Origin of the sequence: Algoriphagus aurantiacus, from assembly GCF_035156405.1 — a bacterium.
Taxonomy (GTDB): Bacteria; Bacteroidota; Bacteroidia; order Cytophagales; family Cyclobacteriaceae; genus Algoriphagus; species Algoriphagus aurantiacus.
Genome location: NZ_JAXRUT010000014.1, coordinates 1 through 115343, shown reverse-complemented (window position 1 = coordinate 115343; position 115343 = coordinate 1). Strand labels below are relative to the sequence as shown.

Here is a 115343-nt window from a genome sequence, read left to right as displayed (position 1 = left end):
GTCTCAGCAGATAGTCCTTTGATTTTATCGAAGAGCTTTTGGTAATAAAGACAAGCTACTTTTACTCCTAATTTTGCTCCATCAGGAAGCTGGGCAATTCCAATTAAAGCCTCGTCAAAATCCTTCTGAATATCTTCTTCTATCAGACCTTTGGCTGATTTGTCAAATAACTCAAATGAAACACCTGGGAAATAAACTCTCCCTCTCTCTTCATAGTCACTTTTAATATCACGCAAGAAATTCACCTTTTGGAATGCCGAACCCAGCATTTGTGCAGGCTTTTTCAATCTTTGATATGTAGAATCATCACCTTCCACAAATACTTTGAGGCACATCAATCCTACAACTTCAGCCGAACCATAAATATACTCTAGGTAGCGATCGTCATTGTAAGTACTGAAGTCCAGATCCATTGCCATACTCCGAAAAAAGGCTTCTATTAAATCGTGATCGATAGCATATTTATTTACAATAAGTTGAAAACCATGCAATACTGGATTTAAGGAAAGTCCTAAGTCAATCGCAGCGTAAGTTTCCTGTCTGAAATCCGCCAGCAATTTAGTTTTGTCATGCTGATGAAAAGTATCTACAATCTCATCTGCATAGCGTACAAAACCATAAATAGCATATATCGGCGCATGAAATTTCTTGTCTAATGTCTGAATCCCAAGGGTGAAACTTGTACTGTAGCGCTGAGTGATAAGCTTGCCACATTCCAGACTAGTTTGGTCGAATAAGTCCTTTGCGTCCATTTAAGTTAATATACTTAATAATTACTAAAATTCCCTAATCACCTCTTTTGCAACTACATATCCCGATATCAGGGATGGAGGAACACCTGGTCCTGGCACAGTGAGTTGTCCAGTGTAAAACAAATTCTTCACGTTTTTGTTTTTAAGCGAAGGTTTTAGAATCGCTGTTTGCTTCAAAGTATTTGCCAATCCATAGGCATTTCCTTTGTAGGCATTATAGTCAGCTTTAAAATCTGAATGCGCATATGATCGCTTTAAAACCACATGGGATCGTATTTCCTGACCGGTAATTTTTTCCAGACGCTCCATGATGATATGATAATACTTCTCTCTCGTCTCCTCAGAATCTTCCAAATCAGGTGCTAGTGGGATGAGCAAAAACAAATTTTCCATCCCTTCCGGGGCTACTGTAGCATCAGTTACAGAAGGCACACAGGTATAAAACAACGGTGCTTCTGGCCATCTCGGGTTGATATAAATTGCATCTGCATGCGGACCAAGAGGTTCATCGAAGAATAAATTATGATGGCGGAGATTATCGAGTTTCTTGTCTACTCCTAAATAAAATAATAAACTGGATGGAGCCAGCGTACGCTTATCCCAATATTCTTCGCTGTAATTGCTGTATTTAGGATTGACTAAGTGTTTGTCTACATGATGGTAGTCTGCACCAGCTATGACTACATCAGTGTTAACTATTTCTCCTGAAGTCAGCCTTATCCGTTTAGCTACACCTTGCTCTATTTCTATTTCTTCTACTTCGGCATTATATCTTATTTTCACGCCTTTTTCTTCTGCCAGAGAAACCATTCCGCTTATAATCTCATACATCCCTCCTTTGGGATACCAAGTTCCCAAGGCTATATCTGCATAGTTCATCAGGCTGTAAAGTGCAGGGATGTTTTCTGCTGTTTCTCCGAGGAAAAGAACTGGGAATTCCATCAGGCGAATGATCTTCTCCGATTTGAAAAACTTCCGTACGTGCGTTGCCATGGACTGAAATACATCCATCCGCAACACATCTTTTAAAAGTGATAGAGAAGTGAATTCAAGGAGAGATCTACTCGGCTTATTCACTAAATCGTGAATTCCTACTTGGTATTTATATTTGGCCTGAGCCAAAAACTCATCCAATTGCTGAGCAGCACCAGTTTCTATTTGCTCCAGCATAGATTTAAACGCATCCAAATTTGCTGGAATATCCAAAATATCGTCCTGACCATAAATCACAGAATAGGATGGATCTAGACGTATTAGATCATAATAATCTGATGGTTTTTTACCAAAATGTGAAAAGTATTCTTCGAATACATCAGGCATCCAATACCAGCTTGGACCCATATCGAAAGTGAATCCTTGGCTGGAAAATTTTCGTGCTCTCCCACCGGGAGAATCATTTTTCTCCAAGAGCGTAACTGAAAAATTGTTAGTAGCAAGATGGGTTGCAGCAGAAAGTCCTGCAAATCCAGAACCAATAACTACCGCATGTTTCTGATTCATGTGTTTATAATTGATTTTTATTGGTCACATAGCCTGTCCCGTCCCGATAGTTATCGGGATCGATTCGGGAGAATCTCGTGTCACGGATTATCATTCCTCCGTGTGTTGCTTGAATCATGCTCGATTTTATCTGGTTAATTTACGTGCTTATATACCATCAAATCATCTTTAAGATTCTTACGGGCAATATGAATTCTATTTTTCACAGTTCCAATCGGAATACTTAGACGCTCGGCGATTTCATGGTACTTGAATCCTCTATAATATAGTAAAAACGGAGTGCTGAAAGTTTCATCCAACTTATCAATAGCCTCATATATATCATCCATAGCAAATTCTCCATAAGCAGAATTTTCTATTAATGCTCCGCTGGAATTGATAAAATGCATGTTGTCCGTAGTGTCCACAAAAGTCGCACGCCTCACCATCTTCTGATAGTTGGTGATGAAGGTGTTCTTCATGATAGTATAAAGCCAGGCTTTCAAGTTAGTACCTTCAGCGAATTTGTCCTGATTCGTAAAGGCTTTTACCATCGTGTCCTGAAGCAAATCATTTGCATCATCGAGATCCCTAGTCAATTTTAATGCAAAAGGCTTTAATACACCAGAGAGCTTATCTAACGGGTAACTGAATTCAAGTGAAGTCATGGTTTTGCGTTTTGTTTAAACAAATCTACTATTCGTTAAACAAAATAACAACATTCTGTTTAATTATTTTATCAGATACTTAAACAGATTAGCTGATTAAAATTCATAAATAGGCAATAAACAAGCTGTAAACCCAGATTTGGGCATAAAAAAAGTATTCACAAGGAATACTTTTGTTTAATAAATTAAAGTAATCTCTAAACAACTTGCTCTTCTAACTCTACTAAAACCCTCTTGATTTCTTTAGAATAAGTCAGCAGACAAATATTCGATGGGATAGAAAGTGATTGTTGCAAGGTGTGCAAGCCTGACACGAAAACCTTTGAATTCGAAAATTCCCTTCCAAGCATATCTAGGTATTCTTGCACTTTTTCGCCAGTGGGAGAAGAGGTGATAACTGTAAGTAGGTAGTCTGGCTTTTGCATTTTATATACAGAAACCAAATCTGCATCAGGAGTATTTTGGCCTAAATAGATGACCCTATGCCCATGCTTTTTAATTAGGTATGAACTAAAAAGAAGGGAGATTTCATGCAGTTCACCTTCTGGAAGAAATAGCATAAAGGTTTTGCCGAGATTATGACCTACTTCTCCATCTATCGCCACGATCAGCTTTTGCCTGATCAAATTAGACATAAAATGTTCCTGAGCGGGTGTGATAGTTCCTGTAAGCCAGAGAATACCAATCTTGGTAANATGACCTACTTCTCCATCTATCGCCACGATCAGCTTTTGCCTGATCAAATTAGACATAAAATGTTCCTGAGCGGGTGTGATAGTTCCTGTAAGCCAGAGAATACCAATCTTGGTAAGGAAGGGATATACTACTTTCAGTATTGTATCTTCAAATCCCAATTTGATGATGTTGGTAGTAAGGATCTTTTCAAATCTATCCTCATCCATTTCTATCATACAAATAGTGAGTGCTTGAATCTGATCGTTATGATCCAAGGATTGATCAGTTAGTCGAATAATCTCTTCGCTGATCTCAGTACTACTCATCGCAGCAATTTTGCTGATTTTGATACCATGAGCATTGAGCATAGCCACATTCAGGATCAGCTTTAGATCTTCATCATCATAATAACGAATGTTAGTCTCAGTCCTTTTGGGATTGAGTAGATTGTATCGCTGCTCCCAGATTCTTAGCGTATGTGCTTTGATTCCAGATAGTTGCTCTAGATCCTTTATCGAGTAGTTGCTCACTTTTCTAAATTCTTAAAATATTTCTTTGGCACTAAAAACAGTCCAAATGAGACAGCTCCGTCCCTTTTTCTACTATGATGATGAGCTTGATGAGCAAGGAAAATTCCTTTCAAAAAACCACTTCTCGGTCGATCCAGCCACTTCACCCTGCGATGGATAAGAATGTCATGGAGAAAGAAATACAGCATACCGTAAGCGCTAATTCCAATCCCTATCCAAAATCTGTAATCCAAATCCCCTATCCCCAGAAATATCAGGAGGACAGCAATGCTCCCGAATAGGAATGAGAACAAATCATTAAGTTCAAAAAACGAATCAGAATGCTCGTGATGTGTCTTATGGATTAACCACAGCGGACCATGCATTAGGTACTTGTGAATCGCCCACCCAGACAATTCCATCAACACAAATCCTACTATGCTAAATCCTATCGCTTCAATCATCAAAATTACAACCCTAGAGGCTACTTTTTGTTTTAGTACGTATTGATTTAACTCGCTTTTTTATGGAAAAATCACAACTCCAATGTGAAATTGAGAATTGTGAAAAATAGAATCATCGCAACCAATACAAAAGCCGCAAGTGGATTCCTCTTATCAAAATTACCTTTTCTATATATCAAATGAATCAAAAATGCCACGATAAACCAAGTCAGGTAATTACCTGGAGGAATAATCTCAAACTTCCAATACCAAAAGTCTAGGGCCACTGCCACAGGCTCCATGATATAATCGATCACCGTCATAGCTGTAGCACCAAGCAAGGCCGCATAGTAATCATTGTCGGTCAACTGATAAAAAACCGCCCCCGTCAGGTACACTAAAATAAACCAGTTGACGCCAATCACTATCGGGACTTCCCAGAGCATGGGGCCCAAAGTCGGGCCATAGACATAATCTCCGAAAATATACCCTGTGTGAATTCCTATAAGCTCAGCTCCGAAACCAATCCAAAATGCTGCCGCCGCAAAGATCGGAAAAGCATCAGTCCAACCACGATGGAAGCCCAATAGTAATATAAGAGTAAGCAATAGCTGAGTTGGAGTAAGCATCAGAAAATAGTCTCGGTATTCTGGCAAGCTCAAACCGATAGCACCCACTCCGTATAAGGCAACCACCACAATTTTCGCAATAATCACTCGCTTATTTTGTGCCTTTGGGGGAGCCTGGGCTATTTTATGCATTTATTGGGGAGCTTTGATAGAGGAATAATCACTTTTTTGTCTTTGGATTCCTAACTTTGAAATCTTAAATCTGTTTGCAAAAAAACGAAATTCCCGCCAAAATCCCCTATTATGATTCTTTACAACATCACTTTTACCGTTTCCAATGACATCGAAGAGGATTTTGTGCAATGGATGAGCGGTACCCACATTCCTGATATTTTCGCCACTGGCCTATTTATCGAGCACAAATTCTTTCGCTTGCTGAATAGCCCGGATGACAGTGTAACTAATTACAGCGTGCAGTTTTTTGCAGAGACTACCAAAAAACTGATTGAGTACGAAAGCCGATATGCAAAAGAGCTACGCTATGAAACTCAGGCCAGATATGGTGAAAAAGCGATTCCATTCCGTACGCTTATGGAGTCGGTGGATTAGATTTTAGCTGAAGACAGAAGAGCAATTGAGGATTGAAGTTCGAAATGAGGGGCTGACCCATAGTCTGTTAAAGATGATCAACAATCCCAGATGGTCTCATTTTAAAACTGGCAACGGTCAGATTATCAAATATTAACTTTTTAGATTTATTAACTAACTATTCTGCAATGAATTAACTATTTTTCATTCTAAACTCTTTAGAATGCAGAAATCCTTTTTACTGATTGTTTGTCTTCCTTTATTTTTTTCCTGCGAAAAACCGGCTGATTCGAATGAATCACAAGCTGGAAATATTCTTGAGAATCTTTCTTATACGGTGGATACGGTGGTGGTGGATCCGGGAGGGAATATTATTGACCTATCTCATGGTGCAAGGTTTTCATCAGTTTCTCTGGACGAACAGAAATTCTACCATTATGACTATAATAAAACAGCCATTAACGAAATCGATTTACAAAAATTAGAATTGACAGATAGGTATCAATTCTCTAAAGAAGGCCCAAATTCTATCGGTTTCAATCCTCCCTCTATCCAACCTTTGAGTAAGGATAGATTCTTATTTGTTTCCTCTTCCATCAATGTCGGAACCTACCACAAGAACGGAGAAAAGGAGAAAAGTCTAAAATTCAATTTTAGAGAAATAGAAGGTCTTGACATTGATGAAGAAAGCCTAATTACCTACAAAGCCCATATCTCACATGATGAAAAGTACCTCTTTGCATTGACCAGTCCTTACAAAACAAGTTCAGATATAAGACTAATTATTATAGATCCAGAAACCAAAACAGGTAAAAGCATTTCAATGCCTAATATGGTTTCAACTTTAAGATTTAAGGTAGAACTCCAAAATGAAAGACATTATTTAGGGATAAAGGAGAATCTTTCTTTAAAGATTTTGAATGATAGGCTATTCATCACTAGTAGCTCTAATTCAGATACTTATGTGTACGACTATCAAAAAGACTCGCTTCTTTTATATGAATTTGCTCACCAACAAGTTGCTCCTAGAAAATCAGCAGAAGTAAAAAATGAGGTGGAGAGTGAAAATGAGTTTTATGCTGAATGGGCCAAATTCAAATATCAAACAAGCTTTGATAAGTTCTTATGGGATAAGAAGCGACAGCAATATTTCCGATTGGGATATAATTTAATGTCACAAGAAACGCCTGAATTGGAAAAAGAATCTGAAGTTTTCCTTTTCATCTATGACAAAGACTTAAATCTCCTCGGAGAGACAAGACTAGATCAAATAAATGATAGGCTTGAATCACCTTTCTTCAAAGACGGTAAGCTCTGGTCTTATGTCAATGTAGAAGACGAGTTGGGCTTCGCAATATTCACTTTTGATTTTTAAACCCAATGAAAAATCAGCTGACCATTTCAATTCTCACCTTACTTGCTGCCTGTGGTGGCAAAGAACCCGAGTCAACTGAACAGAAAAACATCCTCGAAAATCTGACTTATACTGTGGACACGGTATTGGTGGATCCGGGTGAAGATTTCCTAATTATTGCCAATGGTTTATATCCATATAGTCTCACAGAAGACAAAACAAAACTTTACTTTTTTGAGAGAGATCCCTATAAACTCGTAGAAGTAGATTTGGATAATTTAGTGGTGCTGAAAAAAACAGAATTTGAAGCTGAGGGGCCTGATGGTATTGGGAGCTACCTATCTGGATTAGAAATAGGTCGTGATGGAAACATCTTTTTGAAAAGTAATAATACGATTGGGATTTTCGACCAAAACGCAAAAAAATCAAAAGACTTGAAATTTGTCCCCTCTGGAATAGATTCCACTTTGGCCAAAAGTTACAATGCTCTCTATTCCAACTCAGTTTATGATTTCGGGACCCAAAAGATTTATTCCCGACCAAGTTTCGCTGATGCCGGGGAATATGGCCTTTTTATTTTGAATCCAGAAACTCAAGTCGCTAGATCCTTGCCAATTCCCAAAATGAAAATCATAGATGATTATACTGGCACCTTGATTTTTAAAAATGAGGCTGGAATGGAAATCTTGTCATTTTATTTTGTCGGTAGCTTCATCACTTTGTTGCCTAGTGAACTAATCATATCCACAGCTGCCATGAGTGGATTTTACCATATGGATCTTCAAACTGAAAAAATGAAATTCATTGATATCCAGCATCAATCTGTACCGAATGAAATGAAGATAGAAATCCCAAAAAACCCTTCAGATCCGGAACAGGTGAGTGAAATTCAAAATAAAATATTTGAACATGTCAATTTTCAGGAAATGCTATGGGATAATTCCCGTCAGACATACTTCCGCTTCGGCGTAAAAACCTTCGATGGCAAAAGCCAAGGAGATCCTACCACCTATGAAATTCACCTTTTTGCCTACGACAAAGACTTCAATGTCTTGGGTGAGACCAAGATGGAGAAATTAAAAACAGTTCCCTCCTACGCATTCTTCAAAGACGGCAAACTCTGGTCTTATGTAAACGTCGAAGACGAACTGGGTTTTGCAGTATTCACTTTTGATTTTAACTAATTATGAAAAAATTAACAATCATCATTTTAGCATTATTCTGTTTTTCCTGTGGCGGGACCACAGAGGTAGAAGAGGGTAAAGGATTTGACTTTTCCTATACTGTGGACACCGTGATGGTAGATCCAGGAGATGGTATTGTCTTTTTAAGGTTAGGCTTGTCTACTGCAGCGCTTTCTCCGGATCAAAATCAGCTGTACAACTTCAATCCCGCTGCTTCCGAAATGGAAATTATAAATCTGGAATCACTACAAATAACTGATCGAATCCAGATGGAAAAAGAAGGTCCCGCCGGAACAGGACGTCCACGCAAACTGGTGATTAGCCTAGATGGTAAAGCATTCTTTATCGGTTTTACGGATTTGCGGGAATTCGACCCTCAATTGGCAAATATGAAAACCTATAAAATCCGAGAGGAGAAATTTGAGGGATTTCAGCCTGATGAATCCTTAGATTTTGATTTGACCCTTTCTCAAAATGGAAAAAATGTCTATGCAGCCTATGGATCTGAAAATGATGATCTTGCAAAAACCGGGTTGGCAGTATTGGAACTGGAAAACATGAGTCTGAAAACTTATCCCCTGGAAATTTGGGAGCGAATGCATGGGTATGTAAGAAGCTTTTTCAAGGACGGTCAAATGGTATCCCGGTCCATTGAATTAGCTTATATCGATCCTTTAGACAATCGAATCCTAATTTCCTCCACCAATTTCAATGAAGTGTATATTCTTGATTTGGCTACTGATTCCATTTCTCACAAAGTGTTTCATTCAAACCTAACTGAGAATAGCAAGGAAATCCCAGAGAAAGTCACTTTCGAAGTGAATTCTCCAGCTGAACTGGAGCCAATATTTGCCGAATCAGAAGAGCAGGTCAGTTTCAGTCGTTTTTATTATGATGACTTTAACAAGAAGTTTTGGCGGTTTTCTAGAGAGTTGGATCGTAAGATTGGGGACTCGACTGTTTTCAAAGAGGTAGTTACCTTATTTGATGAGGACCTTAATCAACTCCATGAGGAAGAATTCCCTGGTGATTATTTGGGTTTCAAGTTTTTTAGAGAGGGCAAGCTCTGGTCCTATGTCAATGTCGAAGACGAGCTGGGATTCGCAGTATTCACTTTTACCTTCTGAACCCATGAGAAAACTACTTACGATTTCAGCTCTTGCACTACTTTCAGCTTGTGGGGAAAAGCCTAAATCTGAGGTAGTTTCTATCATCAAAGAGCCCAAAAATATCATGGAGAATCTGACTTATTCCATCGATACAGCGGTAGTTGATCCTGGTGATGAGATTATAAATTTAAAGCATTTAGGATCAACTTACTCTTCCCTTTCACCAAGTAAAAACCAATTTTACTTCTTTGATCGCTCAAGATTCATCCTTCATGAAATTGATCTGACTTCCCTAAAATTGGTCAATAATTATCCCTTTGAGGAAGAGGGACCTGATGGAACAGGAAGGCTGGTTTATTATTTTAAAAGTCTTTCAAATGGAAATTTTTGGGTTCAGGACTTATTAGGATCTACTTCGGTTTTTTCCAAGACCGGAAAGAGAATTCGCAATATTGAGTTTAATGAAGGGGAACTTCTAAAAGAATTCCCTCTCGGTCTAAATCTAACTTATCAGCTTCAAGTGGATTTGGACCGAAAAATGTTTTATTCCTTGCCACTTATGTTTAAAGTGGCAAGGAAACATTTTGCTGTGATGGATTCCTCAGGTCAGACAGAAAAAATAGTTGAACTCCCGGAGTTTGATAAAATAGAAAAATATAAAGTTGAATATAATAGCGGTAGAGATGGAGGCGATGGGAGAGGGGAACTAGTAAGACTTGAGCAACCAAACGATCTGGTTTTAATTTCCTCTACAGTAGGAAATGGTATTTATATCTACAATCCAGAGATAGACAGCTTATGGTTTCAGGAGTTTCCTCATGAATTAACTCCCTTAGAGAAAGACATAACAGTCAAAAATGTAGTGCACAGCCCCAAGGAACTGGAAGCCGAAAGAGAAAAGTTTCATACCCAAATCAACTATTGGGGTTTTTACTGGGATGAAAAGACAGAGCGATACTATCGATTTGCAAGCATAGGACTTCCTCGTGCTAACGCTGACTCTTCAAAAAAATATGATCACTTCATGTTTGCCTATGACAGGGAGCTAAATCTGAAAGGCGAAATAAAGCTTGAAAGTCTTGCGGAAATACCTATGGCTGGCTTCTTCAAAGACGGCAAACTCTACTCCTTTGTCAATGTTGAAGACGAATTGGGCTTCGCAGTTTTCACCTTTGATTTCTAAACTCATGAAAAAACTGACACCTCTTTTTTTACTCGGCATTTGTCTGGCTTGTGGCAATCCAACAGATCAATCCAATCAGGAAGAATTTAATTTTACTTATCGGATGGATACGGTCATGGTGGACTCTGGTGAGGAATTACTCTTTCTCCAAAGTGGCTTAAGTCATTCCACACTTTCTGTAGATCAAAAGAAATTATATAATTTTTCTCCAAAGAGTGAGCTAGAAATTATAGATCTGGATACTCTCAGCTTGTTAAAAAAGATCGTCACCGATAAAGAAGGAGATCTCGGCACTGGATGGCCTTACGCCATTCAGTTGGACCAAAAGGGAAATCTGATCTTTTATGGATTGATGGAAGTAAGAATCTTTCCGCCAGACCTTAATTCCATGAAGAAGTATTCCCTTTCGGAAGATGCATTGACAGGTCTCAAGCCGGATAAGCTGGCTCCATTTAATCCAAAAATCACAAATGGGAACCTACTCTATGGCATATATGAAACGATCGAACAAGTACCTCAAGGGCTCGCGATCATTTCTTTGGAAGATAGAAATGTGAAAAAAATCGAGCTCAATTTGGCTGAAAAAATCAACCCTTTCACCTACTCGCTTTTTGTACAAGGAAGGTTGAGCAACAAAGCATATGAACCCATCCATTTGGAACTGGCAAATAATCAACTCATTATCTCCACTGCCTATTTTAATGAGGCGATTATTTTTGACCTAGCAAGTGAAACAGTCTCTACTAAAACTTTCCATTCAGAACTGACCCAAGACCAAACTGCTATTCCCTCCAAAACATCAGCAGAAACCATCAATGAAATGGAGATTCTCAGGAAGGAAGCTTCAAAAAGTGTCAAGTTCGGCCCTATTTATTTTGATAAAACCCACCAAAGGTTTTGTAGGATTTCCCGGCAATACGATAAAGAACGGGGAGATTCTTTGATCTTCAAAAATGTACTTACAGTATTTGACAATGAACTCAACCAGCTTGCTGAAACTGAACTACCGATAGACCCATTTTCTAAAAAGTTTTTCAAAGACGGCAAGCTCTACTCCTACGTCAATGTAGAAGACGAGCTGGGGTTTGCGGTATTCATTTTTGATTTTTAGAACCAACGATGCAAAAACTACTCCCACTTTTAATCTTGACCTTATTTGCTGCTTGTACAGAAAAGCCTACTTCTGAAAGTAGTTTGAGTGAAAAAGAGCCCACAAATATCCTGGAGAAGCTGACTTATTCCATCGATACAGTGATGGTTGATACTGGTGATGAGATTTTAGATTTTTCTTTTGGTTACAGCACCTCTTCATCACCAGACGGCCGCTTTTTCTACTTTTTGAAAAGCCTAAAAATGCAGAAAATTGATGTGGACCATCTCAGCTTAGTAAATTCCTTTACTTTGGACAAAGATGGCCCAAACAGCCCAGGTCATATCTTTGGCTTTTACGCACTTTCTGATAGCAGCTTTTTTTTTCCAACCCTTCATAGACCCTCCATTATTACTGACCAAGGCCTTAAAATCAAGTCTTGGGATCTTGATCAAGAGGAATTTGCAGAAGGCTTTCCTATCGAACCTTTCACCCTAGGAAATAGAGTTACCCTAGATCCAAAGCATCTCAACTTGTATTCTTTGCCGGTGAACATTGAAACAAGAGACTTTTATTTCGCTGTTATAGATTCGCTTGAAAACAGAAAAAAAATGGTGGAGCTTACTGAGTTTAAGTGGGCTAACAAATACCTCATAAGAAGCGATGGTGAGCAAAAAGGTGAATTCCTCCATCTACAACAGTTCAATGATCTGGTTCTTATTTCCTGTACTGTTGGCAATGGCACCTACATCTATGACCCGAGCATAGACAGCCTTTATTATCGAGAATTTCCACATGAGATCGTCCCTCTAGAAAAGACCGGAGAGGTAAAAAACAAGGTTGGAAGCAGAGGAGAGTTTGAGGAAGAATTAAAAAAGTTAAACCATAAGATCACGTATCGGAGCTTCCTTTGGGACGAAAAATCACAACGTTATTTCCGCTTTGCAGATAGGGCTATTGCTTCAAATTCTGATGGTTGGCCTACAGAATTCGAAATATTCCTTATCGCTTATTCTAAAGATTTGGAATTAATCGGCGAGACTCGATTTCAAGGTTTATCCAAAATACCATTTGGCTCATTCTTCAAAGACGGCAAGCTATATTCCTATGTCAACGTCGAAGACGAATTGGGATTCGCTGTATTCACATTTGATTTTTAAATAATTATGAAAAAACTACTCACTATTTCAATTCTCGCACTTCTTTCAGCCTGCGGAAGCAAAGAATCAGAAACTACCCAAGCAGGAAATATTCTTGAAAATCTTACTTATTCGGTGGATACTGTGCTGATCGATCCCGGAGATGACATCATAAATCTCAATTCCGGATTGTACAATTCTACGCTGAGTCAGGATCATCAAAAGCTATATAAGTTTGACGAAACTACTCTACAGTTACAAGAGATAGATCTGAATAAATTGGTTCTCGCAGCCAGCTATCCTTTTGAAAATGAAGGCCCAAATGGCTTAACTCCCTATAAAGGAAACATGACGCTGGCATCAGATGGTTATTTTATCTTCAACAGCTATTCTAAAATAGGGATGTTTTCAAATACTGGTGAGCTCATGCCAAACTTTGATTATACCATTGACAAACTAATAAGTGGAGAAAGACCGGAGCGTAGTATGCTTTCGCAGTTTGCCTATATGGACGAAAATCAAAGGGGTTTTTTCTTGGAAACTGCGTTTAATGCCCCAGTTTTCAACCTTATATCAATCGATTTTGAGGCAGAGAACTCGAAAGTAATTGACCTGCCAAATGTAGACCGAACGCATGACTATAGTGTTGTCTCAAATGAATATGGTTATCCGATGAGTTCCATTCAATTAGTTACTGTTCAAACCATCAATTCTAAAGTCTATATTACCACTCCTGTAACCAGTGGAGTTTACCGCTATGATCCAGAGCTGGATAGTCTGGAATACGTCACTTTTCCCCTTACGCTAACACAAACAGAAAAGACTAAAAAAATCAAAAACGAAGTCTCTTCAGCAGATGAACGAAAAGAGCAGAACGCTTTGATACATTCTGAAGTTGGATTTAAACAACTCCTTTGGGATGATCAATCGAACCGGTTTTATCGCTTCAGCTCAATAGGAATACCGAATACAGATACAGAAGCGACTCCTAAAAACAAAGTCTATCTCTCAGCTTTTGATCCCCAGTTGGACCTGATCGGTGAGAAATTTTTGGAAGACCTCACGGCCATTCCTCCAAATGCTTTCTTCAAAGATGGCAAGCTCTGGTCTTATGTCAATATAGAAGATGAGCTGGGATTCGCAGTTTTCACCTTTGATTTTTAGGAAACTATGAGAAAACTACTACCTCTCCTATTAATTGTCGCTTTCGCTTCTTGCCAAGAAAAGAAAGTGAAATCTAAAGACGAGATGCAAACTTTCACTTTTTCAACGGAAATCGACACAGTTCAAATTGATTTCAAGGACAGGTTTTACTTTATGGAGATCTATTTGGCCACCTCTAATGTATCTCCTGACAAGAAATTTTTATACAACTTAAATTCATTTGCCCCAAACCTGGAGATCATTGACCTGGATGAGCTAGAGTTGATCAAAATAGAACCAATGGACAAAGAAGGCCCAAAAGGCATTGGTCCAGTAGTTTTTGGGGTTTTTGTAACTCAACAGAATGAGTTGGTGGTAGAAGGGTGGAATGAGTATAGAGTTTTTGACTCTCTGAGGACCGAAATGAAAACTATCAAAATCGGTCCAAATTATTTCAAAGGGGATGAGATGGAGGAAGGAGAACGTTTCGAATACCACCCCGTCTTTAGTGATGATAGATCTCATCTTTATGCAATCTATAAGGAAGACGCTGGTAAGAAGGTGGGCGCAACGAAAGGTCTTGCATTGGTTGATTTAGTTAATTCCACGATCCGAAAAATCCCCATTCCAGAACTCCGTAGCCTCAAACAGTTTATTATACAAAACCAATATGGTTTTGAAAAAGGAGAATCATCCTATATCGCAAAATCAAAAAACAATCTAATTGTATCCACAAGCGCTTTTAATGAAGCATTTGTCTTTGACATGATAAAAGACACTCTAATTCATAAGGTGTTTCATTCCCAACTCACAGCAGAAGCAAAAAAAGGAAATTCCACAAATGAATCTAGCAGTGAAGAAGAACGGAAACCCATTTTCAAAGAGCACTCTAAAGAGGTAGAATTTGGTAAATTTCTCTACGATGAGGAGAATGAAAAACATTGGAGATTCAGTTATGACATGGAAAGAATGATAGGAGACTCCCTTGCAATGAAAACTGTCCTGACAATTTTTGACTCTGATCTCAATCAATTGCATGAGGAAAAGGTGGAGTATGATTACTCTTATTATCAATCCTTCTTCAAAGATGGCATGTTGTATTCCTACTTAAACCTAAATGATGAGATGGCCTTTATTCGCGTCAAACCAAGCTATTAACAATCCCAATAATTGATGAAAAAACTCTTACCAGTTCTATTCTTTATTGCTTTTGCCTCTTGCAGTGAAAAAAGCAATTCTGAAAAATCTAAATCCGACAATATCCTAGAGAACTTGACTTTCTCGGTGGATACAGTAGTAGTTGATCCAGGAGACAAGTTGATCTATTTGGAGGCTACTGTAGGATTTGACCTTTCAGAAGATCACTCGATGCTCTATCAATTCAATGATTTGGATGATGCGGTTTTCAAGATTGATATCACTAATTCCAAATTGAATGCTATCTATTCATTTGAAAAAGAAGGCCCTGATGGAATAGGAGTAAATGCTAATAACTTTCAACGGCTTGCTTCCGATAATTTTGTGTTCGGTTCGATCAACTCCCTTGGCATCTTCAATCAAGAGGGAGCAAAAATAAAGAACATTACCCTTCGGGAAAGTGCCCTGACTGGACTGCCCCCCTCTTTTGAATCAAATCTTTACCAGCGGGTTAAACTCAGTCCCGATGGAAATTTTGCCTTGTCCGTACCACAGGATCAAGATGGTGGTTTAGATGGATTATACAGTATTAATCTGAATACTAATGAAGTCAAACTAATTCCTATCCCTGTATTTGATGAAGTCTTACGGAAATTTTACCTAAAGCTAACCGAAGATCGCAGTAGTTTTTTTACTGATTTCGCACACCCAGGCATAGTGAATGGGCAAGTCCTGCTTACCACAGGCTCTACGAGCGATGTTTATCTATTTGACCAGAAAACTGAATCTGTCAAACTGATTTCTTTTCCACACCAACTAGTTCCTCCAAAACGTACGGGAGACTATTCAAAACCTGCCAATAGCCAGGCGGAATTCAATCAGAAACGTGCTGAAATACGTCAACAGATACTTTTTGGAGAATTTATGTGGGACGCTGTAAACAAACGCTATTACCGTTTCGGGTCTATGCAACAACTATCTCCAGACGAGAAGACTCCCCCACGTATCGTCACTTACCTCTTTAGCTATGATGAACAATTCGGTTTGACAGGGGAAACCGAGATGAAAGAATTTCCCAGACCACCTATTTTTCCCTTTTTTAAGGATGGGAAAATGTATGGTATAGTCAATGTTGAAGACGAGCTCGGTTTCGCAGTATTCACTTTTGATTTTTGAAGCCAACTGATAAAAATTATAATGCCACCAACTACTTAGTACAATATCTACCATGAAAAAACTAGTACCACTTTTCCTCCTGATTATTTTCGCTCCCTGCTCGGAAAAAACTGATTCCGATTCTATTAATTCTACTGAGCTAGACTTTACTGTAGAAGTTGATACCGTAAAAGTCGATCCCGGAGCTGACCATTTTATTCACCTGACGAACAATCTATTTACTTCATCCCTTAGTTCTGACAAGAAAACACTTTACAACTTCAATGCGAAAGTCCCCGAATTGGAAGTAATTGACCTTGACGATCTATCACTTAAAGAAGTCATCAAACTCGAAAATGAAGGACCTACCGGGATAGGGGCTGCAAATTCATATATGCCCATGATGGACGTCTCTGATAGTGGTGAACTCTTCCTGAATACCTGGAGCTACATGATCAAACTAAATGCTACCCGTGATCAGATGAGCAGGTATTGGCTTACTACAGATTCGCTGAAGGGAGAACCCTTATCAGAACTGGAGAAAATATATCCTGAAGGATTTATGTCTGACGACGGCAAATTCTTCTACAGCAGCTACGGCCTACAGGATAATAAAAGTCCTAAAAGTGGCCTGGCAATAGTCAATCTCAATTCCATGGAACTGAAAAAAATCCCACTGGATATTTTTGAAGAAATTGAAAAATTTGAAATTGTCTTTAGTCCGGATGGTAATAGCAAAATGTCAATGGCAGAGACTATTTTATTTGTGCCTTTTCAAGACAAAATTCTTATTTCATCAACTGCATACAACGAACTATACCTGGTGAACCCTTCAGATGGCCCTGTTGAGAAAAAGTCTTTTCACTCCGAGCTAACTGATGATGCCAAGAAAGGCAACTATCAGAAAAATGCTGGTTCACAGAAAGAGCTATTTGATCTCGGTGCGGAGAAGTTGAAAGAAGTGACTTTTTCCAAGCTTCACTACGATGATCAAAACGAGAAATTCTGGCGATTCTCAAGAGACCTTGATCGTAAGATCGGCGATTCGGCAACCTACAGTAATGTATTAACCATTTTTGATAAGGATCTTACCCAGCTACATGAGAAAAAGGTGGACTATTCGGAAATGGATTCGCTCACATTCTTCAAAGACGGCATTTTATATTCTTACATCAACCTAGAGGATGAGCTGGGCTTCATCCGAATCAAACCAAGCTATGAATAATACTAGACTGGTATTCCTATTTATCTTGACAGCATTTGTCAGTTGCAACTCCAAAGACTCCGCAGAAAGTACTCAAGCAGAAACTATTGATTTTTCCTATGAACTAGATACCGTGATGGTAGACGCAGGCGATCAGTTTATTCATTTAAACTGGCAGGTAACCACTTCAGATCTTTCTGATGACGGACAGCTTTTCTACAATTTCAAAACGGGAGCTAATGAACCAGGCCTCGAAGTAATAGATCTGGAAAATCTCAAGCTAGAACGAGTCATTCCTATGAGCTTGGATGGTCCCAATGCCATTCGATCTCCCTATGTATCCAACGTCTATATGCTACCAGATGGGACATTTTATCTTTCTGACAGTTATGAATTTTATCATTTCGATCAAGAGGGAAATAAGCTTTCTACCATGGTCTATGCGAAGCAGGAATTTGAAGGTGAGAAACTAGAAGATGGAATGAGAATCAAGCTAAATGAAACTCTCTCAAGAGACAGGAAGACAATTCTGAATCTCTATGGAAAAGAGCAAATGGAAGAAATGCCAGAAGGCTTTGCCCTATTTGATCTAGAGAATCAAATAGTGAAGTATTTACCTACTGATCTTTTTAAGGAACTGGATAAATACAAGACTGTGCTCTATTTCGACGGGAGCGAATATGCCAGCTCTATGGGCATGGCCCAAATACACCTCTCTTTACAGAACGACAGCATTATTTATTCCAATTCGGTACAAAACAAAGTCTATTTCTATCACCTGAAAACGGATTCACTGACATCTAAAGATTTCTCAAGTAGCATCACAAGTAAGGAAGCTAAGGCCAATTACGCTAAGCGTTCTGAAACGATGGAAGACTTCCAAGAGATCAGTAAAGAGAAGGACAAGGAAGTAATGTATGGCCACTTATTTTTTGATGATCAAAATGATGTCTATTGGCGCTTTGCAAAGGAAATGGATCGCATGAAAGGCGATACAGTACTATACAAAACTGTCCTGACAGCCTTCAATCCAGCGTTTAACCAGCTTCATGAGGTATTACTTCCTTCAGATTTCGTCCTTCCATACGAGTATTTCGCCCGCGAAGGCATGATCTATACCTTTTTGAATATCGATGATGAACTCGCTTTTGTAAGGCTTAAACCCATAATTTCCTATGAATAAATACAATAGTTTACTGCTTGCATTGGCTTTGGTCGGATGTTCTTCTGAGAAAAGTTCTGAGGATTCTAAAAATGCTGATTTTGATTTTTCCTACACCCTTGATACGGTACAGGTAGATCCAGGAGATCACTTTATCTATTTATCGCAGAATTTAGGTTCATCAGATCTTAGTCCTGACGGAAAGTATCTGCTCAATTTCAATGCAAAAACTTTTGAGATGGAAATAGTGGATCTGGATCAATTGAAACTTTCTGGGGTAGTGAAATTAGAGCAGGAAGGCCCAAATGGGATTGGTACAAGTCCTTATTTTTTTAATTATAAAGCCTTTTCGAAAGATGAGATTATGCTCTCCGCATGGGGTAACTTAATTAAAATAGACCTTACTACGAACAGTGTAACCAATCATTCTATTAAAAAAGAGGATCTTCTCCAAGGCTCTATGGCTCCGAATGAAGAGTTAAAACCGGGAGGAATTATTTCTTCCGATGGAACTACCTTCTATTCCTGGTATGGAACCCAAGAGAATCCTTACGATAACGAAGGCTTAGCAAAGATTGACTTGGAAACCTCGGAAGTCAATGTGATCCCAATTCCGCAGATGGACAAGTTGGATCAATTCACCATCGAAGTTGAAATGAGTGGGCCATCTGGAATGAAGGGAAAATTCGGTGAAAATATTGAACTACTTGAGCTGGAAGACAAAATCATCATACAGTCTTCCGCTATCAATGAGTTCTGGATTTTGGATAAATCAACGCTGGAAGTAACAGTAAAAGCAAATACATCTAACCTAACCGAGAATGTAAAACCGGTGAATTATTCCATAAAAGTTACCTCTCCGGAAGCATTCAGAGAAGCAAGAAATGCCAGAGACAAAGAGGTTAGTTTTGGTAGCTTAATACACGATTCAGAGCGAGATATGCTCTGGAGGATCTCTTCTGACTTTGATCACATGAAAGGCGATACGATGGTAAGGAACTACTACTTCACCTTTTTCGATATGGATCTCAACCAACTTGGAGAATTCCAATTGGAGAATTGGGAAATGACCGGCAAACCTTTTATAAAGAATGGAGACTATTATCAATTTGTTAATATCGAGGATGAATTAGCCTTTATAAGGCTAAAACCAACTTTTACTGATGAATAGATTTCTAATACTTGTAATTGCCCTTTTAAGCTGTAATACTGAGAAAAAATCGGAATACAAATCTGAGGCTGATTTCATCTTTACCTATACTTCGGACACCGTGGTGGTAGATGCCGGAGATCATTTCTTTTTCCTCAATCAGGGACTTGGGATTTCCGACGTTTCCAGTGACCGTAAGTATCTCTACAACCTCAATCCTGAATCTCTGATTCTGGAAATAGTGGATCTGGATAATCTTAAATTAAAAGAAACCGTCCAATTGGATAATGAAGGTCCGAATGGTGTTGGCGGTGGATACTTGTCACGGATGCAGGTACTTGAAAACGGAGACCTTTGTCTATTCGACTTCAATAGAATTGTCCGGATTTCTCCAAAAGGAGAGTTGCTAAAGTCCTACCAATTTGACCAGCGAAATCTGAAGGGGTATGAATTGGAGGAAAATCAACATGTCAGCTACCGAGGCGTGTTTTCAGAGAATGGGAATTTGTACGTAGCAGAGCTTGAGAATTTTAGAAAACCATCCTCTTCCTCTGGACTCGTGATTATAGATCTCCTGACAGATTCTATCAACTATATTCCGATGGCCCTATTTCAGAAATTGGACCAGTTCAGAATAAGTATGGAGATGTCAGGAGGAGGCACCATGTCCATAGGTGAATCTGTTTATTTGGATTTTATGGGAGATGAGCTGATCATCAGTTCTTCAGCGTACAACGAGGTCTTCCGACACAATTCAGAGAAAGACAGTTTATATCATCATGAATATAAAGCCAATCTGACATCCAATACGCGTATTGGAAATTTTGCTACCACCGTGAGTTCACGGGAAGAATGGTCTGAAGCCTCTGCTTTGAAAAATCAGCAGGTAAGTTTTCGTAAATTTTATGAGTTTCCCGAGCAGGAAATGTACTGGAGATATAGCCGTGATAAGAATGGTCCAGTGATCACTTTTTTTGATTCTGACTTTGTTATGATCAAAGAACAAACACTTCGCAATTTTCATAATTCCTCAAACATTTTCTTAAAGGACGGTATGCTGTACAGTTATCTTAATATCGATGACGAACTTGCTTTTGTCAGACTAACACCAAAATTCAAATAAGAGTAAGTTCTGAATACTTCAAACCATTATGAACATTCGAAATAAGTTGGCTTTATGGATTTTTGATTATAATTTTTAGAAAATGAAACCAACCTGTACACTAGTTCTTTTTCTACTGTTTATCTCTTGTGGAGAAAAAGCTGTGGAAGTACAGTTGCCAGTAGCCAATGTTTCTCCAGACTTTAATTATGTGCTAGACACCGTTCATATCGATGCTGGCGAAGACAGGATCTATCTGGACATGGATCTTAATATGTCTGATTATGCTGTGAATGAGGGACGTCTCTATAACCTAACCCCCGAATCCGGCCGCGTAGAGGTAATCAATATGGATAGCCTGAAGCTTGATAGTGTGATTCACTACCAAGTCAATGGACCAAATAGTGTTAAACAATACTTCCCTTTCGGTCTTAAGAAAACTCTCCTTGGCGACACCTATTTCAAAGAATACCGTGTGATCCACAAGCTTAATTCCTCCGGAAAGAAAATAGCCTCATATGAACTCATTAACCGAGAGCTATCTGGAGATCGCCTTCCCTTTGATACGGAAATAGATGGACTTGGCGAGATTTCCACTGATGGATCCTATCTGGCTAGCTTCTACGGCAACTTCAAAATTGGAGGAAATGTATTGGGAATAGCAAAAGTAAATCTAGTGGACAGATCTCTAAAGCTTATTCCGATCGACTTTTGGGATCAATTGAAAGAATATACCATCACAGTTGATTATGATATTGGCAGGAGAAACAGCTCTCCGGAAATGAAGTTCCTGCTTCTAAATGGTCCTGACATCATTCTTTCCACCTCTGCAAGGAATGAATTGTGGTATTACGATCATGAAAGCGACTCTGTGATCCATAAGACGTATCATAGCAGACTCACTTCTGATCAGAAATCTGGAAAATACCGAAAAGACATCACTGACCAACAACTATATATGTACTGGGTAAAGCGCAAAAATGATGAGGTAGTATTTGGTCCACTGGTGAAGGATCATAAAGCTCAGCGATTCTATCGGTATAGCCGTGAACTAGACAGCGGCAATCCCCAGAAACCGAAGTATGTGTATGTATTGACTGTTTTTGACGAGAAGCTGGATCAAATCCATGAGCAAAAGCTGCAAAACAGTATTCCAATTATGGGCAAATACTTCGAAGGAAAGACTTTTGTACATAATGGTTCGATCTATTCATTTTTGAAAAAAGAAAAAGAGCTGGCTTTTATCCGGCTAAAACCAAGCTTCGAAAATGACTAGCACCGAAGTTGGTGCTGTCGTCCCTCCAATACTTGTGCTATCTATCCGCCGATGTTTGTGTCTCACAAACATCAATAGTTCAATTCGTAAAAAACTTAGGATAGTGTCTCAAGATCCCGTTCGTGGGACACGAACAGAGGCAGAGCGCTTTCTTGATTTCAAATAGAGGGAAATTGTGAATCAAAGTGATAAAATCCGCCGATGTTTGTGTCATCACAAACATCAAAAGTTCGATTCAAAGGAAATGTGATCACGAAACGATAAACCCAAGTTCTTTTACAATTCTCTGAACCTTCGTCTCATTTGACTGTTTTCTGAGTAATGACAAAATTAAAGCAACAACTAACCCTGTTTCAGCGGATTGAACGACTTCATCCATACGAAACGCTCCTCTATTTGGGAATGATCGGGAGTGGACTGATATTTTTGTTCCTGACTTTTGCTTTTCTCTTTTCCTCCCGAGATATCCTAGCCGGTATGAATCAGACTGTGCCCATTGCCTTTCTGATTTCCACTTTTTTATTGGTCGTGAGTGGGTTTTCGGCTACATCCATCAGAATTGCCTACCACGAAGAAAACACTGAAAAACTACTTAGCTCGCTAAGAAATACGGTTTTGCTAGGATTGGCGTTTACTGTCTTACAGGTAATCGGATGGTTTGAATTGAAGTCCAAAGGCATTGAATTCACAGGCATTCCAAGCGGAAGTTTTTTATACGTCCTGAGTGGCATACATATTTTCCACCTGTTGGGAGCGATGATTTTTGCGCTGATTCTTTATTTCCAGCTGGACAAAAGCAGAAAAGACGAAATTCAAAAGCTAATTATTCACACCAATCCATTTGAGAAAATGCGTGTTCGCTTGTTCACCTTTTACTGGCATTTTATGGATGGCATTTGGCTTATTCTCTTTCTTCTATTTGTCTTAAGCTTCTGAAAAAAATGAAGATTAATATATCTACCAAGGTCAATCAAGACTATATGTCGGTGAAAGACGGCTTTGATGAGACACTCTTCACGAAGCTAAGTCCACCATTTCCACCCGTGAAATTAGTAAGGTTTGACGGATCTGAAATTGGGGATTTAGTTTTACTGGAATTGAATTTTTTACTTTTCAAGCAGCAATGGAACAGTGAAATCAGCGAAAGTGAAACATCACCATCAGAATACTACTTTACAGATATCGGTATTGTGCTTCCTTTTTTCCTGAAAAAATGGAGGCATAAACATCGGATAATAAATCTAGGAAATCATTCAGAAATCATGGATGAAATAGAGTTTTCGGCACCGTTTGTCTTGGCTACTTTATTCTTATACCCGTTGATTTATTTACAGTTTTTGTATCGCAAACCTTTTTATAAGAAGATTTTCTCTTAATAGAAAAAATAAACCAAAGTGGACATGGAGATTTTCGGGGAAAACACAGTAAGCTGCAAATCACTTTTAAGCTTTTAATTCGCTCTCAGCTTTTCGGCAGTCAAAGTACCTCCCTTAAATCACCTGCAAGTTTTCGCAGTTTTCTATTTCACAATCCCCATACAGCACGAGTGAATGGCTTTTGATGGATGATCTGAAAGACCTGCCTATTTCCTCTTTTATCTCGTTAATTTTTGGATCGGAAAATTCCCTGATTTTTCGGCATTGATTGCATACATGATGGTCATGATGCTTATAGGTCAGCGCTTGTTCGTAGAGTGCTACTTTGTCTTTGAACTGGTGCTTTACCGCCAGCCCACTTTCCACCAATAAGTCCAGTGTATTGTAAATAGTTGCCCTGCTAATGGTATAACCCTTATTTCTCATGCTGAGAAATAGTCCTTCCACATCCATATGCTCATCTTCTGGAAGAGAATATAATTCATCTATTACTGAAAATCTCTCAGGGGTTTTTCTACTTCCTTGCTTTGTGAGGAAATTCTCGAAGATTTTTTTAGCCTTTTCTATCAGGGCCTTGTCTGCCATGTGTTCAAAATAATTTAAATTAAAGATGAGTCATTCTCCATTTTTTGACAAACCTCATGGATCAAACTCAGTAATTTGGTTTCAATCTAATTAAACCTAAAGCTGATAAAGACGTGGTGAAATAGGTAGTTTTTGTTAGAATCCTTATAATTTTCACAAAACAGAGTAACTTATTTGAAACATCAGTGTTTTCAGAAATCTATGTGTAAACGCTTACCGCTATTTCTCGCATTATTTCTTGCTATGCAGTTTCTGTGCATAGCTCAGGTTCCCGGGTTTTTCATGAAAGAAGAAAAGCGTAAGGTTATTGTTCCTTTTATCGCTTCTAATAGTTTGATTATTATTCCTATTTCGATCAATGGAAATACCCCATTAAATTTTTTGGTAGATACTGGCGTACGTTCTAATATTTTGTTTAGCAAAAAACTGGGCGACGCTTTGGGGTTAAATTATACACGCAGATTAAAACTGGTAGGAGCTGATGGCACCGATGATATAATGGCCTCTGTCTCTCCGATCAATCATTTTGATTTAGGTCCTATAGAGGGCATATTCCAAAGTTTGCTTGTTTTAGAGCAGGAATTCCTAGAGCTAGAATCCGTCATTGGAGTTCCGGTTTATGGGATTATTGGATATGAATTTTTCAAATTCAATCCAGTAAAAATCAATTATGACGAGGGAAAAATAGTTTTTTATAAGCCTAATGCGCTTAAGTTGAAACCACCTTTCTACAGAAAACTAGAAATGGAAATTTATGACAACAAACCTTACATAAGTGCTATGGTGAAGCAAAAAGATGGCACATTCCTATATCCTAAGCTGTTGATCGATACTGGTGCTAATCATGGACTATTACTTAACCGAGAGACTTCAGAAGACATTACCATGCCGCCACTTTTTATTGAATCAGCTTTGGGGCAAAGTCTTGGAGGTGTTTTGTTTGGATACATAGGTCGAGTGGATTATATGAAATTTGCAAATTTCAAATTGGATGAGGTGCTCACTTCCTACCCCGAGGAAACACCATATAGCTACGTCATTAAGGAATCTGGTCGCCAGGGTAGCTTGGGATCTGAAGTACTTGGGAGATCTAAACTTATTTTTGATTATCCTCGAAACCGCTTACTCGTACGAAAAGCCCACAATTTCTACACGCCTTTTGAATATGATATGAGTGGAATGTCATTGAAAAAGATTCCCGACGATGATAATAGGATCTATATATCTGAAATCCGCCCTGGGTCCCCGGCACAGCAAGCTGGTGTACAGGCATACGATGAAATATTAGTGATAAATAAGATACCTACGTTCATTTGGGAGCTGGCTGAAATTAACAAGCTGCTGAGATCTGAACCTGGAAAGAAAATCGAACTGGAGATTCGTCGGTATGAGGGAGATGATCTCACCAAATTTAAAGACCACAAGTTTACCCTTACTCTCAAAAAACAGATTTAGTAGCGTTTTGGATTGTATTAAGATAAAAGCGGTAATTTTGAGGGAAGGAAGGGGAAATAATCAAACCTCTTATACTTAAATACGTGAGTAATCAAGTTGTAAAAAATCAATTCGTAAAACATGAAATCGTGCAGGACTGAAGGTCACATTGAGGTATGATTGTCCTCCAGGCGAGATTCCATGAGACCATTAAAAAACAAATTATAAACAGATGAAAAAATTCTTAATTCCTATTGGGATACTTCTGGTTCTAGGTATTTTTATTTATACCAAGGCCGTAGGAACATATAACACTTTTGTCCAAACAGAAGAAGTGATCAATGGCCAATGGGCTGAGGTAGAAACACAATATCAACGTCGATCTGACTTGATTCCTAATTTGGTAAACACAGTTAAAGGCTATGCAGAATTTGAGCAAGAGACCTTGACTGGCGTGATCGAAGCGCGGGCAAAGGCGACCTCAGTAAATGTGGATGCCACCAATCTCACTCCTGAAAAACTCGCTGAATTCCAAGGTGCACAGGATCAACTTTCCGGTGCGTTAGGTAGGTTATTGGTAAGCGTAGAGCGCTATCCAGAGTTAAAAGCAAATCAAAATTTCCTGGAACTACAAGCTCAACTGGAAGGCACAGAAAACAGAATCGCTGTAGCCAGACGTAATTTCAATCAGTCAGTTCAGGATTACAATTCAAATCTTCGCACTTTCCCGAACAACATCTTTGCGGGTTGGTATGGATTCGAGCAGAAAGGTTACTTTGAGGCATCCGCTGGATCCGAAAATGCACCTACAGTTCAGTTTTAACACAAATTATCATGGCTGAGAAATTATTCTCAAAAGCAGACCGGGAAGCTATAGTAAATGCTATTCGGTCTGCTGAAGTTTCCACCTCTGGAGAAATCCAAGTTCATATAGAAAGCCGATGCAAAGGCGAGGTTCTAGACCGTGCGGTGAAGGTATTTGATACCCTCAAAATGCATCAAACCAAGGATCGAAATGGCGTATTATTCTATCTTGCCGTAGTCGATAAGCGCTTTGCGATTTTAGGAGACAAAGGCATTAACGAAGTAGTTCCGGATCATTTCTGGGAACAAATAAAAGAACACATGACCGTCTTATTCAAGCAGGGTCAATTTACACAAGGTCTGATCGACGGCATTCACATGGCCGGCGAGCAACTTGGAGCGCATTTCCCCTATCAGGGTGATTCAGACATAAACGAACTTCCTGATGAGATTTCTTTTGGATCATAAGATCCGCCCCCTTATACTAATTTTATTATTATTCACACTTAGCCTTCAGGCTCAGGACTTCCCGCCTGCGCCCAATCCGCCAAAGCTGGTGAATGATTTCACCAATACACTTTCATCGGCTGAAGCGGCTCAGTTGGAAAGCAAATTGGTCGCTTACAACGATAGTACTTCTACCCAGATAGCCATCGTGATGATGCGATCAGTAGGTCAATACGACATTTCTGATTATGCTTTTCGGCTTGGCCAATCTTGGGGGATTGGTGGAGGAGATAATGACAATGGGGTCTTGATTCTTGCCGCAATGGACGATCGCAAGGTTTTTATTGCGACTGGCTATGGCATGGAAGGCGCAGTTCCTGATGCATTGGCAAAACGAATAGTGGAGAACCTGATTCTTCCCAATTTCCGACAGGAAGCATATTACCAAGGTCTGAATGAGGCAACTGATATGATTTTCAAACTCGCTTCAGGAGAATACACTGCTGAGGATGTAGAGTCCTCGGGAAATAGTGGTGGAGCAATCTTAATGGTTTTGTTCTTCCTATTCATCTTTGTTGTCCTTCCTCTTTTGAGAAATAGAAATGACAATAACAACCACATGGGCGGCAGAGGCGGAGGAGTAGGTCTCTGGACTACGATCATGCTGGCTGGTATGCTTGGCGGCGGTGGCCGATCTTCTGGCGGCGGCTTCGGCGGCGGTGGATTTGGTGGTGGTAGCGGAGGCGGTGGCTTCGGAGGTTTCGGAGGCGGTGGCTTCGGCGGCGGCGGGGCTGGCGGTAGCTGGTAACGAATATTCCAAACAATTTAAAAACGCTTTGATTAGCGTTTTTTTTTGCGCAAAAAATACCAGAGCTTCATTAGTAGAAGCAGATTATGCTTCAAAAAGCGTAACTCAACAAATAAATACGTAGAAAAGTAAGTATTTATACGTAATTTTTTATAAGTTTATCCGAGATTCCACATTAAGATGATTTCAGTTTCTGAAGCTTTAGATTTAATTAAAACTCACACAGGCCAGCTACCAAAGGTAAAAATGCCTCTCAGGGATGCCTATGGATGTTTTCTGGCAGAAGAAATTCTAGCTCCTATCAGTTTGCCTTCTTTCCGGCAATCGGCAATGGATGGGTATGCATTCCGAAGTGGTGAAGTCTATGAACTGGAAGTCATCGGGGAATGCAAAGCAGGTGATGCACTAGAGTTTGCGATTGGTGAAAATCAGGCCGTGCGTATCTTCACAGGAGCCTACGTGCCAGATCAAGCGGATACTGTTATTATGCAGGAGCATGTGGAAGTGAATGGAAGTAAAATAGCCATTCAGAACATGCCAGAAAAACGCACAAATGTGCGGGAAATTGGTGAGCAGGTACAGGCTGGTGAGCAAGTTTTACCAGCAGGGACAAAGATCAATGAATCCATAATGGGCTTTTTGACCAGTTTTGGAATCACTGAGGTTTTAGTCTTTAACAAACCCAAAATTACGCTTATCGTAACCGGAAATGAGCTTCAGGAGGCAGGAAGTCCCCTGAAGCCCGGATGTATTTACGAAAGCAATGCAATCATGTTAGAGTCTGCGCTGAAGTCCAGAGGATTTGACTCAGTGCGGATTCTAAAGGTTGCGGATGATTTCGAAGCAACCAAGAAAACTATTATCAGAGGACTTGAAAGCGATCTATTGCTAATCTCTGGCGGTATTTCTGTCGGAGATTACGACTTTGTCAATGAGGCGTTGCAGGCAAATGGTGTCAACGAGATTTTCTACAAGGTGAATCAAAAGCCAGGCAAGCCTCTTTGGTTTGGGAAAACGGAGAAAACGCTGGTTTTTGCACTACCCGGAAATCCAGCATCTTCCTTGACTTGCTTTCTGATTTATGCACTTTCAGCTTTGAAAATCATGTCAGGCAATCCAGATGTTGACTTAAATTTCCAGACAGGAGTTCTGAAGCATCGTACATTTAACAAGTTTGGAAAGACGCTTTTCATCCTCGGAACAGAGAAAAATGGTGAGGTTGAAATTTACCCTAAACAAGCCTCTAGCATGTTGATTTCTTATGCTTTGGGAAATGCTCTGGTATTGATTCCGGAGGATTTGGAAGTATTGGGAGCAGGTGAATCTGTTCAATTCTTGGCTGTAAACAGAAACTAAGATGATTGATTTTCACGACCCTGTTTTCATAATTGTATTTTCTGCGATCCTCGCTGTGGTTGCTTTTATGTATGCCAGTGTAGGACATGGAGGTGCCAGCGGCTATCTCGCGATGATGGCTTTGGCTGGAGTTCCTCTGCTCGTGATGAAACCTACAGCCTTGATTTTGAATATTTTCGTGGCGGGAATTTCATTTGTTTTTTTTCGTCAGGCTAAGCATTTTCGCTGGAAGCTCTTTTATCCCTTTGCCATTACATCGATCCCGGCGGCGTTTGCCGGAGGAATGATCACGATCAATGCAACACTCTATAAGCAGATTCTAGGCGTATTTCTGCTGATAGCAATTTTGAGGATATTAGGTGTTTTTGGCAAAATAAATCCAGATCAAAATGAACCGGTGAAAACTACTTTAGCTTTGTTGATTGGATTGGGAATAGGTTTTTTCTCAGGAATGATCGGCATAGGCGGTGGAATTATTCTAAGTCCAGTGATTCTATTATTGCGCTGGGGAAACATGAAGGAAGCTGCGGCAGTTTCGGCCCTTTTCATTTGGGTCAATTCAGTCTCCGGGGCATTGGGTTTTCTACTTGGTGGAGGAGAAATCCCTATCGAAGCCAGTTATCTGATTCCTGCGGCTGTACTAGGGGGTACATTTGGAGCGATTTACGGTAGTAAAAAATTCTCCAATGTTACTTTGAAATACATCCTTTCCATCGTGTTATTCATTGCATTTATAAAATTGATGACAGTTTAGCCATGGAAAAATCAACAGAAATATCGGCTTATGTACTCTGTGGAGGGAAAAGTGTCAGGATGCAATCGGAGAAAGGATTGGTTCTGTACAGAGGCAAACCCTTTATCCGTTGGATAATTGAGGCCATCATGCCGATTACCTCCAATATCATTTTGGTGACCAGCAATGGAGATTATAATTTGGTAGGCCTGCCAATGATAGAAGACATTTTTGCTGATAAGGGTCCTGTTGGCGGAATTTATACCGCATTGAGCCATAGCAAATCACATCGAAATCTAATCCTCAGCTGTGATGTGCCAAAGATAACAGCCGGCTTACTTCTAGATTTGACCGAAGAATCAGAGAAAAAAGCAGCCTCAGTAACCTTTCTCAGCGACGGAAAGAATGATTACCCGCTAATCGGTGTTTATAAAAAAGAAGTCATAGAAACTTTCGCTGACGCCATATCGGCCAATAAATTGAAGCTGTGCCCGTTGGTGAATCTGATTTCTCATCACAAACTCATCATCAATTCGGAGCAGAAATCCCTTGTTCAGAATATAAACAGCAAAGCTGAATTACTCTCACTAAACCTATTGGACCAATGAAATCGAGCATAACTAAAAAGTCACACACTGGGATGATTATAATGCATGCGAGATTCCATCCCGTTTCCTTCGTCACGGGACAGGTTATGGCCTTTACAAGACAAATTATAATCATATGAAAACCATCACAGGAAAATCCCCAAAAGTCACCCTCCTTGGTGCCGGACCCGGCGATCCGGAGCTGCTTACTCTAAAAGGGGTAAAAGCGCTGACTAACGCCGATGTTGTACTTTATGATTCTCTGGTCAATGAGGAGATCCTCAAGCATGCTAATCGTGCATTATTGGTTTTTGTAGGTAAAAGAAAAGGAAATCACAGTCATACTCAGGATCAGATTAATGAGCTGATCGTGGACTATGCAAATGAATTTGGGCATGTGGTACGTGTGAAAGGCGGAGATCCATTTGTTTTTGGCAGGGGAAAAGAAGAAGAAATGTATGCCTTGGCGCATGGAGTAGAAGTTGAGGTAATCCCGGGAATTTCGTCCAGTGTTGCCGTTCCGGCCTCAGTGGGAATTCCTGTAACTAGTCGAGGCATTGCAGAGAGTTTTTGGGTAATCACAGGAACGACTAGTGACCGAGAGCTTTCTAAAGATCTGACTTTGGCAGCTCAATCATCTGCAACAGTTGTGGTGTTGATGGGAATGGCCAAACTGAAGCAAATCACTGAAATTTATTCCTCTTTTGGTAAACAGGATTTGCCAATAGCTATCATCCAGGATGGCACTAAAATAGAGCAAAAGGAGGTTGTTGGCACAATTCAAAATATCGTGGACATCAGCCAGAGTCAAGGAATTGGCGCTCCTGCCGTCATTGTTATTGGCGAGGTGGTACATCTGGCAAGAGTGAAAAAGCAACTCAAGGAAGACTGGGTCTTGGAGGACGAGTTTATTTTCCAAAACCTGAATACCTTGCCGTTTAGTAATTAATTCGAGCTATCTGTATTAAATTAAGGCTATGATTACAGTAAACTATTTTGGAAATATCGCAGAAGCAGTGCAAAGTGACTCTGAAACACTAGACCATAAATCAATGGGTTTGACAGAGTTGCTTGAATTACTGGAAGCAAAATATGCCATTGAACAATATCCTTTCCAGGTAGCCGTCAATCGTAAGATCGTCTCAAAGCAACAGGCTTTGAATATTGTAGATTCTGACGAAGTTGCTCTACTTCCACCATTTGCAGGAGGTTGATATGGAAAGATTCCAGCGACAAATCATCCTTCCAGGAATCGGAACTTCGGGCCAGCAAAAGCTAATAGCAAGTAGCGTGTTGGTCGTAGGTGCGGGTGGTTTGGGCTGCGCAGTTTTACCTTATTTAGTTGCTGCCGGAATAGTGAAAATAGGAATTGTGGATGGCGATCGAGTAGAGGAAAGCAATCTTCATCGGCAAGTTTTATATACTGAGAATTCGATAGGAAAACTGAAAGTAGAAGCTGCTAAGCAAGCTCTTCAGCGAATGAATTCCACTACTCAGATTGAGATAGTTTCTGAGTTTTTGTCGGAAGAAAATGTGGACAACCTGATTCAAACCTATGATTTGATCATCGATGCCACTGATAATATAGAAGTTCGGTATACCTTGGATGAAGCTAGCGCTAGATTAAAAAAGCCTATGATTTATGGCTCTATCTTCAGGTTTCAGGGACAAGTATCTGTTTTCAATTATAAAGGAGGTCCTTCGTATAGCAGTCTTTTTCCAAAAGAAGAAAAGTCAATATTGAACTGTGAAGAAGCTGGCGTGTTAGGAACAACAGTAGGGATTATCGGCATGCTTCAGGCAAATGAAGCACTTAAAATTATCCTTGGAATCGGAGAAGTGCTATCAGGGAAAATTCTGGTTTATAATACGCTTACGAATGATCAGCAGATATTCCAGTTGGCCGATCAGCCCTTAGAATCTTCATCCACAACAACGATTGAAAAAGTGGATTTGATAACTCCTGAACTGGCCTTTTCGCAGAAAGGAATTCTTATCGATGTGAGAGAAGTCGGAGAAAAGCCTGAGATTCCTTCCAGCTTTTGTCTTAAAATCCCACTTTCGGAATTAGAAAGTAGATTGCGAGAATTGGATAAAGACAGCAATATTTTCCTGTTTTGCCAAGCAGGAGGAAGAGCGATAAAAGCCTCAAGGTTGTTGAAAAAGGCAGGTTTCTCTGAAGTAAATGCCATTCGAGGTGGGGCGAAGGACATTTTGAAATTGATTGAATATGAAGTAAGCAAGGCAACTTAACCACAATTGATTCGGTGGATAAGTTTTTGTGAATTTCATGGAATTAGAATTTAAGCATATAGTAAATGAAAAAAGTATTTCTTGAAGGAGCAATTTCTCCTGAATTTATAGCTGATTCTATTGCGAAGCATCAAAGCAAGCATAGCATTGGAGCACATAATATTTTCTTAGGTCAAGTTCGTGCGGATGAGGTGGGCGATCAGAAAGTTGTTGCTATAGAATACACGACGTATGAGGAAATGGCCAATGAAAAATTGCATGAAATCCGTGAGGCAGCTTTCGGGAAATTCGATTTGACTTGCCTTCATATTTACCACAGTTTGGGTACAGTGAAGATTGGCGAGATATGCATTTTTGTCTTTGTCTCGTCCAAGCGCAGAAAGCAAGTATATGAAGCCACGGAATGGCTAGTCAATCAAGTAAAGGAGCATGTTCCGATCTTCGGTAAGGAAATCCTTGACAATGCTGAGCATCAGTGGAAAGTAAATAGTTGAAGGAAATTTGTAAATCCGCAATTGCACCAGTAAAAGACTAAAAGCGACTTATTATAGGGTAAACATTAGCATTGCTGTAACTTCGGTCACCCGTCTTCGGTCTTCCCGCCAGGTAAACAAAGAAAATATGGCAACGGGCATGATCCGATAGCTATCGGATGCAGATAATCAGATAAATAAATGGTAGATATCACACATAAAGTCACTACGCTTCGCACTGCAAAAGCACAGGCGATTGTCCATGTCAGTTCTGCTGAAACTATCGCAGCTGTGGTGGAAAATCGTGTTCCAAAAGGAAATGTGTTTGAAATGGCGAAAGTTGCAGGGCTTTTCGCAGTGAAAAATACCCACATCACCATTCCTGATTGTCATCCTCTTCCGGTGGAATATACCGCGGTTGAATATGAGATAGATGGTCTGGAGATCAAGATTTATATTACGGTGAAGACAGTCTATAAAACGGGTGTAGAAGTGGAAGCAATGCACGGTGCATCGGTAATAGCACTGACGATGTATGACATGCTCAAGCCAATAGATAAGGGAATTACCATTCGCGAAATTGGTCTGGTAGAGAAAACTGGAGGCAAATCCAGCTTTAAAGACAAAAGCCCAACCCAAATTCAGGCAGCGGTGGTAGTTTGCTCAGATTCCATTTCCAAGGGGATTAAAGAGGATCGTGCGGGGAAAGCAATTGTGGATAAGTTAAAGTCACATGGAGTAAATGTGAACTCCTATGAGGTCATTCCAGATGAGCTGGAGTTGATACGGGCACGGACTTTTGAACTTACCGAGAAGCATCAGTTGGTTATCTTCACGGGAGGAACAGGGCTTTCCCGACGGGATGTCACTCCGGAGGCATTGGAGCCAATTTTGGAACGGAGAATTCCCGGCATAGAGGAAGCAATTCGAAGCTATGGACAGAAGATTATGCCCTTTGCAATGCTATCCAGATCCGTGGCAGGAACAATTGGTGATAGCATCGTCCTGGCTTTGCCTGGATCTACCAATGGAGCAAAGGAATCAATGGATGCAGTTTTCCCGCATTTATTGCATGTATTTAGAATATTAAAAGGAGCCAATCATGAGCCCAGCTAGTAATATACATGAGCTAAAAGACACCTTTGGGCGGATCCACAATTACTTACGAATCTCCCTGATAGAGAAGTGCAATCTGCGCTGCAAATACTGTATGCCTGCTGATGGAATTCCGCTAAGCCCCAAAGCTTCGCTGATGAGCGCAGAGGAAGTCCTTGAATTTGCTCGAATTTTTGTTGGATTGGGAGTGAATAAAATTCGGTTGACCGGTGGTGAGCCCCTGCTTCGCAAAGATATTCACGAGATCCTCGAAGGGCTCTCCAAGCTCCCTGTGGATCTATCACTGACAACCAATGGTTTGCTGATCGATAGGCATGTGGATAACTTTAAGAAATTGGGTGTCAAGAACATCAATTTCAGTTTGGATACTTTGAGGGAAGATCGATTTTTTGAGATTACCCGAAGAACAGGTTTTGCCAAAACGATGGAAAATTTCAAACTCCTTCATGATCAGGGATTCAATCTGAAGATCAATACTGTGCTGGTAAAAGGAACGAATGAGGATGAGTTGGTCGATCTGGTGAATCTTACTAAAGACTTCAACGTATCTGTACGGTTTATAGAATTTATGCCTTTTGACGGCAACAGCTGGGATCGCTCGAAGATGGTTTCGGAAAAGGAAGTGCTGGGTCAATTGGGTTCTCATTTCGGGACTGAACGAATTTCATCCCTTCCAAATGAGGAGAATTTCACTGCACGTAAATTCAAAATAGCCGGCTATCGAGGCGATTTTGGAATTATCAGTTCGGTTACCAATCCTTTCTGCGGAACCTGCAACCGGATTCGTTTGACGGCCAATGGACGCATCAAAAACTGTCTTTTTTCAAATCAGGAAACAGATTTGCTAACAGCTATGCGCGCAGGCGAAGATGTAGAAAAACTGATTTTAGAATCTATCCTTAAGAAAAAAGCCGTGCGTGCCGGTATGGACAGCATGGAAAAATTGTCTGACCCAGCACTTCATTCTGATAATAGAAGTATGATTGCGATTGGGGGGTGAGTGTCTGGATCAATATTCTCTTTGCTTTACTGGCAGAAAAGCGGGTATATATATTAAAAATTTTGAAAATTAGACGACCGGGTTATAAAGATTCATTTATAATTCAGCCTTGAAAAACTGATTTTTGCGTCATCGTCTTTGTTTCCATGAACATCCTCATCCACCTCTATTTTTGAATTATATTCGATATTGTAGGATTTCAAGAGCTCGTCCATTTTAGACTTCTTATCTTTCACAATTTTCTCATCCTGGCTAAATTTTATTAATGGTCCAGTAGCGACAGGAATAATCGAAAATCCCACACCTATAATAATTAGAGGAACAGCGGAAATTACTCCCTTGTCCCAGGCCAGTGAACCTAATAGATATCCACCAAGCATTACAGTAATTCCTATCACCATATACATAACAAAGTGAGCAATATTCAATGACTTTGTAGTAGTCGATGCACACCTCTTTGATACGCCTAATATGATTATCGCCAAACTTGATGTTTGAGCATTTACCTTTAAACTCAGGTTTCAAGTTTGTTAATCCGCATGTTGTACCTATAGATAAATCGAACAATCTATGCTCGCATAATTCACAATGTTTTACTACATCCATTTTTGGGTTTTAACAGGTTATATTTCCTCTCATTTAAAGGAGTTAGACGAACTACTGGAATTTTTTTTATTCAAGTTGCTTTTTCACAAAGTCAATATATGCTTTCTTTTTGAAGTCAAACCAATCTTGTCTATACTCAGATGTGTCGATCGTAAACTTGAAGTTCTGAAAGGGTTTCCGTCTTGATAGTTCGTCTAAAAGCTTTTCTCTAAAATAGCTATCAGTCATTGAATAGGCGAAATTTTCCATCACCTTAAATCCCTCATTGGAATCCATTTTTTCAAACCGCATATAGTTGCCCCAATCAGATTCAATTTTTTCGATGAGATCTTCCCAGGGTTCTGGGTCGAAATACGGATCCTGTGGATCAGGATGAGATTCAATTGTGCCAGTTGGAATGTGAAAGAAGCAGAGCATTCCGCAGTCAAGGAAATCTGCAATTTCTTCGATATCTTGTTCTGTTAGCTTTATTGATTGTAACTTTTTTTTCGAAATCTTCTACGTTCCCTTAGAGTCATTTTATCCTAAATTGATCGAGGCTTCTAGATTTTTATTCGTTTCAGACTCTATTCAGCTAAAGCATAATCATTAATCAGAATTTGAGCGGATAGATTAAGATGGACAGCAAGGTTTCTGACCATCTCTACCGTGAGCTTTTTCTTACGGTTGAGCACTTCGGAAACACGACTTTTCCCTCCGATTATTCCTACCAAGTCTTTTTGTTTCAGGTCCATTTCTTTCATTCTTATTTTTATGGCTTCTATAGGATCGGGAGCTTCAATAGGAAAATTTCTCTTTTCGTACTCATCAATAAGTAAAGCTAAAATGTCCGCTTCGTCGCTCTCTTTGGTTCCGATTTTAGCATCAAATAGTCGATCGAGTCTCTCTAATGCAGATTGATATTCCTGCTCTGATTTTATAAGTTTGAGATCCATAGTAAATTAAATTAAGTCTGCATTTATTTTATCGTATTCTGCGTGTGTTCCAATAAAACGAATAAAAATCCATTGCTTTTTCAAAGTTGAACTTTACGATCAAGCGATAAGACCTTACTTTAACTCATTAGAAGATTTTTTCTCCTCCTTGCCACCAGAGAAATATAAATCAAGTCTGTCACAAAGATTATCATTCCAAAATACAGAATTGGCTCGTGTACTCCTCCTGCAGTTTTGGAACCGATTATTCCAAATAATAGCGTGGTGGAAAAAGTACCGAGGCACTTAGGAATTGCGATGAGCAAGGATTGCCCTTTCAAATCAGGCCTACGGAAGTACATTCGAACAAATAGGAATGACATCAAGAAGTTAATAAAGTAACCAACATAAAGCGCCCCGTTTACGACTCCAAGCCATTCAAATGCTAAATGCTGTATAATAAGACATGTCACTAGAAAAGCACCTGCTTGCCAATAAAAGGTGCCCTTGCCTGCCTTAACCTCATGATGTCCATACTTGAAGTAGGTGTACAAAATCCCAATATCTATCAGGACCCAGATGCAATTGACAAAAGTCGATACATGATATCCAAAGACTAAGTAGCCATGAAAAGTGTAATAAATCTCCCAAGAGAAGTTTAAGGCGAGCGTCAGAAAGGGAATTCCATAAGATTTATCCCGAAAGCCAACTCGTAAAGCTTCTATGTAGGCAATGATCCAACCTAATCCACAAAGGGAAATAAATATAGCACTCGTAGTCATAGAACTCTTATTATCAATAAAATAAGGTTTGGTTTAAGGCACATCATCTTACGTTCATTGCATGGTAATACAAATTCCTTCTATCCATAAGCCATAGGTAAGAAGCAAAACTCACAAAAAGATAAGTGAAAAACACAAGAACCCGTCTTTGATTATGTGGGAAAGTGATTTTTGTCAGGTGTGGCACTTTTTCCTACCGTTGAGCATTATCTAACTGGATAATCCGGTAGATTTCCACGTATTTTATAAAATTAAAGTAAAGTTGACGCTAAGCCCTAAACGGCAACTCGGAATATGGAAAATGAATTAACAAGCTTTCTCACCCAATTGCTTGAAAACCCAGCGAATCAAAAAGGACTGGATTGGCTCAGCAAACAAGTCGAAAAGATTAAGACTGAAGGTATTCCTTCAAAGTTTTTTCTGGCTTTCAGCCAAGCATCTAGGTATTTCAAAAAAGAAAAAGTCATGCTATCCGCTGACGATAGGACAAAAGCTAATCAGTTGATTTCTGGCATTCAGCCTCAGTTTTGGGATGAACTGCAAACCGCTCGTACGGTGCTAATGCTGAGTTATCCACAGCAGAAAGAGACTTGGTTTACTGCGATGAACCAGCTATTTGAAACTGCAGATATGAATGAGCATCAGGCTTTGTTTGCAGCATTGCCACTTATGCCTTTTCAGGAGGATTTGATTCCACGGGCGATTGATGGCTTGCGAACGAATATTTCCTCAGTTTTTGATGCGATTGCCTTGAACAATCCTTTTCCTGCAAAGTATTTCCCAGAAGCCAATTGGAATCAAATGGTGCTGAAAGCTATCTTTATGCAGCGCCCCTTGTATAGAATTCAGGGGTTAGAAGAAAGGAGAAATCTCGCTCTAGCTGCCATAGCCCGTGATTTTGCGCATGAGCGCTGGGCAGCAGGAAGGGATGTGATGCCGGAGATCTGGCGACTGGTAGCACCCTTTGTCGATGAACTGTACTTGGATGATCTGAAGAAAACATTATCAACCAAAGATGAACTTCAAGTTAAATCAGCACTTCTGGCTTTAAGAGAATCGGCTTATTTGCCAGCAAAAGAACTCCTGGAATCTTACTCCGACCAAGTCGCTACTCTTGATATGGATGCTATTGCCTGGGAAAGCATTGGAGAGGAATTCCAGCGAACCCGGGTATAAATCCTAATTTTACAATCCCATAATTTAAATTCAATTAATCATGTATATAGATCCACATATCCACGTCGTATCCCGTACCACCGATGACTATGAAGCCATGCAAAAAGCTGGTATCGTAGCAGTGATTGAACCTGCATTTTGGCTGGGACAGCCACGCACAGAAGTTGGGAGTTTCAAAGATTATTTCAGCACGTTGGTTGGTTGGGAACGTTTTCGCGCCAGTCAGTTTGGAATAGTTCACTATTGTACCATGGGCCTGAATTCCAAAGAGGCTAATAATGAGCCTTTGGCTGAACAGGTGATGGAATTGCTGCCACTTTATGTAGGAAAAGAAGGAGTGGTTGCTATTGGAGAAATCGGCTACGATGATCAGACCGAAGCGGAAGATAAATTTTACAGACTACAATTAGAATTGGCAAAAGAAGTGGATCTCCCGGTACTTATCCACACACCACATAGAGATAAAAGAAAAGGCACCATACGTAGTATGGATGTATCCGAGGAGCATGGATTGGATCCAAAAATGGTGATCGTCGATCATAACAATGAGGAGACTGTGAAGGAGGTGTTGGATCGTGGGTATTACGCTGGGTTTACTATTTATCCACATACCAAAATGGGTTCTGAACGAATGGTGGAAATCGTGAAGCAATATGGACCTGAGCGGATAATCGTTAATTCCGCTGCAGATTGGGGGATTTCTGATCCCTTGGCAGTGCCTAAAACTGCTGATCTAATGCGTAAATCAGGAATTCCTGAAGAACATATTAAGCTCGTTACTTACCAAAATGCATTAACTGCCTTCGGTCAAAGCGGACAAATGGATGAGCAGGACTGGCTTAACGCGGCACCTTTGGATCAAACTAAGAAGATGAGCGGAAATTCCGTACTTCGTGGCGGCCAAACTCCTAGAGTCGAAGGTTCTTCTGATTATGTAGAGAATTAATCATGGGGTCTTCCCGGTTTTTCGCCTATCTCCAACTTACTCGTCCGGCCAATGTAGTTACAGCTCTTGCAGATATCTGGGCTGGTTTTGCCATAGCTGGGGCATGGATATTTATAGTAGCTGATTGGGGTTCTGGAGCCAACGAATTTCTTATAAATCTTGCATGGCTTTCATTGAGTACAATTGGATTGTATGCTGGAGGAGTTGCATTCAATGATGTCTTTGATGCAGAGTTGGATGCGATAGAACGACCAGAGCGCCCCATTCCCAGTGGAAGAGCTTCTAAAAAAGGGGCCGCTTGGATGTCTTTTTTGCTATTAGTTGTAGGAGTGGTGGCTGCATCTCAGGTGAATTTAGTGGCTGCAGGAATTGCTTTGACAGTTGCTGTTCTAGCCGTACTGTATGATTATTGGGGAAAGCATCAGAACTTTTTTGGCCCAATAAATATGGGGCTCTGCCGCAGCGGCAACTTATTGCTGGGAGTAAGTGTAATGCCTGAACTGCTTACCAAATTTTGGCCATTGGGATTGATTCCCTTGATATTTGTAGCAGCTATTACCATGGTCAGTCGTGGAGAAGTGCATGGCAAAAACAGAAATGCGCTTTATGGCGGATTATTTATGTACTTATTCGTAATCACTGTAATTGGTAGTATGCCCCTACTACATAACACTGCGATTTGGGAAGTACTACCGTTTTTAGCCCTACTTGGTTATATGATTTTTCCACCTTTGGTCAAAGCTATTCGTAGCCAAGACCCAAAACTTATAGGCAAATCCGTAAAAGCTGCCGTTATTTCCCTAATTATTGTCAATGCTTCCATAGCATCGGCATTCGCAGGATGGAAGATTGGAATAATTGTATTATTGTTGCTGCCAATATCACTTTGGCTAGCCAAAAAATTCGCTGTCACCTGAAGCAAAGAACTAAAAGGGGCTTGGAATTGTATTTATTCCAGCTGACAGCTTAAGCCTATACCCTGTTGATTATGAATACGATTATTGAACAATCATTTTCAGTTCCCTTCAAATATTCTGTATGTTTTTCAGAGGATATTTTCTCCTTGAATAATAAAATATTTGTTGACCTGTTGGCAAAAGGCAGGCATGCCAACGTGCTATTCGTGGTGGACAGTGGAGTTGCAGAAGCCCATCCTCAGTTGGTTTTACAGCTAACAGCTTATGCGAAAGCCCATTCTGAATCTTTTTCAATTGCATGTGATCCTATCGTCGTAGCAGGTGGGGAAGCCTCAAAAAATGATGAGGCCATCTATAAGAAAATAGTGGAAGCAACGCATTTGTTTGGGATTGATAGGCATTCTTATATCGCGGTGATAGGTGGCGGGGCGGTTATTGATATGGTTGGATTTGCTGCCGCGATTTCCCATCGTGGTATTCGCCTGATCAGAATTCCCACCACGGTACTTTCACAAAATGACTCAGCAGTAGGCGTGAAAAACTCAGTGAATCTTTTTGGCAAAAAGAACTACTTAGGGACTTTTACCCCACCTTATGCTGTATTGAATGATTTTAATTTCTTAAAAACCCTGGATGACAGAGATTGGAGATCTGGAATATCTGAAGCGATAAAAGTTGCATTGATAAAGGATTTGAGTTTTTTCACTTGGATTGAAGATCATTCCACTGCGCTAGCAAAGCGTAATATGGCACCAATGCAAGAATTGATCATTCGCTGTGCTCAAATGCATTTAGATCATATTTCAGGAAAAGACCCTTTCGAATTCGGTTCATCCAGACCGTTAGATTTTGGTCACTGGGCAGCTCACAAACTGGAACATTTGAGTGACTTTAGAATTCGTCATGGTGAAGCTGTGGCAATCGGTATTGCATTGGATTCGACTTATTCGTATCTGAAAGGATGGATTTCAGAAGCTGACCTTTCTAGAATTATTGCCGTGTTTAAGACCTTAGGATTTGAGCTATTCGCACCTGAATTGGGAGGAGAAAATCTCATCAAAGGCTTGCAGGAATTCCAGGAGCACCTAGGCGGCCAACTCACTATAATGCTTTTGAAGGCGTTGGGTAAAGGCGAAGAAGTCCACGAAATGGATCATGAATTAATTAATCAGTCTGTGGATTTACTCAAAAGATTCAACCAAAGGAAAAATTTGGTTATTAGTTAATTCAGTTTTAAATACTATCCATTCATGGAAATCAAAGGTTTTCACCTCACTTATTGCAGCAACATTCACCCCGGAGAAAGTTGGGAGGCTACTTTTGAAAATCTCAAAAAATACATTCCAGAAGTAAAGAAGCGTTTAAATGTTGAAAAGCCTTTCGGAATTGGCTTACGACTTTCCAATGAGGCTAGCCTTATACTCGAAAAGGCCGATCATCTAGCTGAATTTCAGGATTGGCTTAAATCTGAAAACGCATACGTTTTCACCTTGAATGGATTTCCATACGGAGATTTTCACCGAACTACTGTAAAAGATCAGGTTCACTTTCCTGATTGGACTACTACCGATCGACACGATTATACCATCAGGTCTTTTCATATCTTATCAAAGCTTTTACCTGAAGGACTGGATGGAGGTATTTCCACTTCACCTATTTCCTATAGACATTGGTTCAAATCCGAAGCCGCATTGAACGCTGGAATGGAGATTGCAACAACACATTTGTTGGAAGTGGTGGCTGAATTAGTCGCCATTAAAAAGCAGACAGGTAAATCGCTTCATTTGGATATCGAGCCAGAACCAGATGGGATTCTTGAAAATTCCGATGAGATGATCTGGCTATTTTCAGATTGGTTGCTACCTATCGGGAAACCATGGCTTGCTGAAAAATTAGAAATTTCTGAAGATCAAGCTGAAAAGGTTTTGAAGGAACACATTCAGGTCTGTTACGATGTATGCCACTTTGCAATCGTTTATGAAAAGCCAGCTGAGACTTTCGCTAAATTCGAAAAACAAGGAATCAAGATTGGAAAGATCCAGATTTCAGCTGCTTTAAAAGTATTGATCCCTGCAGAGCCAGAAGCTCGGGATTTGGTTAAGGTGAAATTATTGCCTTTTGAGGAATCTACTTACCTGCATCAAGTAGTGGCAAAAAAGAAGGAGGGCGGGTTGAAATCCTATTCAGACTTGCCGGAAGCACTCAACCTATTGAATACCACAGATGATGAAGAGTGGAGAATTCATTTCCACGTACCTGTCTTTCTAAGTAATTATGGGGCTCTAGCGTCAACCCAGGATCAAATTTCAATTGTACTCAATGAAATTTTAAAAAATACTTCTTTGACTAATCATCTGGAAGTTGAGACCTATACTTGGGAAGTATTACCCGAAAACATCCGCCAAAGTCTAGGTGAATCCATTTCCAGAGAATTGGATTGGGTTATTGAAAAAATGAAATAAAATGAAGAAGACAGTTGTCTTAGATATAGTTGCACTTTCTCCCCGAGTAATCGGTGAGCATACTCCTTTCTTGAAAAAGTGGATTGAAAAAGGAAAACGAACAGTCGTGGAGCCGGTATTACCTGCAGTCACCTGCTCAGCACAGTCTGTTTATTTAACAGGAAGGTGGCCAAGTGAAAACGGGATTGTGGGAAATGGCTGGTATTTCCAAGATGAATGCGAAATCAAGTTTTGGAGACAATCCAATAAGTTAGTACGGTCAACGAAAGTTTGGGAAATACTCAAGAAAGAGGATCCCAACTTCACTGTGGCAAACATGTTCTGGTGGTACAATATGTATTCCAGTGTGGATTATGCTGTAACTCCAAGACCCCTTTACTTAGCTGATGGAAGAAAAGAACCCGACTGCCACAGTCAGCCGATGGACTTGCGTGATCGGCTTCAGAAGGAATTGGGGCAGTTTCCACTATTTTCTTTTTGGGGCCCAAATGCAAATATCGCCTCCAGCAAATGGATCGCTGATGCTTCAAAGAAAGTGGATGAATGGCACAATCCCACGCTCAATCTGATTTACATTCCGCATCTGGATTATTCACTTCAAAAGTATGGGATTGATTTTGACAAAATCGGCAAGTATCTCAAAGAAGTAGATGAGCTTGCAGAGGATTTGATCACTTACTTTGAAAAGCAAGGAACGCAGGTAATTTTACTATCTGAATATGCAATCACGTCGGTGAGCAAACCAATTCATTTGAATAGGATTTTTAGAAACAAAGGTTGGATTCAGGTGAAAGAAGAGCGGGGATTAGAGACACTGGATGCCGGAACTTCCATGGCTTTTGCAGTGGCAGATCACCAAGTAGCACACATACACGTAAATGATTTAGCCATTTTGCCAGAGGTAAAGAAGATTTTAGAAAATACGCCGGGAGTAGAATTAGTGCTAGATGAAGAAGGGAAAAAGAAGCATCACTTAGACCATGAGCGCTCTGGGGATTTAGTTGTAATGGCCGATAAAGACTCTTGGTTCACTTATTATTTCTGGCTGGATGATGCGAAAGCGCCAGACTATGCCCGCTGTGTGGATATTCACAAAAAGCCAGGTTATGATCCTGTAGAACTGATTTTAAATCCAGATATTAAAATTCCAATGCTAGCCGTTGGATCAAAAGTCCTCAAGAAAAAGTTAGGTTTCCGATACCTAATGGATGTCATTCCATTGGATGCAACTTTGGTGAAAGGTGCACATGGAAGATTAAGTGAGAACGAGTTGGATAAGCCGCTCTTGGTTTCTCAAGTGAAGGACTTGGTGAGTGCAGATACAATCCAACCTACAGAAGTCTATGAGGTGATTTTGAAGGCAGTCCGCGGCTAGTTTAAGTCTCACTTATTTTCACTGGATTTTGGCGACAGTCAAATACATTTACTATTTCAATTCTATTAGATTGATAATTTATCCAATAAATAATCTTATAATTTTTAAAAACAAGAAATCTAAAATTTTGAGGGCGATCTTCTAAAAGCATTTCAATTACTCCCATTTCGGGATTGTTGATTAGATTTTTGGTTACATCAACTATGCTTGTAACAAGTTTTCGGGCAGTTCGCACACCCGCTTCTTTACTATAATAAGCATAGATATCGAACAATTTATTCTCAGCAAATAGTGTCCAAAAAATGGTCAATTCCATTTTTCGATCTTGGACTTGAGGTCATTGGATGAGATAATATCTTCCTTCCTGGAGTCTTCCATAGATTCATCTATCTCTTGATTGAACTCTTCTAAGCTCATTGGCTTAAGGTTTTTTTCAAACAGCTCAGCCTTTTTTCGTTTAAGTAGAATTTCAAGACCTCTCACTATTTCTTCATTCTCTACTCGCAGAAATTCTTGAACGAAGGCAATTTTTCGGGATTCTAGTTCCATCATTTCCAGATTTTTAGTTCAATCAAATATAAGCAATATTGATTCCGTTGTTTGATATCACAAGTTTGATAAAGTATTGAATAAGTTAATCTATTCAAATCTTACCATTGCAATTCCTATTTTTGAAAAAAACTCATTCATGCGTATTTCCTACACACGATATTTATACTTTTCGCTTATACTGGTCATAGCTTTCGCCTGCGGCAAAAAGGAAGAAGGCTGTGAGCTTTCTTCTGAAATCTTGGACCAAGACCTAACGGTCAATATAACCCGTTTAGAAAATGATTTTTTCACAGCAAAATCAGTAGAGGAATTCAAGTATTTGTTTGAGGAGCACCCAGAATTCACAAAGGAATATCTGCAGATGGATCAATATCCAAGTCCAGACAGTTTAGCAGCTGAGCTTCTGACTATCCATCAAGATTCATCGATGAAGGTGCTTTATGATTCTGTGGAAGTGGCTTTTAGAGATTTTTCCGACGTAGAAAAAGATCTTGAAAATGCGTTCAAAGTCATCAAATATTACTTTCCGCAATTTCAAGTGCCAAAAGTATACACCTTTACTTCAGGTTTTAACTCTGATTTGATTGTGACCGATGATCTGATCGTTATTGGATTGGATTATTTTTTACCTCCTACACATACTTTCCAGCCAGAACTTCCTCGGTATATGGCTGAGCGATATGATCGTCCATACATTGTTCCTATGATAGTGATGGCAATTTCAGCCCGATTTAATGAGACAAATCCTCAGGACAACAGGCTGCTTGCTGAAATGATTTATTACGGTAAAACTTATCATTTCACTAAGGCTATCTTGTCATGTACATCTGACCAATACATCATAGGCTATACTCCTGAGGCGATTACTGAAAGCTTTGATAATGAGGAATTAATTTGGTCCCATTTCGTAGAAAATGAGTTACTCTACGAGACAAACCCTTTCGAAATCAGAAAATACATAGGGGAAGCCCCGTTTACAGATGCAATTAGCACTAAAGCTCCAGGCCGTTTAGGTAGATGGTTGGGCTGGAATATTGTGGACGATTACCAATTTAATCAAGATGTTCCTCTGGATGTATTGATGTCAGAACCTGACGCTGAAAAAATTTTTAGAGAGTCAGGATATAGGCCAAGGAGGCCAAATGAGTAGATGAACTTAACAGTCAGCTTTTTGAGGGATTTTAACTGGTTTTTATATGTTAAAGCAAAATAATTTTTTGAAACATCTAAAAATCATGGGGGTAAGGTCTAGTTATAAAAATAGGTAAGTCGGTCAAAAAAAGTTGATAAAACAAGATCTCAACCTGCTAAAATGATCACTCCATCATGGGGGGCAGGAGGATTCTTTCCAAAAGAAATTATTTGTTTTAAATGAGCAATCGCATGTTCTTTAGTAAAATGCTGTTCAGCTAATTTCCTTGAATTCTTACCCATTATTGCGAGTTGATGGGGAGCTTGCTCCAGTTCTTCAAGCATCGAAATAGCTATCTCTATTTTTGAAGGGAGGCAAGTCACTCCAAGTTGGTGATTCTTAACCAAATCATATACCCACCCTTTGTGGTTGACCATGATAGCCTTTCCTGCTGCTATTGCATCAAAAAATTTATTGGGACTGTTGGTTTTTAGCACTGGCAAATGGGCAAAAGATATCCATGCAAAGTCAGCCAAACTGAGTATCTCATTAACTTTTTCCTTTGAACCAAAAGGAATGAAATGGACGTTAGAAAGTGAATTTTCTGAAGCGATTTTTTTTAGTTGAGTCTCATGACTTCCTTGTCCCATGATTAAAAACTGCCAACTTTTGCCTCGATTAATTGACAGTTCAGCTAGCGTTAAGAGTTCTTCTACAGCATTTATCCGTCCCAAAGCTCCTGTGTAAGCAATTGTCAGAGAATCCACCAGCCCATATTTTCTTAGTAGATTTTCACTTTTATCTACAGGGAAAAAACTATCCAAATCGGAGAAATTTGGAATCAAATGAATTTGTTGTTTTGGAGTAACTTTTCGTAAGTGTTCTGCAATACCTGGAGACAGTGCTACTAAACTTAAGGCTTGCTGATAGATCTTTTTCTCTAATGATATTAAGCTTCGTTTCAACAGTGGATTTTTGATAGCCCCCACTTCAATGGGCGCCTGTGGCCATAGATCTCTGACTTCAAAAATATAAGGAATCGCTAGAGTCTTTTTCGCCCAAAGCCCGATTAATCCTGTGGTCAGCGGAGTGGAAGTGACGTACAATAAATCAGGTCTAGGAAGCTTTTTAATTAATTTCTTAGCTTGGCGCACGTAACTCAAAAAGGATAAAATACGCCTAAAAAACCCGAATTCCTGGTTGTAGTTCACTGGAAGATAATGGACTTTGATTCCGTCTATCCATTGTTGATCGTAGCCAGTTTGCGATCCCCCCGTGATCATTTCCACGTCATGGCCTATATCCACCAGTCCTTTCGCTAGGTGATAAGAACGGACGGCTCCCCCTTCGGCGGGAGTTTTGAAATATTGATGGATATAAATGATCCTCATAGCTTATGCAATTTCACCCATTCTGCTAGTAAAAATAAATTGTAAAGGGTTAAAAAATGATGTTTTACGCCAAGTTCAGGTTTAGCGGCTAGTGATCTCATCTTTTCAGGGAATTGTTCGCCATGAGTTTTTTCGAACGATTGGATAGAACTGAAAACACGCTTGGAAAATTCTCCCTGCTCTGAAAACCATTCTTGCAGAGGAAGCCCAAATCCCATTTTCCTACGTTCAGCTATCCATGCTAGATCAAGTTCCTTAAGTAATTGCCTGATCCATGGTTTACCTTTTAGCAATTCTTCATTTTTTACATTTCTCCATAATTGCAGCATGGAAGCATCCAAATACGGTGACCTGCACTCTATGCTATGCGCCATCAAAGAATTGTCTTGGATTTTCAGTACATCTTGAACTAGATATACTTGTCTGTCAAAATCCAGCATTTGAGAATATTCAGGTAAAGTTCGATTAAAAATCCTGTCGTAATCTTCAATCAAATCATCTGGGATATTTCCCAAAGCTGAGAAATTGAGAAAGGTCTTACGAGGATCTGCACTAATGGCAGAAGCAAACTTCTGATATCTTCTCCCGAGTGGGAATTCCTCCAAAAGACCTTGAAATCTCAGTAAGATACCTTTATGCTTTTGGTAAAAATGAAAGGCTTTATGTCGCTGATAACCTCCCCAAAGCTCGTCTGCTCCAGCTCCTGAAATCAAAACTTTCACGGACTGTTTCGCTTCTTTTCCAATCATCCAATTTAGAAACCCTGCCGAATCTCCAATTGGCTGATCTATTGATTTCAAGTATTCATCCCAGCTTTCCCAAAAAATTCTTTGATCAATTTCTATAAGATTATGCTTTGAAGGAAATTGCTTTGCGAAGTGTGTTGCAGAATCCCCATCTGCATATTTCTTCCGATAGCTATGCTCTATCTGGATTGTATAGGAAGGCAAAATTGTCCCGGTTTTTTTATACCAAAGTGCGTAAAGCAATGAGCTATCGGCTCCTCCACTTAGCTGAACTCCAACTGGTACATCAGCATGAAATTGATTGATGACGATATCGGTAAGAGTCTTCTTAAATATGTCAAAAGTTGGTTCGGAAGAGCGCTTATATCCATTCGGAATATTTTCCCAATGAAAAGCTGAATGACTCAAGATTTTGCTGAAGCGCTCAGGTTTCCATTCATGAATGCCCTTATAAAAAGTATTGCCTAAGAGTGGCGCTCTGAGATAGAAATAAGACTCATATTGCCTAGCATCTATCGCAGAAGACTTCAGGCTTTGAATGCTACTACATTCAGAAGAAATGAACAGTGTATCTGGGTTTTGAGCATAATAAATGGGTTTTTCCCCATTCCTATCACGAGCTACAAGCACAGATTTTTCAGCCAAGTCCACAAAAATCAAGGCAAACATACCATGAAGTTTCTCCAAGCCTTTTGCTCCAAAAACACGAAGAACATGCAGAACTACTTCTGTGTCTGATTGTGTGACGAAGGCAATCCCCATCTGAATCAGGAGATTTCGGATTTGCTGATAATTGTAGAGTTCCCCATTCCAAATCAGTAGAGAATTCCCATCTGGAGCCATGAAGGGTTGGTCAGCTTCAGAGCCTGTGTGTAAAACCTTTAACCGATTTACCCCAATCCAAAGACCCGGCCACGGGCTAAAGCTGCCATGCTGATCGGGGCCACGGTGCATGCTATGCTCAAGCATGCTGTTAATTGCCTGCTCATTCGCTCCCTTTCCCCAAATCAGGTGAATTCCACACATTAATTTTCCATTTCAACTTTGGTGATCTTGCCTTGACTTTTCTCAAAGTACCTGCATAAATGAGTCAGTGAGCATTCCTCACACTTTGGACGACGCGCCAGACACACATATCTACCATGCAAGATAAGCCAATGATGAGCGATATGTACATACTCTTTGGGAATGTGTCGGATGAGTTGCTTTTCGACTTCCAAAGGTGTTTTGGCCGTCTGGGATACTAAGCCAAGTCTTTTCGAAACTCGGAAAACATGAGTATCGACGGCCATATTTGGTTGATTCCAGACTACCGAAGTAATCACATTGGCTGTTTTTCTACCCACACCCGGAAGCTTGATCAATTCTGGAACAGTAGAGGGCACTTCTCCACCGAAATCCTCGACAAGCATTTTGCCCAATCCTAAAAGATGCTTGGTTTTATTATTCGGGTAAGATACGGTCTTGATGTAGGGAAAAAGCTCATCAAAATTCGAAGCTGCCAAAAACTCAGGTTCAGGGAATTTCTTAAATAAGGCTGGGGTGACCATGTTGATTCTTTTGTCAGTACACTGTGCTGAAAGTACAACTGCCATCAACAGCTGGAAGGGATTTTCATATTGAAGTTCCGTTTCTGCAATTGGCATATTCTGACGAAAGTGGTTGATGATGGCTTCGTAGCGTTCTTTTTTCAGCATTTTCTTGTGAGTTTTTAACCACTGAGTTCACAGAGATTTGCACAGTGGGCACTGTAACAATTCATCTTGCTTTTCCAGAATGTACATCTAATTTGAATTTTCATTCCCATTAGGGAAGTCCCTAATTCATGCATTAATTCTGATTGCTAAGCAAAATGCTAATTTAAAAGATGCGCACACCAATCCCATTTGTCAGCGAAAAAATAGGTTGAATAATATTTTATACGATTAGAAATTTCCCATAAACCAGAATAGTATATTATGTGTATCCGCTTAACTGCACTTGTGTCTTTGGGGTTAATGCTAGAAGTTCAAATTTGGCAATTCCCCCTTTCTTAAAAGGGGGGAGGGGGATTTCCCCATGATTATAACCAGACATAATTCTGGCACATGCATTCATCCGATTAAGATATAGTAGAAGTTCAAATCTGACTGAAATGAAGCTGAAATATTGACTATTGGGTGAATTGCTTCGCTAAGTGGTTTTTTGGTGAAGACATAAAGTTTAAATTCGGGAAATCACCGGCTATGAAAAAAACCTGTTTCCTGATTATCCTCTTAATTTCCTCTGTTTTCAGCTCATTTGCCCAAGAAAGACCCCGTGAAAAAGGAATCATTTTCGGAGTCCTTCCTACAGGTTCGTTAAATGCAATCACCGATGTGCGCGGAGTAAAAGTGGGCCATCTAACCAAGATAGAAGGTGACAATATCCGCACGGGAATAACCGCAATATTGCCCCATGATGGAAACATTTTTCAGCAAAAAGTTCCTGCGGCTATTTACGTGGGCAATGGATTTGGGAAACTTGCAGGAACTACGCAGGTACAAGAGCTCGGCAACATTGAGACACCGATTATTCTTACCAATACACTAAGTGTGGCCGCTGGAATTGAAGGAACGGCTCGGTATACGCTGGAACAAAAAGGAAATGAGAATGTCCAATCCGTGAATGCTGTGGTGGGTGAGACGAATGATGGCTACTTGAATGATATCCGTGGAATGCATATTTCACCTGTAGAAGTAGTGGAAGCCATTCAGTCTGCCGAGTCAGGTAAAGTCGCTGAAGGAAATGTAGGTGCAGGGACAGGGACGGTTTGTTTTGGCTGGAAAGGCGGTATAGGAACTTCATCGAGAAAACTTCCTGAGCGTATGGGAGGATATACAGTTGGTGTGTTGGTTCAAACCAATTTTGGAGGGAATCTGCAGATCGATGGTGTTCCAGTTGGCGAGAAAATGGGCAAATATCCCTTTCGGGATGCTATGGAAAAATCGGATGGAAGCTGCATGATTGTGATTGCTACTGATGCTCCGGTTCTAGATAGGAATCTGGAGCGGATGGCAAAGCGCGCTATGATGGGACTGGCAAAAACCGGCGGTATTGCGTCAAACGGCTCAGGAGATTATGTGATTGCATTTAGCACTGCAGAAGGGCTTCGCATTCCTTACACTTCTCAAAATGGAACGCTGGAAACAGCAGAATTTGTAAGAAATGATGATATGTCAGGCTTGTTTATGGCAGTGATAGAAGCTACCGAAGAGGCGATTATCAATTCGTTGTTTGCTGCGCAAAGTATGGAAGGAAAAGAAGGGCACCGGGTTGAGCAATTGCCAATTGACCAAGTGATGAACTTAATGGAAAAAAACTAAACAAAGAGCTAATTGGAAGTTAAAGATAAAGACTGTTGTGCTGTTGAACAGAAGGCAGACCACCAAGAGCATGCGCACGATGACGGTCATGACCATGATCACTCCGTGGCGGAGAGTGAAAGTATGTTGAAATTCTTTACGCCAGCTATTTTTTCATTTGTCATCTTGATTTTGGGTCTTGGCTTAGACCATGTTTTTCCCCAAGATTGGTTTTCCGGTTACGTAAGATTAGGCTGGTATCTCATTGCCTATATTCCTGTTGGGCTGCCTGTACTTAAAGAGGCGTTGAAGAGCATAACCAAGGGCGATGTGTTTTCGGAATTTTTTCTGATGGGAATTGCTACGATTGGTGCATTTGCTATAGGAGAATATCCTGAAGGAGTGGCGGTGATGTTGTTTTATTCAGTTGGTGAAGTTTTTCAGGGAATGGCCGTTAGAAAAGCGAAAACCAATATAAAAACCTTGCTCGATCAGCGACCTGATGAAGTGACTATTTTGGAAGGGAACGCTACTAGTACCATCAAAGCTACGCAGGCAAAAATTGGAGATATTATTCAATTGAAGCCTGGAGAAAAGCTAGGCTTGGATGGAGAGTTACTATCGGAGAGAGCATCATTTAATACTTCTGCTTTGACTGGAGAAAGCAAGCCTGATTCCAAGGAGAAAGGCGCTTTAGTTTTGGCAGGAATGGTGAATCTGAATACCGTGTCCCAAGTCAAAGTAACGACAGCTTACAAAGACAGTAAACTTTCAAGGATTTTAGAACTGGTGCAAAACGCCACTGCACAAAAAGCACCGACGGAACTTTTCATCAGAAAATTTGCCAAAATCTATACACCAATAGTGGTTTATCTCGCTATTGCAATTTGTTTTCTCCCCTATCTTTTTGTGCAGGATTATGAGTTCAGCGATTGGCTTTATCGAGCGTTGATTTTTCTGGTGATTTCCTGTCCATGCGGACTGGTGATCAGTATTCCGCTTGGATATTTTGGGGGAATTGGGGCAGCAAGTAAAAATGGCATTTTGTTCAAAGGAAGCAATTTCTTGGATAGTCTGGCAGAGATCAAAGAAGTGGTGATGGACAAAACGGGTACAATGACGGAAGGAGTCTTCAAGGTGCATGAAATCCATCTTCAGCCTGAATTTGAGAAAACAAAAATCCTTGATTTCGTCAATGCGCTGGAAAACAAAAGTACCCATCCTATTTCCACAGCAGTCAAGGATTATGTAGGAGCGATTGATTCTGAGATTGTATTAGAGAATGTAGTGGAAATTGCAGGACATGGGTTGAAAGCTCAAGTTGAGGGCAAAGAATTACTTATTGGGAATTTCAAGTTGATGGATAAGTTTTCAATACCCTATACTCTAGACACTACCAAAATAGTCTATACAATGGTGGCGATAGCATACGGGAGAAAATTCGCAGGCTATTTGACTATCGCAGATCGCATAAAAGTGGATGCTCAGCAGACGATTGATCGCTTGAAATCCATGAATATTGGCATCACCATGCTGAGTGGAGACAAAAGCAACGTGGTAAAATTTGTGGCGGACCAGTTGAGCATTCCCAATTCATTTGGTGAATTACTCCCAGAGGATAAGGTGGACAAAGTCAAGGAGATCAAAGCCCAAAAAGGAACCGTTGCTTTTGTCGGAGATGGAGTAAATGATGCACCCGTTGTGGCAATTTCGGATGTGGGAATAGCCATGGGAGGCCTGGGCAGCGATGCAACTATTGAGACAGCGGACGTAGTGATCCAAGATGATAAACCCAGTAAAATTCCAATGGCAATTTCTATTGGTAAAAAGACGAAGCAAATCGTCTGGCAGAATATAGGTTTTGCTTTTGGCATAAAAGTCCTTGTATTGATTCTAGGAGCACTGGGATTGGCAACGATGTGGGCAGCTGTTTTTGCCGATGTGGGAGTAGCGCTGCTGGCAATCCTGAATGCGATACGGATTCAGAAAATGAAATTTGAATAAGTTTCAGTTCAAAACAAATGATCATGAATTCATCTGAAGAAAAAATCGAATTGACCCGGATCTTTGAGGCTCCGATTGGCAGGGTTTGGGAAGCACTCGTAAATCCCGCAGAGCAGAAAAAATGGTATTTTGATTTTGGCCCCAAATGGAAGTTAGAGGTGGGTCAGGTATTTGAATGGGAAGCGGGCGATCCCGCAGCCAAAATCTGGCTTCACAGAGGAAAAATCAATGATGTAGTGAATGGCAGAAAATTAGTGCATAGCTGGGAATATCCAGGCTATATAGGCTATTCTATTTTGACCTGGCTACTTATTTCCCAAGCTCCCAACCGAACAGAATTAAAACTTTGTCATTTTTTCGAGGTTCCATTTGATCCAGCCATACCAGCTCTTCAAAAAGAACAATTTGAAAAAGGTTGGAATTATATTGTGAATACGAGTTTGATGGAATATTTGGAAAAGTAGCATATCATGGAAAAGGTAAACATCAACGAGAAATTTGACCTGATAAAGGAGCTTTGGTCTCCGAAAATAATCGGAGAGCTAAATGGTCAGGATGTTAAATTGGCCAAAGTCCAAGGTGAGTTTGTTTGGCATAATCACACCAACGAAGACGAGCTATTTCTGATCATAAAAGGAACACTCAAGATTGATTTGGAAGGGGAGTCAATTACGTTGAATGAAGGGGAAATGCTTGTAATTCCACGGGGTGTAGAACATAGCCTGTGGCAGAAGAGGAAGCATGGATTCTACTGTTCGAACCTCAAAGCACGAAGCATACCGGAGAAGTGAAGTCGGAGTTGACAGTGGAGAAGTTTGAAAAAATTTAACCTGAATTCCTTCGTCTGGATCCAAGAAAGTGAAATTGGCATCTAAGTAATATTCTTTGAACAGCAATAGAAATTTTCCGCTAATCACAACTTCATAATAGGATCTGGGATTTTCTCTTATTTTTACCCAAACCACTAACTCAACCTATAAATTACATGAAATCGAGCATGTTTCAGGCAACACACAAAGGGATGATTGTAAACCATGAGAGATTCTCCCTAATCGAGTTCGGGACAGGCTATGTGACCATTAGAAAACAATTATAAACACATGAAAAAACACTTCATCAGAAATGTCGCATTTGGCTGTTCAATGCTTCTTTTCTTACTCATCAATTCAGCAAATGCCCAGACCTATGCTGAAAATGGAATGGTTGTATCTGATCATGTGATCTCCTCACAAATTGGTGTAGACATATTGAAAAAAGGGGGAAATGCCATAGATGCTGCCGTCGCTACAGCTTTTGCGCTGGAAGTGACGCATCCAGAAGCAGGGAATATCGGTGGCGGAGGCTTTATAATATTTATGAAATCAAATGGAGAAGTCACCACTTTTGATTTTCGCGAAAAAGCTCCTTTGGCAGCAAGCCCAACCATGTTTCTGGATGATAATGGAGACATTAAGGATAATTCAAATCATAAGGGACTTTTAGCCGTGGGCGTCCCCGGAACGGTGGCCGGACTCTATCAAGCTCATCAAAAATATGGAAAACTCCCTTGGGCAGAATTGGTAAAACCCTCCGTAAAACTAGCCAAGCATGGATTCACTATGTCTTTTGGCCTCTACAATGCTGCCGTTCGAATGACAGATCGCAATCCGTCAGAGGATATTATGAAAAATTATTTTCATGGAGAAAATGGAGAGATCGTAAAGCCGGGAGAAACCTGGAAACAAGCTGCACTGGCAAAAACTTTGAAGGAAATCCAAAAGAAAGGAAGAGATGGATTCTACAAAGGCTGGGTGGCTCAGGAAATCGAAGATTATATGAAAGCCAATGGCGGCATCATTACCCGTGAGGATTTGGAGAAATATGAAGCTGTGGAGCGAGAGCCTGTAAAGGGCACTTTCAACGGCTATGAGATATATTCCATGCCTCCACCAAGTTCAGGGGGAGTTGCGCTGATCGAAATGTTGAATCTTATGCAAGAAGCCAATATCTCTCAAGTGGAATTCAACTCCACTGCCTACGTTCATCTGGTAGCTGAGGCGATGAGAAGAGCTTTTGCTGATCGGGCGGAGTACTTAGGTGACCCTGATTTCAATCTTGATATGCCTTTGGACAGATTACTCTCCAAGGAATTTGCGAAGAAGCGATTTGAAAATCTTGATATGAGCAAAGCGTCCATCTCTGATCCAGCTCAATTTGGACATCCGTATGGAGGAGATAATACCACTCATTTTTCGGTTGTAGACAAAGAGGGTAATGCTATCTCGATGACTTATACTTTAGAAAATTCATATGGGGTGAAAATGGGTTCAGAGAAATTGGGCTTTATTTTCAACAATGAAATGGGGGATTTTAATCCAGTACCTGGAGTGACTACTACAACGGGACAGATAGGCTCTGATCCTAATTTGGTAGCTCCTGAAAAACGCATGCTATCCAGTATGACCCCGACAATCGTGGCAAAAGACGGAAAACCATATTTGGTAATCGGAAGCCCAGGGGGAAGGACAATTATTAATACCGTTTTCCAGACGGTATTGAATGTCCTAGCTTATGATATGCGTGTAGATCGGGCGATAGAAGCTATGAAAATCCATCATCAATGGTTGCCAGATCGTATTTTGTATGAGCGTAATTTGCTTTCCCCGGATACTAGAGATGCACTGGAAAAAATGGGACATACACTCACTCCTACCACTAATATCGGTGTGCTGATGGGTATTACTTACGATGCTTCCACAAAACTATACACAGGTGCTGCTGATTCTTCCAGTGAAGATGGAGGCGCCAGAGGCTATTAAGGCTGCTTATTACCATGGATAAAGAAATAGGGTTAAAGCGGGAAATAGGTGTATGGGGTCTTTCGGCTAATATCATCAATATCATTGTAGGGGCGGGAATTTTCGTGCTGCCGGCTATTGTAGCCGAAATCATGGGGTCATCGGGAATCTTTGTTTACCTATTCTGCGGATTCCTGATTGCTTTGGTGATGCTGTGTTTCGCAGAGGCGGGAAGCAAAGTAACCCGTTCAGGAGGAGGATATGCCTATGTCGAAACTGCTTTTGGACCTTATACTGGATTTTTGGCTGCGGTATTTATGGTAATGGGCAGTGCCTTTTCTGATGCGGCAGTAGCAAATGCTTTAATTGAATTAATCGGGTTGGCATTCCCGGTTTTCAATAATCAATTCATCAGGGTTTTACTCCTGTTTTTGATTTTTGGTGGCTTATGCTTATTGAATGTGATTGGGGTGAGGCAAGGAATTGGATTGGTGAAAATCAATACTGTCGCGAAACTTACACCATTGATCTTGCTGATATTTTTCAGTTGGAAAGATGTTTCTCTGGCAAATTTATATTGGGAGACAGCTCCTTCATTCGCAACTTTTGGTGAGGCTTCCTTGATATTATTCTTTGCTTTTCAGGGTGGAGATGCAGGGCTTACTGTGGGAGGCGAAATCAAAAATCCACAGAAAACAGTTCCTAAGGCTATTTTCATAGGCATCACATTCGTGTTGATCCTCTACATTCTAATTCAAACTGTTTCTCAGGGAGTCTTGGGAGATCAGCTACCGCAATTTAAGGAAGCTCCCTTAGCATCCGTAGCAAATGTGGTGTTCGGGCCAATAGGCTACACGCTCTTGTTGATCGGCGCAGGAGTATCTATGTTTGGGATGCTGAGTGGAGAAATATTGAACCTGCCAAGAGTGATCTTTGGTTTGGCAAGCGATCGGGTTATTCCTTTGGAAAAATTGGCTGCTATCCATCCCAAATTTAAAACTCCTTATGTATCGATTTTACTTTATGCGGGAATTGGTTTTACACTTGCTGCTATTGGAGGTTTTCGTCAATTGGCTGTGATCGCTTCAGCAAGTATGCTATTGGTCTATTTAGGGGTAGCGTTATCAGTAATTAAGTTGAGGAAAATGGATAAAGGTATTTCAGAGAATTTCAAAATTCCATTTGGGTATACCGCTCCCATTTTATCAGCAGGAATTATTCTCTTTTTCCTTTCTAACCTAACAGGATACGAGAAGACGGGAATTCTTATTTTTATACTGGCACTTACTTTAATATACTACTTGGTAAAGCTACTTCCAAAGAACAATGAATAGCATGAAAATCTCTTAGCGCTATGCTCCCTAAAAGCTTCCGAAAATGGTAAGAGCAATAAACTCTATACTTACGGAGGATTGTCGTTTAAGTATGCTGATCAGAAAATCTGCTTCGGTTATAATGGTTTAACGATCATTGAAATAAAAAATAAATCAAAATTTAAAGTAACATATGGGACTATTTTGGAATCTAATTCAGCAAAGTCAAATCCAAGATCATAAAACGAAAGCCGAAACACTGGAGGCGAGAGTCAGAAACCTAGAATGGGAATTGGCCAATACAAGAGAATTATTGGTTAATGCCTTAAAAATTCTAGAAGAACAATCAGGCAAAGACATCAACGGAGATGGAAAAATTGGATAATATCACACTTGATGCATGTCAAATTATTAATGCCTGGCGATTTTACTTTGCGGTGATAGAGGAGATATAGGAAAACGACAAAGTTAAACAGACTAAGTATTCAAAGGCATCTTCTTCTGAAATTATTATTATTTTGCCTATTACTTAGTCCTTATTTTTAATTCAAGCTCTGTTTACATGGATTTTATACTTCTGATTATTGCCTTTAGGTATCTGCAAACCCATGAGCAGACTAAGCAGGTTTATCCTGAGTGGCAAAAGTTTTTTTTTAAGTGTTTAGTCGCCGCAATTATTCTACTGGTTATCCAGCTAACCTTTCATTCACTAAGAGGTTTCTTGACGTGGGTTTCTCATGCAGCATCGTTATATATTGTTTATGCGGCATATAATCAAAAGGTATTTGCTCCGCTGAAACATTTTGTCTATGCCGTTTTCCCTTTAATTTTAATCTACATTCTTCAGAATTTTACGGAGCTTGTTGCTCCTGATTTTTATGAAAGCTATGAAGCTTGGTTCAAGACAGCGCAGCTATTTACATGGATATGGCTGGTAGCTCAATTTATAATCAACCGCAAACAGCGTAAAGCTCTGGAAATAGAGCGGATAAAGGCAGCTCAGCAAGAACTTCAATTTAAGCAGTCGCAGAAACTAAAGGATGCATTGGAAATACAAGTAGCTGAGCGGACAGCAGAAATCACCGCTCAAAAAGAAGCATTGGAGAAGACGCTTCATGAACTCAAAGCTACCCAATCCCAACTGATACAATCCGAAAAAATGGCTTCTCTCGGTGAGCTCACAGCAGGAATAGCCCATGAAATTCAAAACCCACTGAATTTTGTAACCAATTTTTCTGAATTGAACAGGGAGCTTCTCGGTGAGTTGAAAGTCGAATTGGAAAAAGGAGATTTAGACGAGATAAGACTAATTGTGAGGGATATCGAAGGCAATGAGGAGAAAATTATCCACCATGGAAAGCGGGCAGATGCAATCGTGAAAGGAATGCTCCAGCATAGCCGCAGTAGCAGTGGAGTGAAAGAGCCGACTGATATCAATGAACTGGCAGACGAATATCTTCGCCTATCCTATCATGGACTCAGAGCCAAAGACAAATCATTCAATGCCAGTATGGAAACTGACTTTGACGAGGCTATAGGTACTGTAAATGTGGTGCCTCAGGAAATGGGAAGGGTGATTCTGAATTTGGTAAATAATGCCTTTTACGCAGTATCCGAAAAGAAAAACCAATTGGCGGAACTTGGAAATTCAGATCTTTTCAACAGCTATAAGCCCACTGTGTGGCTGACGACAAAGAGAACAAGTCATGGCATTGAAATCAGGGTGAAGGATAATGGCACAGGTATGCCAGATGCTGTAAAGGAAAAGATATTTCAACCTTTTTTCACCACCAAACCAACCGGGTTGGGTACCGGCTTAGGCCTTTCACTGAGTTATGATATTGTGAAAGTACATGGTGGAGAATTGACTGTGACTAGTCACATCGGAGCATTGGAAAATGGTGAAGAATCCTGGACCGAATTTCTTATTTCCCTTTAAAACTTACTAGGATATCAACCATAAAAAGAAATTTCAAAATTGGACTTTTCAAATTTCAAATTATTGTTCAATAATTTGAATAACGAAGGAATAAAGCGTTTTCAAGAATTTAAAACAGTTGAATCAATATCAAAAAAGTGCAAAAATTGTTTTTTGAAAAGCATTTTATATAGCATAAAATATATTTACCTTCTGAAATTATTTTCTGGATATCTAAGCCAAAAGATATATACCAACTTGAGTTTTTACGATGAGAAACTTTCTCTTTTTTCTGAAAGGTGTGTTACTTCTGTTTTCTTGTTTTGAGGAGCAGCCGATTAGGACGTTAGTACCAACCATTCTTGATAAGGGCATTCCAAAAGCTATTGCGGAAAAGGTTTTAAAGCCGTTTTTTATAACACTATGAATCAAAGCTATCATCTTATATTTAGTTATTTCTACATTCTAAGTCTGATAGCATTGGCTACAGCATGCCAACAAGGGCATGAAGTTCCTTTTCCGGAGAACCCTTCCCAATACCAAAAACCTCTCGTGAAGCCTTTTGAAATACCAATTGGAAAACCTTTAAAATGGAATAAAATTCCTTCGGAAAAGGTGCCTAAACCAGTAAACCATCCAATTGATTTTAGTAAGCTCCCTTCTAAGCCATTTGACATAATGGATTTTAAACCTCTGAAATCTCCTCCTCAAGCTATTCAGATTGCTTGGGAAGATGACGAAGAGATACAGCTAAACCTGGATACAATTCCAGGAGTAGCCATTCCTGTCAAAAAACAACTACTTCTAGAACCACAGATCACCAAATTGGCATTTCTTTCCAAATCAGACTTGTCCAATGCAGGAATATTGAGAATAGGGCAGACAGAGGGCTTAATTGGAAATAGAGTTTACGCGATAGTAACTGATCTCAATGGAATTATTTGGATATCTACTGAGCTAGGTCTGTCGAAGTTTACTGGAGATCAGTTTGAAAATTATAATGTGCTACCCCGCAATCCAGATGGACTAATAGATACTATTGTTGATTTGGAGATTGGAAATGATGGCAGCTTGCTGATTTTATCCCAATTATCAGGTGTCTATGTCCTTGACATTAATCATAGCTTGATAACAAATTATCAGATTGGGACACAGTTTGCCAGGATAAATGAGGATGACTCAGGATTGTTTTGGCTGGGAAATCTTAGTTCTGGTGTACATTTTCTAGATCCCTCCACCAAGAAGCTCCATTCATTAAAATTCCTAAGCGAACAAAGTAATAGGACATATGCAGGAGTTTATCAGGATAAGTCCAAAAACCTCTGGTTCGCAATGAGAGGCAAAATCGGAGTTCTAAACCCTGAGCGTACGTCCGTAAAATTTATCTCAAAAAAAGCCGGAATAGAGCCAAGTACTTTTTTCTATGGGTTTACCGAGAGCTCTACAGGTGAAGTTTGGGTGTCATCATTTGAGGAAAGCCCCATTGCCATTTCCTTGGGCGAAAACACCCTCACTAGATTCGGACCAGAACAGGGTTTTTATGGCAATTCCTTATCGATAACTTTTGATGTGCATAACAGGGCTTGGATCACAGACAACGACACAATTACTCTCTACGATCCTGAAATGCAAAAAATCAAGAAAATCCAGACCGGTGCAAGGTTTGTTACCTCTGAATTTCCTTCGGCTACTATGACTGATGCTATTGGTAACGTATGGATTGGAACAGAAAATACCGGCGTTCTTTTGATTAATCCTGAAGGAATGCTTTCTCAGCACTTTAATGCAAACAGCGGTTTAGTAAATGATGAGGTTTGGGGTATAGAAGAAGGTTCAAATGGCATGGTTTGGATGGCGACTTATGAGGGAATAAATATTTATGATCCTGTGAAGGAGCGAATCTATCTCTTGAAGTTTCCTGGAAATGCAAACATCAACAACCATCGATCTATTTCTAGGATATCCGACCATGAACTCTTGCTGGGCAGTTTTGGTGGTTTCACGCTTATTAATTTAAATACTAATACGGCATTCGTTTATGAGTTAGATACAGATGTAGCAAGAATCGCTTGGAAGTCAATTCGTGACTCCAATGGAAATATTTTGCTGGGAACAGTTGACGGGGTATTAAAATTTAGCCCAGACCTCACATCTTTAGAAAAAATTGATGAGTTTTCGGGACTTGCATCCAACCGTGTATGGCTGATAGAAGAAGATAAAGAGGGTCGAATCTGGCTTGGTAACGATATAGGAGTAGATATTGTAGATCCAGGATCTGGGCAGGTAAGCTACCTAAGTGAGCGTACGGGCTTGACCAGCGACTATACCTCTATTATGATCAAAACCCACAACGGTGAAATGGTAATCGGTGGTGATGCTGGATTCTCGATCATTGATTTGTCAAGTAGCACAATCACAAACTTAACTCCAGACCATGGCCTGGATCCGCCTGTGATGTACGATATGGTGGAAGTGGGAGAAGGCCTGCACATCGGCTCAGATAATGGCATTATAGTAGCCAGACGACCTCTAAAAGATGATCCAAGATCTATGTGGCGCTTTTATAATTATGGAAAAGGTGAGGGATTTCCGTTTAATGATTATAACCAGGCGACTGCAACTTACACTTCAAACGGGAATGTTTGGTGGGGTGCCGCGCCAATAATGTCTGTGAACACACAAGTTCCGAAGATCGACACGCTGCGCCCAGCTGTGGTACTTACTAAAATTAATATCATGGATCAGAATCCTGATTTTCTGGGGACAAATTTTGTCAAAAGTCTATTCACTGATGAAGATTCTATTTGGAATACCGATCACACAGCGTTTTATACCAAAAAAGATATTCCAAACGACAGTAGTTATTTGATTCAGAATCAAATCCACTGGGATAGTGTCGATTTGGTCAGTAAAATGCCAGTGGGTTTAGTACTTCCATTTGATCAAAATTCCATGAATTTTTCCTTTATGAATCAGGACGTATTGGGAAGGGATAAAATAGTATATCGGTATATTTTGCAAGGCGAAGACAAGGCTTGGTCGGAAATAAGCGCTAGAAGTACCACTCAAAACTACTATAATCTTTTGCCAGGAGAATATACTTTCAAAGTAGCAACCCGGGGCTTTAATGGCCTATGGAGCGAGCCGGCAAGTATCAAATTCACCATCTCACCTCCTTGGTGGCAGACTTGGATAGCTTACGTGATTTTTGCTTCGCTAATGGCAGGGTTTATCTATGCTATAGTCCAAGTGCGGTCCAAGTACCTTCAGAAAGAAAATCGTATTTTGGAAGAGCGAGTATCACACCGAACAGCCCAGCTCAAGAAGAGTATTGACAATCTGAAGAATGCTCAAAGTCAGCTTGTACAGTCTGAGAAAATGGCCTCTCTAGGTGAATTGACTGCTGGAATTGCCCATGAAATCCAAAATCCATTAAATTTTGTCAATAATTTCTCTGAGGTAAGTGGAGAGCTTCTTGCGGAAATGCGAGAGGAATTAGAAAAAGGTGACATAGACGAAGCCAAAGCCATCAGTGTCGATCTTCAGCAGAATTTGGATAAAATAAATCAACATGGTAAGCGTGCAGATGCCATAGTCAAAGCAATGCTACAACATAGTAGGGTTAGTGGTGGCAACCGAGTTTTGACAGACATCAATATGCTAGCAGATGAATATTTCCGTCTGGCCTACCATGGTCTGAGAGCAAAAGACAAATCATTCAATTCCTCAATGAATACAGATTATGACCCCAAAGTTGGTCAAATCGAACTCGTTGCTCAGGAATTAGGTAGAGTATTACTTAATTTAATCAATAATGCTTTTTATGCAGTAATGGAAAGAAAGAGTGAAAGCAAAGAGGGTTATGAACCATCTGTTCAGCTCACTACCAAGCGAAAAGAGGATAGGGTAGAAATCACAGTTAAAGACAATGGAAAGGGTATTCCTAGGTCAGTGAAGGAGAAAATATTTCAGCCATTTTTCACCACCAAGCCGACAGGGCAAGGTACTGGCTTAGGTTTGTCAATAAGTTACGATATTGTAAAAGCACACGGAGGTGAGATTCTTGTAGAAAGTAAGGAGGGAGAAGGCACAGAGTTTTGTATTCGATTACCGATAGATTCCCAAAAACATGAATAAGGTACAAGATAGTATTGAAGAAAATAAAGAGTTAAAACGCTTGCTTGGTGTACGAACGCTAGAGCTTGAGAAATCCCTGAAAGAGTATCAGGAACTCCAAGAGCAATTACTTTTGCAGGAGAAACTAGCAAGCCTTGGCCAATTGTCAGCAGGAATCGCTCATGAGATCAAAAATCCGATAAATTTTATAAACAATTTCTCTGAAGTAAGTATAGAATATGTAGAGGAGATCGTAGAGGAACTAGAAAGGCTTGAGCAAAATGAAACACTTAAGGGAATCGATGACTTGTTACAAGACATTAAGGCAAATCTTGAAAAAATCCTCCAGCACGGAAAGCGGGCTGATGGAATAGTTAAGTCCATGTTGATGCATTCCAGAGGTGGCCAAGGGGAATTTACCCCAACAGATCTAAATGCCTTAGTAAAAGAGTTTGTGAATCTGGCTTTTCACGGCATGCGTGCCAGTAAAAATCCTATTAATGTAAGTTTTGAATGGGATTTGGATCCTGATATAGGATTGGTATCTATCATTGCGGAAGATTTCAGTAGAGTGATTGTCAATCTGAGCAATAATGCCTTTGATGCGATGAGAAGCAAGATCAATTCACTTTTGGAAGGTGAAGAAAACCCCAGCTATCAACCCAAGCTGACCGTAAGAACCAAGCAGAAAGAGAATAAAATAATTACCGAAATAGAGGATAATGGTGCCGGAATACCAGAACCGATCTTAAACAGGATTTTAGAACCATTTTTTACTACAAAAAAAGGAAAAGAGGGTACAGGTCTCGGCTTGTCGATAACTCAAGATATAGTGAAGGCGCATAAAGGCACCTTATCCATTTTATCTAAAGAGAGAGAATTTACCAAATTTGAAATAACATTACCATCCATATCACCAACACCATGACAAAAATATTAATAGTCGATGATGAGCGAGACGTAGAATTACTTTTTCGTCAGAAGTTTAGAAAAGAAGTCAGAAGTGGACTTTTAGAACTTGTGTTCGCTTTTTCAGGCGATGAGGCGCTTCGCATAATTGATAGCGAACATCCACCTCAAGTTGTTTATGTATTTTCAGATATCAATATGCCTGGCATGACTGGGCTAGAGTTATTGAATAAAGTCAAAAGCCAATTTCCCTTCATAAATGTAAGTATGATCTCCGCATATGGAGACACTGAAAATTTCAAAAAAGCAATGGAGTATGGTGCCAAAGAATTTTTCACAAAGCCGATAGATTTTGATTCGCTAAGACAGGAAATCGGTAAAATCATCAACCAAAGGTAGATCATTAAGCTATGTCTAAGATACTTGTAGTAGACGATGAGGCAGACTTAGAAGTCCTTATTACGCAGAAATTCAGGCGTAAGATTCGAACTGGGGAGTACGATTTTGTATTCGCCCTAAATGGTCGTGAGGCATTAGAGATATTGCAGCAGCAGCCAGATATCGACATGATCCTCAGTGATATCAATATGCCAGAAATGGATGGACTCACTCTATTGAGTAAGGTAAAGGAACAGAATCCCTTACTCAAAGCAGTGATTATTTCGGCCTATGGAGATTTGGAAAATATCCGTACAGCGATGAATCGAGGTGCATTTGATTTCATCACAAAGCCTGTTGATTTTCAGGATTTGGAGATTACTATAGAGAAGACACTTCAGCATATTAATCAGATCAAATCAACCCTTATCGCCATGAGGGAAAATAATATCTTGAAAATGTATGTTGATGAGAATGTTCTCAATTTCATGGTAGGTAAAGAGTCTGAAACCTCACTGATGGAGAATGAAACCGTGAATGCGACGGTAGTTTTTGTGGATTTGGTTGGTTTTACAAAGATTTCAGAAAATGAGGAGCCAAATGTCGTGGTGCCTTTACTAAATGAATATTTTGATCTTATGGTGCGTGAAATTATTGACCAAAAAGGAGCTGTGGACAAATTCATTGGAGATGCTGTGATGGCAGTTTTCAAAGGGCCAGATCAAATGGAGAGAGCAATCAGGGCCAGTGTAGCGATCCGTGATAAAATGAACGCAATGCCTATGTACTCTGAAAAGTCCAACTTCAGTCCTAAGGTATCAATTGGATTGAACTCAGGAGAAATGGTCTCAGGAAATATTGGTTCTCAATCCTTGAAAAGATTGGACTACACTGTGATTGGAGATGTGGTAAATATCGCCTCTAGACTCCAGCATGCTGCTAGTCCAGGGCAAATTTTAATGCTTGAAAAATGTGCAGCTGAGATTGGTCACTTATTCACATTTCAAAAATTGGGAGAAATCACGCTAAAAAATAAAGCCAAACCTGTCTCAGTCCTGGAAGTGGTAAAATAGTCTTCGCCATTGCTTCTTCCTATTTCTATTCCGTACTTGACCCGGTGAAAAATACTCTGATCACGGCAAATGCATTCTTTCGTCTTCTGACTTTTCAGAAAATCATCAACTACGCTTTATTGGCTGGTTCATTTCAGCTTTCCCGGATTATACAAGAACCAATTCTGTGGGGCAAACCTACTACGCTGTCTATAGAACCCACCACCAGTTGTAACCTACGATGTCCTGAATGTCCCTCTGGATTGCGGGCTTTTTCCCGAGACACGGGAATGCTTCAAGAAGAACAATTTAAGAAAATCATTGATCAAGTTCGGGGACACCTTACCTGGCTGCATTTATATTTTCAGGGAGAACCATTTCTGAATCCACGCTTTTTGGAGATGGTCAATTATGCTGATTCAAAAGGCATTTTCACCTCCACTTCTACCAATGCGCATTATTTACAGGAGAAGCAAGTAAATGAAGTCCTTCAAAGTGGACTGAAACAACTGATCGTCTCTATGGATGGGATCACACAGGACATTTATGAAAAATACCGAGTAGGTGGTAATCTTGAGAAAGTGCAGAAGGGAATCAAATTACTTTTATCTGAACGAAAAAAGTCTGAACAAAAATTCCCTCGTGTGGTGGTGCAGTTTCTGGTCACTGGACAAAACGAGCATCAACTTTCCGAATTAAAACAGTGGGCGAAAGAAATGCAGGTCGATGAATTACAATTGAAGACCACGCAGATCTATGATTTTGAAAATGGCTCCGAGCTTATCCCTTCTGGATTAGGATATTCCAGATATGTGCCTGTCGGAAACGGTAAATGGAAGCTTAAGAAGAAATTGGAAAACAAATGCTGGCGAATGTGGCAAGGAGCTGTAGCTACCTGGGATGGAAAGATAGTCCCCTGCTGTTTTGACAAAGATGCCGAATATGTCATGGGTGAATTGAAATCCCAATCCCTAGCTACAATCTGGTCCTCACTGCCCTATCAAAACTTTAGAAAACAACTGCTTAGCGACCGCAGTAAACTTGAGATTTGTAGGAATTGCACAGAGTGACTATCTGTGTAGGGAAGCGAGAACTCAGGTTTTTGGAACTATATTTGGTAGAATTAAGAAATTCATGGATTTTTAACCTGGACTATGCATTAGGATTCGTAACGAGGGTTCAAACTGCAAGAAAATCAGTCACTTTGGAGATCGAGTCGTAGCACCGCTACGGTGAGAGCGAAAAGTGAAGCATAGCGACTGATTTTGAGGCGGTTTGAAGCCGTAGTAGATTTGCTAATGCATAATGCGGGTTTAATCTCCATATTTGTTCTTGAATCACCTGGGACTACATTTTCTATATGATATCAATTATACGATTCTCTTACTTTTTCATATTTCTAGCCTTTTTAGGGCTCACGATTCCTCAGACTTCCGCACAGGAAATAAACGAGGCAGATAAAATCAAAGTCGATGAACTTTCAGATGATCAGATTCAGAATTTGCTAGATCGAGCCTATGATGCTGGACTCACAAAATCTGAGTTTCTCAAAGCCCTCGAAGTGCAGGGAATGCCTCTAAGCGAGGTAGCGAAGATGAGAGCAAGAATTGACGAAGATGAAGCAGACTCCGGCCGAAGCACAAAACTATCCAAACGGGATGCACGTGAGCAGGTTGATATGGATGAAATTGCCCTTGGTATGTTTCAATTTTCAGATGTTTCTTCCAAAAAGCCTGATGGAAATGAAATATTTGGTTCATCACTTTTTTATCAACGGAACAGGCGCTTGAGTTTTGAGCCAAGTCTGAACCAAGCCACCCCTAAAAGCTATATCCTAGGCTCGGGAGACTTGATTTACGTAGATATTTATGGGCAATCCGAACAATATTATGAAGCCACTGTCAATCCAGATGGATTTGTTCTTCTGGATAATATCGGTCCTGTCTCCGTGTCAGGAAAGTCGATAGAGGAAGCTACTGGAATTCTGAAAAATAGAATTGGGAAGTACTATTCTGGTCTTCTTGGGAATAATCCCAATACTTTTCTCCAAGTGACATTAGGGAATGTAGGCTCGATAAAAGTTAATATTTTAGGTGAAGTCAGATTGCCAGGTACATTTACACTAAGTGCATTTTCCACAGTCTTCAATGCCTTATACGCAGCGGGTGGCCCCAATGAAAATGGCTCCATGAGAAAAATCAAGTTGGTAAGAAATAATAAGCAAATCGCGGAGATTGATGTCTATGATTTATTGATTAATGGCACTGCCCTACTTGACCTGAAGCTTCAGGATCAAGATGTTATACTGGTGCCTCCATTTCTTTCCCATGTGAAAATCAAAGGTGAAGTAAAGCGCCCGATGATTTTTGAGGCAGCAGAAGATGATACATTCACAGACCTATTGCACTATGCTGGAGGATTTACTGATCAGGCATTTAAAAATCGAGTGGCCATTTCCCGAATCACCGGAAATCAACGCTCTGTGTCTGATGTTTATCAGAATCAATTTGATATGTTCATCCTCAAGGGAGGGGATGAGATCACTGTTCAGCGAATTCTTGATCGCTATTCCAATCGTGTTCAGATCAAAGGCGCTGTATATCGAGAAGGCACATTTGCTTTGACCGAAGGTCTTACTCTTTCCCAATTGGTGAAAAATGCGGAAGGGCTTCGTGGGGATGCTTATACTACTCAGGCAAGTATTTTACGGACTAGAGACGACCTAAGCACAGAAATGATTCAGGTAAATCTTCGGGAAGTTTTGGACGGTAGTATTGCTGATATTCCGCTTCGACGCGAAGATGTAGTCCGAATAGCCAGTATTTATGATATCAATAACGAGGAATATGTTCAGATACTAGGTGAAGTGAAGAAGCCGGGAGTTTATCCTTATTCCGCCGAGATGAAAGTGGAAGATCTGATTGTAATGGCTGGAGGATTTCAGGAATCTGCAAACTCGCAGGATATAGAAATAGCCAGAAGGCTAGAAGATTCTGACTTGGGAACCTTGGCGGATATCATTCCAACTCAGGTAAATCCAGACTTGGGTTATAATCCAAATTCTCCCTCTCTTGTTCCATTTGACCAGGTAATAGTAAGGAAAAGGGCAAGTTTCACTATGCAGAAGTTGACTGCCGTAGAGGGCCAAGTTAATTCACCTGGCATATTTGCAATTCAAAGTAGTGCAGAGCGAATCTCGGACCTAATCAAACGTGCTGGAGGGCTCAATCAATTTGCTTATGCCAAAGGAGCAACTTTAATTCGTCGTACAGAATTTTTCAACACCGAATCTGAGCAGCTTCGTCGTCAGAGAAATTTGGAAGGTTTGCGAATGAAGCTTGCCGAAGACCCAAGCAATTCAGAGGCACAAGCTGACTTACTTCAGCGCTTATTAACTGACTTTCCACAAGCTGTATCTGCAGTAGATAATCAATTGGCACAAACCAAAAAAGAGTCTTTGGATCAAATAGCCTCTGAAACACCTGGATTTGCAGTGAAGCTAAAAGAAACAGAGGCTGTTGCGATTGACTTGGTAGAAATTCTGAAAAACCCTGGCTCTGAAGATGATCTCCTGCTGGAAGAAGGGGATATCCTTTCAGTTCCCAAGTTATTTCAAACCGTGAGAATGAGAGGAGATGTCGTTTATCCTACTACCCTTAGACATGAGTCGGGACGCAGTTTGAGATACTATATCAATGGTGCAGGTGGTTTTGAGCGTAGAGCTAATAGAAAGCAAACTTATGTAGTCTATGCTAATGGGGCGGTAAAACGAACTAAAGGATTTCTAGGCATCAGAAATTATCCTCCGGTAGAGCCTGGAGCTGAAGTCATAGTACCAACTAAAGGGCCGAGAGTACCGCTACGTTTAGGTGAGGTGGTAGGAATAACTACCGGATTGGCGACTTTGGGTTTAGTTATCTCACAAATCAACTGGCAGTAATGGCTGGATCAAAGCACTTTACGGATAATCAATTTACGATCAAAGAAGTCATTCAAACCTTCTCTGGTTGGATTGCTTATTTCATTTCCAAATGGAAAATTCTGCTTCTAGCCGGCTTGCTGGGCATAGGTTTAGGAGCTTTGGTTTCAATCTTTAAAAAACCCATTTTCATTGCTACTACTTCTTTTGTACTGGAAGATGGAGATTCAGGAGGTATGGGGCAAATGTCAGGCTTAGCTTCATTGGTAGGTGTAAATCTGGGCTCAATGGGTGGAACCAGTGGACTTTTTCAAGGTGACAATATCATGGAGCTCTACCGGTCTGACCGCATGCTTGATGAGGCTTTGTTGAGTCCTTTTGATGAGGATCAACTTTTGATAGACCGCTTTATTGAATTTGAAAAGATTGATAGAAAATGGTCCTCGAAAGTGGATATTGAAGCAATGGATTTCTCCATTCCCAGAGAAAGCTTTACCGTATCCCAGGATTCTGTGGTCAAAGAAGTCGCCAAACTCATACGCGAAAATCAACTATCTGTGGCTAAACCAGACAGGAAGTTGACAATAATTCAAGTATCTGTTCTATCAAAAGACGAAGCTTACGCTAAAGCATTCAATGAGCACTTGGTGGAAAACGTAAATGAATTTTACTTAGAAACTAAGACAAAAAAGACCAGCGAAAATCTGGCTATCCTACAATCTCAGGCAGATAGTGTTCGCAAGCTATTGGATGAAAGCATTGGAGCTTTTGCCTCAGCAACTGATCGGGTTCCCAATGCAAATCCCCTACTTTCGTCAGCCACAATAGATTCTCGAAAGAGGCAGATTGATGTGCAGGCTACAGGTGCAGTATATGAAGAAGTGGTCAAAAATTTGGAAATAGCCAAAGTCAATCACCGGAATAATTCTCCCCTGATTCAGATCATCGATTCACCAAGGTTTCCTCTTGAAAGATCTGAAATCCGTTTAGTGAAAGGAATGGTTTTGGGATGTATAATCGTAGGCTTACTTACACTATTCGCACTTTATTTCCGCCGATTATATCAGAAGCATGTGCAGGAAAGCTAAACTATAAGCTGGCATGCTAGAGAAACTCGGCCTTATTCCTATCAGCGACATTATCAAGAATAAATCAATTCAGAATTTTTTGTTTCTGGCGATTATTCAGTCATCCAATGTGTTGATTTCCATCATTTCTATGCCTCTGCTGATCCAGGGAATCGGAGTAGATCAATTTGGACTGGTTAATCTGGCACTTTCTGTTATAATCTTGCTGAATATCATGGTGGGATTTGGCTACAATCTAAGTGCACCACGAGAGGTTGCTGTCAACCAGAATGATAAGACCGCACTTTCCCACCTTCTCTCTAATATTTTTTCTGCCAAACTTCTGCTTGCCTTTCTAGCCACTTTTATGATTCTGGTAGGGGTGTTTGGACTAAATCTTTTCAAGGAGTATGCGCTGATTCTAGTTTATTCCGTGCTGCTGCTGTTTTCTGAGGCCACATTACCACTTTGGTTTTTCCAAGGGATGGAGAAAATGAAACTCATCAGCATTGCCAACATATTCAGCAAATTACTTTTCCTGATGGGCATTTTATTGTTTATCCACAGTCCCGAACTGAGCAAATGGGTAAATTTTATGATGGGATTTTCCGGGTTGCTTATCAACCTGTTCTTGCTCACTTATATTCACACCTTCTTGCAGATTCGATTCTACAGGCCGCAATTTTCAGCGATTTGGGCAAGTTTGAGAGAGAATATATTATTATTCTTCAGTAACCTCACGGGTTTTATATCTGTCAATGGAGGGCTAATTATTTTTAGCTTTTTTGCCGGGGCAGAGACATTAGGTATGTACAGCCTGGCCGAGCGGGTGGTGATGGTATTGCGACTTTTCCCCGCAATGATTATTCAAGCGATATTTCCGAATGCCTCCAAACTTTATAAAAAAGATGACCGCTCTTTCCATAGGTTTTTGAGACTAGTATATATCAGAGTCCTACTTGGTGGAGCGGTGATAGCGACCTTAGCTTATCTCACAGCGCCGTGGGTAATTCGCGTGTTATCCAGATCGGAATTAAGTGAATCGGTCACGTACTTGCAGCTTTTGTCTCCCCTTTTATTCCTTTCATGTCTAAACATCCCGAATATTACCATGATGCTGGTGGCAGATTTAAAGCAACTGCTATTTAAAGCCAGCTGGATGATGTGCCTTTACATGATCATCGTGACCTCTATTCTTACGTATCTTTATCAAGGCATTGGACTTTGTTTGGGTATTCTTTCCACGGAAGTTGTAGCCTATATTATCTGCATGGTACTTTTGTATAAGCGAAATCGTAAACTTTTCCATGGTTTTTACTCCTGATCCATCTGTCGCGATTATTCTGGTGAATTGGAATGGGTATGCTTTCACTGCTGATTGCCTCAGGTCACTCAGAATGGTCGAATTCCCAGACTTCAAAATCATTTTAGCAGATAATGCTTCCGAAAATCAGGAAGGGCGAAGATTGAAAGCTGAATTCCCTGAAATTGATTTAATCCAAAATAAATCCAACTTAGGATTTGCTGGAGGGAACAATGTGGGTATCAGGAAAGCTTTGGAAGATGGGTATTCCCATGTGATGTTGCTGAATAATGATACGCTGGTGGAACCGGATTTTTTGGGTCAGATGATTCGAAAATTCAAGGGAAATCCTCTGCTTGGAGTAGTACAGCCGTTAATTTTCTTCCTGAATGATAGGAAAAAAATATGGAGTGCCGGTGGGCAGTGGAATAAATTGTTTTGCAGGGCTATCACGCGTGGAGATAGAAAATACGCTAAAGAATATCTGGCAGAGGACCAAAAATTGGATTGGGCTACTGGCTGCTGCATGCTGATAGCTAGAAAAGCCCTACTTGATGCAGGCTTACTTAATGAGGGATACTTCGCCTATTTCGAAGACGTAGAATGGTCTTTACGCTTTCGGGAAAAGGGTTTTGAAATTGAATTGGCAGCTGATGCCATGATTTATCATGAAGCTGGGGCATCTTCCAAGAAAAAACACGCCGAAGGAACTTTGAGCTCTACTGTATTTTACTACCATGTTCGGAATCAATTTTACCTGATTCGAAGCCAGGCTAGTGCACCACAGGTACTAGTTGCTGCATCCTATCATCTTGCCCGATTTTCCCTTTGGATGGGCTATTTTTGTGTCAGAGGCAGATTTCAAAAGCTGAAAGCAGTAGCCAGAGGAATCAAAGATGGCTGGACCTTACCCCTCCAAAAAGCAGAACTATGGCATTGATCTTTTTCCTAATGATTGCATTTTCTGTAGCTGCTGGATTTTTCTGGACAGTTCAGCAAATGGTTTTCAAAGGAAAATGGACCTATTTTGTCTTCTTCTTAGCGGCTTTTCTCCCATTTTATATCACTTCGCTCAGTGTGGCCTTTTTGGCTACCAGATCACCGCTTATTGTCAGTTTATTTCAGGTCAGCAAAGAAGTAATAGTGCTTATTGCAGGTTTGGTTTTTGTTATTTACCAAAAAAAACTGGTTAACTATCCATTTCGCCTTCAATCCACCGATTGGTTTATGTTGGCTTTTATAGGCTTATCAGTGCTATTTCTTTTTCTTCCTATAGGTCAGGCAAGTTTTATCAACAAAGCATTATACTTCAAGAGTATATTGATCCCTAGCTTGGTTTATTTACTGGGCAGAAACACACAGTTTGGTGACTTCGAGCTGAAGCGCCTATTTCAGATCATATTTGTAATAGCTATCAGCGCGTTTCTGGTGAATTTGGTGGAGCATTACCTCCTTAATGCCCACTTACAGCAATTTACAGGCTATGCCTTATTCAATGAGGTGATCAATAATATTGAGCCGCAGGGGAACTATAACTTAACGTGGACTTTTGAGACCACTGCCGCCATGAAACGACTGGGCAGTTTCTTCTCTGACCCACTTGAGCTGGCTAGCTCAGTATTGATGGGGTTTTCAGCTGGACTTATTTGGTTTTTGACTACAGAGAGGGCACATCAATGGAAGTATCTGTTGGTGATGCTGTGCTGTATCGGAAGCCTTGTCTTTGCTTCTTCCAGAGCTTCATTTGTGGCGTTTTTCCTTATGATATTTTTTATTGCCTTGGTTTTTAAGTTGTATAAATTGATTGGCTTTGGCTTCTTAAGTTTGTTGTTGTTTGTGGTTTATGTGCTCATCTTTGCTTCGGAGGACTTTTATTTCTTTGTTGTGGATACACTTACTCTTGCTGATACATCTAGTATAGGGCATGTGGTAGAGTGGGTGATGGCATTGGATTCCATGATTGCCAATCCACTGGGAATCGGTCTGGCTATGAGTGGTAATTTTGGCAGTGTGACCGATGAACTGCGTGTAGGTGGCGAAAATCAGTTTTTGATCTACGGGGTACAATTAGGCTGGATAGGAATGATCCTATACATTGGCACACTCTTCTCAGGTATTCGCAATTCCATCTTTGTGTTCAAAAATTCAGACAACCTGAATCTAGCGAGGATGGCCTTTGTAGCAGGAACTGTGAAAGCAGGATTATTGCTTCCATTATTTACCGCCAATGTAGAAATCTACACTTACGTTTCATGGATTTCCTGGTGGATGGTTGGTCTGAGTGTGCGCGAATATTCTAGAATCCAACTGGAGGGCAATAGCAATGAAATAGTAATTTAATTTTATGATCTTATATAGAAACTGTCCAATCTGCGGATCTGAACGCCTCAAGGGATTTGCGATAGATACGCAAAGAAAAGGACCCCATATATCGAGAGTTCAATGTTTGAAATGCAAATTGGTTTTTGCCAATCCGATGGCAGATAGTCAGGAATTGGCTGACTATTACACCAATTATTATGAAAAAGATCATTATGAGGCGGTTGATTATAAAAACCTTATTCTAACTCATTTTAACCGTATTGCAGGTCTAAAAGATTACGAAATAAAAACGGAATCTAGATTTCTAACTAACTTGGCAAGTGGATCCAAATTCTTAGACATTGGTTGTGGAATGGGTATGGGTTTGGCTTATGCCAATCAGCTAAAGTGTAAGCTTTATGCAACAGAATTTGATACTGGCGCTTTGCAATTTGTAAGGGATCATTTTGCCGTAGAGACATTTCAGGGAGATATTTGGGATGCTAGCTATTCAGATAACTATTTTGATTTTATCCATATTTCTCATGTGATTGAACATGTACTAGACCCTAAAGCTTATATCTTAGAAATGAAGCGAATCCTAAAGCCAGGAGGATATCTGGCAATAGGGACCCCAAATATGTCCAGCAACCTATACCGCTTTCATCGCTGGTCGAAATTACTAAGAATGAATGTTCCAGATGTGATCGATGGACTTGAACACACCTTTATATTCCCTAAAAATTTGCTAAGAAATCTATGCGAAGAACAAGAATTGAAGGTAATTGATCATTATACCCACAATTTCGGGGAGAAACTTATTAATCTTATCAGCTATAAAATGCCTTTAAAGAATAAATTGAACAGATTAGTCCAGAATGCATTTCAGGTAAATCAGTGGATCGTATGCAAAAAATAGAACTTAGGTGATCAGTTCATCACTTCAGAAAGTTAGTGGAGGATTATCTAATACCTTGTGCAATTGGCAATTTTTAAGTTATAGTTTTGTGGTTTCGATTTGCCTCAATATTGCTCGATGAATAACTGTGAAGTATGTGGATCAACTCAATTAATGTCTTTCCAAGCGAAAGAGAGAATGTTTGGTCTCAATGATACCTTCGAATACTTGGAATGTAATTCTTGCAAAGGCCTATTCCTGAAGAGTATTCCTGAAGATCTGGGAAAATATTACCCAGCCAACTATTATTCCTTTGGCGAGTACGTGAAGAGTAATCCTCTGTCCCAAGCATTGAAAAAACTGCGGTATGACGCATTTAAATTGGGAATTTCTTTGAGGTCTCCGAATTATTTTGACTGGCTTTCTCAGTTAAAAGCTAATAAGCAAAGTAAGATTGCGGATATTGGCTGTGGCAATGGGCAGCTTTTAGCAGAACTATCCTACTGTGGATTCAATTCTCTTCATGGTTATGATCCGTTTCTGGCTAAAACAACTAATTCAGAAGGGTTTTCATTAAGAAAAGTAGATTTTTTTGAAATTGAAGAGAAGTATGATTTAGTCATGTTCCATCATTCCTTTGAGCATATTCCTCATCCAAATGAACTTTTTAAAAAGCTTGTTCAAATATTAAATCCTGGTGGTGAAGCTTTGATTCGAGTTCCCGTTACGGATGGAAAAGTGTGGCTGGAAGAAAGGGAATTTTGGTTTCAGTTAGATGCTCCCCGACATTTGTTTATCCCTCACACAAAATCCATGAAGGTACTGGCTGAGAGATTTGAACTCGATCTTTTTAATATTTCTTTTGATAGTTTGGATAGCCAATTTTGGGGAACTGAGCTCTATAAAAGAGGGAAACCTTACATGGGGGCTAGAGTCGAAGAAGAATTTAGTAAAGATGACTTAATCAATTTTAAAGAAATGGCGACTCAATACAATGCGAATAGGATTGGGGATCAAGCTTGTTTCTATTTTAGGAAAGACGCATAATGGAATACTTTAAATCACTGGAAAGTGAACTACGTGAAAAATCAAAGCCAGGCTCCAATGACTTGGAATACTTTGAATTTCATAAAAACAGATTCAAAAGATTTGATCAATTCTTGGATTCTCTCGCTCATAGAATGCCAAATTCCTCGGCTAGCCTTAATGTATTGGAAATAGGAAGCCATTACCTCCACACCTCGCTCCTTCTTGCAAATCGCTCCTATACGATTGATGCCATGGATGTAGATGAATTTTGGCAGCTTGATTTTGTGAAAGAAAGAGCAGAAAGATATGGGTTGAATGCGATCATAGAAAATGATATTTCAAGACTTAAGCCCTTTCGGGATGTGCAAGACAAATATGATCTAGTGGTGTTTACGGAGATTCTGGAACATATCACCTTTAATCCCATCCAATTCTGGAAGCAAATCTATCAAATTTTAAAGCCTGGAGGATTAATCTATATTTCTACACCAAATGCCTTTGCCCTGCCAAATTATGTACGGGCTATAAAAAATTCCATAGGATTAAAATCAATAGGGATTACGGTAGATGATATTTTCTCTAAAGTAACTTATGGCCATCACTGGAAGGAATATTCAGCAAATGAAATTAAAAAGTATTTTAAAGCCCTGTCTCCGGACTTTGACGTGGAAGTGAATCCGTACAAATACAAGGTCTATGACCTCAAGCCTCCCTACCTTATGTTTAAATTACTTTCCAAAATTGGCAATATGACTAATATTTTTGCCGATGACTTGGAAGTGATAGTCCGTTTAAAGAAGAAAACTGCATGGGGCATTGAAGATCCTCACTATTGATTTAATCACCTATTTTTTATAAAATCCTTCTTTCAAGACTTGGCAAGGTTTTTTAGGAGAAGAAGTGAAACCTCATATCTTTGAAGTAAAGACTGAATTTTGAAAGTACTCCTCGATCTACAATATCTCAATGTCGCCACCACTGGTATAAAAACCTATATGACGGAGCTGGCAAATGCAGCATTGACCTATCCACATCCTGATATTGAATGGGTTTTCTCACACGATCCTGAAACCCAAAGTGCCGACCAGTCTTACAAAGTGCCGCAATCCAAAATCCAACGATTGAATTATCACCTGGATTATTTTCGGTGGAAGGAGTTTCAGTTGCCTGATTTGGTAAAAAAACATCAGCCGGATGTCTTGATTTGTCCTGATTTTGTTTCTCCAGCAGCGAGTTTACGTTGTCGCAGGCTGACTGTCATACATGATGCATTCTTCTGGCAAATGCCACAGAATTATCCCAAGTGGTGGAGAAAGTACTTTCTCAGCCTGATCAAAAAAGGCCTAAAGGAAGATACCGAAATCATTACCACTACCGAGTATTCCCGAAAATCCCTTTACAAATACCTGAAGAGAATATATCCGATGACTGTAATCCACCAAGCTCCAAAAAAGCTGCTTGAAGGGGTTGATACTACATTTTTGGAAAATCACGGACTTCTAAAACATCAGTATTTTCTTCATATTGGTACTTTTGATAAACGAAAAAATCTGCCTTTACTCATTCGGGCTTTTGCGGATTTTTTGAAAAAAACTAACTCCGAATTTAAGTTAGTATTGGCAGGAGGTGCTGGGCAAAGTGTTCAGATGAATGATAAACCCGTGGTTGATAGACTGGTTTCTGAGCTTCAGCTCAATGATAAAATCATTTTGCCTGGTTATATAAGTGACGCGCAGGTAAAAGCCTTATATGAAGGCGCGTATGGGTATATTTTCCCCTCTGAAAATGAAGGGTTCGGAATTCCTATCGTAGAAGCGATGGCATTTGGTGTGCCGGTGATCCATTCAGATCAGCCGGCTTTGATGGAAGTTGCCGAGGAAGCTGGACTTTCTTTCAAAACTGGGGATCAGCAAGATTTGACAGAAAAAATGATACTTTTGAGCGCTGATAATCGTCAGGTTGCAACCATGATAGAAAATGGAAAAGTGCAATCCCAGAAATTTTCGGCCCAGAAATTTATAGAGGGATTTCATGATGTAATCCTGAGGCATTAACAATCGCGATCCAATTGACAGTACTTTTTCTTAATAGTTCGTCAGACCGGTATGGTTCTTCCAGAATTCTGATAGAAGTAGTAAAAACTTACAAAGAGGCTGGACTTACTCCCGTAGTGGTCATGTCCGAGCCAGGTCCGCTAGAAACTCATTTTTTGGAACTTGGAATTGCTGTGAAGATTCAGAATCTGGGGATTTTACGTAGAAAGTATGTGACCTTTTCCGGCATTTTAAACAGGTTAAGGAAAAATTACCAGGCCTATAAGTTTCTGGATAAACTGCACCGAGAATATAAGTTTGAACTGGTTTATTCCAATACCTTGGCTGTACTGGTGGGTGCACAATGGGCAAAGTGGAATAAATTACCACATGTATGGCATATCCATGAAATACTCCTCGGCCCCCCTCCTTTAATAAAACTTTTAGGGCGGTTATTGGACAGAACCACGCCATCACCAATTGTGGTATCGAAAGCAGTAGGAGAACACTGGAAAGATCGGCTAGAGAAATCCAAGCCCACAATTATACACAATGGTATTCCGTATGACGAATTTCTTCGTAAAGAGGAAAATAATCCTCTGGATCTAGGTATAGGTGCTGACAAAATTATTATAACTATGGTGGGTAGGATCAATCCAGGAAAAGGGCAGCTATTCTTTCTTGAACTGGCGAAACGTATCACAGCTACTTATCCACAGTGTCATTTTTTGCTCGTAGGCGATCCCTTTCCAGGCTATGAAAGCATTGAAGCGGAAATCCAAGATTTTATCAGTAAAAATCGGCTTGAAGATTGTGTTACTAATCTTGGTTTTAGAGAGGATATCTCATCTATACTCAAAATGACAGATGTTTTTATGCTGCCTTCCATCCTTCCAGACTCATTGCCTACAGTAATATTAGAGGCAATGGCCGCATCATGTCCTGTGGTGGCGACTCTATCTGGGGGTGCCTCTGAAATGGTATTGGAAGGTCAAACTGGATATTTAATTCCAATTAACGATCTGGAACAAGGAGTAAATGCGTTAATTAAGTTAATTTTGAACCCAGAGCTTCGAGACAACTTTGGCGAAGCCGGTAGGCAATATGTACTGGAGCATTTCAGTTTGGAGAGTTTTAGGGAAAATATTAAAAATCATTTATGGCAGCAGCTAAAAAGAAATTAAAGGTAGCCATAATGGGTGCAAAAGGGTATCCATACGTCTATGGAGGTTATGATACAATGATTCGTGAACTGGGAGAACGCTTGGTGAAAAAAGGTGTACATGTCCGTGTTTATAACCACAGGGCTCTTTTTCCTCAAAAGCCTCGCTATGTGAATGGCATTGAATGCATTTATACACCCGCCATAGAATCAAAAAAACTCACACAGCTTTCACATAGTTTTTTTTCCATGATGCATGCTTGTTTTTCGGACATAGATGTGATTTTGGTGGTAAACTCTGCAAATGGTCCCTTCGGATTGATAGCAAGATTTTTTAGAAAGAAAACAGTTATCAATGTCGATGGTCTGGAATGGCTGAGGCCTAAATGGCATGGCATTGCTTCAAAATACTTTTTCTGGGCTTCTAAAATGGCGACTAAATATTATGATCAGCTGATCAACGATTCCGATGAAATGCATCGTGTGTATAAGGAATTGTTCAATGCAGATTCGAAAGTCATTGCTTACGGCGCAAATCCCCGTGCTGATGTAGATGTTAGCCCCATCGAGAAATGGGGCTTTAAATCGCATGATTATTTTCTTATTGTCGGAAGACTGATTCCTGATAATAATGCCGATCTGATTATTGAGGGATTCTTGAAATCTGATAGCCAGCGTAAGCTAGTCATCGTCGGAGATGTTCCTTTTGATGATGATTATGCCACTATACTTAAGAAAATAGAAGATGATAGGGTAATGTTTTTGGGCTATATCACTGATCCCAATGAACTGGCAGCTTGGTACTCTCACTGCTATGTCTATTTCCATGGGCATGAATATGGCGGAACCAATCCGGCCATGCTGAAGGCTTTGGGTTATGGCTGCTCGATTTTGGCTCTGGACACACCTTTCAACCGAGAAATGCTTCAAAACGGCAAGCATGGCTGGTATTTCAAAAAGTCTATCGAGTCGGTGAAGGACATCGTGGAGGCCGCTGAAAGTAGTCAGGAAAGAATGGCCTATTTCAGAGAAACTGCCCGTGAAGGATTGATTCAGCGATATAATTGGGACTACGTCACAGATCAGTATCTCGAGGTTTTTGAACAATTGTCAGGAAAGAAAGTCCATAAAAGCCCTCCTCAAACTCCGACATTAGTAGAGATGGAAAAATGAGATTTTACGGATCTTCAATGAACTTTCGAAATAGAATTTACCTTTCATTGCTATAACTTTTAACCCTAAAATAGTTTAACCATGATCAGAAAAGCAACCGCCGTATGGCAAGGAACAGGCAAAGATGGTAAAGGACATCTGACTACACAAAGCACCGTTTTGGACAAAACCCAATATTCGTTTGGATCCAGATTTGAAAGTGGAGTTGGCACCAATCCTGAAGAATTAATTGCTGCGGCGCATTCAGGATGCTTTGCAATGAAATTGAGTTTCAATTTACAAGAGGCAGGCTACACAGCTGATGAACTTAATGTGACTGCAAATATCACTTTTGAGGAAGGCACATTGAAAAAATCACATTTGGTGCTTAAGGCAAAAGTTGAAGGAATTGCTCAGGACAAATTTGACGAGCTGGTAAAAGATGCTGAGGAAAACTGTCCCATTTCTAAGGTTTTGGATCTAGAAATCAGCGTGGAAAGTACTTTGAATGCTTGATTTGTAGAACCAAGAATTAAGAGCCAAGAACCAAGAGTTTTAGAGCCGAATTCAAGAGTTTGAAGTCTAATCTCTTCAAGTAATACGTGTTAAAAATAGGCGGTTTGAATGTTTTCAAACCGCCTATTTTTTTATATGACATTCCGTAATTTTAAATTCAAAATTCGTTCATTTTAAATTTTTACCCACCTCATTTTTCTCCAGTTATCTTGTTGTTCCGGGTTCAGAAACGTCCAAGCGATAAATCTACTTTTTTTATTTCCTTGGGTCATTTCAATAATCTTTCGATCAGCAACTCTGGCTTTTTTCAAAGCTAACATAAACTCTTTAAGATGCTCTTCCTTGGAAACAATTGAGGTAGACCAAAAGCAATTGAATTTGAAGATCATACTTTCCCGGATCATTTTTTGGATAAATGCCAACTCTCCTCCTTCGCACCAGAGTTCGTTGTTCTTTCCACCAAAATTCAAGGTGACCTTCATACCCACTTTGCCTTTGAGGTTTTTTACTTTTCTGATACTACCAGCTTCTGCAGCAGCCAGGGATTCATGAAACGGAGGATTGCAAATCACGAGATCGAATACGTCGCTTGACTTGATGATTCCAGCTAATATTTCCTTGGGGTTTTCCTGAAGACGTAATGTGACTTTACCCTGAAATTTGGGATTTGCATACAAATTATCCTGTGCGGAATCTATGGCTGTTGGGTCTATCTCGGAAGCAATAAAACTCCAATTGTAAATAGAATTTCCCAGTATTGGATAGATGCAGTTCGCTCCTGTTCCTATGTCCAAAACCTTAATTTCATCACTATGTGGCAACTTTCCTCCATTGCTTTGCGCAAGCAAATCTGCTAGGTAATGTATGTAATCAGCTCTTCCAGGAATCGGTGGGCAGAGGTATCCAGCAGGAATATCCCATTGAGCAATCTTATAAAAATGCTTAAGCAAAGCTCTATTCAGTTCCTTAACAGCTTTTGGGTCTGCGAAATCAATGCTGAGATCACCGTACTTATTTTCAGAAACAAACTCTCCCAATTCAGGTTGAGAGCTAATCAGGCTCGGGAAATCGTATCGTCCACGGTGGGCATTTCTAGGATGAAGTGCAGTTTTGATGATCATTTTACAAACTTAAATAGAATATGATGTAAGTCGTGGTATTTGTTAACTCTTTGAATTTGGCCAACAGATAGGATTCACTACCTAAAATCAGCAGCTTAAATAGCTACTAGTTACAAATCAGGGATTTGGTATTCCTACAGTTTAAAAAGACTGTAGTCTCAAAAAAATAGATGGCGAGAGAAAAAATCGAGATCAGCCTACTTTTAATCGAAGCTCCCCTTGTCTTTTTATCACTTTCAATTCAAAGTAAGAATTGATAAATGCTTTGCAGTGATTTTCCGCCCATTCTGCACGTGATTCGGTGTCAAAAAGTAAAGTCATTCTCAGCATCGTTTTCACATATTGCTCATAAATGCCTAGTTGACTTACATAGACTATAAAAGCAGCACACCAATCTTCCTGAAATTTCTCTAGGTGGGTTCTCCCATCAAAAAGCATTTCAAGCTGATTATCCCCGTGTTTGTAGCGATAAATCCCACAAAGTTGGCGATAGATAAGCCGTACTCGCTCTCTGGGAAACTCAAACGTATCGAGGATCTGGGCATATGTCTCATCCATAAGTTGAAGCGGATTATACAAGGAAGTATAGGAACGCTTCAATTCAAAAACCATACGATCAATTAGTTCCTCTTCAAGCACCGATTGTGCCTGTCGAAGGATGTAGTTTTTGTCTAACGGAAAGAGTTTCTGGATCATTGCTGCGCAAAAATAAGAAATTATCCTTATAGGATGATTTTAAATTAAGCTAATTGTTTGATGTCAGGTTACCGGTTTTTCAAATTTTACAATAATAGAAATGGCTACTAAGTGACGAAATCATGGTGGAAATTGGTCGAACTCTTACAAGCTCGTTGCGTCAGCCATCTGACACCAGACACCCATCATTTCACCAATCCGCAGGTCTTTTTGGCTCATAGGCTGCCATTTGATCCAACAGGTCTGCCGGATCATCTGAGACAATCAGTAATTCCTCCTGCTCTGGATACATGAATCCTTGCTCCATTACATGATTTAAAAATTCAATCAGTTTGTCATAGTAGCCATTTACATTATATAAGGCCAGTGGCTTTTGGATATAATGAAGTTGGTTTAGTGTCATGATCTCAAAAAGCTCTTCCAACGTCCCAATTCCTCCAGGCATTGCAATGAAACCATCTCCTCGCTCCGCCATCAGCCATTTACGATCACGCATAGTCTCTACTATGATTAGTTCTGTACATCCGCGGTGAGCCACTTCCCTATCTACCAATTTTTGAGGGATTATTCCCAAGACTTCCTTCCCTGCTCCTAGCATTTCGTCCGCAATCACCCCCATCAACCCAACTCTCCCTGCTCCATAAACCAGCGAATGATCGCGTTTGATCATTTCCTGAGCCAATGATCGCGCACCCGCTTCATAGACAGTACTTTTTCCTTTTCTAGATCCGCAATAAATGGTGATTTTCTTCATGAGTCCGAGCTAAATGTGAAATTCGAAATTACGTGATTCTCTTTTTTTATTCACAAGGACTAAGGAGGTTTTACAAAAGCTTAACCGAGCAAGTCTAAATTGGATTGAATTTTTGTCTAAGGAATAGTTCTACGCTGCATTAAAGCCTATTTTTGAAGGATGAAATAGAGCCTGCCTACCGGACAGGCGGGCATGACGCAAGTGACACATGGAAAGAGCATCCTACCTAATGTGAGATTCTCCCTAATCAAGTTTGGGACAGGCTATCTGACCATTAAAAAACAATTATAAACACATGTAATCGAGAATGACGGCGGACGACACACAGGCGGATAATTATATCCCAGCAAATACCGCATCAGCAGATTTGTTTGTGAGTTAGGGCGCGCTGGGGTGACGCAGCAGCGAGCCAGGCGGCTGGTCTGCGCGCTGAAGCTTTGCTGGCGTCTTGGCCTTTTGGTTCTTTTGGGCCAAGCCAAAAGGACAAAGAAAACTAGACTAAAGTGCCACACAAGAGGATAATTAAAAACCTCTGTAAACTCACTTGACTATTTCTTTAAAAGAACTAAAAGTTTTAACTCATAAACACATGAAAATTTGCTTTGCTACCAACAATCCCAAGAAAATCGAAGAGGTAAAAGCTGCTCTCGGGGATAGTTTTGAAATTGTTTCTCTGAAAGATATTGGATGCTCGGATGAGCTTCCCGAGACAGGTGACACACTTGAGCACAATGCTTTTCAAAAAGCCAGGTATGTGAAAGAACATTTCGGAGTGGATTGCTTTGCTGATGATACGGGTCTAGAAGTAGATGCGCTGCAAGGAGAGCCAGGAGTTTATTCCGGAAGATACGCCGGCGAACCAAGGAGTGATGAGCGAAACATAGACCTCTTGCTCAAAAATTTAGAAAATTCATCCCTCCGTTCAGCACGATTTAAAACCGTCATCGCTCTTTTGTTAGGTGATGACGAGTTCAAGTTTGAAGGAATTGCTGAAGGGGAAATATTGAAAAACCGAACTGGCAAGGGAGGATTTGGTTACGATCCAGTCTTCGTTCCAAAAGGCTATTCCAAATCATTTGCGGAATTGAGTATGGCTGAAAAAAATCAGATCTCACATAGAGGAAAAGCAGTGAATGACCTTATCGCCTTTTTGAGCCATATATAATTCTGTGAAAAGCCGAAAATCACTTTAACTTTGCCCTATGAAAAAACCATTCATCGTAGGCATCACAGGTGGCTCTGCATCAGGTAAAACACTATTTTTAGAGCGATTGCTGAGTTCTTTCGAAGAAGGTGAGGTTTGCCTGATTTCTCAGGATAATTACTATAAGCCAAGAGAATTGCAGCCGATTGATGATCATGGAGTACATAATTTCGACAGGCCAGAGAGTATAGATTTTGAGGAATATGCTTCTGATATCCGTAAAATCCAGGCAGGAGAGACTGTGAAGCGTGAAGAATATACTTTCAATAACTCAGCAAAAACCCCTAAAATGTTGACTTTTACTTCTGCACCTGTTGTGGTAGTTGAAGGAATTTTCGTGCTTTACTATCCAGAGTTGGCAAGTTTGCTCGATTTGAAAGTTTTTATCGATGCCAAAGATCATATTAAGCTGAAGCGTAGAATAATCAGAGATAAGGTCGAGCGAGGTTATGATTTGGATGATGTTCTGTATCGCTATGAACAGCATGTGATGCCAACTTATGAGAAATACATCAAGCCGTTTATGAATGACGCGGATTTGATCGTGCCAAATAATCATAATTTCGATAAGGCACTAGAAGTCATTCGCACCTATTTGCGTGTAAGATCGGTCTGAAATACTGCTCTTTAATTTCGTTAACTGGTTGGTGTTTAATAGATTATTCTGATTTTGCTCTCTACTGTCAGAAATTCTCGGATGAGAAACATTCCTTCTAAATAATTGGCTATATTTGCGCCGAATGAAAACAACGAATAGAAATAGCAACTTATTCCAGCAACGCCTTACGGTGATGCTCGCATTGCTATTATGTTTGTTTATTTCCAGCGTAGAGTATATACCTGAATCATGTGAGGTTGCTAAAGTCGAAAATCAAGAAAAAGCTTCTTCAAATGATCAGGATCAGACTTTTTTAAATGTAGCAGTAGATGCAGTAGTACCCTTTGTGGTCAATGTATCGCACAGTATTCTCTACCTTATTCATGATATAGTAAGATTTGAAGGTTCTACATTCCTTACTGAATCAACTTCGTCATTTCAGCCCAACCAGCTCGTACAAATACTTTTTGAGCGAATAATATCCACCAAAGGGCCCTAAGTTTCTCTCTATTTCTGGTGAAATCCAGCTACCTGCCAAGCAGGATAGCTACTAATCTGTATTTACAATCAATTACTAATTTATATTTCTCATGCAAAACAAAGGTGTCATTGTGTTTTTGACAGTGATTGTTACAGCATTATGCTTGTACTATCTGTCATTCACATTTGTATCGAACAATATCCAGCAGAAGGCCCAGGAATACGCAACTGACGCGTCTGGTACTGTGGATTTTTCCAAAAGACAAAGCTATCTTGATTCTATCTGGAGAGCTCCGGTGTATAACTTTCTAGGAGCTGACTATACTTTCCAAGAGGTAAAAGAAACGGAATTAGGATTAGGCCTTGACCTTCAAGGAGGAATGCACGTTACATTGGCAGTTTCCCCGGTTGAAATTGTAAAAGGACTTGCAGGTAACCCAAAAGATGTTGCTTTCAACAAATCTGTGGAGGAAGCTCGCGAAGAAGCTAAAACTTCTTCTTCAAAATATGTGGATCTATTTTATACTGCGTGGCAGCGAAATAGCCCAAATCAAAAGCTAAGTGAAATTTTTGCGACAGCAGCTAATAGAGGTCGTATTTCTTTGGAATCTTCGGATTCGGAAATCCTTGAGATCATAGATAATGAGATTGAAAATGCAATCGAGCGTTCTTTCAATATCCTAAGAACTCGTATCGATAGATTTGGTACATCTCAGCCTAACATCCAGAGGATTCAGGGTTCTGGTCGCATTCAGATCGAATTGCCTGGCGTTGATAACCAAGAAAGAGTTAGAAACCTTCTTCAGGGTGTGGCAAAGCTACAATTCTGGGAAGTAGCGGAGACCAATGAAATCGGAGCTGCATTAGAAGGAGTAAACAGTGCATGGGTAGCTGCGAACAAATCAGCCCAGCCTGCAGCAGCCGATACAGTATCTACAGAAAACCTTACTGGAGAGGATTCTCTGAAAAATGCGCTTGAGAGACAGCTCGCCGAGATCGATCCTGCAAATCAAGGCAACAATAGTGTTTCACCATTATTTAGCCTGCTTAAGCCTAATTATGGTTTGGCATACGAACTTCGCGATACCATGGCGATCAATCGTATTCTGAAGAATGAGGATTACAAATCCTTGTTGCCAAGAGATATCAAATTGCTGTGGGGTGTAAAGCCATTCGTAGCAGAAGATGGAACTGAAACTTTAGAACTTTATGCAATTAAAGCTGTAAGAGGAACTGACGAAGCGCCTTTGGAAGGTGATGTAGTAACTGACGCTCGTCAGACCTTGGATCAAACTTCTAGACCTGCTGTATCCATGCAGATGAATGCTGATGGTGCCAGAAAATGGAGAAAACTTACTGCTGAGAACATCGGTAGAAGAATCGCTGTAGTTCTTGACGACTATGTTTATACTGCACCGGTAGTAAATGGTGAGATTCCATCAGGACAGTCTGAAATTGCAGGTAACTTCTCCCTTCAAGAGGCACAAGATTTGGCAAACATCCTTAAATCAGGTTCTCTTCCAGCTCCTACGCAAATTGTAGAAGAAAGTATCATAGGCCCAACATTGGGTAAAGAAGCACTAAATCAAGGATTGATTTCCATGGTTGCAGGTTTGCTCATTGTGGTTTTGTTCATGGTAGCATACTATGCTAAAGGTGGTTTTGTTGCTATCGCAGCACTGATTTTCAATATATTCTTTATCCTAGGTATTCTCGCGCAGCTGGGCACTGCTTTGACCTTGCCGGGTATTGCAGGTATCGTATTGACCATAGGTATGTCCATTGATGCGAACGTCTTAATTTTCGAGCGTATCAAGGAGGAACTTCGAAATGGAGTTGGTTTGATGTCCGCCATCAGTGCAGGCTATGACAAAGCATTTTCAGCGATTCTCGATTCTAATGTGACTACTTTCCTTACAGGAGCTATCTTATTTGCTTTGGGTCAAGGACCGGTAAAAGGCTTTGCTATCGTATTGATGATTGGTATCGCTTCTTCTTTCTTCTCCTCTGTATTTATCACCCGAGTGATTGTGTCTTGGATGAGCAAAAAAGGAGATAAGAGTTCTATCAGCTTTGCCACTCCATTCGCTAAGAATGCATTGAGCTCACTGAATCTTGATTTCTTGGGCAAGCGTAAAGTTGCTTACTTAATTTCTACTTCAATCATCGTAATTGGATTAGGAATTGCCGCTGTCAACGGATTGAAATTCGGTGTTGATTTTACCGGAGGCCGTTCATATATCGTTGAATTTAGTGAGAGCATTCCTGCCTCTGACCTGAAATCAGGTTTGGATAGAGAGTTTGACGGATCGGTAGAAGTGAAAACTTACGGATCTAATAATGTACTGAAAGTGACTACTTCCTATTTGGTCAATGAAGACGATGCTGCTTCTAATCTTGAAGTAGAGAGCAAAGTAAAAGAAGGAATAGCCGCAGTTACGGGCTTAGCCTTTACAGATGATGCAGCATCATTAGCTTCTGGTCAATTCGCAATCACAGGTTCTTCTAAAGTTGGTGCCACTGTAGCGGACGATATTAAGGCATCTTCAGCAGAAGCGATGATAGTAGCATTGGTTGCGATCTTCCTGTATATCTTATTAAGATTCCGTAAGTGGCAGTTCTCTCTTGCATCTATCATTGCCTTGATTCACGATACCTTGTTTGTAATTGCTGCCTTTGCTATCGCGAGTGCATTTGGAGCGACATTCGAGATTGATCAGGTGTTCATCGCTGCGATATTGACTGTGATCGGTTACTCGATTAATGATACCGTGATTGTATTTGACCGTATCCGAGAGAATATTGAAAATAGAGGTACTGGTAAATTAGTGAAAGTCTTTAACGACGCCATTAATCAGACACTAGGGCGTACCTTGATTACTTCATTTACCACCTTGATCGTTGTGATTGTACTGCTGATATTTGGTGGAGAAGTATTAAGAGGTTTCTCGTTTGCTCTGTTTATTGGTGTATTGGTAGGTACTTATTCCTCCATCTATATCGCTACTCCGATTGTAGTGGATTTGATGAAAAGAGAATTAGACCAAGAAAATGCAGCGAAAGAAGCAAAGAAACTTGCATAACTAACAGATAAACAGCCTTTAATAAAGGAGTGGGATGCGATCTCACTCCTTTTTTATTATCTAATCGCAGATAATATTATTATCTTATGGGGAATTATCTCCACAGTTTATCCTATTTCACAATTTCATCAAACACTAAATCCATGAAAATTGACAAGAAAGATTTCGAAAGCATGAAAGCCAAGTATGACAAAGAAGTCAAAAAAGGCAAACCGGCCAAAGGCAAAAAAGATCAAGACAAAACCAATCAAACTGATTGGATATTTTTTGATCGGGAAACTTTAGAGGGTTTATTGAGAAAGGCAGACAAAGACCCGAAAGTGGGAGGAATCCAGTTTTATTTTACTGAATACACCGAAGAAACTGCGGAGAAAACCTATCCTAAAGAGGGTGCTGCATACACTGGTCAGATGACATTAGTCATGCGCACAGCAAATCTCAAGGAGAAAAAACCTATTTCTGTTGAGTTGGGTGGGGAAGAAGATGACTATGAGGGCGGAGGGGTTCAGTGTCCTTTCCAGTGTTTACCATAGTCAACCGATAATTAACTATGGATAGTAGAACTATGGATAGCAGATTTGTTCAGGTGTTTTTCGACTGGTACACCATATCCGCTGATCTGCTTTTGATTATTGGGGTTATTTGCTTTATCAAATTACCCAAAAAAAAGAAAGCCGATATCCACTATTGGCTTCCTTTTTTGATTTTGGTCTTCACTGTAATTTCTGAAAACATGGGGGCATACACGGTATACGACGTTGAATTCAATAAATCAGTAAATGCCTATTTAGGAAATACTGAATACCCCCATTTTAATCTTTGGCTTAATAATATTACTAAAAGGCAGATAGGGACTATACTTTTTTTATTACTGATCAAGACTTGGCTGGAGCCTTCTAAAAGGAAATACATCAACTGGATGATTTTCATTTTCATAGTCTTGACGTTTGTCCTTCAATTTTCTGGAATAGAATCCATCTCTTTGAACCAGCCCATTATATTTACCATTGGAGCCAATATGATATTGATAGGGAGTGGATTGTATTTTATTGGAATGATTACCCATGAACAATATTTAGAGAGAAATCCATTGAGGTTATTATCATTTTGGCAGATGACTTTTATTATGTTCACTTTCACCTTGACTTATATCTGTTCGGTGTCATTATTATATCTGTATGAAGTCAATTATATTTTGGGTAAATCTCTGTGGCAAATTGATATGGTAATGGTGCTCATCACTTTAGCAATACTTACTTTGACGGTTGCCTCCCCATTGTGGCCTGGAATATTTGAAAAAGAGCCATCCTATGAGTTTTCTTGAAAGCCAGGTTTATATAATTATCTTCTCTACCTTATTCCTGGGAGGAATCATGTCTACCTTTGTGATTTCCATGGTATTTATCCACAGACAGAGGCAAGCTCAAAACCGGCTGAAAGTGGATCAGATCAAATCTGAGCATGAGAAGACACTACTCAATATCGAGAATGAAATCCAGCAGGAAACACTAACCCATATAGGTCGGGAGCTGCATGATAATATAGGTCAGCTACTTTCACTGGCCAAGCTTAATTTAGGATCTAGTAAGTCAGAGAAGCATTCCGAAGGAAGAGAAATTCTGAGCCAGGCAATACAGGAAGTACGGGGATTGTCCAAACAGCTAAATCTTGATTGGGTAGAATCCATCAGCATCAATGAATTTATCGAGCAGCAGTTAGATAGGATAAAGGCTACGGGTTATTGTGAAGTGACGCTGGAGGCAGATTTTGAGCTTACAGATTTGACAAAAGAGCAGAAACTGGTACTTATCCGGGTTATTCAGGAATCCTTAAATAATGTTATAAAGCATGCTTTTCCTGATGAAATTAGAATTAGAATAGCTGATATTGGAAAAAGAAGACAAATCTGGATCAAAGATAACGGTAAAGGATTTGACTCTTCACAAGAATCTAAAGGCAGTGGTATGTTCAATCTGAAGAAGAGAATGGAGACTATTGGCGGTGAATTTGAACTGACTTCTGCTGTCGGAAAAGGAACAGAAATCACTTTAACCTTGCCAAATTAGATTTTAGGGTATAATTTGAAGCATAATCTACCTATTAAACTAATCACCCCTACGCATGATCCGGATAGCCCTGGCTGATGACCATAAATTATTTGCAAAAGGAATAGAAGGAATTCTTGAAGAAGATGATAGACTAATAGTAGTCGGTGTCTTTCCAAATGGACAAGACCTATGCGATTATATTGCTGAAAATCCGGTAGATGTAGTTCTTACCGATCTTAACATGCCGATAATGGACGGTTTTGGGGTTTTGAGTCGCTGTAAAAGAGACTACCCACATCTGAAGGTCGTAGTTCTTTCTATGTATGATGAGGAGAAGATTTACAAGCAATGTATCGATCAGAAAGCTGATGCATTTATCCTCAAAGATGCAGACCCAGACGAGTTGATTTTTACCATTCACGAAGTTTTTGAAGGCCGCCATGTGCTGAATTTTGACCGGGTGAAAAAGCAGGCTGTGCAAGGCTACTATTATGATGCCTTCCGGTTAAAGTATAAGCTGTCGAGGCGGGAAACTGAAATTATACATTTGATAAAGGATGGAATTCAAAATAAGGAAATTGCCAATATGCTTAATCTGAGCAAGCAAACTGTAGAGACCCATCGTAAAAACATCCATCTGAAGCTACAGGTCAGTTCTAGAATTGAACTGGTAAATAAGGCACACGAAATGAACATTTGATAATGAGCAACCCTATAAAAACAGCCATAGTTGGCTTTGGCTCTGTAGCCGAAAAAATGCACGCACCACTTATTGATGTTTGTCCTGACCTTGCGCTTGTAGCCTCGGTGGAGAGGAACACCAATCGATGCGAAGAATTGTATGCTGGAGTGACAACTTATAGAAGTCTGCAAGAATTGCTCGCTGCAGATGCTGCGGATCTAGTTGTGATTACCACGCCCAATGAGTTTCATTATCCTATGGCTATGCAATGCCTAGAAGCTGGAAAGCATGTAGTAGTAGATAAACCAGTAACGATATTTTCTCATGAAGCCGAAGAGCTAAATAAGCTAGCTGAGAAGAAGGGTTTGATTTGCTCAGTGTTTCACAACCGCCGTTACGATGGGGATTTCATGACTTTGCAGAAATTGGTACGAGAAGGAGATCTCGGTAATTTGGTCTATCTAGAATCCCATTTTGATCGTTTCCGTCCGGATGTTTCCGAGAACTGGAGAGAAAAAGATGTTCCTGGAAATGGGATCACCTTTGATCTGGGCTCGCATTTGATCGATCAGGTTGTATTGCTTTTTGGCTTGCCAAATTGGATTCAGGCAGATATCCGTAAGCAACGAACTGGAGCGATAGCTGACGATTATTTTGATATTATTTTGGATTATGGTTCGCTCAAAGCCAGAGTGACAGCAGGTGCTTTGGTGAATGTGCCTACGCCGAAATTTTTGCTTTTGGGTAAAAATGGATCTTATCAGAAATTCGGTTTAGATGTACAGGAAGCCGCTTTCAAAGCTGGGCAAAAGCCAGAAGGCCCGAGCTGGGGAGTTGAACCGGAGGAGAGCTGGGGGAGACTTTTCCTGAGTGAGGAGACCAAACAATATGAGACAATCCCAGGAAATTATAGAATTCTATACCAAAATGTCGCAGACGCTATTTTAAAAGGCACAGCGCTGGATATTTCCATTCCTCAGACAATCAGTGTTTTGAAGATAATTGAGGCTTCTTTTGCAAGCGCGAAGGCGGGAAAAAGAATTACTAATGAAGAAGGAGGTTGGTGATATTATTAAGTTTGGCTCATTTTTGGAGTAGAATACTAGAAATAAATCAACTCCATGCAAAAAGTATTCTTATTAGCATTTGCGCTATTCGCATTTGTTTCTATCTCACAAGCTCAAGTAGCAGTAGGTATCAACTTCCAAAATACTGATACTTTTATCACAGTAGGTACTGACCCAGACAAAGAGTTCTTTGGAGAAGCAAGATTGGGATTGGGACATGAAATAGGTCTTGAACTGATGGGTGCATACAACTTTGTCCGAAAAACAGAAGTAAACGGCTACGTCGGTGCTGGGCTCGGTTTATTAGGAAATCATCGCCACCCACATCATGATGATCACAACGATATATATCTGGCCATTCCAGTGGGAGTATTGATCAAACCATTTAGTAGTACGCGAAATCTAGGTTTTTTAGTCGAAGCTGCTCCTGTATTTGCCAATCACTCTCACAGCTACCTTAGAGGTGGAGTAGGTGTGAAATACACCTTTAGATAAAATCAGAACTAACACCAACAAATAAAAGGTCAACTCAGCAATTGAGTTGACCTTTTTGGATTTATATGCAAAACTTACTTATTGTTCAGGAAAAAGAGGCTGTCAGAATATTGCAGCTGTATTCATGCCAAACCGAGGAAATGGAAATCGACTTCATAATCTTAGAATTCAGAAACGATTTTCGTTTAGGGTGGTGTTTACCTATGATGATTAACTAGGTAGTTGTTGGATGCCTTAAGAAAGTGTAAGTCTTTCATTTTTCTACTGGTATTCATTCATTTTCCCTATTTTTGCGCCTATGGCAAAAACAGCAACTCCTGCGGAAAACGCGCAATTGAAAGATATTATTTCCCATGCCAAAGAGTATGGATTTGTTTACCCTAGTTCTGAAATCTACGATGGTCTTCAGGCGGTGTATGATTATGGTGCTTACGGCGTCGAGTTGAAAAACAACCTGAAGCGTCTGTGGTGGGAGACCATGACCCGTGTACAGGACAATATCGTCGGGATCGATGCAGCGATTTTTATGCATCCTACCACCTGGAAAGCTTCTGGCCATGTAGATAGCTTTAACGATCCAATGATCGATAATAAAGACTCGAAGAAGCGATACCGTGCTGATGTGCTAGTGGAAGAGCATGCGGCAGTTTTCGAAAGAGCCGGGGATATAGAAAAAGCAAATGCATTGACCGGTAAGCTGGCGAGACTTTTGGAAGCTGAGGATCTGGCCGGTGTACGGGACTTGATCACCAATGAAGGAATCAAATGCCCTATCAGTGGCACTTCCAATTGGACCGAAGTCCGTCAGTTCAACTTAATGTTCTCTACTCAAGTCGGCTCTGTGGCTGAGGATTCCACCACTATTTACTTGAGACCCGAGACTGCCCAAGGCATTTTTGTGAACTTCCTAAATGTGCAGAAAACCGCCAGAATGAAGGTTCCTTTCGGTATTGCACAGATCGGTAAGGCTTTTAGAAATGAGATTGTTGCCCGTCAGTTTATCTTCCGTATGCGTGAATTTGAGCAGATGGAAATGCAGTTCTTTGTGCGTCCCGGTACTGAGTTGGAATGGTATCAAAAATGGGCAGAGACTAGAATGAAATGGCATTTGGCACTGGGCATTCCCCAGGAAAAACTCAGAAAGCATGACCATGAGAAGCTGGCTCACTATGCCAATGCAGCGATGGATATCGAATTTGACTTCCCTTTCGGCTTCAAAGAAGTAGAAGGAATCCACTCCAGAACAGATTTTGATCTGAAATCTCATCAGGAATTTTCTAGAAAGAAACAGCAGTATTTCGATCCGGAAGTGAATCAGAACTACATTCCTTACGTGATCGAGACATCAATCGGAGCTGATCGACTTTTCTTGTTGACGCTTTGCAACGCCTATACTGAAGAGAAAACTGAGGAGAAAAGTAGAACTCTTCTTAAACTTCATCCGGCAATTGCTCCTGTGAAAGCTGCGATTCTTCCTATTACCAAGAAAGATGGCTTGCCTGAAAAAGGCCAAGAGATCGTAGAGCTATTGAAGTATGATTTCAATATCATATACGAAGATGCTGCTTCTATCGGTAAGCGCTACGCAAGACAGGATCTGATCGGAACGCCATTCTGTATCGCTGTGGATCACCAGACGCTAGAGGACAACACAGTCACTATCCGTCACCGTGATACTACTGAGCAGGAAAGAGTGCCTATCTCCGAGCTTTATGGAAGAATCGCTGAAGCAACTAGCTTTAGAAGGATCTTCGAGAAGTTGTAAGAATCTGATAAACATAAAAAACTCCTGAGAGCGATCTTAGGAGTTTTTGGCTTTTCGGGTAGGTTCAAGACGGATTAAAAATCCTACTATATAACCTCTGGATTGCAAATCCAGAGGAGCGGATTTTACTTCACCCACAAGGCTCCATCTCGTTCATTTCGAAGAGTAGAATTATCTATATAGCGAAAAATTAACTGATCGATGACTTCATCGGCTTTAGCTACCACTATTTTTTCACCTCTGATTTTGTAGGTAGTCCTGTAGACTATATCCCCACTCGGCAAGACATCGGCTACTCCATCAGCCGATAAAGTGATAAAACTCCCGCAGTTTAACTCAGGATTGTCACCAGGGACACACCCCTCAGGTATATAAGTATAGGTGCCCAAAATCTCGGGTTCATCTAGTTTTTCACAGGAGAAGAAAATAAGTCCCAGTAGATAAAGTAGTAGTATGTTTTTCATAAAAAAGGAGTTAAGTGTACTAAAATCTGTTGCGCGATTATGGGATATCATCTTGCTTTACCCAAATGGATTTATCCCCCTCCTCTCTCAGCGAGCCGTCATCCAGTTTTTTGAAGGTCAAATCCAACCCGAACTGATCATTTTTCTCAATCTTGATTTTGTCCCCTTTGATCTTATAGGAGGTACGCGAGAAAATGTCACCGCCATACAAAACTTCAGCAACTCCACCGGCTGAGAGTATAATTAATCTACTACAGTTAAACTCAGGATTTTCCCCGGGAGTACATCCTTCGGGAGTATTAACGTAGCCACCCAAAATCTCAGGTTCATCTAGTTTTTCACACGAAAAAAACAGAAGTGCAAAGAGTGATAGGATTAATAAGTTTTTCATAAAAATGAGTTAAGTACACTATCTCTACGAAGATCAAAGTCCTACTGCTACAGAAAGCCTAACATTTATAAAAAATGTTAGTTTAGCAATTGAAAGAAATCATGACGAAAAAGGCATTCATCATTGGTTCAGGAATCGCAGGCATAGCTGCAGCTATTCGATTAGCGGTGAAAGGCTATGATGTTGAGGTGTTCGAGGCGAATGCTTATCCCGGCGGAAAACTCAGCGAGATTTCGTTGGAGAACTATCGTTTCGATGCCGGACCATCACTTTTTACACTTCCTGAGCAGGTGGATGAACTTTTTCGCCTCGCCGGCAAAAGGCCCAAAGATTACTTTGAATATGAGAAGCTGGGTGTGACTTGCCACTATTTTTGGGAAGACGGAACAAGTTTGAAAGCATATTCCGATCTCAATCGATTTGCCGAGGAAGTACAGACAAAGCTGGGTGAACCTGCATCCAATATTCGAGAAGCACTAAGGAATTCAGCTTTTATTTATGACAGCCTGGCTCCGCTTTTTATGAATCGATCACTTCATAAGCTGGACACCTGGACAAATCCCCAAGCTTTAAAGTCCTATATGAGAATGGGTAAACTGGGGATTTTTTCGACCATGAATGAGGCAAATCAAAGGCACTTTGAGCATCCTAAATTGGTGCAGCTTTTCAATCGATATGCCACATACAATGGCTCGAATCCTTTTGAAACGCCAGCGACACTTAATATTATTCCTCATTTGGAATTCAATATCGGTGCATTTTTCCCTAAAAAAGGAATGCATGACATCACATTAAGTCTTTTTAGACTATCAGAAGAGCTTGGAGTAAACTATCATTTTGGACAGAAAGTAAACCAAGTTTTAGTTGAAAATGGAATAGCAACTGGAATCATTATAAAAGGTGAAGAAATCCGTGCTAACCTAATAGTGAATAATATGGATATGGTCAATGCTTACAAAACCATTCTCAAAGGTCAGAAGCAACCTAAGCTTTTGCTCAACCAACCCAAATCCAGTTCTGCATTGATCTTTTATTGGGGAATCAGACGTGATTTCCCTGAATTGGGTCTACACAATATTTTCTTCTCGGATAATTATCCATTGGAATTTGAGCATATTTTCAAGCGAGGGACTATTTATGAAGATCCCACAGTTTACCTAAACATTACCTCTACGCATAAGCCAGATGATGCACCCGTCGGCTGCATGAATTGGTTTACCATGATTAATGTGCCCAATAACCAAGGACAGGATTGGGATAAGATGATTTCGGAAGCAAAAAGAAATATCCTACACAAGCTTAATCGCATCTTAAAAACGGATGTGGAAGCGTTGATTGAAGTGGAAGAAATCTTGGATCCACGGACGATAGAGTCCAAGACCTCAAGTGCGCAAGGCGCACTCTACGGCAATAGCTCCAATAATAAGTTTGCAGCCTTCCTGCGTCATGCAAACTATTCGTCCTCGATCAAAAATCTGTATTTCTGTGGAGGGTCTGTCCACCCTGGCGGCGGAATTCCGCTCTGCCTGCTTTCTGCCAAGATTATGAGTGAAATGATTGAAAGTTAGTGAACAGTATTTAGTCGCAGAAAACCAAATAATCATTGGCGCAAGTCTCATGACCTGCCTGACCGGTAGGCAGGCTTGTGCTATTTTCACTGCAGCCTTCAGACTGCCATACTATATGCCAGGAAATAGAAGTCTGAAGACTCATGAACCAATTTCGTGCCCTAGTTCAAGTCTTCAGACTTGGACTTAACTCGCTGCAGTCTCCCGACTGCATTTAACTAAGTAGAACCCTGCTCATTTTAGAAAAGTGTGAATGTTCTGATCTTAAGATGCTCTTAAAGTGAGTTGTCTTTTGCCAAATTATTAAGAAAATAAGGCAGTCTGAAGACTGCATTGCATCCCGGCACAAGTCTGAAGACTTGCGCCAAAGTTGAGCAGTCGCTCAAACTGCGACTGATCACTGCGACTGATCACTAATCAAATTCTCTAAAGCTTCTTTCACCAAATCCATCTCAAAGCCCTTGCTCATTAGGTATTGGGTGACCTTGTACTTCTTTTTATAGGAATCGGGTTCATTTGTACTTTCCCACTTCTTCTCCGTCTGTGTCAAAAGAGTATTATAATATTCCTCAGGATCTATTTCAGAAAGTCCCTTTCGGATGAGATTCTCAGGAACTTCACGCATTTTCAACTCCATTCGGATGCGGTTTTTTCCCCATTTTTTTAGTCTGAATTTGCCTCGGGCAAAGGCTCTTGCATATCGCTCTTCATCAACGAATTCCTCTTCGATCAATTCTGTGATCAATTGTTCTACCTGCTCATCTTTTATGCCTTTATCATACAGTTTGCGCCGAATCTCCCAAGTACAACGATCTTGGTACGCGCAGAAGGTCGTGAGCTTTTCAAAGGCTTCATCTGGCGACCAAGAGTTTTTTCCTGACTCATTTGGCTTATATTTTCCCCAACTGGACATTTTCCGTAATTTTAGATCAAATTATCCCTAGATTCTTTTTTATCAAACCTTATTAAATTTTCAAAACACATTATGCGCAAGAAAATCGTAGCCGGCAACTGGAAAATGAACATGACTTTCGAAGAAGGTCAGACCCTTACTTCCGAAATATTGAATATGATCAAAGACGAGCATACTGGCAATGCTATCGCTGTGTTAAACCCTCCTTTTCCACATATTTTCCCAGTTAAGAAACTTATCGGAGAAGCAAAAGGTGTTTTTATCGGAGCTCAAAACTGTTCTGACAAGGAAGCTGGCGCTTTCACAGGAGAAGTTTCTGTAAAGATTCTTGCTTCCTTTGGTGTACAATATGTGATTATTGGTCATAGTGAGCGTCGTGAATATTTCAAAGAAAGCAATGAAATGCTTGCTGCCAAAGTGAAACTGGCGTTAGCAAATGGCTTGACTCCAATTTTCTGCTGTGGAGAATCTCTAGAGATCAGAACTGCAGGAACTCATGAGCCAAACGTGAAATTTCAGTTGACAGAAGGTCTTTTTGACTTGAGCCCAGAGGATTTCTCGAAAATTGTGATCGCATATGAGCCAATTTGGGCTATCGGAACAGGTAAGACTGCAAGCTCTGAGGAAGCTCAGGAAATGCATGCTGCCTTGAGAAGACACATAGCTTCTAAATATGGTAAAGACATCGCAGACAACACGTCAATTCTATATGGAGGTAGCTGTAATCCAAAGAATGCACAAGAACTTTTCGCTAAGCCTGATGTAGACGGCGGGTTGATCGGCGGAGCATCACTGAAGTCTCGTGATTTCGTTGATATTATCAAATCATTCTAAGAAAAATGGATTACCTGGAGTTTAAAATCAAGTGCCTGGAGCAATTCAGGGAAATCCTAATAGCTGAATTATCTATGATTGGCTTTGATTCCTTCCTCGAAACTGAGGAAGGAATCGATGCTTATACGCTGGAGTCAGATTTTGACCGCCTTGCTTTCGATGAAGTGATCACCCAGTATCGTGAAGATGCGAAGATCACTTTGGAAGAAGGACTAATGCCGAAAGTCAACTGGAATGAGGAATGGGAAAAGAATTATGATCCCATTGCTGTGGACGATCTGGTATATGTCAGGGCTTCTTTTCACTCAAGTAAGCCTGAGTTTACCCATGAGATAGTGATCAATCCCAAAATGTCCTTTGGTACGGGACATCATGCTACTACCTTTCAGATGCTTCGACATCAAGGTAAAATCGATCATCAAGGTAAAAGAGTGTTGGATGTAGGTTCTGGAACAGGAATCCTTGCAGTGATGGCTCATTTGCTCGGAGCCAGTGAGGTGGAGGCTTTTGATATTGATGACTGGTGTGTAGATAATGGAAATGAAAATTTTGATCTGAATGGATTGACAACCCGAATGGAATTGGGTACCATCCGTGAAGTGAATCCTCAAGGCGAATTTGACATAGTCTTAGCTAATATCAATAAAAATGTTTTGCTTGACGAAATGAGCATTTACGCTGATTTACTGAAGGATAATGGTTTTTTATTACTCAGTGGCTTCTATACTGAGGATATTGATGATCTGAACGACTGTGCAAAACCATTGGGATTAGAATTGATCTCTCAGCAAAGTAAGGATAATTGGGCGGCCTTGATACTTCAAAAGAAAGCTTGAGGACTGCAGAACCAAGAGGTAGGAAGATTACAAGCTTAAACCATTAATTCGATACAACACTAGTGACTGAACTGATTATATATGCCTTCGTATTTGTGCTGCTAATAGGGCACTGTCTATTTGCAGGCAAAATGTATCGTACTGTGCATGAGGATTCCAGCCTAACTTTGACAGAGAAGAATGATTGGAAACTCAAAGCCCTTATTTTCCCAGTATATTTTTGGGGAAAATATAAGAAAGTAAAAGGCTAGCTTTTTTTGCTATCAAGTAAACTTTTAGGCTTCGTAAGCCGATTATAGAACCAATACTTTTAATTAATAAAATCACAAGAAACTTAGTTTACTAAATTAGCTTCATGGAGTACCTCTGGAAACAAAAGCCCAAAACCTCTCAATCGGCAATAGATCAGCTGAGCAAAGAGATCAATGTCAATCCGACATTGGCCAACATGCTGATAAATAGAGGGGTGGAGAGTTTTGAACAGGCAAAGAGTTACTTCCGCCCATCTTTGGTGATGCTTCATGATCCTTTTCTGATGAAGGATATGACTGAAGCTGTGGACAGGATTCAAGTTGCGATTGCCGGAGGGGAAAAGATCATGGTCTATGGAGATTATGATGTGGACGGCACCACAGCAGTGGCGCTGATGTATGGATTCCTAAAGACTTTCTATCCAGATGTAGTGTTTTATATCCCTGACCGTTACAAAGAAGGCTATGGCATCTCTGAAAAAGGAGTACGATTCGCAGCTGAAAATGATATTAAACTAATTATAGCACTGGATTGTGGGATAAAAGCCATTGAGAAGGTAGCGTTAGCCTCAGAGCTGGGAGTTGATTTTATTATTTGTGATCACCATACACCTGGTAATAAACTTCCGGCTGCAGTAGCAGTATTGGATGCCAAACGCAGGGATTGCAATTATCCATACAAGGAGCTCAGTGGTGCGGGAGTTGGCTTTAAACTAATTCAGGCTATTGCAATCAAGCGGGGAATTGACAGTTCGCAGTTGGACACTTACTTAGATCTAGTGGCCGTGAGTATCGCGGCGGATATCGTACCTATTACGGGTGAAAACAGAATTCTTGCTTATTACGGTCTAGATCGTTTGAATAATACTCCTCGTCCTGGCTTGAAAGCGTTGATGCTGAGTAGCAATCTGGAAAAGGACATCGGGATTTCTGATGTGGTCTTCAAGATTGGGCCGAGAATCAATGCTTCGGGAAGATTGGAACATGCCAAGGCATCCGTGGAATTGTTGATTTCATCCGAACTGGAAGGGGCGATGGAACGGGCCAAGGTGGTGGATGAAGTAAATGCCACCAGACGGAATTTTGATGAGAATATCACCAAGGAGGCTTTCGAAATGATTGCCTCCCGAGAGGAATTGGTAGAGTGGAATTCCACTGTTCTTTTCAAGGATGACTGGCACAAAGGTGTCATTGGAATTGTAGCTAGTCGTTGTATTGAAAAATACTATAGGCCTACGATCATTTTGACGGAGTCAAATGGCAAAGCAACAGGAAGCGCAAGATCAGTAGTGGATTTTAATATATACGAAGCTATAGAGGAGTGTGCAGATCTATTGGACCAGTTTGGAGGACATATGTACGCGGCCGGATTGACTCTTCCTGTGGAGAATGTCACTGCTTTTCAAGAGAAGTTTGAGGCAGTTGTAAAGAGTAGAATCGAGGAAGTTCACCGTAAGCCAGTGATAGAAGTTGACGATGAATTGCTATTAGATCAGATTAATTACAAGTTTTATAATATCTTGAAGCAAATGGCACCTTTTGGGCCAGGAAATACGGAGCCGATTTTCAGAATCGCCAATGTGTATGCCGAAGATGTCACAGTACTCAAAGACAAACATTTGAGATTTAAAATTGTCCAGGATGGTCAGGTAACTACGCCTGTTTGTCTTGGATTTGGGATGGCAGATCGGGCGAAAGATCCCGATTTGACTACCGTAAATATGCTTCGTGGAAAAATGCGATTTGATATAGTCGCAGAAATGAGAGAAAATGTGTTTCGCGACAAGAGTAGTTTGCAACTCTACGTGAAAGACATCAAATTTGATTGATATGATTCTTCGTGCCGAAAATTTAGTAAAAATATACAAAGGTCGCCGAGTGGTGAATGACATCTCTGTGGAGGTAAGCCAAGGTGAGATCGTTGGTCTATTGGGTCCAAATGGAGCTGGTAAAACAACGTCATTCTACATGATAGTTGGATTGATCCAGCCAAATGAAGGTAAAATTTTTCTAGAGAATGAGAATATCACCAAGCTTCCCATGTACAGAAGGGCAAAGCAGGGAATCGGTTATTTGGCTCAGGAAGCTTCAGTTTTTAGGAAGCTTTCAGTAGAAGAGAATATCATGGCTGTTTTGGAAATGACCAAAATGCCGAAGCAAGAGCGCAAAGAGAAAGTTGAGAGTCTACTCGAAGAATTCAGCTTGACGCATGTACGTAAAAACCTTGGAATGGTACTTTCCGGAGGTGAACGAAGAAGAACTGAGATAGCCCGAGCCTTAGCCGTTGATCCAAAATTCGTCTTACTAGATGAGCCTTTTGCTGGAGTTGACCCTATTGCTGTGGAAGAAATCCAGACCATTGTAGCGAAGCTGAAAACAAAAAATATAGGCATTCTGATCACTGATCACAATGTGAACGAAACACTTTCCATTACCGATAGAGCATATTTAATGTTCGAAGGTAGGCTTTTGAAAGCAGGTACAGCTGAGGAGCTTGCAGCTGATGAACAAGTACGAAAGGTGTATTTGGGAAGTAATTTCGAGTTGAAACGAAAAATTTTTAATTGATGGCGGTTCTGAATTCCTTTATGACTTGGATCTTCAAGAGCCGTCTGGGTCAAATCGACAATTTCAAACAAAATCCTATTTCTGTTCAAGAGACTATTTTCAAAGAGCTAATTGAAGCTGGAAAGAAAACTGACTTCGGAAAGGAGCACGGGTTTGCTGAGATTAAAAGCTATGCCGATTTTGCTAACAAAGTGCCAATACGAAATTATGATAAATTTAAACCGTACATCGACAAGGCGATGGCGGGTAGCGAAAATGTAATCTGGAATACAGAAATAGAATGGTTTGCAAAATCTTCAGGAACCACTTCAAGTCGTAGCAAATACATCCCTGTGACCCATGAGAGTTTAGAAGAATGTCATTATAAAGGTGGCAAGGATATGGTAGCCCTTTATATGTCCAATTATCCTGATTCAAGACTTTTTACTGGTAAAACACTTACCATAGGTGGTACATTGGATAATAATCCGCTTAATCCGCAAGGGACAGCAAGGGCGGGAGACATCTCTGCCGTGATCATGGAAAACTTGCCTTTTTGGGCTTATTTTGTTCGTACGCCATCGAAGGAAACTGCTCTGATGGGAGAATGGGAGGCTAAGATTGAAAAAATGGCTCGGGAGACCATGGACGAAGATGTGACCTGCATGGCTGGAGTACCTACTTGGACTATAGTTCTTTTGCAAAAAGTCTTAGAATTAAAGAAAGCCAAGAATATTCTGGAAGTATGGCCAAATCTGGAGATTTTTTTTCACGGGGCAGTTGCTTTTGGGCCATATAGAAGTCTTTTCAAAGAACTTATTCCTTCAGAAAAAATGCGATATATGGAAACCTATAATGCCTCTGAAGGATTCTTTGGGATTCAGGACCAGAAAAATTCAGATGAGCTGTTGCTATTGCTGGATTATGGGATTTTCTATGAATTCATTTCCATGGAAGAGTGGGAAAATGAAAATCCAGAAGTGATTCCTTTGTCTCAAGTGGAGGTAGATAAGAATTATGCTCTGGTGATCAATACTAATGGTGGGCTGTGGAGGTATAAAATCGGTGATACTGTTAAGTTCTCATCGACCTCACCCTATCGATTCAGAATAACGGGTCGCACAAGACATTTTCTCAATGCATTCGGGGAAGAGGTGATCGTGGAAAATGCCGAAAAAGCAATTCAATTTGCTGCGGAGCATACAAATGCTATGATCTCTAATTTTACTGCTGCTCCTGTATATTTTGACGGTTCTGGATCAAAAGGAGCCCATGAATGGATCATTGAGTTTCAAAAGAATCCATCTGATCCAAAGGAATTTGACCGGCTTTTAGATGAGCATTTGAGAGAAATCAATTCGGATTACGATGCTAAGCGTTATAAAGGATTGGCTTTGGTAGAACCCATTATTCATCATGCTCCAATTGGCATATTTGAAAATTGGATGCGCAAAAGGGGAAAATTAGGCGGCCAGCATAAAGTACCTAGGCTTTCCAATTCCAGAGAGTATGTTGATGAGATTTTGGGAATGCTAGTAACTTAGCTTTTTTGATTGGAAGCTAGATTAAGTTAAATTCTAATCTATATTATTGCTAAGAGTAAACTTTAAAATGAAAAATGCAGGATTTGCAATTATTTCCATTTGATTCAGAACTCTCTGTTGAATATCGAGCATCAAGATATCCTTTGATGAGATATATGGGGAGTAAAAATAAGTTAGTTCCATGGATTCATGAGACCTTGGACAGCTTAGATTTTGAATCTGCATTGGATGCATTTTCAGGTTCCGGAGTGGTCTCATATTTGATGAAATCAATGAATAAGAGAGTATATTCTAATGATTTTTTAAATTTTTCAGCAGTTATATCAAAAGGTGTTATTGAAAATAACACCGACCTAATCAGCCCACAGGATTTGTCTTTTTTACTGGACATGAATGTCAAGTCAGATGATTTTATTCAAAAAACTTTCAAGAATGTTTTTTACTCACCCGCTGACCTTCTTTTTTTAGATAAAATTTCAGCAAACATTTCTCAAATAAGCTCTAAGTATAAACGGGCACTTGCCTATACTGCCTTATTTAGGTCCTGTTTAAAGAAACAACCGCGTGGAGTATTTACAATTTCGGGGAATCTCGATAGGTATAATGATGGAAGAAGAGATTTAAGAATTTCATTAGAAGATCATTTTGTAGAACAAGTAGCAATTTACAATGATGTGATTTTTAATAATCATAAAGAAAATGTTTCATTTAACTTAAATGTTTTCGAATTCAGCAATATTATTTATAAACCTGATCTGGTATACATGGATCCTCCATACGTACCTGCTTCTGATGATAACTGTTACGTAAAACGATATCATTTTTTGGAAGGTCTATCCAAATATTGGAGAGGGGAAGAGATCATGGAAAATACTAAAGTGAAAAAAATTAAGAAAAAATATACTGCATTCTCTTATAGAAAGACGGCTATTAAAGCATTTGAAGATATGTTTGATAAATTTTCGGACAGCACATTAGTATTATCCTATTCTTCAAATGCATACCCTGATTTGGAAACTCTAATTTCTATTATGAAAAATCAAAAAACAGATGTTGAGGTCAAAGTAAAACCTCATAAGTATCATTTTGGCAATCATTCCTCCGTATCCCGATCAGATGTTAATGAGTATTTAGTTATAGGTCAGGGTTAAGATGAGAAGACACAAACAAACTAAGAACCAGTTAGTAGCAGATTTAGGAGAAGTTTTGACAGACTGGAGAGATGCCTTTGCGATGAACTTTATTGAATACCTCAATAATTTAGAGCAAAATGGAGATTTGAAAGAAGAGCACCTTATTAATCTACTGGAAGAGGATTTTGAAATTGCTATTACTTTATTTCGCATAATCTTAGAACAATCAAAAGATGAATTTAAAGAGACCCTAAAAGCTATCTTTTATGATAGTATTAAAGGATATGGAAAAACATCTTTTAAGTCTAGTCCGATCGAATATGTGAAATCTCTTAATAAACTTGGATTAGCTCAGAAAATCAATGAGATGTCTGCTAGGACATATTCTTGGAAAGATATTATTGAAGAACGGCTTAAGATGGGAAGAGGAAGTGCTATTAAAGGTCAGACGAGAGGAAAAAATCTGGAAGATTTTGTTGAGATAATTGTTAAAGATGTTTTTGATAAATTCGAGATTAGAAAAAGCTTTATCGGCTCAAATGGACTTAGTACAGCTAAAGCTGATTTTTGTATTCCTTCAAAAGAACAACCAAGCATTGTTATTGAAGTTAAAGCTTACGGGGCTACAGGTAGTAAGCAAAGTGATGTAATTGGTGATGTTCAAAAAATAATCAGTGAAAAACGTAACGACACGTATTTTCTTCTAATTACAGATGGTGTCACCTGGACTGCTAGACTTCGCGATTTTGAACGACTGGTTGAGTTTCAGAACTCGGGTGATATTTATCGTATTTATACCCAGAAAATGAAACATGAGTTGCGTGAAGATTTGACTCAGTTGAAGATCGAATTATCAATAGATTAGAATAGAACATTATACTTGATTTGAAAGCTTGCTTGTTATAAACAACAAAGCCCACCGATATATCGGCGGGCTTTGTTCTGTATTAGACTACTGAGTTTAGACTTCCAATCCTTTATCCCTCATTTTTTTGAACTCATCAAATCTTCTGAAAATCGCGACGGTAAATCCAACCAGCATAATGATTGTACCGATCCAAAGAACATTGATGTAAGGCTTCACGATCGCTTTCATCACCACGTAATCTTTTTGGTATTGATTGACCTTAAAGACAAACTTGTTCTCTTCAGGCAAGATGTTTTCTAAGCTGATTTTGATTCCCAACTCATTATCTATCACAGGTAGTTTACCTACCTGATTGTTGCGGATAATAAAGGTAGGCTGAAGTAGCTTCTCTACGTCATAATCCAAAATTCTAAGATTAGCTCGTACGGCCACATCACCTTCTTGAAGCACATAGCCATCTAGTTCCTGTAGCACATCTGCTCCGTCAAAATAGGTAACAAAATCCGCTACGTGAAATTGTTCTCCTGGAGCTACTTCGTAGATCTCATCTTCTTTCCAATCTGGATCCTCTGAATCATTCATGGCTGCCACATACGTGTAGAGATCCTTGTCTATGAATATTCTGGAAGCAGGTGAAGAAATCAATCCACCCATGCCTTCATTAAATTGAGACATAGGGCTCAGCGAGAACTTCAAAACTTCATTTTGATAATATTCAATCTGGAAGTAGTCATTCTCTTCCAATACGATGTCAACTTTATCACCCTTCTTGAAGTAATCCTTATAATCCTCCAATGCAAGGGCTTCATTTACTTTCCCTGTAGGTTCCAAAATCTTCGCAGGAACATATTCGGAAATTCCTTTCACTTTTTTCTGACGACCACGGTAGATCACCGTGTAATCTTTCATCTGTGTAGGCTTATTGATCCAGAGTAATACATGTTCTTTGTTCAGCTCATCTTCCCAGCTATTACTATAGGTAAGGCCAGACATATTGATAGAAATGGTGTCAGAATAGCCAGAGCTGAACATGATACCGATTAGAATCATGCCCAAACCAATATGTGCCAAAGAGCCTCCTGCTAGTTTAAAGGATGATTTCTTCAGGATTTTGAATAAAATTACCGAGTTGGCAGTGATCGTAAATGTTCCTGCGAGAATTACAATGATGTATTGCCAATCATAAACTTTAGCAAGGACAATAATGGCTGCAGACAGTAAAACGGAGATGATATAAGGTGTTAAAAGAGCATCTTTCAATGCCTTCTTATCCATTTTTTGCCACCAGAAAAACTGTCCCACAGCCGTGAGCATTGCCAGAGCTACAGCAAACCATAGTTGGAATTTGGTATAAAACTCAATCTGATCAGCAGGAGGAGCCATATTGGATATACCTCCAAAGCTTTCTACCATGGCATTCCAGGCAGGAATAGAAGTAGGAAGTATTACCTGAAAAGCCATCAAAGCCAATGTAGTAGCACCAATGAATACCCAGAACTCACGGGAATAAACTGAGGCTTCTTTCTCCGAAGTTGGGATGTGTTTCCATACTCTCACGCATAGAACTACTGCGATTACAAGGAAGAAAAGCATGTAGATCAGCAATTGACCAGACAGACCAAGATCGGTGAATGAGTGGACTGAAGCATCCCCCAGCACCCCTGATCTCACTAAGAATGTCGCATAGAGCACCAGAATAAAGGTCATAATAACCAATACAATGGAGGTCTTCAGAGCCGTTGCACTTTTCTTATAAGTGATCATAGTGTGAATGGACGCGACAAGAATCAGCCAGGGTACATACACCGCATTTTCCACTGGATCCCAGTTCCAATACCCACCAAAGTTCAATGTCACATAAGCCCAATAGGCTCCCATGATAATACCCATCCCCAGGATCATAGCAGAGAAAATTGCCCAAGGCAAAGCCGGACGTATCCATTCCGAGTATTTTTTGGTAACCAGTCCGCCCATCAAAAAGGCGAAGGGAACCAAAGTAGATGCGTAGCCCAAGAATAATGTAGGAGGATGAATTACCATCCAGATGTTTTGCAGGAGGGGATTCAAACCCGTCCCATCTTCTGGTACAAAATCAGGATTCATCTGGAAAATCGGTGCTTGCGTGGCATCTCTCAGTAGAATAAATGGAGAACTGCCAATTTTCAGATCAACTATCACCACGCCCAAAATCATAGAAACCAAGAATGCCTGTACAAGCGCAAACACGACCATTACCGGAGCTTCCCAATACTTGTTGGTGAAAACAAGGATGGTTCCTAGTACAACATTCCAGAAGATCCAAAGAATGAAAGCACCTTCTTGGCCTTCCCAAAAACTGGAGATCATGTAGTGAACAGGAAGTGCTTCCGAACTGTGGGAATAAGCGTAGAAGTATTCGAACCTGTGATTGTAGATAATCTCAAAAAGTGAAATGGCTATCATCACTGCAGAGATGCCATGGATAGCAAAGCTGATTCTACTGAATCTTCTCCAACTGGCTTTTTCCAGTTCGTTAGCCCGGAAATACTGAATGTAAGCGTATGCGGTAGTCAGTGCACTGACAAAGGCCACTATAGTCATGAAGTGGCCAAGATTACCGATAAAGGTATTGATCATGGATTTTTTTTATTCAAACTGCCTTAACTCACATTCCTGCCGCCTGCACATCAGTCTCCTGATATTTGGAAGGGCATTTCATCAAAATTTTATCGGCAATAAATATTTCCTCATTCTTGTATGAACCGATTACCACCACGGATTCTGAGCGGGTGAAATCTGCCGGTACTGGTTCATTGTAAAATACCTCCTGCTCTACGCCTTCATTATCGACAAGCACAAAAGTGAAAGAAACTTTGTCGTCCCGCACATTCAGTCCGGTGACCTCTCCGCTGGCATCTTTTTTCAGCTGACCTACTACGTGGATGGCTTTATCCTCACCATTTTGTTTCATTTCTTTAGCAGTGGAAAAGCTTTCATAGCTACTCGCATCGCCGATAGAAGTCATTATGATTACTATTGCTATCGCAATAATTCCTAATCCTATAATATGTCCCTTTTTCATAGTTCTGAATTTTAGGAATGTAGATTTTTTTCAAGTTTGCTGATCTTTCTATCGGTGCTGATCAGATACACGGTGATGCCTGAAAATATGAGCACGATCACTCCTACCAAAACATAGATTTTGCCGTTTGAGCGCATGGTATCTGCCATTTCCACTGAGCTATTTGTGTAGTCAGCATCTGTAACCTCGATTTTCTCTTGTGCCAAAGCAGAAAGACTGAAAACCAAAAGTGCAATTGTAAGTAATTTTTTCATCGATTAGGAATTAATCATTCGGTCTTCAATTATCCTTTCCACCCTACGCATTCTAACGCGAACGGTTGCGATCCAACTGCCTAATAATGTCCATCCAATTATCGCCGGATAGAACACCGCCCTTAGCTTGGAGTCCAAATCATAAGCATTAAAGCCGGGGTTTCCTCCATTTCCTGGGTGCAAACTGTCTGTTAATCTTGGCAATACGAAGATAAGAGGAATAAATGCCGCGAAAGCAAATATATTGTAGATGGCTCCGATCCGTGCTCTTTGCTGCGAGTCGGTAAGTGAATTTCTTAGAATTAAATAGGCGAAATACATCAAAATTCCGATGGCCGCTGCATTTTGTTTTGGATCTCCACTCCAGTAATCTCCCCAAGTAAACTTAGCCCATAGCATACCAGTAACGATTCCTAGAACTCCGAAGAGTATTGCTGAGTTAGTAAATTCAATTGCTAAATCGTCGTTCCTGACATCGTTGGTTCGAAGATACTTGATACTGAAGTAGACAGCAGCTACCAACATAAGGATCATTCCAAACCACATAGTGACATGAAAGTGAAGAGCGCGTATAGTTTCGTTGAGGATCGGAAGTCGCGGTGCTTCCATCAGCAAGCCTGCGATTAGCGTGTACAGCAGCAGGGCAATTGCAAGAATTTTCCACCAGGATTGGCGCATAGGGTATTTTTGCTAATTCAAATGCAAAAATAAGGCATAAGTTCCTGAAAACGCTGCTTTTTGTGAAGTCTTTTAACCACGGAGGTCGCGGAGGTTAGCGCAGAGTTCATTCAGAATGTAGCATTTTGAAGATTGCCAACGTCTTTAGGGAAATAGATCGCTATGAAACCATTCTTTATCAAATCCTACAGGAGCACCAAACCTGCCGCAAGCCTATTTATTCTTTCAGCATTTATCTTCTGCTTTAGCTGCATTTCCGGTGAGGATAATTCCCCTACGGGAAAAGTAGAAGCAAATTTGAGGGAGTTGTCTTTAGATGAAAACAGACTTTCCGAGGCAAATACCCAATTTGCGACGAACCTTTTCCAACAGTTAGCCTCAAATGATGATTCCAAAAATCTATTCTTCAGCCCATATTCAGTACACCAAGCATTGGCTATGGCCATGAATGGCAATGATGGGGAGGTTTTAGAAGAATTTGTCCAAGTTTTGCAGATGGAGGGCATGAGCTTGGCAGAAGCAAATCAGGCGGTCAAAGACCTTACTTCATTTTTACTGGATGTAGACCCTAAAGTAAAATTAAGCATAGCCAATGGCATTTGGTATAAACACGACTATCAAGTAAAAATCCCTTTCAAGGATGCTGCCCAACAATATTTCAATGCTGAAATTGCTCCACTTGATGTGTATGACCCAAATTCTGTGGACATCATCAATCACTGGATAGAAAAACAGACCAACAACCTCATCAAAGATATGCTGGACTTTATTCCGGAAGATGCTGTGATGTATTTAGTCAATGCGATTTACTTCAAAGGGGACTGGACCTATAATTTTCCAAAAGAGAATACCCGCAAAGAGAAATTCACGCTCGGCAATGGGGAAGAAATCATGGTAGATATGATGAATTTGGGTGAGTCGGCGGGATTCAAAGCTTATGGTGCAGCAGACTACACTTACTTGGAAATACCCTACAGTTCAGAACAATATTCTATGGGGATTTTAATCAATGAAAGCGGTAATCTTTCAGAACTATATCCTCACTTTACCTTGGAAAATTTGAATCTATGGAGAAGTAATCCCAGGGATGTGAATTTGATTTTGAAAATGCCGAAATTTAAGATTGAATATAAAATCGATAACCTTTCGAATGACTTACAAGACATGGGCTTGGTGAGACCATTTAGTTTCCATCAAGACAACTTCACTCAGTTATTCTCCAACCCAACTGATGAGTTGAAAATCAGCAGGGTAATCCACCAAGCGCTTATAGAAGTAGATGAAAAGGGTACAGAAGCTGCCGCGGCAACGATCATTGAAGTGGTTGAATTAACCAGTTTACCACCCAATTCAACACCGACAATTTTCACCTTGGACAGACCTTTTATCTTTTTTATCCAAGAGAAACACAGTGGAGCGATTTTGTTTATGGGGAAATTGGAGAATCCTTTGGAAAGTTAAGCAATTACCCAATGATTGAGACTTGGAGTCTTTTGTGATGCATTTAGGATTGAGGTTTGTTTTATGAAATAAAAATATGTGTATCCGCATGGATGCACGTACCAGAATTTTGTCTGGTTCTAGCCTAAAAAAATCCCCCTTGGCCCCTTTTAGAAAGGGGGAATTGCCAAATTTGAACCTCTAGCATTAATTCAAAGTACGTACGTGCAGTTAAGCGGATACTCATAAATAAAAGCCTAGCAAGCCATCGATTACCTGTAATTGGGGGAATCTTCCAATCTTTTAATCTCAAGACCTCCATAAATAAGGGAACAAAATATATACCGTCACTGCTACAATCGCATTGATTGCCAGAAGTGTCAAAAGCTTGTCTACACTTACGCTCCAATCCAATCCATCCATGGCGTTTTTTGAAATGCGGATAGCCATCAGAAGGATCGGGATAATTACAGGAAAGCTCAGAATGGCCATAAGCGTGGCATTATTGCCAGCTTTGGAGGCAATACCGCTTACCATAGTCAAACTCGCAGAAAATCCCATCGCTCCAAGAACCAGATTGAGCAGGAATAAGCCTTGGTCTTGGACAGGATTGCCGAGTATCACTGAGAAAACCATATATCCCAACAGGGCCAATATCAATGTGAGACCGGTATTGTAGATGATTTTGGAAAGGATAATAGCTTCTGGAGAAGCAATCATGTAATAGTAGAGTTGACGACCCTGATGCTCTTGGACAAAGCTTTTGGCCACGGCATTTACCGCCGAGAAAAGAATGATAATCCAATACAATGCATTCCAGGTCGGAGCGGAAATATTCCCTTGCTTTGCCCCCACACTCAAATAGGTAATGAAAACAGCCGAAACCACGTAAAGCAAAATCCCATTCAGCGCGAATTTCTGTCGCCACTCCAGCGTGACTTCCTTGCTAATGAGAACCGAGATTTCTTTCCACATGGCCAAAGATATTGATTTCGGATTGCGAATTTCAGATTTCGTCCGGCAAATCGTAAATCCGATAGCATACATCCGAAATCGAAACTGCCAAAATGACACCAAAACTGCTTTGGAACAACAGTTGCAATTCTGTGCCCGACAAACCATGTGTTTAACTTAAACTAATTTATAGCCATGCAGGAAAAAGGCACGATCTCGATCCATACCGAGAACATTTTCCCGATTATCAAGAAGTTTCTCTATTCTGATAACGAGATTTTTCTAAGAGAACTTGTTTCCAACGCCGTCGATGCGACTCAAAAAATCAAACGATTAGCGACATTAGGTCAGTATACAGGCGAACTTGGTGACACTACGGTCGAAGTGAGTTTCGACGAGAAAAAGAAAACCATCACCATCTCTGACCGAGGTCTTGGGATGACTGCTGAAGAAATCAAAAAGTACATTAACCAAATTGCTTTCTCAGGAGCAGAGGAGTTTGTAGAGAAATTCAAGGATGCCAAAGATGCCAATGAGATCATCGGTAAATTTGGTTTGGGTTTCTACTCAGCTTTTATGGTTGCCGACACGGTGGAAATCAATTCTCTTTCTTACCAAGAGGGTGCGGAAGCAGCTAAATGGACCTGCGACGGCTCTACTTCTTTCGAAATTTCCAAAGGAAAAAGAAAAGACCGTGGAACCGACGTTATTCTACATATCAACAAGGATTCCGAAGAGTTCTTAGACAAATGGAAGCTTCAGGGAATCCTTGACAAATACGCAAAATTCCTTCCTGTTCCTATCAAATTTGGTACAAAAACTGAATCAGTAGAGGATGGAGTAGATGACAAGGGTGAGAAGAAATGGAAGTCAGTAGAAGTTGATAACTTCATTAATACTACTGCTCCTATCTGGACCAAATCGCCAAGTGATCTGACTGATGAGGATTATCTGAAATTCTACAAGGAGCTATATCCAATGTCAGAAGATCCACTTTTCTGGATTCACCTGAATGTGGATTATCCATTCAACTTGACGGGGGTGTTGTATTTCCCGAAAGTGAAAAACGAGTTCGAACTTCAGAGAAACAAGATCAAACTTTTCAGCCGTCAGGTATTTATCACCGACGAGGTGAAAGACATCGTTCCTGAGTTTTTGATGCTGCTTCATGGCGTGATTGATTCTCCGGATATTCCTCTGAACGTATCCAGAAGCTTTTTGCAAGCGGATGGCAATGTGAAGAAAATCAATTCTTATATCACCAAGAAAGTGGCGGATAAGCTTGCAGAGCTTTACAAAAAAGACAGAAAAGCCTACGAAGATAAGTGGGATGACATCGGGCTTTTCGTGAAATACGGAATGATCTCTGAAGAGAAATTCTACGAAAAAGGAAAAGACTTTGCTTTACTGAAAAACACCAAAGGGGAATTCTTTACTATCGAAGAATATCAGTCTAAAGTAAAGCCAAATCAAACGGATAAGAATGAGCAGATAGTTATCTTGTATGCGACAGATTTGGATAAGCAAGACGGTTTCATCCAGTCTGCAAACAAGAAAGATTATGATGTGTTGGTGATGGATTCTCCGATTGACAGCCATTTTATCCAAAACTTGGAATCTAAGCTCGAGAAAACGCAACTGAAGCGGGTGGATGCTGATGTGGCTGAGAAGTTGATCCAGAAGGATGATACTTATGCCAACTTGCTGACAGAAGATCAAAGCAAGGAAGTGAAGGAAATCTTCGATAAAGCGATCAACAACAAGACTTACACAGTAGAAGTGGAAGGGCTAAGCCCAGAAGAGCTTCCGGTGACAATCACCATGGAAGAGTTCATGCGCAGAATGAAGGAAATGGCAGCTACTGGCGGCGGAGGAATGGGCTTCTACGGTTCACTTCCTGATGCTTACAAAGTGGCCATTAACGGTAACCACCCAGTAGTGGATAAAGTCTTGAAAGCAGAGACTGAAGAAGAGAAGACAAAAATAGCCAAGCAGGCATTCGATCTGGCTCTTCTTTCTCAAGGCTTGCTTACGGGTAAGGATTTGACTGCCTTTGTGAAGAGAAGTGTGGAATTGCTGTAATGAGTACTTAACCCTTGAGGTTTTTAAAACCTCGAGGGTTTTATGTATTTAACCTTATCCCTTGCCAAATCGGCTGGGGATTTTTTTTAATTAACATTTCTCAAACCAAGATTTTTCTGCTATAGAAGCGATTTTCCTGATTTTTTTTAATTAAATGATTTAAAGGGGGGTTATGGATTTTGGTTAGCGAGAATAAAAATTATCTTGCTAACCTGAGTTCGATTTTAAAAAACGGCTAATTGGTTTGTTTCGACGGGTTGATACTTGATTGCGGGCTTTTTAGGGAAGAAGGAATAGGCAATTAAACCTGCGACAAGGTT

General features: G+C 40.1%; 110 protein-coding genes and 2 pseudogenes (1 of these 112 running past the window's edge). 83 read left to right on the top strand and 29 right to left on the bottom strand.

Going from position 1 to position 115343, the window contains the following annotated elements; all coding sequences use genetic code 11:
- The 6 genes from SYJ56_RS14875 to SYJ56_RS14850 form a co-directional block, all read right to left on the bottom strand.
- Window positions 1-752, bottom strand: partial view of a phytoene/squalene synthase family protein gene (locus SYJ56_RS14875; RefSeq protein WP_323835399.1) — the 5' portion only. It extends 91 nt beyond the left edge of the window; only the first 752 of its 843 coding nucleotides appear in the window; its start codon is at window positions 750-752; the stop codon falls past the left edge of the window.
- Between the two features lie 24 nt (window positions 753-776).
- Window positions 777-2252, bottom strand: a complete 1476-nt coding sequence (locus tag SYJ56_RS14870) for a phytoene desaturase family protein (protein ID WP_323835397.1) — start codon at window positions 2250-2252, stop codon at window positions 777-779.
- Between the two features lie 134 nt (window positions 2253-2386).
- Window positions 2387-2899 carry an RNA polymerase sigma factor gene (locus tag SYJ56_RS14865; protein ID WP_323835395.1) on the bottom strand — a complete coding sequence of 171 codons (513 nt, stop codon included), beginning with the start codon at window positions 2897-2899 and terminating at the stop codon, window positions 2387-2389.
- 197 nt (window positions 2900-3096) lie between these two features.
- On the bottom strand, window positions 3097-4104 hold the full coding sequence (locus SYJ56_RS14860; RefSeq protein ID WP_323835393.1) for a MerR family transcriptional regulator: 1008 nt from the start codon (window positions 4102-4104) through the stop codon (window positions 3097-3099).
- The gene (locus SYJ56_RS14855) at window positions 4101-4547 is read right to left on the bottom strand and encodes a sterol desaturase family protein (RefSeq protein WP_323835391.1); all 447 of its coding nucleotides are present in this window, start codon (window positions 4545-4547) and stop codon (window positions 4101-4103) included. Before SYJ56_RS14855 ends, SYJ56_RS14860 begins: the two co-directional genes overlap by 4 nt.
- Window positions 4548-4618: 71 nt before the next feature.
- On the bottom strand, window positions 4619-5287 hold the full coding sequence (locus SYJ56_RS14850; protein WP_323835389.1) for a carotenoid biosynthesis protein: 669 nt from the start codon (window positions 5285-5287) through the stop codon (window positions 4619-4621).
- Between the two features lie 111 nt (window positions 5288-5398).
- On the opposite strand from SYJ56_RS14850, the gene SYJ56_RS14845 reads away from it, so the two are divergent.
- The 17 genes from SYJ56_RS14845 (at window position 5399) to SYJ56_RS14765 (ending at window position 23447) form a co-directional block, all read left to right on the top strand.
- Complete coding sequence (locus tag SYJ56_RS14845; RefSeq protein ID WP_323835387.1) at window positions 5399-5704, top strand: DUF4286 family protein; 306 nt, start codon at window positions 5399-5401, stop codon at window positions 5702-5704.
- Window positions 5705-5906: 202 nt separating this feature from the next.
- The gene (locus SYJ56_RS14840; protein ID WP_323835385.1) at window positions 5907-7058 is read left to right on the top strand and encodes a DUF4221 family protein; all 1152 of its coding nucleotides are present in this window, start codon (window positions 5907-5909) and stop codon (window positions 7056-7058) included.
- Between the two features lie 5 nt (window positions 7059-7063).
- Window positions 7064-8221: a DUF4221 family protein gene (locus tag SYJ56_RS14835; protein WP_323835383.1), complete on the top strand. Its 1158-nt coding sequence runs from the start codon at window positions 7064-7066 to the stop codon at window positions 8219-8221.
- 2 nt (window positions 8222-8223) lie between these two features.
- A complete protein-coding gene (locus SYJ56_RS14830) occupies window positions 8224-9348 on the top strand; it encodes a DUF4221 family protein (RefSeq protein ID WP_323835381.1) in 1125 nt (374 codons plus the stop codon).
- Between the two features lie 4 nt (window positions 9349-9352).
- A complete protein-coding gene (locus SYJ56_RS14825) occupies window positions 9353-10513 on the top strand; it encodes a DUF4221 family protein (protein WP_323835379.1) in 1161 nt (386 codons plus the stop codon).
- A gap of 4 nt (window positions 10514-10517) precedes the next feature.
- Complete coding sequence (locus SYJ56_RS14820; RefSeq protein WP_323835378.1) at window positions 10518-11624, top strand: DUF4221 family protein; 1107 nt, start codon at window positions 10518-10520, stop codon at window positions 11622-11624.
- A gap of 8 nt (window positions 11625-11632) precedes the next feature.
- The gene (locus SYJ56_RS14815; RefSeq protein WP_323835376.1) at window positions 11633-12763 is read left to right on the top strand and encodes a DUF4221 family protein; all 1131 of its coding nucleotides are present in this window, start codon (window positions 11633-11635) and stop codon (window positions 12761-12763) included.
- A 6-nt stretch (window positions 12764-12769) separates the two neighbouring features.
- A complete protein-coding gene (locus SYJ56_RS14810) occupies window positions 12770-13906 on the top strand; it encodes a DUF4221 family protein (protein ID WP_323835374.1) in 1137 nt (378 codons plus the stop codon).
- A 6-nt stretch (window positions 13907-13912) separates the two neighbouring features.
- On the top strand, window positions 13913-15043 hold the full coding sequence (locus SYJ56_RS14805) for a DUF4221 family protein (protein WP_323835373.1): 1131 nt from the start codon (window positions 13913-13915) through the stop codon (window positions 15041-15043).
- 15 nt (window positions 15044-15058) lie between these two features.
- The gene (locus SYJ56_RS14800; RefSeq protein ID WP_323835371.1) at window positions 15059-16198 is read left to right on the top strand and encodes a DUF4221 family protein; all 1140 of its coding nucleotides are present in this window, start codon (window positions 15059-15061) and stop codon (window positions 16196-16198) included.
- 52 nt (window positions 16199-16250) lie between these two features.
- Window positions 16251-17402 (top strand): DUF4221 family protein, encoded by a 1152-nt coding sequence (locus SYJ56_RS14795; protein WP_323835370.1) that lies wholly within the window; start codon window positions 16251-16253, stop codon window positions 17400-17402.
- Window positions 17395-18564 (top strand): DUF4221 family protein, encoded by a 1170-nt coding sequence (locus SYJ56_RS14790; RefSeq protein WP_323835368.1) that lies wholly within the window; start codon window positions 17395-17397, stop codon window positions 18562-18564. The genes SYJ56_RS14795 and SYJ56_RS14790 overlap by 8 nt, the downstream gene beginning before the upstream one ends.
- Window positions 18557-19714, top strand: a complete 1158-nt coding sequence (locus SYJ56_RS14785) for a DUF4221 family protein (protein ID WP_323835365.1) — start codon at window positions 18557-18559, stop codon at window positions 19712-19714. The genes SYJ56_RS14790 and SYJ56_RS14785 overlap by 8 nt, the downstream gene beginning before the upstream one ends.
- On the top strand, window positions 19707-20816 hold the full coding sequence (locus tag SYJ56_RS14780; RefSeq protein WP_323835363.1) for a DUF4221 family protein: 1110 nt from the start codon (window positions 19707-19709) through the stop codon (window positions 20814-20816). Before SYJ56_RS14785 ends, SYJ56_RS14780 begins: the two co-directional genes overlap by 8 nt.
- A gap of 82 nt (window positions 20817-20898) precedes the next feature.
- On the top strand, window positions 20899-22071 hold the full coding sequence (locus SYJ56_RS14775) for a DUF4221 family protein (protein ID WP_323835361.1): 1173 nt from the start codon (window positions 20899-20901) through the stop codon (window positions 22069-22071).
- Window positions 22072-22392: 321 nt separating this feature from the next.
- On the top strand, window positions 22393-23007 hold the full coding sequence (locus tag SYJ56_RS14770; RefSeq protein ID WP_323835359.1) for a cytochrome c oxidase subunit 3: 615 nt from the start codon (window positions 22393-22395) through the stop codon (window positions 23005-23007).
- Between the two features lie 5 nt (window positions 23008-23012).
- Complete coding sequence (locus SYJ56_RS14765; protein ID WP_323835358.1) at window positions 23013-23447, top strand: SRPBCC family protein; 435 nt, start codon at window positions 23013-23015, stop codon at window positions 23445-23447.
- Window positions 23448-23561: 114 nt separating this feature from the next.
- Here SYJ56_RS14765 and SYJ56_RS14760 read toward each other — a convergent pair whose 3' ends face one another.
- Entirely contained in the window at window positions 23562-24032 is a 471-nt protein-coding gene (locus tag SYJ56_RS14760; RefSeq protein ID WP_323826670.1) for a Fur family transcriptional regulator, read from the bottom strand.
- Between the two features lie 201 nt (window positions 24033-24233).
- Here SYJ56_RS14760 and SYJ56_RS14755 point away from each other — a divergent pair, with 201 nt between their 5' ends.
- The 13 genes from SYJ56_RS14755 to moaA all read left to right on the top strand — a co-directional run bounded on the left by SYJ56_RS14755 (window position 24234) and on the right by moaA (window position 35043).
- Complete coding sequence (locus SYJ56_RS14755; RefSeq protein WP_323835357.1) at window positions 24234-25487, top strand: aspartyl protease family protein; 1254 nt, start codon at window positions 24234-24236, stop codon at window positions 25485-25487.
- 211 nt (window positions 25488-25698) lie between these two features.
- Window positions 25699-26289 (top strand): LemA family protein, encoded by a 591-nt coding sequence (locus tag SYJ56_RS14750; protein WP_323835356.1) that lies wholly within the window; start codon window positions 25699-25701, stop codon window positions 26287-26289.
- Window positions 26290-26300: 11 nt separating this feature from the next.
- Window positions 26301-26738 (top strand): TPM domain-containing protein, encoded by a 438-nt coding sequence (locus SYJ56_RS14745; protein WP_323835354.1) that lies wholly within the window; start codon window positions 26301-26303, stop codon window positions 26736-26738.
- Complete coding sequence (locus SYJ56_RS14740; protein WP_323835352.1) at window positions 26716-27525, top strand: TPM domain-containing protein; 810 nt, start codon at window positions 26716-26718, stop codon at window positions 27523-27525. Before SYJ56_RS14745 ends, SYJ56_RS14740 begins: the two co-directional genes overlap by 23 nt.
- Window positions 27526-27705: 180 nt before the next feature.
- A complete protein-coding gene (locus SYJ56_RS14735) occupies window positions 27706-28881 on the top strand; it encodes a molybdopterin molybdotransferase MoeA (protein ID WP_323835350.1) in 1176 nt (391 codons plus the stop codon).
- Between the two features lies 1 nt (window position 28882).
- Window positions 28883-29635, top strand: a complete 753-nt coding sequence (locus tag SYJ56_RS14730) for a sulfite exporter TauE/SafE family protein (protein WP_323835349.1) — start codon at window positions 28883-28885, stop codon at window positions 29633-29635.
- 2 nt (window positions 29636-29637) lie between these two features.
- Complete coding sequence (gene mobA / locus SYJ56_RS14725; protein ID WP_323835348.1) at window positions 29638-30222, top strand: molybdenum cofactor guanylyltransferase; 585 nt, start codon at window positions 29638-29640, stop codon at window positions 30220-30222.
- Between the two features lie 115 nt (window positions 30223-30337).
- Complete coding sequence (gene cobA / locus SYJ56_RS14720; RefSeq protein WP_323835347.1) at window positions 30338-31150, top strand: uroporphyrinogen-III C-methyltransferase; 813 nt, start codon at window positions 30338-30340, stop codon at window positions 31148-31150.
- Between the two features lie 28 nt (window positions 31151-31178).
- On the top strand, window positions 31179-31415 hold the full coding sequence (locus tag SYJ56_RS14715) for a MoaD/ThiS family protein (RefSeq protein WP_323835345.1): 237 nt from the start codon (window positions 31179-31181) through the stop codon (window positions 31413-31415).
- A gap of 1 nt (window position 31416) precedes the next feature.
- The gene (locus SYJ56_RS14710) at window positions 31417-32454 is read left to right on the top strand and encodes a HesA/MoeB/ThiF family protein (RefSeq protein WP_323835343.1); all 1038 of its coding nucleotides are present in this window, start codon (window positions 31417-31419) and stop codon (window positions 32452-32454) included.
- A 65-nt stretch (window positions 32455-32519) separates the two neighbouring features.
- The gene (locus SYJ56_RS14705; protein WP_323835341.1) at window positions 32520-32948 is read left to right on the top strand and encodes a molybdenum cofactor biosynthesis protein MoaE; all 429 of its coding nucleotides are present in this window, start codon (window positions 32520-32522) and stop codon (window positions 32946-32948) included.
- A gap of 180 nt (window positions 32949-33128) precedes the next feature.
- On the top strand, window positions 33129-34043 hold the full coding sequence (gene moaCB, locus SYJ56_RS14700; RefSeq protein WP_323835340.1) for a bifunctional molybdenum cofactor biosynthesis protein MoaC/MoaB: 915 nt from the start codon (window positions 33129-33131) through the stop codon (window positions 34041-34043).
- On the top strand, window positions 34030-35043 hold the full coding sequence (gene moaA / locus SYJ56_RS14695) for a GTP 3',8-cyclase MoaA (RefSeq protein WP_323835338.1): 1014 nt from the start codon (window positions 34030-34032) through the stop codon (window positions 35041-35043). Before moaCB ends, moaA begins: the two co-directional genes overlap by 14 nt.
- Window positions 35044-35135: 92 nt before the next feature.
- Here the strand turns inward: moaA and SYJ56_RS14690 are convergent, their stop codons facing one another.
- From SYJ56_RS14690 to SYJ56_RS14670, 5 genes and pseudogenes are all read right to left on the bottom strand, one after another.
- A complete protein-coding gene (locus SYJ56_RS14690; RefSeq protein WP_323835336.1) occupies window positions 35136-35528 on the bottom strand; it encodes a hypothetical protein in 393 nt (130 codons plus the stop codon).
- Between the two features lie 187 nt (window positions 35529-35715).
- Window positions 35716-36066 (bottom strand): UPF0158 family protein, encoded by a 351-nt coding sequence (locus SYJ56_RS14685; protein ID WP_323835334.1) that lies wholly within the window; start codon window positions 36064-36066, stop codon window positions 35716-35718.
- Window positions 36067-36215: 149 nt separating this feature from the next.
- On the bottom strand, window positions 36216-36584 hold the full coding sequence (locus SYJ56_RS14680) for a helix-turn-helix domain-containing protein (RefSeq protein ID WP_323835332.1): 369 nt from the start codon (window positions 36582-36584) through the stop codon (window positions 36216-36218).
- Between the two features lie 6 nt (window positions 36585-36590).
- Window positions 36591-36708, bottom strand: a pseudogene (locus SYJ56_RS14675) (type II toxin-antitoxin system HigB family toxin); the annotation flags it as partial.
- Window positions 36704-37345 carry a transmembrane-type terpene cyclase gene (locus SYJ56_RS14670; protein WP_323835330.1) on the bottom strand — a complete coding sequence of 214 codons (642 nt, stop codon included), beginning with the start codon at window positions 37343-37345 and terminating at the stop codon, window positions 36704-36706. The pseudogene SYJ56_RS14675 and the gene SYJ56_RS14670, both read right to left, overlap by 5 nt.
- 294 nt (window positions 37346-37639) lie before the next feature.
- Here SYJ56_RS14670 and SYJ56_RS14665 point away from each other — a divergent pair, with 294 nt between their 5' ends.
- The 6 genes from SYJ56_RS14665 (at window position 37640) to SYJ56_RS14640 (ending at window position 44221) form a co-directional block, all read left to right on the top strand.
- Window positions 37640-38521, top strand: a complete 882-nt coding sequence (locus SYJ56_RS14665; RefSeq protein ID WP_323835328.1) for an EboA domain-containing protein — start codon at window positions 37640-37642, stop codon at window positions 38519-38521.
- A 40-nt stretch (window positions 38522-38561) separates the two neighbouring features.
- Window positions 38562-39467 carry a TatD family hydrolase gene (locus SYJ56_RS14660; protein WP_323835326.1) on the top strand — a complete coding sequence of 302 codons (906 nt, stop codon included), beginning with the start codon at window positions 38562-38564 and terminating at the stop codon, window positions 39465-39467.
- A gap of 2 nt (window positions 39468-39469) precedes the next feature.
- The gene (gene eboC, locus SYJ56_RS14655; protein WP_323835324.1) at window positions 39470-40384 is read left to right on the top strand and encodes a UbiA-like protein EboC; all 915 of its coding nucleotides are present in this window, start codon (window positions 39470-39472) and stop codon (window positions 40382-40384) included.
- 71 nt (window positions 40385-40455) lie between these two features.
- Entirely contained in the window at window positions 40456-41610 is a 1155-nt protein-coding gene (locus tag SYJ56_RS14650) for a 3-dehydroquinate synthase (RefSeq protein ID WP_323835322.1), read from the top strand.
- A 24-nt stretch (window positions 41611-41634) separates the two neighbouring features.
- Window positions 41635-42846, top strand: a complete 1212-nt coding sequence (eboE, locus tag SYJ56_RS14645) for a metabolite traffic protein EboE (protein ID WP_323835321.1) — start codon at window positions 41635-41637, stop codon at window positions 42844-42846.
- A gap of 1 nt (window position 42847) precedes the next feature.
- The gene (locus tag SYJ56_RS14640) at window positions 42848-44221 is read left to right on the top strand and encodes an alkaline phosphatase family protein (protein WP_323835319.1); all 1374 of its coding nucleotides are present in this window, start codon (window positions 42848-42850) and stop codon (window positions 44219-44221) included.
- A gap of 1 nt (window position 44222) precedes the next feature.
- Here the strand turns inward: SYJ56_RS14640 and SYJ56_RS14635 are convergent, their stop codons facing one another.
- Together SYJ56_RS14635 and SYJ56_RS14630 are read right to left on the bottom strand one after the other, a co-directional pair.
- Window positions 44223-44537 carry a type II toxin-antitoxin system RelE/ParE family toxin gene (locus tag SYJ56_RS14635; protein ID WP_323835317.1) on the bottom strand — a complete coding sequence of 105 codons (315 nt, stop codon included), beginning with the start codon at window positions 44535-44537 and terminating at the stop codon, window positions 44223-44225.
- Complete coding sequence (locus SYJ56_RS14630) at window positions 44528-44773, bottom strand: hypothetical protein (protein ID WP_323835315.1); 246 nt, start codon at window positions 44771-44773, stop codon at window positions 44528-44530. Before SYJ56_RS14630 ends, SYJ56_RS14635 begins: the two co-directional genes overlap by 10 nt.
- A 136-nt stretch (window positions 44774-44909) precedes the next feature.
- On the opposite strand from SYJ56_RS14630, the gene gldB reads away from it, so the two are divergent.
- On the top strand, window positions 44910-45923 hold the full coding sequence (gene gldB / locus SYJ56_RS14625) for a gliding motility lipoprotein GldB (RefSeq protein ID WP_465038394.1): 1014 nt from the start codon (window positions 44910-44912) through the stop codon (window positions 45921-45923).
- Window positions 45924-46072: 149 nt separating this feature from the next.
- Here gldB and SYJ56_RS14620 read toward each other — a convergent pair whose 3' ends face one another.
- From SYJ56_RS14620 to nth, 3 genes are read right to left on the bottom strand one after another with little or no spacing between them, the layout of a single operon-like run.
- Complete coding sequence (locus tag SYJ56_RS14620; protein WP_323835313.1) at window positions 46073-47296, bottom strand: glycosyltransferase family 4 protein; 1224 nt, start codon at window positions 47294-47296, stop codon at window positions 46073-46075.
- The gene (asnB, locus tag SYJ56_RS14615; protein WP_323835311.1) at window positions 47293-49068 is read right to left on the bottom strand and encodes an asparagine synthase (glutamine-hydrolyzing); all 1776 of its coding nucleotides are present in this window, start codon (window positions 49066-49068) and stop codon (window positions 47293-47295) included. The genes SYJ56_RS14620 and asnB overlap by 4 nt, the downstream gene beginning before the upstream one ends.
- On the bottom strand, window positions 49068-49739 hold the full coding sequence (gene nth / locus SYJ56_RS14610; RefSeq protein WP_323835309.1) for an endonuclease III: 672 nt from the start codon (window positions 49737-49739) through the stop codon (window positions 49068-49070). The genes asnB and nth overlap by 1 nt, the downstream gene beginning before the upstream one ends.
- Window positions 49740-50267: 528 nt before the next feature.
- Between nth and SYJ56_RS14605 the strand changes: the two genes are divergently transcribed.
- From SYJ56_RS14605 to SYJ56_RS14485, 25 genes are all read left to right on the top strand, one after another.
- Window positions 50268-51386, top strand: coding sequence for a P1 family peptidase (locus SYJ56_RS14605; protein WP_323835307.1), 1119 nt, complete (start codon window positions 50268-50270; stop codon window positions 51384-51386).
- 123 nt (window positions 51387-51509) lie between these two features.
- Entirely contained in the window at window positions 51510-53369 is a 1860-nt protein-coding gene (locus SYJ56_RS14600; RefSeq protein ID WP_323835458.1) for a heavy metal translocating P-type ATPase, read from the top strand.
- Window positions 53370-53392: 23 nt separating this feature from the next.
- Entirely contained in the window at window positions 53393-53833 is a 441-nt protein-coding gene (locus SYJ56_RS14595) for an SRPBCC family protein (protein WP_323835305.1), read from the top strand.
- A 6-nt stretch (window positions 53834-53839) separates the two neighbouring features.
- Window positions 53840-54160, top strand: coding sequence for a cupin domain-containing protein (locus SYJ56_RS14590; RefSeq protein WP_323835303.1), 321 nt, complete (start codon window positions 53840-53842; stop codon window positions 54158-54160).
- A 309-nt stretch (window positions 54161-54469) separates the two neighbouring features.
- Window positions 54470-56167, top strand: a complete 1698-nt coding sequence (gene ggt, locus SYJ56_RS14585) for a gamma-glutamyltransferase (protein WP_323835301.1) — start codon at window positions 54470-54472, stop codon at window positions 56165-56167.
- A 14-nt stretch (window positions 56168-56181) separates the two neighbouring features.
- Entirely contained in the window at window positions 56182-57480 is a 1299-nt protein-coding gene (locus SYJ56_RS14580) for an APC family permease (RefSeq protein WP_323835299.1), read from the top strand.
- 172 nt (window positions 57481-57652) lie between these two features.
- Complete coding sequence (locus SYJ56_RS14575) at window positions 57653-57844, top strand: hypothetical protein (protein ID WP_323835297.1); 192 nt, start codon at window positions 57653-57655, stop codon at window positions 57842-57844.
- A gap of 177 nt (window positions 57845-58021) precedes the next feature.
- Complete coding sequence (locus tag SYJ56_RS14570; protein WP_323835295.1) at window positions 58022-59398, top strand: sensor histidine kinase; 1377 nt, start codon at window positions 58022-58024, stop codon at window positions 59396-59398.
- Between the two features lie 402 nt (window positions 59399-59800).
- Window positions 59801-63514, top strand: a complete 3714-nt coding sequence (locus SYJ56_RS14565; RefSeq protein ID WP_323835293.1) for a sensor histidine kinase — start codon at window positions 59801-59803, stop codon at window positions 63512-63514.
- The gene (locus SYJ56_RS14560) at window positions 63507-64421 is read left to right on the top strand and encodes a sensor histidine kinase (RefSeq protein ID WP_323835291.1); all 915 of its coding nucleotides are present in this window, start codon (window positions 63507-63509) and stop codon (window positions 64419-64421) included. The genes SYJ56_RS14565 and SYJ56_RS14560 overlap by 8 nt, the downstream gene beginning before the upstream one ends.
- Window positions 64418-64801 (top strand): response regulator, encoded by a 384-nt coding sequence (locus SYJ56_RS14555; protein WP_323835289.1) that lies wholly within the window; start codon window positions 64418-64420, stop codon window positions 64799-64801. The genes SYJ56_RS14560 and SYJ56_RS14555 overlap by 4 nt, the downstream gene beginning before the upstream one ends.
- Window positions 64802-64812: 11 nt before the next feature.
- Window positions 64813-65853: an adenylate/guanylate cyclase domain-containing protein gene (locus SYJ56_RS14550; protein ID WP_323835287.1), complete on the top strand. Its 1041-nt coding sequence runs from the start codon at window positions 64813-64815 to the stop codon at window positions 65851-65853.
- 44 nt (window positions 65854-65897) lie between these two features.
- The gene (locus SYJ56_RS14545; protein WP_323835285.1) at window positions 65898-66902 is read left to right on the top strand and encodes a radical SAM/SPASM domain-containing protein; all 1005 of its coding nucleotides are present in this window, start codon (window positions 65898-65900) and stop codon (window positions 66900-66902) included.
- A gap of 290 nt (window positions 66903-67192) precedes the next feature.
- A complete protein-coding gene (locus SYJ56_RS14540; RefSeq protein WP_323835283.1) occupies window positions 67193-69772 on the top strand; it encodes an SLBB domain-containing protein in 2580 nt (859 codons plus the stop codon).
- On the top strand, window positions 69772-70839 hold the full coding sequence (locus tag SYJ56_RS14535) for an exopolysaccharide biosynthesis protein (RefSeq protein WP_323835281.1): 1068 nt from the start codon (window positions 69772-69774) through the stop codon (window positions 70837-70839). Before SYJ56_RS14540 ends, SYJ56_RS14535 begins: the two co-directional genes overlap by 1 nt.
- A gap of 13 nt (window positions 70840-70852) precedes the next feature.
- Window positions 70853-72142, top strand: coding sequence for an oligosaccharide flippase family protein (locus SYJ56_RS14530; protein WP_323835279.1), 1290 nt, complete (start codon window positions 70853-70855; stop codon window positions 72140-72142).
- Window positions 72126-73061 carry a glycosyltransferase family 2 protein gene (locus SYJ56_RS14525; protein WP_323835277.1) on the top strand — a complete coding sequence of 312 codons (936 nt, stop codon included), beginning with the start codon at window positions 72126-72128 and terminating at the stop codon, window positions 73059-73061. The genes SYJ56_RS14530 and SYJ56_RS14525 overlap by 17 nt, the downstream gene beginning before the upstream one ends.
- Window positions 73052-74461: an O-antigen ligase family protein gene (locus SYJ56_RS14520; protein WP_323835275.1), complete on the top strand. Its 1410-nt coding sequence runs from the start codon at window positions 73052-73054 to the stop codon at window positions 74459-74461. Before SYJ56_RS14525 ends, SYJ56_RS14520 begins: the two co-directional genes overlap by 10 nt.
- Before the next feature lie 136 nt (window positions 74462-74597).
- Window positions 74598-75341, top strand: coding sequence for a class I SAM-dependent methyltransferase (locus SYJ56_RS14515; RefSeq protein ID WP_323835273.1), 744 nt, complete (start codon window positions 74598-74600; stop codon window positions 75339-75341).
- 117 nt (window positions 75342-75458) lie between these two features.
- Window positions 75459-76367 carry a class I SAM-dependent methyltransferase gene (locus SYJ56_RS14510; protein ID WP_323835271.1) on the top strand — a complete coding sequence of 303 codons (909 nt, stop codon included), beginning with the start codon at window positions 75459-75461 and terminating at the stop codon, window positions 76365-76367.
- Window positions 76367-77185 (top strand): class I SAM-dependent methyltransferase, encoded by an 819-nt coding sequence (locus SYJ56_RS14505; RefSeq protein ID WP_323835269.1) that lies wholly within the window; start codon window positions 76367-76369, stop codon window positions 77183-77185. Before SYJ56_RS14510 ends, SYJ56_RS14505 begins: the two co-directional genes overlap by 1 nt.
- A gap of 99 nt (window positions 77186-77284) precedes the next feature.
- Window positions 77285-78403 carry a glycosyltransferase family 4 protein gene (locus SYJ56_RS14500; protein ID WP_323835267.1) on the top strand — a complete coding sequence of 373 codons (1119 nt, stop codon included), beginning with the start codon at window positions 77285-77287 and terminating at the stop codon, window positions 78401-78403.
- Between the two features lie 14 nt (window positions 78404-78417).
- Complete coding sequence (locus SYJ56_RS14495; RefSeq protein WP_323835265.1) at window positions 78418-79566, top strand: glycosyltransferase family 4 protein; 1149 nt, start codon at window positions 78418-78420, stop codon at window positions 79564-79566.
- Window positions 79542-80717 carry a glycosyltransferase gene (locus tag SYJ56_RS14490; RefSeq protein WP_323835263.1) on the top strand — a complete coding sequence of 392 codons (1176 nt, stop codon included), beginning with the start codon at window positions 79542-79544 and terminating at the stop codon, window positions 80715-80717. Before SYJ56_RS14495 ends, SYJ56_RS14490 begins: the two co-directional genes overlap by 25 nt.
- Before the next feature lie 81 nt (window positions 80718-80798).
- Window positions 80799-81212, top strand: a complete 414-nt coding sequence (locus SYJ56_RS14485) for an OsmC family protein (protein WP_323835261.1) — start codon at window positions 80799-80801, stop codon at window positions 81210-81212.
- 173 nt (window positions 81213-81385) lie between these two features.
- On the opposite strand, the gene rlmF is transcribed toward SYJ56_RS14485, so the two are convergent.
- The 3 genes from rlmF to SYJ56_RS14470 form a co-directional block, all read right to left on the bottom strand.
- Window positions 81386-82333, bottom strand: a complete 948-nt coding sequence (gene rlmF, locus SYJ56_RS14480; RefSeq protein WP_323835259.1) for a 23S rRNA (adenine(1618)-N(6))-methyltransferase RlmF — start codon at window positions 82331-82333, stop codon at window positions 81386-81388.
- 192 nt (window positions 82334-82525) lie between these two features.
- Complete coding sequence (locus SYJ56_RS14475) at window positions 82526-83029, bottom strand: hypothetical protein (protein WP_323835258.1); 504 nt, start codon at window positions 83027-83029, stop codon at window positions 82526-82528.
- 190 nt (window positions 83030-83219) lie between these two features.
- On the bottom strand, window positions 83220-83783 hold the full coding sequence (locus SYJ56_RS14470; protein ID WP_323835257.1) for an LOG family protein: 564 nt from the start codon (window positions 83781-83783) through the stop codon (window positions 83220-83222).
- Between the two features lie 589 nt (window positions 83784-84372).
- Here SYJ56_RS14470 and SYJ56_RS14465 point away from each other — a divergent pair.
- The 11 genes from SYJ56_RS14465 (at window position 84373) to SYJ56_RS14415 (ending at window position 95205) form a co-directional block, all read left to right on the top strand.
- Complete coding sequence (locus SYJ56_RS14465) at window positions 84373-84948, top strand: non-canonical purine NTP diphosphatase (protein WP_323835255.1); 576 nt, start codon at window positions 84373-84375, stop codon at window positions 84946-84948.
- A 37-nt stretch (window positions 84949-84985) separates the two neighbouring features.
- Window positions 84986-85603 carry a uridine kinase family protein gene (locus SYJ56_RS14460; protein WP_323835253.1) on the top strand — a complete coding sequence of 206 codons (618 nt, stop codon included), beginning with the start codon at window positions 84986-84988 and terminating at the stop codon, window positions 85601-85603.
- Between the two features lie 124 nt (window positions 85604-85727).
- Window positions 85728-86084, top strand: a complete 357-nt coding sequence (locus SYJ56_RS14455; protein WP_323835251.1) for a hypothetical protein — start codon at window positions 85728-85730, stop codon at window positions 86082-86084.
- A gap of 91 nt (window positions 86085-86175) precedes the next feature.
- Complete coding sequence (gene secDF / locus SYJ56_RS14450; protein WP_323835249.1) at window positions 86176-89148, top strand: protein translocase subunit SecDF; 2973 nt, start codon at window positions 86176-86178, stop codon at window positions 89146-89148.
- Between the two features lie 143 nt (window positions 89149-89291).
- Window positions 89292-89681: a molecular chaperone DnaK gene (locus SYJ56_RS14445; RefSeq protein ID WP_323835247.1), complete on the top strand. Its 390-nt coding sequence runs from the start codon at window positions 89292-89294 to the stop codon at window positions 89679-89681.
- Between the two features lie 17 nt (window positions 89682-89698).
- Window positions 89699-90472, top strand: a complete 774-nt coding sequence (locus tag SYJ56_RS14440) for a histidine kinase (RefSeq protein ID WP_323835245.1) — start codon at window positions 89699-89701, stop codon at window positions 90470-90472.
- Window positions 90459-91214, top strand: a complete 756-nt coding sequence (locus SYJ56_RS14435; protein WP_323835243.1) for a sensor histidine kinase — start codon at window positions 90459-90461, stop codon at window positions 91212-91214. Before SYJ56_RS14440 ends, SYJ56_RS14435 begins: the two co-directional genes overlap by 14 nt.
- Window positions 91215-91269: 55 nt before the next feature.
- Entirely contained in the window at window positions 91270-91896 is a 627-nt protein-coding gene (locus SYJ56_RS14430) for a response regulator transcription factor (RefSeq protein ID WP_323835241.1), read from the top strand.
- A 2-nt stretch (window positions 91897-91898) separates the two neighbouring features.
- A complete protein-coding gene (locus SYJ56_RS14425; protein ID WP_323835239.1) occupies window positions 91899-92945 on the top strand; it encodes a Gfo/Idh/MocA family oxidoreductase in 1047 nt (348 codons plus the stop codon).
- Window positions 92946-92999: 54 nt separating this feature from the next.
- On the top strand, window positions 93000-93440 hold the full coding sequence (locus SYJ56_RS14420; protein WP_323835237.1) for an outer membrane insertion C- signal: 441 nt from the start codon (window positions 93000-93002) through the stop codon (window positions 93438-93440).
- Window positions 93441-93738: 298 nt separating this feature from the next.
- The gene (locus tag SYJ56_RS14415) at window positions 93739-95205 is read left to right on the top strand and encodes a glycine--tRNA ligase (protein ID WP_323835235.1); all 1467 of its coding nucleotides are present in this window, start codon (window positions 93739-93741) and stop codon (window positions 95203-95205) included.
- A 125-nt stretch (window positions 95206-95330) separates the two neighbouring features.
- Here SYJ56_RS14415 and SYJ56_RS14410 read toward each other — a convergent pair whose 3' ends face one another.
- Both SYJ56_RS14410 and SYJ56_RS14405 read right to left on the bottom strand, forming a co-directional pair.
- Entirely contained in the window at window positions 95331-95669 is a 339-nt protein-coding gene (locus SYJ56_RS14410) for a hypothetical protein (RefSeq protein WP_323835233.1), read from the bottom strand.
- A 37-nt stretch (window positions 95670-95706) separates the two neighbouring features.
- Window positions 95707-96060, bottom strand: coding sequence for a hypothetical protein (locus SYJ56_RS14405; protein WP_323835231.1), 354 nt, complete (start codon window positions 96058-96060; stop codon window positions 95707-95709).
- Between the two features lie 101 nt (window positions 96061-96161).
- Here SYJ56_RS14405 and crtD point away from each other — a divergent pair, with 101 nt between their 5' ends.
- Complete coding sequence (gene crtD, locus SYJ56_RS14400; protein WP_323835229.1) at window positions 96162-97628, top strand: 1-hydroxycarotenoid 3,4-desaturase CrtD; 1467 nt, start codon at window positions 96162-96164, stop codon at window positions 97626-97628.
- Between the two features lie 397 nt (window positions 97629-98025).
- On the opposite strand, the gene SYJ56_RS14395 is transcribed toward crtD, so the two are convergent.
- Window positions 98026-98541 (bottom strand): regulatory protein RecX, encoded by a 516-nt coding sequence (locus tag SYJ56_RS14395; protein ID WP_323835227.1) that lies wholly within the window; start codon window positions 98539-98541, stop codon window positions 98026-98028.
- A 72-nt stretch (window positions 98542-98613) separates the two neighbouring features.
- Between SYJ56_RS14395 and tpiA the strand changes: the two genes are divergently transcribed.
- From tpiA to SYJ56_RS14360, 7 genes are all read left to right on the top strand, one after another.
- A complete protein-coding gene (gene tpiA, locus SYJ56_RS14390; protein ID WP_323835224.1) occupies window positions 98614-99375 on the top strand; it encodes a triose-phosphate isomerase in 762 nt (253 codons plus the stop codon).
- Between the two features lie 5 nt (window positions 99376-99380).
- A complete protein-coding gene (gene prmA, locus SYJ56_RS14385) occupies window positions 99381-100211 on the top strand; it encodes a 50S ribosomal protein L11 methyltransferase (protein WP_323835222.1) in 831 nt (276 codons plus the stop codon).
- 355 nt (window positions 100212-100566) lie between these two features.
- Window positions 100567-102291 carry a single-stranded-DNA-specific exonuclease RecJ gene (gene recJ / locus SYJ56_RS14380; RefSeq protein WP_323835220.1) on the top strand — a complete coding sequence of 575 codons (1725 nt, stop codon included), beginning with the start codon at window positions 100567-100569 and terminating at the stop codon, window positions 102289-102291.
- Window position 102292: 1 nt separating this feature from the next.
- Window positions 102293-103030 carry an LPS export ABC transporter ATP-binding protein gene (gene lptB / locus SYJ56_RS14375; RefSeq protein WP_323835218.1) on the top strand — a complete coding sequence of 246 codons (738 nt, stop codon included), beginning with the start codon at window positions 102293-102295 and terminating at the stop codon, window positions 103028-103030.
- Entirely contained in the window at window positions 103030-104553 is a 1524-nt protein-coding gene (locus tag SYJ56_RS14370) for a GH3 auxin-responsive promoter family protein (RefSeq protein ID WP_323835217.1), read from the top strand. Before lptB ends, SYJ56_RS14370 begins: the two co-directional genes overlap by 1 nt.
- 74 nt (window positions 104554-104627) lie before the next feature.
- On the top strand, window positions 104628-105704 hold the full coding sequence (locus tag SYJ56_RS14365) for a DNA adenine methylase (RefSeq protein ID WP_323835216.1): 1077 nt from the start codon (window positions 104628-104630) through the stop codon (window positions 105702-105704).
- A gap of 1 nt (window position 105705) precedes the next feature.
- Window positions 105706-106551: a DpnII family type II restriction endonuclease gene (locus SYJ56_RS14360; RefSeq protein WP_323835215.1), complete on the top strand. Its 846-nt coding sequence runs from the start codon at window positions 105706-105708 to the stop codon at window positions 106549-106551.
- A gap of 96 nt (window positions 106552-106647) precedes the next feature.
- On the opposite strand, the gene ccsA (SYJ56_RS14355) is transcribed toward SYJ56_RS14360, so the two are convergent.
- Genes ccsA (SYJ56_RS14355) through ccsA (SYJ56_RS14340) form a run of 4 tightly spaced genes read right to left on the bottom strand, consistent with a single transcriptional unit; the run spans window position 106648 to window position 110547 of the window.
- Entirely contained in the window at window positions 106648-109170 is a 2523-nt protein-coding gene (gene ccsA, locus SYJ56_RS14355) for a cytochrome c biogenesis protein CcsA (RefSeq protein ID WP_323835214.1), read from the bottom strand.
- 28 nt (window positions 109171-109198) lie between these two features.
- Window positions 109199-109615 carry a cytochrome c maturation protein CcmE domain-containing protein gene (locus tag SYJ56_RS14350; protein WP_323835213.1) on the bottom strand — a complete coding sequence of 139 codons (417 nt, stop codon included), beginning with the start codon at window positions 109613-109615 and terminating at the stop codon, window positions 109199-109201.
- An 11-nt stretch (window positions 109616-109626) separates the two neighbouring features.
- On the bottom strand, window positions 109627-109869 hold the full coding sequence (locus SYJ56_RS14345) for a CcmD family protein (protein WP_323835212.1): 243 nt from the start codon (window positions 109867-109869) through the stop codon (window positions 109627-109629).
- 3 nt (window positions 109870-109872) lie between these two features.
- Window positions 109873-110547: a cytochrome c biogenesis protein CcsA gene (ccsA, locus tag SYJ56_RS14340; protein WP_323835211.1), complete on the bottom strand. Its 675-nt coding sequence runs from the start codon at window positions 110545-110547 to the stop codon at window positions 109873-109875.
- 162 nt (window positions 110548-110709) lie between these two features.
- Between ccsA (SYJ56_RS14340) and SYJ56_RS14335 the strand changes: the two genes are divergently transcribed.
- Entirely contained in the window at window positions 110710-112008 is a 1299-nt protein-coding gene (locus SYJ56_RS14335) for a serpin family protein (RefSeq protein ID WP_323835210.1), read from the top strand.
- 288 nt (window positions 112009-112296) lie between these two features.
- Here SYJ56_RS14335 and SYJ56_RS14330 read toward each other — a convergent pair whose 3' ends face one another.
- Window positions 112297-112962, bottom strand: a complete 666-nt coding sequence (locus SYJ56_RS14330) for a heme exporter protein CcmB (RefSeq protein WP_323835208.1) — start codon at window positions 112960-112962, stop codon at window positions 112297-112299.
- Window positions 112963-113136: 174 nt separating this feature from the next.
- On the opposite strand from SYJ56_RS14330, the gene htpG reads away from it, so the two are divergent.
- A complete protein-coding gene (gene htpG, locus SYJ56_RS14325; RefSeq protein WP_323835206.1) occupies window positions 113137-115023 on the top strand; it encodes a molecular chaperone HtpG in 1887 nt (628 codons plus the stop codon).
- A gap of 224 nt (window positions 115024-115247) precedes the next feature.
- On the opposite strand, the pseudogene SYJ56_RS26055 reads toward htpG, so the two are convergent.
- Window positions 115248-115343: pseudogene (locus tag SYJ56_RS26055) on the bottom strand (IS982 family transposase); the annotation flags it as partial.

Coding starts and splice junctions, on each gene's coding strand:
- SYJ56_RS14870 (WP_323835397.1), bottom strand. CDS start 2,252: ATGAATCAGAAACATGCGGTAGTTATTGGTTCTGGATTTGCAGGACTT.
- SYJ56_RS14865 (WP_323835395.1), bottom strand. CDS start 2,899: ATGACTTCACTTGAATTCAGTTACCCGTTAGATAAGCTCTCTGGTGTA.
- SYJ56_RS14855 (WP_323835391.1), bottom strand. CDS start 4,547: ATGATTGAAGCGATAGGATTTAGCATAGTAGGATTTGTGTTGATGGAA.
- SYJ56_RS14850 (WP_323835389.1), bottom strand. CDS start 5,287: ATGCATAAAATAGCCCAGGCTCCCCCAAAGGCACAAAATAAGCGAGTG.
- SYJ56_RS14845 (WP_323835387.1), top strand. CDS start 5,399: ATGATTCTTTACAACATCACTTTTACCGTTTCCAATGACATCGAAGAG.
- SYJ56_RS14840 (WP_323835385.1), top strand. CDS start 5,907: ATGCAGAAATCCTTTTTACTGATTGTTTGTCTTCCTTTATTTTTTTCC.
- SYJ56_RS14835 (WP_323835383.1), top strand. CDS start 7,064: ATGAAAAATCAGCTGACCATTTCAATTCTCACCTTACTTGCTGCCTGT.
- SYJ56_RS14830 (WP_323835381.1), top strand. CDS start 8,224: ATGAAAAAATTAACAATCATCATTTTAGCATTATTCTGTTTTTCCTGT.
- SYJ56_RS14825 (WP_323835379.1), top strand. CDS start 9,353: ATGAGAAAACTACTTACGATTTCAGCTCTTGCACTACTTTCAGCTTGT.
- SYJ56_RS14820 (WP_323835378.1), top strand. CDS start 10,518: ATGAAAAAACTGACACCTCTTTTTTTACTCGGCATTTGTCTGGCTTGT.
- SYJ56_RS14815 (WP_323835376.1), top strand. CDS start 11,633: ATGCAAAAACTACTCCCACTTTTAATCTTGACCTTATTTGCTGCTTGT.
- SYJ56_RS14810 (WP_323835374.1), top strand. CDS start 12,770: ATGAAAAAACTACTCACTATTTCAATTCTCGCACTTCTTTCAGCCTGC.
- SYJ56_RS14805 (WP_323835373.1), top strand. CDS start 13,913: ATGAGAAAACTACTACCTCTCCTATTAATTGTCGCTTTCGCTTCTTGC.
- SYJ56_RS14800 (WP_323835371.1), top strand. CDS start 15,059: ATGAAAAAACTCTTACCAGTTCTATTCTTTATTGCTTTTGCCTCTTGC.
- SYJ56_RS14795 (WP_323835370.1), top strand. CDS start 16,251: ATGAAAAAACTAGTACCACTTTTCCTCCTGATTATTTTCGCTCCCTGC.
- SYJ56_RS14790 (WP_323835368.1), top strand. CDS start 17,395: ATGAATAATACTAGACTGGTATTCCTATTTATCTTGACAGCATTTGTC.
- SYJ56_RS14785 (WP_323835365.1), top strand. CDS start 18,557: ATGAATAAATACAATAGTTTACTGCTTGCATTGGCTTTGGTCGGATGT.
- SYJ56_RS14780 (WP_323835363.1), top strand. CDS start 19,707: ATGAATAGATTTCTAATACTTGTAATTGCCCTTTTAAGCTGTAATACT.
- SYJ56_RS14775 (WP_323835361.1), top strand. CDS start 20,899: ATGAAACCAACCTGTACACTAGTTCTTTTTCTACTGTTTATCTCTTGT.
- SYJ56_RS14770 (WP_323835359.1), top strand. CDS start 22,393: ATGACAAAATTAAAGCAACAACTAACCCTGTTTCAGCGGATTGAACGA.
- SYJ56_RS14765 (WP_323835358.1), top strand. CDS start 23,013: ATGAAGATTAATATATCTACCAAGGTCAATCAAGACTATATGTCGGTG.
- SYJ56_RS14760 (WP_323826670.1), bottom strand. CDS start 24,032: ATGGCAGACAAGGCCCTGATAGAAAAGGCTAAAAAAATCTTCGAGAAT.
- SYJ56_RS14755 (WP_323835357.1), top strand. CDS start 24,234: ATGTGTAAACGCTTACCGCTATTTCTCGCATTATTTCTTGCTATGCAG.
- SYJ56_RS14750 (WP_323835356.1), top strand. CDS start 25,699: ATGAAAAAATTCTTAATTCCTATTGGGATACTTCTGGTTCTAGGTATT.
- SYJ56_RS14745 (WP_323835354.1), top strand. CDS start 26,301: ATGGCTGAGAAATTATTCTCAAAAGCAGACCGGGAAGCTATAGTAAAT.
- SYJ56_RS14740 (WP_323835352.1), top strand. CDS start 26,716: ATGAGATTTCTTTTGGATCATAAGATCCGCCCCCTTATACTAATTTTA.
- SYJ56_RS14735 (WP_323835350.1), top strand. CDS start 27,706: ATGATTTCAGTTTCTGAAGCTTTAGATTTAATTAAAACTCACACAGGC.
- SYJ56_RS14730 (WP_323835349.1), top strand. CDS start 28,883: ATGATTGATTTTCACGACCCTGTTTTCATAATTGTATTTTCTGCGATC.
- mobA (WP_323835348.1), top strand. CDS start 29,638: ATGGAAAAATCAACAGAAATATCGGCTTATGTACTCTGTGGAGGGAAA.
- cobA (WP_323835347.1), top strand. CDS start 30,338: ATGAAAACCATCACAGGAAAATCCCCAAAAGTCACCCTCCTTGGTGCC.
- SYJ56_RS14715 (WP_323835345.1), top strand. CDS start 31,179: ATGATTACAGTAAACTATTTTGGAAATATCGCAGAAGCAGTGCAAAGT.
- SYJ56_RS14710 (WP_323835343.1), top strand. CDS start 31,417: ATGGAAAGATTCCAGCGACAAATCATCCTTCCAGGAATCGGAACTTCG.
- SYJ56_RS14705 (WP_323835341.1), top strand. CDS start 32,520: ATGAAAAAAGTATTTCTTGAAGGAGCAATTTCTCCTGAATTTATAGCT.
- moaCB (WP_323835340.1), top strand. CDS start 33,129: ATGGTAGATATCACACATAAAGTCACTACGCTTCGCACTGCAAAAGCA.
- moaA (WP_323835338.1), top strand. CDS start 34,030: ATGAGCCCAGCTAGTAATATACATGAGCTAAAAGACACCTTTGGGCGG.
- SYJ56_RS14685 (WP_323835334.1), bottom strand. CDS start 36,066: ATGCTCTGCTTCTTTCACATTCCAACTGGCACAATTGAATCTCATCCT.
- SYJ56_RS14680 (WP_323835332.1), bottom strand. CDS start 36,584: ATGGATCTCAAACTTATAAAATCAGAGCAGGAATATCAATCTGCATTA.
- SYJ56_RS14670 (WP_323835330.1), bottom strand. CDS start 37,345: ATGACTACGAGTGCTATATTTATTTCCCTTTGTGGATTAGGTTGGATC.
- SYJ56_RS14665 (WP_323835328.1), top strand. CDS start 37,640: ATGGAAAATGAATTAACAAGCTTTCTCACCCAATTGCTTGAAAACCCA.
- SYJ56_RS14660 (WP_323835326.1), top strand. CDS start 38,562: ATGTATATAGATCCACATATCCACGTCGTATCCCGTACCACCGATGAC.
- eboC (WP_323835324.1), top strand. CDS start 39,470: ATGGGGTCTTCCCGGTTTTTCGCCTATCTCCAACTTACTCGTCCGGCC.
- SYJ56_RS14650 (WP_323835322.1), top strand. CDS start 40,456: ATGAATACGATTATTGAACAATCATTTTCAGTTCCCTTCAAATATTCT.
- eboE (WP_323835321.1), top strand. CDS start 41,635: ATGGAAATCAAAGGTTTTCACCTCACTTATTGCAGCAACATTCACCCC.
- SYJ56_RS14640 (WP_323835319.1), top strand. CDS start 42,848: ATGAAGAAGACAGTTGTCTTAGATATAGTTGCACTTTCTCCCCGAGTA.
- SYJ56_RS14635 (WP_323835317.1), bottom strand. CDS start 44,537: ATGGAATTGACCATTTTTTGGACACTATTTGCTGAGAATAAATTGTTC.
- SYJ56_RS14630 (WP_323835315.1), bottom strand. CDS start 44,773: ATGATGGAACTAGAATCCCGAAAAATTGCCTTCGTTCAAGAATTTCTG.
- gldB (WP_465038394.1), top strand. CDS start 44,910: ATGCGTATTTCCTACACACGATATTTATACTTTTCGCTTATACTGGTC.
- SYJ56_RS14620 (WP_323835313.1), bottom strand. CDS start 47,296: ATGAGGATCATTTATATCCATCAATATTTCAAAACTCCCGCCGAAGGG.
- asnB (WP_323835311.1), bottom strand. CDS start 49,068: ATGTGTGGAATTCACCTGATTTGGGGAAAGGGAGCGAATGAGCAGGCA.
- nth (WP_323835309.1), bottom strand. CDS start 49,739: ATGCTGAAAAAAGAACGCTACGAAGCCATCATCAACCACTTTCGTCAG.
- SYJ56_RS14605 (WP_323835307.1), top strand. CDS start 50,268: ATGAAAAAAACCTGTTTCCTGATTATCCTCTTAATTTCCTCTGTTTTC.
- SYJ56_RS14600 (WP_323835458.1), top strand. CDS start 51,510: ATGTTGAAATTCTTTACGCCAGCTATTTTTTCATTTGTCATCTTGATT.
- SYJ56_RS14595 (WP_323835305.1), top strand. CDS start 53,393: ATGAATTCATCTGAAGAAAAAATCGAATTGACCCGGATCTTTGAGGCT.
- SYJ56_RS14590 (WP_323835303.1), top strand. CDS start 53,840: ATGGAAAAGGTAAACATCAACGAGAAATTTGACCTGATAAAGGAGCTT.
- ggt (WP_323835301.1), top strand. CDS start 54,470: ATGAAAAAACACTTCATCAGAAATGTCGCATTTGGCTGTTCAATGCTT.
- SYJ56_RS14580 (WP_323835299.1), top strand. CDS start 56,182: ATGGATAAAGAAATAGGGTTAAAGCGGGAAATAGGTGTATGGGGTCTT.
- SYJ56_RS14575 (WP_323835297.1), top strand. CDS start 57,653: ATGGGACTATTTTGGAATCTAATTCAGCAAAGTCAAATCCAAGATCAT.
- SYJ56_RS14570 (WP_323835295.1), top strand. CDS start 58,022: ATGGATTTTATACTTCTGATTATTGCCTTTAGGTATCTGCAAACCCAT.
- SYJ56_RS14565 (WP_323835293.1), top strand. CDS start 59,801: ATGAATCAAAGCTATCATCTTATATTTAGTTATTTCTACATTCTAAGT.
- SYJ56_RS14560 (WP_323835291.1), top strand. CDS start 63,507: ATGAATAAGGTACAAGATAGTATTGAAGAAAATAAAGAGTTAAAACGC.
- SYJ56_RS14555 (WP_323835289.1), top strand. CDS start 64,418: ATGACAAAAATATTAATAGTCGATGATGAGCGAGACGTAGAATTACTT.
- SYJ56_RS14550 (WP_323835287.1), top strand. CDS start 64,813: ATGTCTAAGATACTTGTAGTAGACGATGAGGCAGACTTAGAAGTCCTT.
- SYJ56_RS14540 (WP_323835283.1), top strand. CDS start 67,193: ATGATATCAATTATACGATTCTCTTACTTTTTCATATTTCTAGCCTTT.
- SYJ56_RS14535 (WP_323835281.1), top strand. CDS start 69,772: ATGGCTGGATCAAAGCACTTTACGGATAATCAATTTACGATCAAAGAA.
- SYJ56_RS14530 (WP_323835279.1), top strand. CDS start 70,853: ATGCTAGAGAAACTCGGCCTTATTCCTATCAGCGACATTATCAAGAAT.
- SYJ56_RS14525 (WP_323835277.1), top strand. CDS start 72,126: ATGGTTTTTACTCCTGATCCATCTGTCGCGATTATTCTGGTGAATTGG.
- SYJ56_RS14520 (WP_323835275.1), top strand. CDS start 73,052: ATGGCATTGATCTTTTTCCTAATGATTGCATTTTCTGTAGCTGCTGGA.
- SYJ56_RS14515 (WP_323835273.1), top strand. CDS start 74,598: ATGGCAGATAGTCAGGAATTGGCTGACTATTACACCAATTATTATGAA.
- SYJ56_RS14510 (WP_323835271.1), top strand. CDS start 75,459: ATGAATAACTGTGAAGTATGTGGATCAACTCAATTAATGTCTTTCCAA.
- SYJ56_RS14505 (WP_323835269.1), top strand. CDS start 76,367: ATGGAATACTTTAAATCACTGGAAAGTGAACTACGTGAAAAATCAAAG.
- SYJ56_RS14490 (WP_323835263.1), top strand. CDS start 79,542: ATGGCAGCAGCTAAAAAGAAATTAAAGGTAGCCATAATGGGTGCAAAA.
- SYJ56_RS14485 (WP_323835261.1), top strand. CDS start 80,799: ATGATCAGAAAAGCAACCGCCGTATGGCAAGGAACAGGCAAAGATGGT.
- rlmF (WP_323835259.1), bottom strand. CDS start 82,333: ATGATCATCAAAACTGCACTTCATCCTAGAAATGCCCACCGTGGACGA.
- SYJ56_RS14475 (WP_323835258.1), bottom strand. CDS start 83,029: ATGATCCAGAAACTCTTTCCGTTAGACAAAAACTACATCCTTCGACAG.
- SYJ56_RS14470 (WP_323835257.1), bottom strand. CDS start 83,783: ATGAAGAAAATCACCATTTATTGCGGATCTAGAAAAGGAAAAAGTACT.
- SYJ56_RS14465 (WP_323835255.1), top strand. CDS start 84,373: ATGAAAATTTGCTTTGCTACCAACAATCCCAAGAAAATCGAAGAGGTA.
- SYJ56_RS14460 (WP_323835253.1), top strand. CDS start 84,986: ATGAAAAAACCATTCATCGTAGGCATCACAGGTGGCTCTGCATCAGGT.
- SYJ56_RS14455 (WP_323835251.1), top strand. CDS start 85,728: ATGAAAACAACGAATAGAAATAGCAACTTATTCCAGCAACGCCTTACG.
- secDF (WP_323835249.1), top strand. CDS start 86,176: ATGCAAAACAAAGGTGTCATTGTGTTTTTGACAGTGATTGTTACAGCA.
- SYJ56_RS14445 (WP_323835247.1), top strand. CDS start 89,292: ATGAAAATTGACAAGAAAGATTTCGAAAGCATGAAAGCCAAGTATGAC.
- SYJ56_RS14440 (WP_323835245.1), top strand. CDS start 89,699: ATGGATAGTAGAACTATGGATAGCAGATTTGTTCAGGTGTTTTTCGAC.
- SYJ56_RS14435 (WP_323835243.1), top strand. CDS start 90,459: ATGAGTTTTCTTGAAAGCCAGGTTTATATAATTATCTTCTCTACCTTA.
- SYJ56_RS14430 (WP_323835241.1), top strand. CDS start 91,270: ATGATCCGGATAGCCCTGGCTGATGACCATAAATTATTTGCAAAAGGA.
- SYJ56_RS14425 (WP_323835239.1), top strand. CDS start 91,899: ATGAGCAACCCTATAAAAACAGCCATAGTTGGCTTTGGCTCTGTAGCC.
- SYJ56_RS14420 (WP_323835237.1), top strand. CDS start 93,000: ATGCAAAAAGTATTCTTATTAGCATTTGCGCTATTCGCATTTGTTTCT.
- SYJ56_RS14415 (WP_323835235.1), top strand. CDS start 93,739: ATGGCAAAAACAGCAACTCCTGCGGAAAACGCGCAATTGAAAGATATT.
- SYJ56_RS14410 (WP_323835233.1), bottom strand. CDS start 95,669: ATGAAAAACATACTACTACTTTATCTACTGGGACTTATTTTCTTCTCC.
- SYJ56_RS14405 (WP_323835231.1), bottom strand. CDS start 96,060: ATGAAAAACTTATTAATCCTATCACTCTTTGCACTTCTGTTTTTTTCG.
- crtD (WP_323835229.1), top strand. CDS start 96,162: ATGACGAAAAAGGCATTCATCATTGGTTCAGGAATCGCAGGCATAGCT.
- SYJ56_RS14395 (WP_323835227.1), bottom strand. CDS start 98,541: ATGTCCAGTTGGGGAAAATATAAGCCAAATGAGTCAGGAAAAAACTCT.
- tpiA (WP_323835224.1), top strand. CDS start 98,614: ATGCGCAAGAAAATCGTAGCCGGCAACTGGAAAATGAACATGACTTTC.
- prmA (WP_323835222.1), top strand. CDS start 99,381: ATGGATTACCTGGAGTTTAAAATCAAGTGCCTGGAGCAATTCAGGGAA.
- recJ (WP_323835220.1), top strand. CDS start 100,567: ATGGAGTACCTCTGGAAACAAAAGCCCAAAACCTCTCAATCGGCAATA.
- lptB (WP_323835218.1), top strand. CDS start 102,293: ATGATTCTTCGTGCCGAAAATTTAGTAAAAATATACAAAGGTCGCCGA.
- SYJ56_RS14370 (WP_323835217.1), top strand. CDS start 103,030: ATGGCGGTTCTGAATTCCTTTATGACTTGGATCTTCAAGAGCCGTCTG.
- SYJ56_RS14365 (WP_323835216.1), top strand. CDS start 104,628: ATGCAGGATTTGCAATTATTTCCATTTGATTCAGAACTCTCTGTTGAA.
- SYJ56_RS14360 (WP_323835215.1), top strand. CDS start 105,706: ATGAGAAGACACAAACAAACTAAGAACCAGTTAGTAGCAGATTTAGGA.
- ccsA (WP_323835214.1), bottom strand. CDS start 109,170: ATGATCAATACCTTTATCGGTAATCTTGGCCACTTCATGACTATAGTG.
- SYJ56_RS14350 (WP_323835213.1), bottom strand. CDS start 109,615: ATGAAAAAGGGACATATTATAGGATTAGGAATTATTGCGATAGCAATA.
- SYJ56_RS14345 (WP_323835212.1), bottom strand. CDS start 109,869: ATGAAAAAATTACTTACAATTGCACTTTTGGTTTTCAGTCTTTCTGCT.
- ccsA (WP_323835211.1), bottom strand. CDS start 110,547: ATGCGCCAATCCTGGTGGAAAATTCTTGCAATTGCCCTGCTGCTGTAC.
- SYJ56_RS14335 (WP_323835210.1), top strand. CDS start 110,710: ATGAAACCATTCTTTATCAAATCCTACAGGAGCACCAAACCTGCCGCA.
- SYJ56_RS14330 (WP_323835208.1), bottom strand. CDS start 112,962: ATGTGGAAAGAAATCTCGGTTCTCATTAGCAAGGAAGTCACGCTGGAG.
- htpG (WP_323835206.1), top strand. CDS start 113,137: ATGCAGGAAAAAGGCACGATCTCGATCCATACCGAGAACATTTTCCCG.